Here is a 113,926-nt window from a genome sequence, read left to right as displayed (position 1 = left end):
ATCCCACCAGGTGAAAGAGTCGGAACCGCTGCGAGGATCAACCCATCATTCCCGCCGGGTATGAGCGCGATGCCGATACCCATCAATGTGCCGCCGACGATAGATCGCAGAATGCCATTGGCTGTCGGCAGTTGGAGACGCAGATTGCCTTGGCGAAAGGAGGCGGTTAGGGCGCCTGCGATCGAAGAGATCACCGCAGTGAGCGCGACCTCGCCGGCCGGCGACATTCTGAGAGGAAGGGCGCGTTGAATCACGTCTGCGAAGGTCCAGGCCGGCGAGAGTGCATATAGAAGTCCGCCAGTGATACCGAGTCCAATCATCGAAGCGCCGAACGACCAACCCGGCTTTGTTCGCAGAACGCTCTTCGTGGAAACGAAAACGAGTGCCAGCACGAGCACAACTAGGAAGGCTAGGAGAGTAACGAGGCCTGTTGCGCTCGGTTTGGAGATTAAGCTTGGCCATGTTGAATCGTAGCCGAACCTGCCATGGTCGGCAACCAAGATACCAATCGTTAATCCCAAGGGTAGAGCTAGAAGTCGCATCTCCCCATCCCCAAGCCGCGCCAGCGATCCGAGCAGGCATGTGTCATTAATGAGTGCGCCGAGGCCGAAGGCGATGGCGCCGATGAGCAGGAGGAAATTGATGCTGGTCGAGGGTGCGAGTGTTGCGCCCAGTGTTCCCGTCCAGACTATCGGGACCGCAACCAGGCCTGCCGCTGCCGACGCTGCGAGAAATCCGACGAACATTTTCGGCGGCTGTCTTCTGTGTAACTCATGAGCGGCCACCACTAAACAGGTTCCGCCTTGGTTCGCCGCATATCCGAACCCGAAGGCAAGTACGCATAGAAGAAGTTCGAGCGCAAACGATCCCATTATTTCAAGCCTGCCTGATCATATCGTCAGCCTTCTGATGCGACGTTCCAGCGTGGCGAGCGCCCCGGCTTAGCTTTACCACGGGAAGGCGCGATCCTGCTGTAGCCGCACAGATGGCAAAGGCTGACCGAGCCATCTTTGTCGAAGCCGTTTGCCACAAGGAGCCGCTCCGACAGCATGCCTAGAATGTCGAGGTCATTGGGCGACAGGGGCGAAATACATTCGGAGATCACCTGCTCCCGTGCCTTGAGCAAGGCGTCCGTTATCTTCTTCCCCGAATTGGTGAGGTGAATGAAGCGCGCCCGCCTGTCGGTGATTTGTCTTCGTCGTTCCACCAACTGTTCGCGCTCGAGCCTATCGATCAATCGCACCGTCCCGGCATGAGAAAGCCCGATCGAGGTAGCCAAAACGCTGATCGGCAGTCCGGGCTCCATGCTGAGTAACACCATCACGGCGGTCCCCGGGCCGCTTGGTGAAAACGAGGCCGAGACACTGGCGATGCTGTCTGCAACCGCCAACGCGAGTGCACCTAAATGGTACTTGGCGACCTCAGGCTCCATACCGCAAGAATATATGCTTCGCGCATAGACTTCAAGCGTGTGAAAATGTATGACCGCCGCATGCATCTATGACAGATTCGGACATGGTCATGCTCATTGAGGGGCTCAGCTCGGATTCCACATCTGAGATCAACGGACGTGCTCGTTCCCCAGGCGCTAGCGGGGGTGGGCTCGATGAAAGTGGACGTGCATGGGTGCCGCTCACCGGGCGCAGGCGGTTCGCCGATGAGACCGCCGGTATGATCGGACGGGTCTCATGCCCGACCTGACTCTTGATCTCCGATACCTGAAGTACGCCGTTCAGGTCGCCGAGGCCGGCAGCTTCCGCCGAGCGGCGGAGCGCCTATCGATATCGCAATCCACCGTCAGCCGACGTGTGCAGCTGTTTGAGCGCCAACTTGGCTTTTCTCTCTTCAAGCGTACGCGAGCGGGGGCAGGGCTGACTCCAGAAGGTGAGCGCTTCCTTCAACAAGCGGTGGTGGGAGCGCGCTACCTTCGTAACGCCGCAACGGAGATCCGCTCCGCGCGGAAACTCAAGACCGGGCTCGTGAGGTTTGGAATGCTTGAAGCGTTCCCGGCGTGCCCGATCATCAACATTCTCTCGGCATTCAGAAATAGACATCCGACGATCGAGGTAAAGCTTGAGGAAGGCACTTCAGAAGAAAACACTTTGGGGGTGAAGCGCGGATTACTGGACGCAGCAATCAGCCTGAGTGCGAGCAAGAGCCCTCAGTTCCAAGTTCGACGTCTCTGCGAACCAGATCTGTTCGTGGCATTGTCCCCGCTTCACGAGTTGGCAGCACGGCCACAGCTGTCGTGGGAGGACATTTGTGACGAAGTCTTCCTCGTTCGCTCGGATGGCGCTGGGCGTGAGCTCGCTGGCATACTCCGGCGCATGGTGGGCGCCGGAGACGGAGCGGTTCAACTCTCGATCCAACAAGTCAGCCGAGAAACCCTGCTGACGATGGTCGAACAGGGCTTCGGCTTGACCATCACCAGCGTGATCTACCGGCCGGATATCGCGTTGATCCCGCTCCCATCGGCGCGGGCGCCGACGGCCGCTATAATTTCTTCCAGTGACAACGACAACCCGACTCTGCCGCTGCTGCTGAAGTGTTTCGACACCCCCTCTAGAGCGGGGACCACGGATTAATCGGCGCTCCCCGGCGTCAACGTTCGCCTGGCTTTGGCGAAGCCACGGTCTGTCGCGATGAACCGTTGTAACATCGGGACGATTAACCGAGCTGGGTCAACAGCGGACTGACCTTGCTCTCGGCCCAATAGGTGGGCGTAGTCAACAAGGTCCTGGTGGAGAGCTGCAGGTAGCTCGACCTGTACCTTAAGCGGCTTGTCGTCCGCGATGGGGCCTAGCTTAAGCTTCGACATCATCAACCTCCATATGGCTCCAGTACCAAGTCTCGCGTCACGATAACGCGCACGGGAAATCCGGGCCGAATAGTGATCGTGGGCGCGACGTTGAGCTGACGCCTCACAATCTGCTGCCCTGCGTCGTTGATGGTGTCCTGCCCACCGTTCCGGATCGCCTGAACGAGCTGATCGTCGTTGTCGACCGCGAGTTCGGCGCCGACGCTCAGCAGTGTCGACAATCCCGCAGCCTTGGCCAGATCCCACCAATGGTAATCGACGCCATCCTGCAGCCCGGCGAACCCTTCAGCGTCAGCACCAGGCTGGCGCTCGAGAACGATCGAGCGCCCGTTCGGGAAGACGAGCCGAGTCCAGACGAGCAGGACTCGGCTCTGGCCGAACTGCACGTTGTTGTCGTACTGCCCGACCACACGAGTGCCTTGCGGCACAAGCAAGATACGGCCGGTTGGGCTGTCGTAGATGTTTTCGGTGACCTGCGCGGTGATCTGGCCGGGTAGATCGGATCGGATGCCGGTGATCAGCGCCGCGGATATCACTGCTCCCGCCTGAAGGACGTTCGGCGATACTGGCGCAGCGACGCGATCGGGCGCAACCGTCCTGCGATCGGCCGCGGCGTTCAGAAACGCGTTCTGCCGGTCCTGCGCCGAGGGCGTGGCGGGCGGCGGAGCGAGGCCAATGCTCGCCAAATCCGGCACCGGCGCGAGCGCTGGGGCAGCTCCCGCAGCAGCGGGTGTGCCCCGGCTTTCCGATCCGGAGAAGAGACGGCTGGTGCGCGCGGTCTCGATTTCCTGAAGGCGGCGCTGCTCTTCCGGGCTGATGCCGGGATTGGGCGTGGCCGTCCCGGGTGTGGGCACCGGCTGTCCGCGATCCTGGGTACTAAGGATCGGCCGGCCGAGGTCACCGGGAAGAGGGGGACCGAGCTGTGGCACGCCACTGTAATCTCGCGGCAGGCCGGCCAGTCCGTCAGCGGTCGAGCGGTTCTCGGTCGAATAGAGTTCGTCGTTCGGCCGACCGGCGTCGCGGGTCTGAAGCGCGTAGATCAGCGCACCTCCGAGCCCGACGCTGGCGACAAGACCGAGGCCGGCGAGAACCTTCCGCGACAACCGGGTGACGCGGGGCGGTTCGGCCCGCAGCCGCATCGGCGCAGGCCCGACCGGCTCGCCGGTCAGGGGCTGCGCATCGTCGTCCGGCACTTCCTCAATCCGGGGCGGGTTCTCGCTCACGAGGTCGGCCTCCCGTCTGTGCGGACGATCCTGACGCGCTTCTGCTCGCGGCCGGAGCCGAAGCGAAGTTCGGCAGCCGCGAACAGACGATCAACGATCATGTGGTGGCCGCGAACGCGATAGTTCACGAGCTCAGAGGTGTTGCCCTCGGGGCCGACGACGAAGAGTGGCGGCATCTCGCCCTGACCGATGCCGCGCGGAAACTCGATAAAGACCTGGCGTCCGTCGTCGAAGGCGCGCAGCGGCCGCCACGGCGCACGGTCGCCCTCGATCGCATAGCGGAAGTTGACGTTCGCGAGATCGACGCCGCTCGCCACCGGCTGGGCCGCCTGCGCCTCGGCGTTCTGACGGCGCAGCGCAATGAGCTGGTCTTGCGGATACTGCCATGAGACCGACGCCATATAGGTGCGCTCTGTCGAGCGCAGCTCCATGTGATAGGTGCGCATGTTGGTGTTGATGACGAGGTTTGTCATCAGGTCGGCGCGGGTGGGCTTTACTAGGATGTGGATCTGGCGCGTTGCCCCCGATCCGCTCTCGGTGTCGCCGATGATCCAGCGCACTGTGTCGCCGGCGGCCACCGGGCCTGCGCCGACAAGCTGCTCCCCGGGTTGGAGCGCGATGTCGGTGATCTGCCCGACGGCGGTATAGACTTGATAAAGCGCCCCTTGAGTCCACGGGTAGACCTGCATCGAGTTAATGAAGCCGTCGCGCACCGGCTGGACTCGTGCCGCCTCGTTTGCCTGGTTGACGCGAGCGGTCGGATTAGAAGGCTCCGGGGCACGCCGCGTCTCCTCCACACGCTGCAATTGGCCAGGCAGCGGCAGCGGCCGGGGCAGCTCGACCACGGTGACCGGCGCGGGTGGATCGACGGTCTGCACCGCCGGAGCCGCATTGTCGTAGGAAATCTCCGGCGGCGGATTGGTGGTCGCGCAGCCCGCGAGCGCGGTCGCCGCTAGCAGAACGACCGGGAATGCGGCTCTACGGAGAGCCGGGAGTACGTGTGTGTGTGAAGCCGGGTTTCCGGCTTTACGGAAATACGGCTTCATTGCCCAAGCTCCCGTGACCAGTTGATGGCGTTGACGTAGATGCCGAGCGGGTTCGCCCTGAGCCGGTCGGCGTTTCGGGGGATCTGCACGACGATCGTCAGGATCGCGGTCCAGCGCGTGGTCTCGGCGAGCTGGCCATTTTCGTATCGGCGCTCGACCCAGGCGACGCGGAAGCTGTCCGGGGACGCGCGGATGACGCTGGAGACGTCGACAGCGACCTGCTGCCGGCCGACCCGTGTAAAGGGGTCGTTGGAGCGGGCGTAGTCATTGAGCGCCATGGCGCCGCGGTCAGTCGTGAAGTCGTAGGCGCGCAGCCAGTTCTGCCGGACGATGATCGCATCGGCCGGAATGCTCCGGACCTGCTCGATGAAGCGCGCTAGGTGGAAGGCAATCTGCGGATCGGTCGGACGATAGTCGGCCTCGGCGGGCGCGACGGCCTGCGCCTGACCGATGCGATCGACTTGGACCACCCAGGGTACGATCGTCCCGCGTGCTGACTGCACGACGAGCGCGATGGCGAACCCGGCCGATAGGATCAGCGAGCCGAACGCCATGAGCCGCCAGTTCTTGGCCTGCACGCGCGAGGCGCCGATGCGCTCATCCCAGACCTGGGTGGCGCGTTGATAGGGCGTCGCCGGCTCGGGGGCCTTGCCATAATGGGTAGAGGGTCGTTTGAACATCAGCGATCGCCTTCGGAAAGATTGATGGAAGAGCCGCCGCCGTGGGCGTCGCCGGAGCGGACGGCATGGGCCGTGGCCTGGACGGCATGGGTCACGTGCTGGGATCGGCGCATCCGCTGCGCCCAGGCCGGCGGACCGCCGGCGTTCGCGGAACCGGCGGCAGCGGCGCCATCACCGGCCGCGTCACCGCCGATCGAGCCCATGGTGGAAGTGCCGCCTGTCGCCTCAAAGGCGGCCTTGCCGCCAGCGTTGAAGCTTGAGCGCATGCTTTCGGCGGCACGCGATGCGGCGCGACGCAGAGGTGAGACGGCGGCGCTGCCGCCGGCACGCACGACCCCGCCGAGACCGGAAGCGACACCGACCGCGCCGGCCTGCCCGGCTGAGCCAAGGCTGTAAGCGGTGGACGCGCCGCCGGCGATCGCAGCACCGCCACGAGCGGCGGCGGCGGCACCACCGGCCAGCGCAGCACCACCCGACGCAGCGGCGCCGACGGCGCCAGCGCCGAGCGCGACCATGCCGCCTGCGGCCAGGCCAGTGCCGACTGCTGCTCCGGCGCTGAGCTGGGGACCACCGGAGACGATGCCGCTTGCAATACCGGGACCGAAGATACCGAGGCCGAGCAGCGACAGCGCGGCGAGCACGATCGCCATCGCTTCGTCGATTGTCGGGTTCTGGCCGCCGAAACCGGATGTGAATTCTGAGAAGAGCGTCGAGCCGATGCCGATGATGACGGCCAGCACCAGCACCTTGATGCCGGAGGAGATGACGTTGCCGAGCACGCGTTCGGCCATGAAGGCCGACTTGCCGAACAGGCCGAACGGGATCAGCACGAAGCCGGCGAGCGTCGTCAGCTTGAACTCGATGAGCGTGACGAAGAGCTGGATGGCGAGGATGAAAAAAGCGAGCAGCACCAGCGCCCAGGCCAGGAACATGCAGGCGATCTGGATGAAGTTCTCGAAGAACGACCAGTAGCCCATGAGGCTGGAGATGGAATCGAGCAGCGGCCGTCCGGCGTCGAGCCCGGTCTGAGCGACCTTGCCAGGGCGCAAGAGGTCGGCCGTGGTGAACCCGGTGCCGCTAGCCTTCAGGCCGAGGCCGGCGAAGCTCTCGAAAATGATCCGGGCGAGGTTGTTCCAATTACCGATGATGTAGGCGAACACGCCGACGAACAGCGTCTTCTTCACCAGGCGGGCCATGATGTCGTCGTCGGCGCCCCAGCTCCAGAACAGCGCCGCCAGCGTCACGTCGATGACGATCAGGGTGGTGGCGATGAAGGCGACTTCGCCGCTGAGTAGCCCGAATCCGCTGTCGATGTAGCGGGTGAAGACCTCAAGAAAATGGTCAATGACGCCGGTGCCGCCCATGATCTTATCTCGCCTCGTCGAGCTGCGGCGGCGCGATCGGTGCGGCGGGCTCGAAGGCCGGCTGATCGGTGCGGTCCGATTGGGGTATGAGAGTGTTTCGCGGCGCTGGCGGGATGTCCGGCAAGCGCTCGGTAGGTCGCGCGCCGGGCGCGAGGAAGCGGTTGCGGTTTTCGGCCCAGGCCCGCAGGCACGCCGGATCGCGCGGCCCCGCTTCGCCGAGCACCTGGCAGCGGATCATTTCGTCGCGCAACGGATCGCCCTGCGCTTGGGTGGTCCGGTCGGACGGCCACGCCTCCCGCACCTCCTCTTTCCGGTTCATCTCGATCGCGGTCGCAGTGATCGCGACGGCCACGAACACCACAGCGCCGAGCCGTGCGAGCATCTTGCCGTCCATGGCCGCGCCCTCAGTTGCCGTTCGGGAACATGCGGGCGTTGCCGGGCTGATAGCCGGTGCCCGGCGTCAGGAACCGTCGGCGCTGTTCGCGACCCTGTTCGGCCGCGGCAGATCGCTCGGCCTCGGACAGGCTTTGCGCCCGGCCGTTGGCGGCAACGACGGCGGTGAGATCGGCAAGCTGCTGCGCTTGCAGCGCGAGAAGCTGGTTGCCGGCCTGCGTCGCCTGCAGCGCTCCCGTCGCGCCCTGGCTCTGGCCGACCAGTGACGACATCTCGGCGCGGTTGGTGTCGATGTTGCCGACCACGCCGGCCTGGACGCGCATGGCGTCCTGCAGGCCGCCGACCGTGTTCTGCCAGCGCTCCCGCGCCTGCGCCACGAGCGCCTGGTCGGAGGCGGACATGGAGGCGTTGCCGTAGGTCGACGTGAACGCCTGGTCGATGCGCTGGACGTCGTAGGCGATTCCCTGCGCCTGTTGCAGGAGCTGCTGGGTGCGCTGAACCGACTGCTGAAGCTGCTGGAGCGAGGAGTATGGCAGGCTGGCGAGGTTGCGGGCCTGGTTGATCAGCATCGTCGCTTCGTTCTGAAGCTGGGTGATCTGCTGATTGACCTGCTGGAGGGTGCGCGCCGCCGTCAGGACGTTCTGCGCATAGTTGGTCGGATCGTAGACGATCCATTGCGCAGCGGCGGGAGTGCTGAGGATCGGCGAAAGCGCGATCGGCGCGGCAAGCAGCGCTGCGGTGATACGCAGTGCAAGCGAGCGGGATTGAGTAGAACGGGTCATGGGCGTGTCTCCGGATCGGTTTGGGGGATGACATTGGTGAGGTCGGCGATGAGGTCCGCGGCCCAGGCAAGCCGGTTCTCGGCGAGCCACTCAGCGAGGAAGCCATCCGTGCCGCTGCGGGCGTGAACGTCCGCGATCAGCGCCTGGTGCTGCTTGGACGACGCGGCGCAGAGCGCGAGCGCCACGTCCGACAGCCCCAGCTCGAACAGCCGGTTGCCGCGCCGCGACTGGCAGTAATAGTCGCGCTTAGGCATCGCCCGCGCGAGGATCTCGATCTGGCGATCGTTGAGCCCAAAGCGGCGATAGATGGCGGTGATCTGCGGCTCGATCGCGCGTTCGTTCGGCAGCAGGATGCGAGTCTGACAGCTCTCGATGATGGCTGGCGCGATCGCTGAGCCGTCGATGTCGGAGAGCGACTGCGTCGCGAAGATGACGCTGGCGTTCTTCTTGCGCAGCGTCTTCAGCCACTCGCGGAGCTGACCGGCGAAACCCTCGTCGTCTAGCGCCAGCCAGCCTTCATCGACGATCAGCAGCGTGGGGCGACCGTCGAGGCGGTCCTCGATGCGGTGGAAGAGATAGGCGAGCACGGCGGCGGCGGCGCCCGTGCCGATCAACCCTTCTGTTTCGAAGACCTGGACATTCGCTTCGCCCAGATGCTCGGCCTCGGCGTCGAGCAACCGGCCATAGGGACCGCCGACGCAATAGGGCCGAAGCGCCTGCTTCAGGTCGTTGGACTGCAGCAGGACGGACAGGCCGGTGAGCGTCCGCTCGTTGATCGGCGCGGACGCCAGCGAGGAGAGCGCCGACCAGAGATGCTCCTTCACCTCGGGCGTGACCGGCATGCTCTCTCGCCCCAGGATCGCGACCAGCCAGTCGGCGGCCCAGGCACGTTCGGCGACATCGTCGATCCGGGCCAGCGGCTGAAGCGACACGCTGTCGTCGGCGCCTTCGGTCAGGCCGCCGCCGAGATCGTGCCAGTCGCCCCGCATGGCGAGCGCGGCTGCTCGGATCGATCCCCCGAAGTCGAAGGCGAAGACCTGGGATTGTGGATAGCGCCGGAACTGAAGCGCCATCAGCGCGAGCAAAACGGATTTTCCGGCGCCGGTCGGACCGACGATCAGCGTATGGCCGACATCGCCGACATGGATGGAAAGCCGGAACGGGGTCGAGCCTTCGGTTCTGCCGTAAAGCAGTGGGGGTGCATCGAAGTGCTCGTCCCGTTCCGGTCCCGCCCACACCGCCGACAGCGGGATCATGTGGGCGAGATTCAATGTGGAGATCGGAGGTTGCCTGACATTGGCGTAGACATGGCCGGGCAGCGAGCCGAGCCAGGCGTCCACGGCGTTGATCGTCTCGGGCATGGCGGTGAAGTCGCGGCCCTGGATGACCTTCTCGACCATCCGCAGCTTCTCGGCTGCAATGCGCGGATCATCGTCCCAGACGGTGATCGTCGCGGTGACATAGGCCTGGCCGGCGTAGTCGGCGCCCAGCTCCTGCAACGCCATATCGGCGTCGGCGGCCTTGTTGGCCGCATCGGTATCGACCAGCGCAGAGGCCTCGTTGGTCATCACCTCCTTGAGGATGGCGGCGATCGACTTGCGCTTGGCGAACCACTGACGCCTGATCTTCGTCAGCAGCTTGGTGGCGTCGGTCTTGTCGAGCAGGACGGCGCGTGTTGACCAGCGATAGGGAAAGGCCAGCCGGTTCAGCTCATCGAGGATGCCGGGCGTGGTCGCGGTCGGGAAGCCGACAATGGTGAGGATGCGGACATGTGCGTCGCCGAGCCGGGGTTCGAGCCCACCGGTCAGGGGCTGATCGGCCAGCAGCGCATCGAGATATATCGGCGTCTCGGGCACGCGGACGCGGTGCCGCTTGGTCGAGACGGTCGAATGCAGATAGGTCAGCGTCTCGCCGTCATCGAGCCAGGCGCATTCCGGCATGAAGGCGTCGATGAGCTGAAGGATGCGATCGGTGCGGTCTGCGAAGCCGCGCAGGATCTCGTGCGCATCGACGCCAGCGTGATCGCGACCCTCATAGAGCCAGGTCTCTGCGCGCGCCGCGTCTTCGGCCGGGGGAAGGTAGAGGAAGGTGAGGAAGTAGCTCGATTCGAAGTGCGCGCCGGCTTCCTCGAAGTCGGCTTTCCGTTCGGCGTCGACCAAGGCCGACGCGCTGTCGGCGAACACGCTGGCCGGATAGGTCGCGGCACCATGGCGCTGCGCCTCGACGAAGATGGCCCAGCCGGAGCCCAGGCGACGGAAGGCGTTGTTGAGGCGCCCGGCGACCGCGACCAGCTCGGCCGGAACGGCACTGTCGAGGTCGGGTCCGCGAAACCGTGCAGTTCGCTGCAAGCTGCCGTCCTTGTTCAGGACGATGCCTTCGCCGACCAGAGCGACCCAGGGCAGGAAGTCGGCGAGACGGGTATTGCGGTTGCGATATTCGGCGAGGTTCATCATCGGCGTCGCTCCTCAAACCGACAGGTGGCCGGGGATGCGCAGATGTTTGCGCACGACATCGACGAACTGCGGATCGCGCTTGGCCGCCCAGACGGCCGCGAAATGACCGAGAGCCCAAAGGCCCAGGCCGACCAGCCAGAGGCGGAGGCCAAGGCCGAGCGCGGCTGCCAGCGTGCCGTTGAGAATGGCGATCGAGCGCGGAGCGCCGCCGAGCAGGATGTGCTCGGTCAGCGACCGATGGACCGGGACCGAGAAGCCCGCCAGCTCGCCATGATGATCTGCGCCGTTGGCCATCAGACGAGCGCCCCGCCGCCGAACGAGAAGAAGGACAGGAAGAAGCTGGACGCAGCGAAGGCGATCGACAGGCCGAAGACGATTTGGATGAGCTTGCGCGCGCCGCCCGACGTGTCGCCGAAGGCCAGCGTCAGGCCGGTGATGATGATGATCATCACCGCGATAATTTTGGCGACCGGGCCCTCGATGGATTCGAGGATGGACTGTAGCGGGGCCTCCCAGGGCATTTGGGAGCCGGAAGCGTGAGCGGCAGGCGCGAGCGCCAGCGAGACGAAGGTGACGGATACCGCAGTCGCGATATGGCGGCGGAAACGCAGGGCATGCTGGATCATGACGGACCTCCTGTGAGGGGCTGGCTTGCGGGCGTGACGCGGTAGTCGCCGTCGGGGCCAAGGCCCTCGATGCGGGCGAGTTCGGCGAGGCGGCGCGACGTGCCCCGGCCGGAAAGCACGGCGACGAGATCGATCGTCTCGGCGATCAGGGCGCGCGGGACGGTGACGACGGCTTCCTGGATGAGCTGCTCCATCCGACGCAGCGCGCCGATGCCCGTACCCGCGTGGATGGTTCCGACACCGCCGGGGTGTCCTGTGCCCCAGGCCTTCAGCAGATCGAGGGCCTCGGCTCCCCGGACCTCGCCGATCGGAATCCGATCAGGGCGCAGGCGAAGAGAGGAGCGGACAAGATCGGAGAGCGAGGCGACGCCGTCTTTGGTCCGCATGGCGACGAGGTTCGGCGCGGCGCATTGCAGTTCGCGCGTGTCTTCGATCAGGACGACGCGGTCGGAGGTCTTCGAGACCTCAGCCAGCAAAGCGTTGGTGAGGGTCGTCTTGCCGGTCGAGGTGCCGCCGGCGACGAGGATGTTGCGCCGATCGGCGACGGCCTGGCGCAGCGTCTCGGCCTGATGCGCCGCCATGATCCCGGCGGCGACATAGTCGTCGAGCGTGAACACGGCGACGGCCGGCTTGCGGATCGCGAAGGCCGGGGCGGACACGACGGGCGGCAACAGCCCCTCGAACCGCTCCCCCGTTTCGGGCAACTCGGCTGAGACACGTGGGGCGCCGGGATGAACCTCGGCCCCGACATGATGGGCGACGAGGCGGATGATCCGCTCGCCGTCTGACGGCGACAACAGTTCACCCGTGTCGGAAAGTCCTTCGGAAAGCCGGTCGACCCAGAGCCGCCCAACGGGGTTGAGCATCACCTCGACGATCGCGGGGTCTTCCAGAAACCGGGCGATCGCCGGCCCGAGGGCCGTGCGCAGCATGCGCGCGCCGCGAAGGATCGCCTCCGATTTCTGGTGAGTGGCCGCCACGTCGTCCCCGTTCTCTTGCGGGACCGCGACATGCGGCCCTGGATCGGGGATGAGTAGAAGAGGCAGAAATCATGGCCTGACAACAACCATAATGTGGTCGTCGTACTGTAGCGTACAAATACAGGGAAACGGCGGAACGCCGGAATACTTGAAGTGGACGTGGCCGTGATTAATCCGCGTCGTGCGCGGGCGTGATGTCCTCGGAAATTTCCTGCCTAAGCTTCGGCCCGTGAGCGAGTCGCCGGCCGAGCGCGGTGACGAACGCTTCGTAGCGTTCGCCGGCTTTGGCGCGCGCCGCTGCCTGGGCGGGCTCGGGGAGCGGCGGGTTCGTCGTCAGCCAGAATCGGATGAAGACGGCCAGCGTTTCGACGGCGATTCCAAGGTCACGCTCCATACGCGCCATTCGCCGGTCGAGCTGGTCGAGCCGTTTCGTCGTAGCCGCCTCCTGCCGTTCGGCAGCGTCGGGCGACAGGAAGGAGGCGATGCCAGCTTCCGCGATCAGCGAGAGGGATTGATCGCGCCGGGCGGCGTGCGCGGCGAGCGCCTTCATGACGTCGGGTTCGAGATACACCGATAGCCGCTGCTTTTTGGGAGGCTTTGCCATGGTGCCTCCTAAAGCTCGATACCGTCGCCGGGATCGAGCGATGCTTGGCGTGCGACCTGGCGCATGGTCTGATTCATGCGCGAGAGGCGAGCGGCGTCCTCATCGGCATCGTCGCGGGGATCGATCTCGAATTCGTTTTCGATGGGCTGCATTGGCTCGACGGGCTTTGCGCGGCTCAGTTCCGGCTGATGCCGGCGCTCGGAGTCGGTCGTATCCTCATCCTCCGATCCGCGCTCGCCGTCGGTCGCGATCGACACGGTCGGCGCCGCTGGAAGCGGCAGCGCGCTCCAGTCATCGGGCCGTGCCGTTGTCCGTTTCACCAGGTTCGGCGGCGTTACGATGCGCTCCTGAAACCGGCGATCCTCATAGTACCGCGCTTTCTTCGCGCGGATCGGTGGCGTACCGGCGACCATGACGATCTCGTCGGCGGGCGGGAGCTGCATGATCTCGCCGGGCGTCATCAGTTGCCGCGCCGTTTCCGAGCGCGACACCATCATGTGGCCGAGCCAGGGCGACAGGCGATGGCCGGCGTAGTTCTTCATCGCCCGCATCTCGGTTGCGGTGCCGAGTGCGTCCGAGACCCGCTTGGCGGTCCGCTCATCGTTGGTGGCGAAGCTAACCCGGACATGGCAGTTATCGAGGATCGAGTTGTTCGGGCCGTAGGCCTTCTCGATCTGGTTCAACGACTGGGCGATGAGAAAGGCCTTGAGGCCGTAGCCCGCCATGAAGGCGAGAGCGCTCTCGAAGAAGTCGAGACGACCGAGGGCGGGAAACTCGTCGAGCATGAGGAGCAGCCGGTGGCGGTTTCCGTTCGCCTGCAGGTCCTCGGTCAGCCGGCGGCCGACCTGATTGAGGATCAGGCGGATCAGCGGCTTGGTCCGGTTGATGTCCGACGGCGGCACCACGAGGTAGAGCGTCGTCGGATGCTTGCCGCCGACGATATCCACGATGCGCCAGTCGCAGCGGCGTGTGACCTCGGCGACGACGGGATCACGATAGAGGCCGAGGAACGACATCGCTGTCGACAGCACGCCTGATCGCTCGTTGTCGGATTTGTTCAGCAGCTCGCGCGCGGCGCTGGCGATCACCGGATGCGGTCCGGCCTCGCCGAGATGGGCTGTCTTCATCATGGCGGCGAGCGTCGACTCGATCGGCCGCTTCGGATCGGAGAGGAACGCCGCGACGCCGGCAAGCGTCTTATCAGCCTCGGCGTAGAGGACATGCAGGATTGCGCCTACCAGCAATGCGTGGCTGGTTTTCTCCCAGTGGTTCCGTTTCTCCAGCGAGCCCTCCGGATCGACGAGGATGTCGGCGATGTTCTGGACGTCGCGGACCTCCCATTCGCCGCGGCGCACCTCGAGAAGCGGATTGTAGGCGGCAGATTTCGTGTTGGTTGGATCGAACAGCAGCACGCGACCATGACGCGCGCGATAGCCGGCGGTGAGCGTCCAATTTTCCCCCTTGATGTCATGGACGATCGCGGAGCCCGGCCAGGTCAGCAGCGACGGCACGACCAGGCCGACGCCCTTGCCGGATCGCGTGGGCGCGAAGCACAGCACATGCTCGGGGCCGTCATGGCGGAGATAGTCGCGGTCGAACTTCCCGAGCACGACGCCGTCCGCGCCCAGCAAGCCGGCGGCGCGGACTTCCGCGGCGACCGCCCAGCGGGCGGAGCCGAACGTCTCGGCATTCCTAGCTTCACGCGCCCGCCAGACCGACATGCCGATCGCGACGGCGATGGAAATGAAGCCACCGGACGCCGCGATATAGGCTCCCTCGATGAAAATCGGAGGTGCATAGGCGTCGTAGAAGTACCACCACCAGAAGAAGGCGGGCGGATAGTAGATCGGCCAGCCGGCCAGTTCGAACCACGGAAGTCCGAGCTGCGGCTGGAAGCCGAGCCGATAGGCCGTCCACTGCGTCGCCGCCCAGGTCGTCATCAGCACGATCAGGAAGACAGTGAGGATTTGGCCCCAGAGGATTTTGGTCGCCGACATGGCGGGCACTCCTTTCTTGATTGGGCTACATGCCGAGGCCGCGATTGCGGCCGAAGCTCCAGTCGACGCCACCGGCGCCGCGCGACACGCCGGAGACGTGCTGACCGATCTGACGCTCGATCGACGGCGACCAGGGCACGAGCTGGAAGCCGAGGCCGTCGTCGATCATGGCGAAGCGGCCCGACGCGAGCGCAAAGCGCTGGCGATAGGTGCCGGCCACATATTCGCCCGCCGCGGCCTTCGAGAATTGCCGACCGGTCTCGGCCGCAAGCTTCTCGCCAAGGGCGTCGACCTCGCGCTGGCGCAGCGTGTCGATCAGCCCGGGGGAGAAACTGACACCGCGCGTCTGCCGCTCGGCAAGGCCCTGACCAACGAGGTGCTCGGCCCGCCTGTCCATCGCGTGACGAACCTCCGCGCCGAATCCGCCGCCGCCGAGCGCGACGGGATCGCGGGCGATCGCCTGCCGGTCGAGCCAGGTGGCGCCGGTCGCATGGACCTGCCGCTCGATTTCGAGATCGGAGCGGACGGCGAGCGCGACGCGCCTGCGCCCCTGCGCGTCGTCAAATTTGCGCAGCTCCACGATCGAGCCCGGCGCGCTGTCGCCAGCGGCGTCGAGGTCGGGCAGCTTGATGTGATGGGTGCGTCCGTCGGTGCCGTCGACCACGGCATAGGCGGTGCCCTTCAACTCGTCGTCGAGACCACGGTCGACCAGCCGGCCGATGACCGGATCGTCGAGGCTCTCACCGGCAAGCACGTAGCTGGCCGCGCCGCGCTGGATGCCGCGCTCGGTCAGGCCACGGTGAATGCGCTTGATGATGTCGCCACGCTCGCCCAGCTCCCGCAGCGTCGCCTCGGCATTCTCGGACACGACCCATTGTCCGGGGCCGACCTGATCGGCGAGGCCGAGGGTCTCCAGCTTGCGGAGGCGGCCGACCTTCATCGCATGGAATTCGTCGGGCTGGCGGTCAGGGAGCGGGGCGAGATCGACGACGCCGGTGCGATAGCTGTCGCGGGCAAGCTGGCGGTCAAGATTGGTCCAGCGCTCCGCGTCGATCTGCCGTTCGAGATTGCGGCGGATCTCGTGATCGGTGCGCGGCCCCAGCTCCTGGGTGACGAGGTCCTGCGCGCGGGCGCGCATGCCTTCCTTGATATAGTCGCGCGAGATGACGAGGTCCTGACCGTCATCGGTGCGCCCGCGCAGGATGATATGGACATGTGGATTATCCGTGTTCCAGTGATCGACGCCGACCCAGTCGAGCTTGGTGCCGAGGTCTGTCTCCATCTGCCCCATCAGCTCGCGGGCGAAAGTCTTGAGGTCGGACATCTCGGTCGCGTCCTCAGGTGAGACGATGAAGCGGAAGTGATGTCGGTCGTAAGTATTCACCGGAACAGTATTGACACAGGAAAAATGAGACGATCGTCTCTTGATCCCACTTTCCTGCTTGCTTGATCCTGCTCCTTAGATACGCTCCCCCCATGAGCAAAAACACCATGCATTCCGCGGGAATGCCCACCACTCTGGAGCAGGCCAACGAGCTGATTTATAAGCTCCTCGACCGCATCGCCGAGCTGGAGGACCGCCTCAATCAGCACAGCGGCAACTCCTCCAAGCCGCCTTCCAGCGACGGCCCCGGTGCACCGCCGCCGGCCCGCAAGCGTCCGGCGTCCGGCAAGCAACGGGGGGCGCAGCCCGGTCACAAGGGACATCGCCGCGAGCGGCATCCGCTTGATGCCCGCCTGACCCTGGTCCCGCATTACCCTGCCGCCGATTGCGCTTGCTGTGGCGGGGACATGGTGGCCCATGCCAAACCCTATCAGGTTCATCAGGTGTTCGAGCTGCCCGAGGTGAGCTATCTCGTCACCGAACACCAACTGTATCGTGCGACCTGCTCACGGTGTATCGGCACGACCCAGGCCGCACTGCCAGACAACGTCAGCAGCAGCCAGATGGGGGCCAATCTGCTCAGCTACATCGCGCTGCAAAGCGGCCAGTTTCACCAGAGCGTCAGCCAGATACAGCAGCAGCTCAAACAGCATTTCGGCCTGAGTTTTAGCCGGGGCGCCATCAGTGAGGCGCAGGGGCGGGTGAGTGCCATGCTCACCCCGACCTACCAGGCCATCAAGCAGCAGGTGCAGACGGCCACCCACGTTCATGCCGATGAGACCCGGCATCAGCGGGGTGGAGAGCGCCGCTGGATGTGGCTGGCGCTGAGCAAGATAGCCGTCTGCTTCATGACGGCCTATGGCCGTGGTCAGGAGGCGGCCAAGCGGCTGCTGGGCGCCGAGTTTGACGGGGTGCTGGTGACCGACCAGTACGCCGGCTACCGGTTTATCGACGCCGACCAGCGGCAACTGTGCTGGGCCCACGTGGCCCGCAATCTCGTGGCCATCGCCGAGAGTAGCGAGCAGTGCAACCAGCCCATCGGTGCCCGGTTGGTCTTGCTGGCGGATGCGGTGTTTCGTACCCGGCACCGTTGGGAAAGCGGTGCGTTGAGCAAGCAGAAATACCTGCGCAGGCTCGCGCGTTACCGGCAAAGCTGGCGAAGCCAGTTGGAGCGCGGCGCCCTGTTGTGCAGCAAACGCTACCGTGGACGATGCCAGTTGCTGCTGCGGGATGACGAGATGCTGTGGCGGTTTATGACTGACGACGAAATAGCGCTGACCAACAACGAGGCGGAGCGGGCGCTGCGTGGCTATGTGCTCTGGCGCAAGGGTAGCTACGGCGTGTGGTCTCACCGGGGCGAGCTGTTTCGCCAGCGCATCCTGTCGTTGGTGGAGACCGGCAAGCGATTGGGCCGCTGCCCACAGGAGTGGTTGAGGGCCGTGGTCAGGGCGTGCATCGAGAAGACAGATTATCCCATCCCGGCAGAACTGATGCCGTCAACCCCGTCCTGGTGAATAGATACTGTCGGTCGTCCTGAGTGCGCTCGGCGAAAGCCTTGGCGTCGGCCGCCTCCGTCTCCGGCCCGAACAACTTCGCCTTCTCCCCATCCCGGGTGACGCCTTCGCGCTGCAGATAGCTGAGGTGGGCGTTGAGCGGCGCCGAGCGAGCGGTGTGCCGGACGACGCGCGTCTTGATCACGGTGTTGCGCGATCGGTTGGTGAGCAGTCGATTGGCCTGGACGGTCGCTCGCTGGCCGCGCCCGAAACGCGAGCGGTTGCCCGAGCTGATCTTGCCGGAGCGCGAGACCCTGCCGCCGGCACGCTGGGCGGCGGCGAGGGCCTGGGCGATGAAGGGCCGCGTTTGCTGTGCGCGGGTGGAGCGGATACGGCCTGGCCGGATGCGGAAGTCGTCCTCGCCGCTCATGGCCGAGGCTCCGCACATCGCGCAAACGCGCGGAAATCCCTCGCGAAATGGCGAATGCGCAGGCTGCGTCGATCAGGCGCACCTCGCGCCAATTCGCCATAAGTCTCTGAAAACACACGACCGCACCAAGCCGCACATCGCGCGCTTTTATCTCGCCATCGTGCGGTTGTGTTGCCTGCTCTCCGTCCTCGGACCGCCATCCCTGCGCCAGAGCACGCCATTCCACGAAATGCCGCGAACACCGTCATCGCGGCCCCCGATCGGCGTTTCGGGCGACAAACAGGCCTGCGGATTGCGGAGCGATGGCTGTGACATCGCGCACCGGAATGGCGGCCGGAGTGTCCTCGGAAGCGCCATTGTTGGACGTCGGAACGGCGGTCGTCGCGTGTTCGGACTGCGCGATGAAGAGCGGAGACCGCGTCCAGGCGTTGGGATCGGCTGCCGCGACCGTAACGGGAGCAAGCGCGTCTGCGCCGCCGATGACGGGTGCGAGCGCGGCGACATAGGCGCGAGTTTCGGCCGGCAAAGGACGGCCGGCGAGATACTCTTCATAGCGGCCGGGACCAGCATTATAGGCCGCGAGAAACCCCGGCGAACCGTAGCGGTCGTGCATCTCGCGCAGATACGCAGTGCCCGCCAGAATGTTGTCGCGTGGATCGTAAGGATTCGCGCCGAGCCGGTGACGGACGCGCAGATCGGCCCATGTGGCGGGCATGACCTGCTTCAGTCCCATCGCGCCGGCCGACGAGATCGCCCGCACGTCGCCAGCGCTTTCGATGCGCATGACGGCACGAATCCAGTGCTCTGGAACGCCGAACCGTTGCGCTGCCTCGGTGATGAATGTGGCGTAGGAATCGGCGCGAGAGGGCCCCTCGACCGACACCGTCTGCGCAGTCGCGGTGGCGCAAAGCGGCGCGGAAAGCAGGAGGCCGGAAAGGAGAAGGAGGGCTGTGCGCCGGGCGGCGTTGGACCGCCCGACGACAGCTTTGAGGTGCGGAGCCGACATCGCTCAGTCCCGCTCGGCCCGCTTGGGCGGGCGGTTCCAGTGCAGGCCCCAGGCGGACTTGTCGTCGGCCGACTGGAAGAGGTTGGCGCGGATCGGATGCCCGAAGGTCGGATCATCGATCTGAAGCGAAACGTAGTCGCCGGCCTTCTCGCCGGTGCGCTTCCAGCCGGCGCCGATCTCCGCGCCGGTTTCGTTGTTCATGCTGTCGAGCACATGGACGCGGAAGTCGGGCGCGTTCTCGGCATCGGACGGTTCGGCCGGAACGATGATGATGTCCTGGTGCAGTGACAGCGTCGTCAGGTGGCCGACGAAGCCATCATTTTCGCGCGTGAATTGACCGATCACGGACATGGGTCGTCTCCTTCAGATTGCGGTGGACAAGGTCATGGGCGTGCCGTCACCGCGTCGGCGCGCGCCAGACGAAGCGGCCATCGCCGTCCTCGTCGGTGTAGAGGGGTGTGGCCCGGCCGATGACCGAGTTGGCGGGGAGAGGCCCGAAATAGCGGCCGTCGAGGCTGTCGCGGACCTGCCAGTTCATCAGGAACAGTTCGCCGTCCGCGACCATGCGGCAGCCCTGCCAGATCGGCAGCGAGCGACCGCGACGATCGCGGTCCAGCGCATCGCCCATCGGCACGGCATCGACCGTGATGGCGAGCCCGGTTCTGCACACACGTTGCCCGGGAAGCGCAGCAACGTGCTTCATCAGCGGAACGCCGCGCGGCAGATATCCGCCATCCGAAAGGAAGGTGGCGAGCGGCTCTGGCGCGCGCACGGCGACCAGATCCGTCACGTCGACCCGGCCGGGTTCGCCGATCGCATACAGACCGATCGGCGTGCTGGCCGAGGCATTCCAGACCAGCTTTGGTGCGAATGACGCGATCGACGTGATGCCGAGCAGCGATACGGCGGCAGTCGTCGCGAAGGCATAGCCGAGGCGGGTCATGCGCCAATCTCCCGGCGCAGGAGGAAGGCGCGATGCTGCTGCATGTCATAGGCGCGGGGCGCTTCACCGACCGTCAGACGGTTGTGGGGGAACCGCAGAATTCGGAAAAAATCGTACGCTAAGCTAACGGTGTTCTCGTGACAGCTCTTTGACTAGGCTTTCTAAGGCCATTCTGATAGCCCTGACTTCCTGAAAAGCCATGGCTAAAATTTGTGCGGCTAAAAGGGATAACCGATGGTAAAGTAAGTTATCCCTGTCGAGATACTGAAAAGCGTTATCCTCGTTTTTCCCAAAACTGTTTTGCCAGTTCGCTCAGAGCGCTAGTTAACTGAGCGACAGATTTCGCACTTTGCAAATTATTCTGCCCGGTCTGTACATTGGTATCAGCAGCATCGCGTATATTGATAATACTGCGGTTTATGTCTTCACTTACTGCTCCCTGCTGCTCGACCGCAGTCGCTATTTGCGCGTTCATGTCGGTAATTTCGTTAACGCGTTGGCCAATTCCATCAAGAGCTGTAGCTGCTTCCTCTGCGTGAGCTACACTCGTGTGCGCTTGCCGACTACTTTGCTCCATGACTGTAACAGCGGATTGCGCTCGCTCTTGTAGAGCGCTGATCATGCTTTGAATATCCGTTGTCGATTGCTGTGTGCGAGCAGCAAGACTGCGAACCTCATCGGCGACAACAGCAAAACCACGCCCCTGCTCACCAGCACGTGCGGCCTCAATTGCTGCGTTGAGTGCCAACAAATTCGTTTGCTCGGCGATCCCTCGTATAACGTCAAGAACTTTTGATATCTCGTTACTTTGACCTTCAAGCTCATGAATAACCTGAGCGGCTTGCCTAATTTCACCTTCAAGGGCAGTGATTGACTGGCTTGTGTAGGCTACCAGACGCTGGCCAGATGCCGTCTCAGTGTCTGCTCTTCCGGCCGCATCTGCAGCATGCTGTGCATTGCTCGCAACCTCTTGAATGCTTGCCACCATTTGGTTTACTGCCGTTGCTATTTGATCTGTCTCTGCCTGCTGCTCAACTGTAAGTACATTGCTTGACTCAATATCCTTTAGTAGGCCTCGGGTGTGTTCGCTAAGCCGATTTGATGCATCACCTATGCGACCTACTATGGCGCCTGTTTCAGCTTGCATCATTCGTAAAGCAAACTCTATTTGGCCAAACTCATCGGTGCGCCCAGTGTAGAGGGATTGACTTAATGGGTTATTGGAAATATTCCTGGCTCTTTCAACCAGTCTTCCAAGAGGAGAGAGAATAGCCAAAACACTAACAGAGCTTAAGCTTCCTGACATTAAAGTGGCTAACAATAAGCTGCTTATTGATGTATCAGTAAGCATGCCGGCAGCCATTGCGCTTGATATAATACTACCCCATATGAGCAAGAGTATTTTCACGGAAAAGCTAGCAGCCAATTTCGGCCTCGCGGCCTTCCCGCTTCTCAATTGAGCATATAATTTTTCCGCAGCCAAAACCTGCTCAGGTTCAGGCTTGGTCCTTACAGACTGGTATTCAACAATCGAACCATTCTTAGCTATTGGCGTTACATAAGCACTTACCCAATAGTGGTCGCCATTTTTACAGCGATTTTTTACTAGCCCCATCCATGAGCGGCCAGATTTTAATGTACTCCACATATGCTCAAATGCAGCAGGCGGCATATCTGGGTGTCTTACGATGTTGTGAGGCTGGCCTAATAGTTCTTCCTCAGTGAAACCACTGATTTTAATGAAGTCAGGATTAACGTACGTGATATGGCTTTGAGGGGAGGTAGTCGAAAGAATATTGGCATCTTTTGGGAGTTCTAAGTTTCGACCCGTCACTGGTAAATTCTGGCGCATAAGAACCTCAAGGGTTGGCTGTTTTATTTTATTGTTTTCGGCATTAAGCCCAATTTCTTGAAAAACGCCGGTTACGATAAAGCTAGCATGGAAACGATAGGTGCAAGCAAGTTAAGGGTTGCATCGCGCATGTCAATCTAGGCTATACCCTAACTGGATGTCAGGCAGAACCGCGCAGCTCCGTCAGAATAGAGTCTTCTTTCGCATTCTTTGACACATGCCCGCAAAGGTCATAGATTTCAGCCTGACAAAAGCAGGGCTTGAGGCGCAACGGAACAGAAAGTGCACTTAGCCCCCTTGCTCACCTTCAACGCGGAGTTGTTCTGATGACCTTTCTATGGGTTGGATTAGGGTTGGTAGTCGCCGGGCTGTGGTGGGGAACGGTTGTCTGGCGGCGGGAGCAGGCAGACCCTTGGATAAATCCACCAACTCCCGAGGCGCGGCGTTTGCTTCGAGCCGCGAGCCTGCATTTGCATTGCCACATTCTCGGCAGGCCTGCGGTAGACCAGGACGCGCCGTCGTTCGTTGGGGTAGATGCCCTCCAGGCACTTTATCTACGTGACGGGGTGATCTTTTTCGAGAAGGGGATCGCCACCTTGCCGGATGGAACCCAAGTCGAGCTGGGGGCACTCACTCATGAAGTGCTCGAAGTGCTTCGAGAAACCTACAGCGCCTTGGATGCCGCTTCAGCAGTGATCACTGACTATGCCACCACCTTCAATACTCCCGAAGAGTTAGAGAAGAGCGAGAATGAAATCCTGCGAAAGATCGCTGGCTACGGGAACATGTACCCGATGCAGAGCGCGATCGCTCGACTGGCATTGTTACTCAATCTCGATCCCGACAAGAACGATGTTGGGATTGGCGGCAAAGTGTTGTGGGAGCGCATCCGCCGTTGGCGTTGGCCCGAGCGCCATTTCTCGGCGGAGCAGTAGGCGTGCAGGGACATCGCATTGGCTACGTCCGGGTCAGCAGCTTCGACCAGAACCCGGAACGCCAGCTGGAGGAGACCGAGGTGAGCAAGGTGTTCACCGACAAGGCCTCGGGCAAGGACACTCAGCGCCCCCAGCTCGAAGCGCTGCTGAGCTTCGTCCGCGAAGGTGACACCGTGGTAGTGCACAGCATGGATCGCCTGGCGCGCAACCTCGATGACCTGCGCCGCCTTGTGCAGAAGCTGACCCAGCGCGGCGTGCGTATCGAATTCCTGAAAGAGGGCCTAGTCTTCACCGGCGAGGACTCGCCGATGGCCAACCTCATGCTGTCGGTGATGGGTGCCTTCGCCGAGTTCGAGCGCGCCCTGATCCGCGAGCGGCAGCGTGAGGGTATCGCCTTGGCCAAGCAGCGTGGCGCGTACCGAGGCCGCAAGAAAGCCCTGTCCGATGAGCAGGCTGCTACCCTGCGGCAGCGAGCGACGGCCGGCGAGCCCAAGGCGCAGCTTGCCCGCGAGTTCAACATCAGCCGGGAAACCCTCTACCAGTACCTCCGCACGGACGACTGATACATGCCGCGTCGCTTGATCCTCTCGGCCACGGAGCGGGACACCCTGCTTGCGTTGCCAGAAAGCCAGGATGACATGATCCGCTACTACACCTTCAACGACTCCGACCTGTCGCTGATCCGCCAGCGGCGCGGCGACGCCAACCGCCTAGGCTTCGCGGTGCAGCTCAGCCTGCTGCGCTACCCCGGCTATGCGTTGGGCACCGACAGCGAGCCGCCCGAGCCGGTCATCCTGTGGGTGGCCAAGCAGGTTCAGGCCGACCCGGCGAGTTGGGCGAAGTACGGCGAACGCGACGTGACCCGCCGCGAGCACGCCCATGAACTGCGCACCTACCTGCAACTGGCCCCGTTTGGCCTGTCCGACTTCCGCAACCTCGTGCGCGAGCTGACCGAGTTGGCCCAGCAGACCGACAAGGGCTTGCTGCTGGCCAGCCAGGCTCTGGAGAGCCTGCGGCAGAAGCGGCGCATCCTGCCGGCGCTGAGCGTAATTGATCGGGCCTGCTCGGAGGCCATTGCGCGGGCTAATCGGCGGGTCTACCGCGCCCTGGTCGAACCACTCACGGACTCGCACCGTGCCAAGCTGGACGAACTGCTGAAGCTCAAGGCCGGCAGCAGCATCACCTGGTTGACCTGGCTGCGCCAGGCACCGCTGAAACCCAACTCTCGGCACATGCTTAAGCACATCGAGCGGCTGAAGACATTTCAGCTGGTGGACTTGCCCGAAGGGCTGGGCCGGCACATCCACCAGAACCGCCTGCTCAAGCTGGCCCGCGAAGGGGGGCAGATGACGCCCAAAGACCTTGGCAAGTTCGAGCCGCAGCGGCGCTACGCGACCCTGGCCGCCGTAGTGCTGGAGAGCACCGCGACTGTGATTGATGAGTTGGTCGATCTGCACGACCGCATCCTGGTCAAGCTGTTCAGCGGCGCGAAGCACAAGCATCAGCAGCAGTTCCAGAAGCAGGGCAAGGCGATCAATGACAAGGTGCGCCTGTACTCGAAGATCGGCCAGGCTCTGCTGGAGGCAAAGGAAAACGGCAGCGATCCGTACGCCGCCATCGAGGCGGTGATTCCCTGGGACGAATTCACCGAGAGCGTCAGCGAGGCCGAGCTGCTGGCCCGGCCGGAGGGCTTCGACCACCTACACCTGGTCGGCGAGAACTTCGCCACCCTGCGCCGTTACACGCCGGCCCTGCTGGAGGTGCTGGAACTGCGCGCTGCACCGGCCGCGCAAGGCGTGCTGGCGGCCGTGCAGACCCTGCGCGAGATGAACGCCGACAACCTGCGCAAGGTGCCGGCGGATGCCCCTACCGCCTTCATCAAGCCGCGCTGGAAGCCGCTGGTGATCACCCCGGAAGGCCACGACCGACGCTTCTACGAAATCTGCGCGCTGTCCGAGCTGAAGAACGCCCTGCGCTCCGGTGACATCTGGGTCAAGGGTTCACGGCAGTTCCGCGACTTCGACGACTACCTGCTGCCGGCAGAGAAGTTCGCCGCGCTCAAGCGGGAACAGGCCCTGCCCCTGGCGATCAACCCGAACAGCGACCAGTACCTGGAAGAGCGCTTACAGCTGCTGGACGAGCAGTTGGCCACCGTAACCCGGCTGGCCAAGGACAACGAGCTGCCCGATGCCATCCTCACCGAGTCCGGGCTGAAGATCACCCCGCTGGATTCTGCGGTGCCCAATACCGCGCAGGCGCTGATCGACCAGACCAGTCAGCTGTTGCCGCGCATCAAGATCACCGAACTGCTGATGGATGTGGACGACTGGACGGGTTTCAGCCGCCACTTCACCCACCTGAAGGACGGTGCCGAGGCCAAAGACAGGACATTGCTGCTGTCAGCAATCCTGGGCGATGCGATTAACCTCGGGCTGACCAAGATGGCCGAGTCGAGCCCCGGCCTGACCTACGCCAAGCTGTCCTGGCTGCAAGCCTGGCACATCCGCGACGAAACCTATTCGGCGGCCCTGGCCGAGCTGGTCAACCACCAGTACCGCCATGCCTTCGCCGCCCACTGGGGCGACGGCACCACCTCATCCTCCGATGGCCAGCGCTTCCGGGCGGGCGGCCGGGGCGAAAGCACCGGGCACGTCAACCCGAAGTACGGCAGCGAGCCGGGGCGACTGTTCTACACCCATATCTCCGACCAGTACGCACCGTTCAGCACCCGCGTGGTGAATGTCGGCGTGCGTGACTCCACCTATGTGCTCGACGGCCTGCTGTACCACGAGTCCGACTTGCGGATCGAGGAGCACTACACCGACACGGCCGGTTTCACCGATCACGTCTTCGCCCTGATGCACCTGCTGGGCTTCCGCTTCGCACCGCGCATCCGCGACCTCGGCGAAACCAAGCTGTATGTGCCGAATAGCGTCCAGGACTACCCGACATTGCGCCCAATGGTTGGTGGCACCCTGAACATCAAGCACGTCCGCGCCCATTGGGACGACATCCTGCGCCTCGCCAGCTCGATCAAGCAGGGCACCGTCACTGCCTCGCTGATGCTGCGAAAGCTCGGCAGCTATCCACGCCAGAATGGCCTTGCCGTGGCCCTGCGCGAGCTGGGCCGGATCGAACGCACCCTGTTCATCCTCGACTGGCTGCAAAGCGTCGAACTGCGCCGCCGCGTGCATGCTGGACTGAACAAGGGTGAAGCGCGCAACTCCCTGGCCAGGGCGGTGTTCTTTAACCGCCTCGGCGAGATCAGGGATCGGAGCTTCGAGCAGCAGCGCTACCGGGCCAGCGGCCTGAACCTGGTGACGGCCGCCATTGTGTTGTGGAACACGGTGTACCTGGAGCGCGCCACTCAGGGGTTGGTCGAGGTCGGCAAGCCGGTGAACGGTGAGTTGCTGCAATACCTGTCGCCGCTGGGCTGGGAACACATCAACCTGACCGGCGATTACGTCTGGCGGCAGAGCCGCAGGCTGGAGGACGGGAAGTTCAGGCCGCTACGGTTGCCCGGAAAACCTTAGCGTACGATTTTTTCCGAATTCTGCGGGCTCCCCAACAGCAGCAACTATTTGTGACCCGGGTGCCCGTCACTCTCAATGAGGCAAAGCAGGCCGTGGCAACCATAGGTGCACAACCGCTGACCGCTCTGGGCAATGGCTATCATGGCCGTTGGCAACACGCGAATTATGCCGGGGTCGCGCAACGTTGGTTGCTGGTGCGCAGCGAACAAGCCAGCCACCGCGAGCAGCAGACATTGGCCAAAAACCTGCTCAAAGACAGTACCCGCGAGCTCAAAGCCTTCGCCAAATTGTGTGCCCGACGCTTTGCTTGTGAGGCGGATGCCCAAGCTGAGTTGAGCTGTTTTACCGCCAGCTTGATGCTGCTGCAACTGGATGCCGAAGTGGTAGGTGAACCCGTTTATACAGGACGTGGCAGACCCAAGCGTGGCGAAGAGCCAATTGGCCATCAGTTTCAAATCACTGGGTTGGCGGCAACTAGCCTGGCTTGCGTTGAAGAGGCCCGCAACCAGACCGGGGTGTTCATCCTGGCGACCAATGACCACAGCGATACGCTGACCATGGCCGAACTTTTGGCCACCTATAAAGCGCAGCAGAATGTCGAACGGGGCTTTCGTTTTCTCAAGAGCCCGGAGTTTTTAACCTCCTCACTGTACCTGAAAAAGCCGGAGCGGATTGAAGCGTTGCTCATGGTGATGACCTGTAGCCTGATGATTTACGCAGCGTTGGAGCACCGGATCCGGCAGGGATTAGTGGAGCAGAATCGCAGTGTGGCGGATATGAAAAAGAAACCGACCCAGCAGCCGACGGCCCGTTGGATCTTTTTGCGCTTTGGTGGCATCCATGAATATCGACTGGGAGAAGCTCCGCCACAAGTAACGGAGCTAACAGGAGACCAGCAGATCATTTTGGAGGTATTGGGTGAGCGCTATCGGCAAATTTATTCCTAAATCAGGTGCGGAATGTCGGTTGTAAAGCAACCAAGCGGCCGGGGTCATGTTGTGGGCAACCCTAAAGAGACCACTCCATTGAGTCAAACTTTTTGCCTATTTTGTGACAGGGTTGATGGTAGTCGAGCGGGTATCTAGGCAGGATCGCCACAGCTCTTCACCTTGGTTAGAGCTTGCCTGAAACCTAAATATGACAAGGAGTTGTGATGCTACATGCCATTTTGCGTGGCAAGGCGGGCCGCATCGAGCGGGAAGGGGAATCCCTGCGCTGGCGCGACCTGTTCAAAGGCAGCGAAGATCTGCTGACCGCCACCTTCTTTGGCCGTCTCCCCCACCTCTCGGACGGGGCACTGCGTGCCGTGCTGCGCTTTCTACTCGGTGACAATCCGCTAGACTCGACCACCTTTCAACGGTTGGAGCTGTGGCCAAAACTGGCATCGCTGCAGGATCGCCGTTATGTCGAGCCCGATGTACTGCTCCACTTTGACGACGCTCTGGTGGTTATCGAGGTGAAGCCCCCGTTCGGTGGTGACCAGTATCGGGAGCAGTGGCTGGCCCAGGTCAATGCTGTGGTCAGCGAAGCCGAGTTTGATGACTATGAAGACCGGCTCTATTACGTGGCGCTCGGCAATATCCCTGTCGCCCCGCTGTCTCGCCCAGATCTGCCAAAGCGCTTTGTCCAGATGACCTTGCGTGAATGGGATCCACTGCGCCGCTACCTGCAAGCCTTCGACGAGTTTGAATCCTGCCGACAGGATCGCGCCATTCGCGATGAGTGGCTGCAGGCGTTTGAGCTGTTTGGCATGGCCCCGGTGGTGCCTGAATGGGCGCCGTTGTTTGCCTACGCAGGGCAGCTGGACCTGGATTGCGGGGTGATGTCTGAGCGGGAAACTCCCCCACCGGCTGAGTCTACTGGTTGGGCTGCTCTGCTCGACTATGCCGGGACATTGCACCTATCTCGCCCCGATTTCTCTTTTTTGAATCACTGACTTTGGCTAAGGATGCCGCCATGCAACACGATCTTGAACAGACCACCCAGCTGGTTACCCAACTGCAACAAGCCCACCGACTCGCAGCCGGTTTCTACCAGCGTATCCTTCCGCTATTCGATCAGATCGCCAGTCAGGCGCTGGCCGCCGAGTTCTGGTACTGGGATCCCAGCGAAAATAGCCGCCCTTGTCGCTCGGGAACCCGCCCGTCCAGCAGTTGGGCATGGGACTATCTGCCACTGTTTGCTTCTACCCATTGTTACCGTGATTGGGGTGGCGATACGGCCGAAAAGAACGATATTACTCTGGCTTTCCGCCTTTACATTGATAGCGATTTTCGCCATACATCAGTGCTGCGGGCAGGGGTAAAAGGCCAGCCAGACCCTCTGCAACTTGATGGCCAAGCTATTGTGGAAGTGAGTCTGTTCCGTTGTCTGGAAGATAGCGACAAGCATTTCGATGAGCTGTGGCGCACGGTGCCTTGGCCCCTTCATCAACCGGATTGGAAGCAAAGTGAGGAGTGCAGCCAGCTCGCGTTTTGCTCCAACCATGTGCGGCTCACTCAGCTGCTTGCTGATCCTGATAGCGTTGGCCGTTGGATTGAAGAGATGAGCCATCGTTGAGCCTGTGGTTGGCTTGGGATAGCTAACCTGGTGGAGCCTGATTGCTTTACTGGCGGTCTCTCGCCAAAATTTCACATGTGAAATTTTTTCCATTTCATCTGGCTCTACCAATCCCCTTCCTGTTTCCATCTCAAATTTCACATGCGAAATATTTTCCGGAAAACACTGTAAGTGCCCAAAACGGGCATTTACAGCGCTCTGGATTTCGTTAGGTCCTCGGTACGCTTTGCATGCTGATGTTTGTAACTAGGAGACCATCTGCATGCGTGAGCAAAATTCGTCAGTTTATAGCGATCCGAATGGATCAATTTTGAAAGAGCTTTATGAGCTTAAACAGCTGGTACGCCAGCAAGGGCTGGCGCAGAAAGAAGTGATTTCTGCCGAGGAGTGCGCCGAGCTGCTGGGGGTGTCGGTTAGCTATGTATACCGACTGACCAGTGAAAAACGTCTGCCGCATTACAAGCCTCAAGGCAAAAAGATCTACTTTAAGCGGGCCGAGCTGTTGGACTGGCTGCTCTCCCACCGCATTTCACCGGACGCCGAGCTCACTGAGCATGTGACCAAGCGTGTGCGGCAAGCTAGTCATGGGCGATTGTGAGGCTGTTATGGAGCGAGATCTCATCGCATCTCATAGGCCCCAGGATCTCCGGTCGGCTTTTGTTGAACCTCCGAGACCCCTCGATTTTGTCCTCCCGGGGCTGCCTGTTGGCTGCGTTGGTGCTTTGGTGTCGCCGGGAGGAGTGGGCAAATCGATGTTGGCATTGCAACTGGCAATGCAGATATCCGGTGGGCCGGATTGGATTGGACTTGGCAATCTGGGCAGGGGGGCTGTGCTCTACCTACCTGCTGAGGACCCTTGGCCTGTACTGCACCAGCGCTTGTTTTCCTTGGGCGTATATCTTGACGCTGAACTTCGTGCCAACGTTGAACGAGACCTTCGTTTGATATCGCTTCAGGGTGCCAGTCCGAATGTGTTGGATAGCCACTGGTGGGAAGCGATTGCTATTTGGGCTAAAGGGGTGAGGTTGATTGTCATCGATACTCTGAGGCGCTTCCACGATGCTGACGAGAACGCGGCCTGTGCCATGACGCAGGTACTGGGTCAGTTGGAGCGGCTGGCCATGGGGCTGGGATGCGCTGTGCTGTTTGTACACCACACCAGTAAATCTGCGGCATTCCAAGAAGCTGGCGATCTGCAGCAGGCAAGCCGTGGTTCGTCGGTACTGGTGGACAACGTCCGCTGGCAGGCCTATCTCGCCACTATGACCAAGAAAGAGGCGCAGCAGCTGGGCGTATCGCCGGATCAGAGCCAGCACTATGTGCGGTTTGGGGTCAGTAAAAGCAACTATGTGCCGCCGTTACCAGAGCGCTGGCTGATGCGGGGAGAGGGCGGCGTGCTGCACCCCGCTAGGTTGGACGTAACACGCCGAGCGGGAGGCAAACGTGCCTTGCTTTGAATTGACCCATGCCCGGCACGACCATATGCACTGTCTGGCCCCAGGATTGTTCAGAGCCATCGCTCCTGGTCAGCGCCGCCGAGACAAGCTGGATGCGGTGTATCGGTTCGGTGGGGGCAATCAGATTGAGTTTTCCGGGCCAGAGCCGCTGGGTGCCGATGACCTTCGTGTGCTTCAGGGGCTGGTTGCCCTGGCTGGTGTTGAGGACTATAGCGCCATCATTGAGCCCATTGCCGCTACCGGGGAGGGCAACAACTTACGTACCCTGCTAGAGCCTCGCTGGGCAGCCAATCAGCAACGAGTCTTGGTAGTCAAAAGCAGCCTGCACAAACTGGCCAAGGAGATTGGCTACGCCAACCCTCGTGACACCAATACGGTGCGCCGCTGTGTCGAGCGGTTATGGAAGGTGTCGGTGATAGCGCAGGTAGCAGGCCAGCGCAGCGGTTTTCGTCTGTTGGCGAACTATGCCAGCGATGCCCTGACCGACGGGCTCTTTGTGGCGCTCAATCCTTTGCTGACCTCCGCCATTATGGGCTCTGGCCGCTATGTTCGTATCGACATGACAGAGGTGCGGCGCCTGAGTGGCAGCATCACCAGACTGTTGCATCAGCGGCTATGTGCCTGGGTCGATGTTGGCCAGAGTCGGACGGTGCAGCTAGACACCTTGGTTGCTTATGTTTTTCCTGAGGAAGCCAGCATGGCCACCCACCGCAAGCGGCAATCGCGAGTCCGCAAGGCACTGGATGAACTGGCTGAACTGGGTTGGTCAATCAGTGAACATGCCAAGGGGCGGTTCACCATAGGCCGGCCTGCGCTATCACGATAATGGTCACAAACCATCACGAAAGTGGTCACAAAGTTCACGATATTGGTCACAGGCCTAATCAGTTAAACCCAGGTGCTACTTGGGCTGCAGGGCGATCCTGAGATTCGATCTAGATTATCTAAGATCATCTACGCCAGCGCTGGGTGGCGCTGGCGTTTCTGTTGGCTCTTCCTGGCTAGGATCCGCTTCCTGCTCTAACTGGTTAAGTATCAGCGCAGCCTGCCGGTTGGCGGCTGCGACTACTTCAGGCTTCTCACTGGCCAGGATCTCTTCAAGGGCGCGTCCCATCTTCTATCACTCCAATACGTTGGGAAAATCGAGCATGGCATCTCTACGCCGTGATTCAAGGATGTCTGCATAGATCTCGGTGGTTCTCAACTCGCTGTGCCCCAGTAAGCGGGAGAGCGCATAGATATCGACGCCACGGTTAAGCTGGATGACGGCGAAGCTATGGCGTGCGCTGTGGAAGGTGACCTTCTTGGTTATACCCGCCTGCAACGCCCACCGGGTGAGCTCCATATTGTGCCAGGCCGAGTATTTCAGGCCTTTGAAGATCCGCTCCGATGTCTTTCCTGAGCGCCCCATCAGCTGCATTGCCATGTCATTCAGATCCAGGTATTGCAGGCCACTGGTCTTCTTCTGGATGAAGACGATGCGGTAGTGACCATAGAAGGGCTCCAGCTCGGCCCAGGTCAGCTGATGAATGTCGGACCAGCGTAAGCCCGTGCAGCAGGAGAACAGAAAGGCGCGCTTAAGAACGTCGTAGCGGCACTCGGCCTGTGCAAGGGCCCGTACCTCGTCCTCGGTCAGGTAAACACGCTTGTTCTTCTCCCCCTGGATAGCTTTGACACGTCGTACCGGATTATCCGGCAGCAGCCGATCCTGCTCTGCCTGGTTCAAGGCTGCTCTCAACTTGTTGAAGTAGGCGCTCTGGGTGTTGCGGCTCAGTGGTGTGCCGCTTTTTGTGCGAGCCTTATGCATCAGGTGGTGCCGAAACCCCTCAAGGAACAGCTGATCTACTTCCTCGAAAGTCAGCTCCGGCAGCTTATGGTACTGACGCAAATGCTTGAGGGCTGATATCCAGATGGAGTGGTTGCTCTTGCTGCCTGCCGCTTTTTGGTCCGTAACCTCTTGGAAGTACTCGAAGAAGCTGGCCTTGTAGGCGTTCGAGAAATCCAGATGGTGTTTACCTGTCTCATGCTCGAAGAGCCGCTTGGCGCGGATGGCTTCGGCTGCTCGCTGGGTTTCTTTGTTGTGGAGCCGCTGTGCTGGGGTACGCGGCTTGTCGTACAAGAAGAGATCCAGGGTCTCTCTGCTGCGTTTGTGCTTGCGGATGCCCGTGGTTGGGTCAAGGTAGGAGCCGGCGTAGTAGGTTAAGCGCAGAGCGCGCTTGCCTTCGGCGTCTGTTGCGCGGTATTCGATGCTGATCTTCATAAGTGTCCCCCAAAAGTACCCCAAGAGGTTACTTCGGGGTACTCTCGGGGTAAATTCTCACGAAACAAGATCAGGCAAGAATAGCCAGTAAAAAACAAAGTCCAATATTTACAATGTATTATGTTCTCACTGGCTGCTTTTTATTGCTTATTTTTCACTACATTACTTCCCGATGCAGAAACTGGAGAAGATGCGGCCCAGCAGATCGTCGGAGCTGAACTCGCCGGTGATCTCGGACAGGGACTCCTGGGCCAGGCGCAGCTCCTCGGCCACCAGTTCGCCAGCCACATAGACCTCAAGCTGCTCCCTGGCTACCAGCAGCCGTTCGGCGGCGCGCTCCAGTGCGTCCAGGTGGCGGCGGCGGGCCATGAAGCCCCCTTCGGTGTTGCCTTGGAATCCCATGCAGGCCTTGAGGTGCTCGCGCAGTGCGGGCAGCCCCAGCTCGGTCTTGGCGGAGATGCGATAGACGGCATGACCCTGCTCCTGGCTCGGTGCCAGATCCTCGCCGGTCAGGTCCGCCTTGTTGCGCACCACGGTGAGGCCGATGTTTTTTGGCAACCGATCAACGAATTCCGGCCAGATATCGTGGGGATCGACGGCATCCGTGGTGGTGCCGTCCACCATGAACAGCACCCGGTCGGCCTGTTCGATCTCGGCCCAGGCACGCTCGATGCCGATCTGTTCCACCTTGTCCTGGGTATCGCGCAGGCCCGCGGTGTCGATGATGTGCAGCGGCATGCCATCCAGATGAATGTGCTCGCGCAGCACGTCGCGGGTGGTACCGGCGATCTCTGTGACGATGGCGGACTCGCGGCCTGCAAGGGCGTTGAGCAGGCTCGATTTGCCGGCGTTGGGACGACCGGCGATCACCACCTTCATCCCCTCTCGCAGCAGGGCGCCCTGTTTGGCCTCGCCGCGCACGTCGTCCAGCTCGGACATGATGGCGTACAGATCTCCAGCCACCTTGCCGTCGGAGAGGAAGTCGATCTCCTCGTCCGGGAAGTCGATGGCCGCTTCCACATAGATTCGCAGCCGGGTGAGGCTCTCCACCAACTGCTGAACCTTGCCGGAGAACTGCCCCTGCAGGGAGTGCATGGCGCTGCGGGCGGCCTGCTCGCTGGAGGCTTCGATGAGATCGGCGATGGCCTCGGCCTGGGCCAGATCCAGCTTGTCGTTGAGGAAGGCGCGCTCGCTGAACTCGCCCGGGCGGGCGGGGCGGATGCCGTCGATCTGCAGGATGCGGCGGATCAGCATGTCGAGAATGACGGGGCCGCCATGGCCCTGCAGCTCCAGCACGTCTTCGCCAGTGAAGCTGTTGGGGGCCTTGAACAGCAGGGCGATGCCCTGATCCAGCGCCTGGCCCTGCTCGTCCCTGAACGGCAGATATTCGGCATAACGCACCCTGGGGAGCTTGCCGAGCACTATCTCGGCGACCCGCTCGGCGGCAGGGCCGGAGACGCGGACTATGCCGACGCCGCCACGGCCGGGGGCGGTGGCCTGGGCCACGATGGTATCTGTTGTCATCTTGCTTGACTCGCTGGTTGGCTGAATGAGTAAGAGGGTGGGGGACATTGTAATAAAAAAGGCGGCCCGAAGGCCGCCTCTTTTGTAATCAGGAAAGATGGGCTGCGCATCAGTTGCGTGAGTGCAGGCCTTTCTTCTCCAGCTGACGATAGATGATGGTCTGCTGGATGATGGAGATGACGTTGCTCACCAGCCAGTACAGAGTCAGACCTGCCGGGAACCAGAGGAACATGAAGGTGAAGATGATCGGCATGAACTGCATCACCTTCTGCTGCATCGGGTCCGTGATGGTGGTCGGGCTCATCTTCTGCAGATACCACATGGAGGCACCCATGAGGATTGGCAGCACGAAGAAGGGGTCCTTCACCGACAGGTCGGTGATCCACAGGGCGAACGGCGCGTGGCGCAGCTCGACAGACTCCATCAGTGCCCAGTAGAGGGCGATGAAGATGGGCATCTGTACCAGGATGGGCAGGCAGCCGCCCAGCGGGTTGACCTTCTCCTTCTTGTACAGCTCCATCATGCCCTGGGACATCTTCTGGCGATCGTCACCGAAGCGTTCCTTGAGCGCAGCCAGCTTGGGCTGGAGCATGCGCATCTTGGCCATGGAGGTGTACTGGGCCTTGGTCAGCGGGAACATGATGCCGCGCACCAGCAGGGTCAGCATGATGATGGCCAGACCCCAGTTCTGGACGAAACCGTGGAACACGGTCAGCAGCCAGTGCAGCGGTTGGGCGATGAACCAGAGCCAGCCGTAGTCGACAGTCAGATCCAGGTGGTTTGCCACCTTGGCCATCTGATCCTGCAGCTTGGGACCGATCCACAGCTTGCCGCTCACTTCGGCCTGCTGGCCGGCAGCGACGTCAACCAGTGGCGCCTTGTAGCCGATGATGGCCTGATCCTTGCCCGGGATCACGCGGCTGTAGAAGCTGTTGGTGTCGTTGGCATTCGGGGCCCAGGCAGAGACGAAGTAGTGCTGCAGCATGGCGACCCAACCACCCTGGGTGGTCTTGTTCAGGTCGGCATCCTTCATCTCGTCAAAGGTGTACTTCTTGTAGCGGGAGTCTTCGCTGGAGAAGGCACCACCACGGTAGGCACTGGCCACCATGGCATGACCTTCCTGATCCTTCGGCGTGGTCATGGTCTGCTTCAGCTGACCGTAGAACTGTACCTGGACCGGCTCGGCAGACTTGTTGTCGATCTTGTAGTCGACGCCCACGGCGTAATCACCGCGCTTGAGCACGAACTCCTTGGTGAAGACCACGCCCTTGCTGTCGGTCCAGGTCATCGGAACGACGACTTGATCCTGACCATCGGCCAGCTGATAGCTGGTCTGGGCGGCTTCATAGGTGGGACGACCCTGGGCCTGGCTGTCCGGACCATCGCGACCGACCAGACCGCTCTGGGCCACATAGAGGTGGGCAGGCTGGCTGGTCAGCAGGGTGAACGGCTGTTCCTTGCCTTCTTCCAGCTTGTGGGCCAGCAGTTCGGCAGAGACGATGTCACCGCCCTGGGTGTCCAGGGTCAATTTGAGCACGTCGGAGGAGACGGTGATCAGCTTGCGCGCGGCGTTACCATTTGCTTGCTCGGAAACCTGAGGAATATCACCGGTCTGACCGGCTTCAGGTACGAAATGTTCGGTTTGGGCCACGGTAGTCGGGGCCGGCTTCGGAGCCTTGTCGGACTCCCACTGTTGCCAGAGCAAGAAGCTCACGAACAGCAAACCGATCAGGAGTAAATTGCGTTGTGATTCCATAGTCTTCAGTTTCTTCGCTTTGGTTGCGGAACCGGGTCATAACCACCCTCGGATAAGGGATGGCATTTTAATAGACGTTTGCTGGCTAACCAAACGCCTTTTATGAAACCGTGAAGTCGGATTGCTTCTATCGCAAATTGGGAACAAGTCGGGGTGAAACGGCAGCGCGGCCCGAGCAGGGGACTAATGATTAGCTGATACAGGCGTATCAGTTTGATTGCTACCCATTGCAACGGCGTGACAGAGTGCGCCATAGCTTTTCCAGTAACTTGAACAGCGCTTCGTTGTCCATCTCCTTCACGCCACCCTTGGCGATCACGACGATGTCGATAGCGGGCAGATTGGCTTGATTGAGGCGAAAACTTTCCCGAACCACTCGTTTTACACGGTTGCGCCAGACGGCACGCTTGAGCGCCTTTTTGGGCACGGCGAGGCCAAGACGGGGGTGTTCGAGGGAGTTGGGGCAAGCAAGAAGCGTAATTTGCGGAGAAGCGGCCCGGACAGGCTCGGCGAAAACGCGTTTGAAGTGTTCGGGAGTTAACAGACGTAACTCCCGAGAGAAGGTGTGCTGGGTAGGCATTAGACTACCAGGCGGGCACGACCCTTGGCACGACGAGCGGCCAGAACTTTGCGGCCGTTGGCAGTAGCCATGCGAGCGCGGAAACCGTGAGAGCGCTTGCGCTTCAGGTTGGACGGTTGAAAAGTACGTTTCATGATTCGATTCCGTATTTCTGTACAGTTTTGATTGTCACACTTAGCCGACGCGCCAGCTATAGCGTGTGACGACTAGCAAAAGAGGCCGAATTCTAAACAGAGTTCAGCTTCTCGTCAATCCGCCGTTCCTTTCCATCTCGCCCCGTTCGTCGACCGAGCGGGATAATCTGGCAGGATCCGGAGGATCAAGGGCCCCGAATTATACTGGCAACCCGGGGTTAAACAAGGATCCCTCAAGAAAAAAGGCGGCCAGGCCGCCAAAGAGAGAGCTATTTAAGTACTTTGCGCAGGAACTCCCGGGTACGGGGATCCTGCGGATCGACCAATATCTGATCCGGCGGGCCCTGCTCCACGATCCGGCCTCCTTCCATGAAGATCACCCGATCGGCGACATCACGGGCAAACTCGATCTCGTGGGTCACCACCACCATGGTCTGGTGCTGGCGGGCGAGCTGCTTCATCAGGCCCAGCACCTCGTCGACCCATTCGGGATCGAGGGCGGAGGTGGGCTCGTCAAACAGGATCACCTTGGAGTGGGCCGCCATGGCCCGGCCGATGCCGACGCGCTGTTGCTGGCCGCCGGAGAGGGAGGCCGGGTAGGCATCCTGTTTCTCGGCGAGGCCGATGTCCTTGAGGATGCCCAGGGCAGTGGCACGAGCCTCCGCCTTCGGCTGCTTCCAGACGGTGATCAGCCCCTCGGCGATGTTGTCCAGCGCCGTCTTGTTGGCGAACAGGGCGTAGTTCTGGAACACGAAAGAGGCGCGTTTGCGCAGTTCGATGGCCTGCTGGTCGCTGGCCTTGGCCAGATCCACGGCGAGGTCATCGATGACGAGCCGCCCTGCATCCGGGGTTTCCAACAGGTTGAGGCAGCGCAGCAGAGTCGACTTGCCGGTACCGGAAGGACCGATGATGACGACAATCTCCCCCTTCTTTACCTCAAGATCGATGCCGTTGAGCACCTGATTTCCGTCATAGGCCTTGGAGAGACCCGTTAGGTTGATCATGACAGGCCTCCTTTAATAAGCACGGTTCAGCCGCACTTCCAGCAGATGCTGCAAGCGGGTGAAGAAGATGACCACCACCCAGTAGATCAGCGCCACCGCCATGAAGCTCTCGAAGAACTTGAAGGAGGAGGCCGCTTCCATCTGGGCCTTGCCCATGATCTCCGCCACTCCCAGGGTAAACGCCAGAGAGGTGCTCTTGATCATGTCGATGAAGTAGTTCATCAGCGATGGTGTCGCGATGCGGGCCGCCTGGGGCAGGATGATCCGCTGCATCGCCTGCAGCCGGCTCATGCCGATGCTGAGGGCGGCTTCCATCTGGCTCTTGTGGATGCCGAGAATGGCTGCCCGGATCGACTCGGCCATGTAGGCGGCAAAGTGCAGGGTCAGGCCGATGATGGCGGCGGTAAAGGCATCCATCCCCACGAAGATGGGGAAGAGCTGCGGCAGCCCGTAATAGAGCAGAAACAGCTGGACGAGCAGCGGTGTACCCCGGAAGAACGAGATATACAGCATCGCCAGCCAGTGAAGTGCGGGAACGCGAAACACCCGTACTATCGCCAGGATCAGCGACAGTACGAGTGCCAATACGAATCCCCACAGGGCCATTTCCATCGTGGTGCCCAGGTATTTGAGCAGGATGGGAAACAGCCCTAGCGTGTACTCGAGGTCAAATTCCATCATTTATTTGCTGGTGATGTCCGCTGCGAACCATTTTTCGGAGATTTTGGTCAGGGTGCCGTCTTTGCGCATGGCGGTGAGGGCATCGTCAACCTTTTTCAGCACTGCCTGCTTTTCCGGGGTCTTCAGGAAGGGCAGGGCGTTCTCGATGGTTTCGAACGGTGCACCGGCCTGTTGCAGCGGCAGCTTGGATTCCTTGATCAGCTGGGCGGTGGAGACGCGGTCCATCACGAAGGCGTCGATGCGGCCCAGGGCGACATCCTGCTCGAAGGCGGAGTCATAGGTACGGATATCGATCTTCTTGTTGGGGTCGTTCTTGCGCAGCAGCTCTTCGAAGTTGGAGCCCAGGTTGACGGCGACCTTCTTGCCTTCCAGGTCCTTGATGCCGTGGATGGTGTTGTTGCCCTTGCGGACCACGATCTGGGCACCGTCATAGACATAGGGCTGGGAGAAGGCGTACTTGGCCTTGCGCTCGTCGGTGATGGTGATCTGGTTGGAGATGGTGTCGACGCGGCCGGTTTCCAGCATGCCGAACAGGCCGGAGAAGCTGGCGGTCACGAACTCGACCTTGTAGCCGGTGCGCTCACCGATCTGGTTCCACATGTCCACCTCGAAGCCCTGCAGCTTGTCCTGCTTGACGAAGGTGAACGGGAAATATTTGCCGGACATGCCGACCTTGATGGTTTCCTGGGCGATGGCCTGGCCGGACAGGCTGGCCAGCAGAATGGCGGCGCCGGAAATCAGTTTGATGGTGGATTTCATGGGGATTCCTCTCTCTGTAGTGCTGTATTTTTAGTTGTAATCACGGGTTGGCGCTGATGTTATTGGAATAAAATATAAAAAATAAATGATATTTGGTTATATAAAATAACTATGGTTGCAGCACGCCATTCTGTCCACATTGCCGATATCCGGCTGTGGGTAACTTTGGGGATGAAATGGGATCCTGGGGCGTTGGATCCTTGAAAGTCAAGGATCTTATTTGCTGGATCCGTGCGGCAGCAACTGGAGATCCGGCCACTAAAAACGTAGAATAGCCGGTCTTTACTTAATCAATTGACGGGAGTCTAGAGTGACTGCTTCGCTATGGCAGCAGTGCCTTAACCGGCTGCAAGATGAGTTGCCCTCGGCAGAATTCAGCATGTGGATCCGGCCGCTTCAAGCGGAGTTGAGTGACAATACTCTGACCCTGTATGCACCGAACCGCTTTGTTCTGGACTGGGTACGCGACAAGTACCTGCTCCGGGTCAACGGCATCATCAACGAGCTGTGCGGAGCCGACGCTCCCACCCTGCGTTTTGATATCGGCAATCGCCCTCATCCCGTCGCGGTCGCCAGGGCGCCGGCCCGTGGTGTCGATCCTGTGAATAACTCTCCCAAGAGCTGGGAAAACAAGGCCGAAAACAAGCCCGAGCCAAACCACAAGAGCAACACCAACGTGAACTATACCTTCGAGAATTTCGTCGAGGGTAAGTCCAACCAGCTGGCCCGTGCGGCCGCCCGTCAGGTGGCCGACAATCCGGGTGGTGCCTACAACCCTCTGTTCCTCTATGGCGGCACTGGCCTTGGCAAGACCCACCTGCTGCACGCCGTTGGCAATGCCATCAAGGATCGCAAGAAAGACGCCAAAGTCATCTACATGCACTCCGAACGGTTCGTGCAGGACATGGTGAAGGCGCTGCAGAATAACGCCATTGAAGAGTTCAAGCGTTATTACCGTAGCGTCGATGCCCTGCTCATCGATGACATCCAGTTTTTCGCCAACAAGGAGCGCTCCCAGGAGGAGTTCTTCCACACCTTCAATGCCCTGCTTGAAGGCAACCAGCAGATCATTCTGACCTCGGACCGCTATCCGAAAGAGATCAACGGGGTGGAAGATCGTCTCAAGTCCCGCTTCGGCTGGGGACTCACGGTGGCGATCGAGCCGCCCGAGCTGGAGACCCGGGTTGCGATCCTGATGCGCAAGGCGGACGAGAACCAGATCCACCTGCCGGACGAAGTGGCCTTCTTCATCGCCAAGCGGCTTCGCTCCAACGTCCGTGAACTGGAAGGCGCCCTCAACCGGGTGATCGCCAACGCCAACTTCACCGGCCGCGCCATCAACATCGACTTCGTGCGCGAGGCGCTGCGCGATCTCTTGGCCTTGCAAGAGAAGCTGGTCACCATCGACAACATCCAGAAGACGGTGGCGGAGTATTACAAGATCAAGCTGGCGGATCTGCTCTCCAAGCGTCGCTCCCGCTCCGTTGCCCGCCCGCGCCAGCTGGCGATGGCGCTGGCCAAGGAGCTGACCAACCACAGCTTGCCTGAGATAGGGGATGCCTTTGGTGGCCGTGACCACACCACGGTTCTTCATGCCTGCCGCAAGATCGAGCAGCTGAAGGAAGAGAGTCACGACATCAAGGAAGATTATTCCAACCTGATCCGTACCCTTTCTTCCTGATAACGGAACGGAGTGCACAGATGCAGATTGCATGTTCCAGCCTGATCCGAATCCTTTCCTCCCAATAACAACGGAGAGCACAGATGCAGCTCGAAATTAGCCGTGAGGCCCTGTTACGTCCCCTGCAACTGGTGTCCGGTGCCCTGGGTGGCCGGCCGACCCTGCCCATCCTCGGCAACGTCCTGCTCGATGTCAGCAATGGCCTGCTGTCGCTGACCGGGACCGATCTCGAGGTGGAGATGATCGGACAGGTCTATCTCAACAGCGACAGCCAGGATGGCCGCACCACAGTGCCGGCGCGCAAGCTGCTGGACATCTGTCGCGGTCTGCCGGAGGGGGCGGAGATCCGTCTCAGCACCGAGGGAGAGCGCCTCATCATCCGTTCCGGCCGCTCCCGCTTCAACCTGTCGACCCTGCCGGCGACCGAATACCCGAACATCGAGGATTGGGAATCCGTGCTCGAGTTCGACATCAGCCAGCTGGAGCTGAAAAAACTCATCGACGCGACCCAGTTCTCCATGGCGAGCCAGGACGTGCGCTACTACCTGAACGGCATGCTGTTCGAGAGCGAAGGACACGGCCTGCGTACCGTGGCGACGGACGGTCACCGGCTGGCCACCTGCCGCCGCGAAGTGGTAACGGAATCGCTGCCCGATCATCAGGTTATCCTGCCACGCAAAGGGGTGCTGGAACTGGTGCGCCTGCTGGAAGCGGAAGACAAGCCGGTGCGGCTACAGATCGGTCGCAGCAACCTGCGCGCCGCCCTGGATGGCTTCATCTTCACCTCCAAGCTGGTGGATGGCCGTTTCCCGGACTGGCGCCGCGTCATCCCGAGAGGGAGCGACAAGGCCCTGATCGCCGGTCGCGAGGATCTGCGCCAGGCCTTTGCCCGTGCCGCCATCCTCTCCAACGAGAAATTCCGTGGGGTGCGTCTCAATCTGCAGGAAAACCTGCTGCGCATCACCGCCAACAACCCGGAACAGGAAGAAGCCGAAGAGCTGCTTGACGTACAATACGCCGCTGGCGAGATGGAGATCGGCTTCAACGTCTCCTATGTGCTGGACGTGTTGAATACGTTAAAATGTGACCAAATCCGGATCAGCCTGAGCGATTCCATCAGCAGCGCCATTATTGAGGATTTTGAGAACCAAGATGCCCAGTATGTGGTGATGCCGATGCGGATCTAGTCGTGTCCCTGGTCAAACTCCAGCTCAGCGACTTTCGCAACATTCAGCACGCCAGTCTCGCGCTGTCTCCCGGCCTCAATATCCTGGTCGGGAGCAACGGCAGCGGCAAGACCAGCGTGCTGGAAGCCATTCATTACCTTGGTCTCGGCCGCTCGTTTCGTACCCATTTGACCGGGCGGGTCATCCGCCAGGGCGAGCGGGCCTTTACCCTGTTTGCCCAGTGCGAGCTGGAGGGGCGTCAGGTGCCCATCGGGCTTGCCAAGGACAAGGGGGGCGAAACCCAGCTCAAGATCGCCGGTGCCCAGGCCCAGCGCCTGGCCGATCTGGCGGAGCTGTTGCCGGTACAGTTGATCCACCCCGATGGTTTCAGCCTGCTGACCGGTGGGCCCCAGGCTCGCCGGGCCTGGCTCGACTGGGGTGTTTTCCATCAGGAGCCGACCTTCTTCTCCCTCTGGGGGCGGGTGCGTCGGCTGTTGAAGCAGCGCAATGCCTTGCTGCGCCAGAGCACCCAGTATCGTCAACTGGCATTCTGGGATCAGGAGCTGGTGCGACTGGGTGGCGAGCTGGCGGGGTTTCGCGCCAGTTATTGTCAGGCCATTACGCCCCTGATCAAGGAGATGACGGCAGATTTTCTGCCGGAGTTCGATATCAGTCTTGGATTCTATCGAGGCTGGGAAAAAGACACTCCCCTCGATGCATTGCTGGAGGCGGGGTTCGAACGGGATCGTTCGCTGGGGTACACTGGGGTCGGTCCGCAGAAGGCGGACGTGCGGCTCAAGGCGAACGGCGTGCCCGCGCAGGATATTTTGTCCAGGGGTCAGCTGAAGTTGCTGGTCTGTGCCATGCGGCTGGCCCAAGGGCTCTATTTGAATCAACATAGCAGCCGCGGCTGTATTTTTTTAATTGATGATTTTGCCTCTGAACTGGATGTCGACAAACGTCGTCTGCTGGCCGCAAGGCTGAAGCAGTGCGCGTCCCAGGTGTTCATCACCGCCATCGATACCGGTCAGCTCGCAGACATGATGGATGCGAGTGACTGCAAGCTGTTCCACGTGGAACAAGGCAAGATCTCCGAAACGTTAGAGAAGGCAGAGAGTAAGCTATGAGTGAAAATACTTACGACTCCTCGAATATCAAGGTGCTCAAGGGCCTGGATGCGGTCCGCAAGCGCCCGGGGATGTATATCGGCGATACGGACGATGGATCGGGCCTGCATCACATGGTGTTCGAGGTCGTCGACAACTCCATCGACGAGGCTCTGGCTGGCTACTGCTCCGATATCCAGGTCAAGATCCATTCCGACGGCTCCGTCTCCGTGCGCGACAACGGTCGCGGCATTCCGGTGGACATCCACCCGGAAGAGGGCCGCTCCGCCGCCGAAGTCATCATGACCGTGCTGCACGCCGGTGGCAAATTCGATGACAACTCCTACAAGGTGTCCGGCGGTCTGCACGGTGTGGGCGTCTCCGTGGTGAACGCGCTTTCCGACAAGCTGCTGCTGACCATCCGCCGCAACGGTCATGTCTACGAGCAGACCTATCACCTGGGCGAGCCGCAGGCACCCCTCAAGCAGATTGGTGACAGCACCGGCACCGGGACCGAAGTCCGCTTCTGGCCGAGCCCGACCATCTTCAGCGACACCCTGTTCCATTACGAGATCCTGGCCAAGCGTCTGCGCGAGCTCTCCTTCCTCAACTCCGGCGTCTCCATCCGTCTGATGGACGAGCGTGACGGCCGCGAGGCGCACTTCTGCTACGAAGGGGGCATCAAGGCCTTCGTCGAGTACCTGAACCAGAACAAGACCCCGATTCACCCCAAGGTGTTCCACTTCACCACAGAGCAGGACGGCATCGGTGTCGAAGTCGCCATGCAGTGGAACGACGCCTATCAGGAAGGGGTCTACTGCTTCACCAACAACATTCCGCAGCGGGATGGCGGTACCCACCTGGTGGGCTTCCGTACCGCGTTGACCCGGACGCTGAACAACTACATGGACAAGGAGGACTACAGCAAGAAGGCCAAGTCCGCCGCCAGTGGTGACGATGTCCGTGAAGGTCTGATTGCCGTTATCTCCGTCAAGGTGCCTGACCCCAAGTTCTCCTCCCAGACCAAGGACAAGCTGGTCTCGTCCGAGGTGAAGACCGCCGTGGAACAGGCGATGGGCGAGAAGCTGGCAGACTTCCTGCTGGAGAACCCGGGCGACGCCAAGATCGTGGTCAACAAGATCATCGATGCGGCCCGTGCCCGCGAAGCGGCCCGCAAGGCCCGCGAACTGACTCGCCGCAAGGGCGCGCTGGATATCGCCGGTCTGCCCGGCAAGCTGGCGGACTGTCAGGAGAAAGACCCGGCGCTCTCCGAACTCTACATCGTGGAAGGGGACTCTGCTGGCGGCTCCGCCAAGCAGGGTCGCAACCGGAAGAACCAGGCCATCCTGCCCCTCAAGGGTAAAATCCTGAACGTGGAGAAGGCCCGTTTCGACAAGATGATCTCCTCCCAGGAGGTGGGCACCCTGATCACCGCTCTGGGCTGTGGCATCGGTCGCGACGAGTACAACCCGGACAAGCTGCGCTATCACAACATCATCATCATGACCGATGCGGACGTCGATGGTGCGCACATCCGTACCCTGCTGCTGACCTTCTTCTATCGTCAGATGCCGGAAATCATCGAGCGTGGCTATGTCTTCATCGCCCAGCCGCCGCTCTACAAGGTGAAGAAGGGCAAGCAGGAGCAGTACCTGAAAGACGAAGACGCATTGTTGCAGTACCAGACCGCCATGGCGCTGGACGGTGCGACCCTGCACGTCAACGAATCTGCCCCGGCCATCGGTGGCGAGGCGCTGGAGCGTCTGGTCAACCAGCATCGCTCCGTGACTCACCTGATCACCCGCATGTCCCGTCGCGCCCCGGAAGCCGTGCTGACCCAGCTGATCTATCAGCCTGAGTTGAACGAAACCCTGCTGGCCAGCGAGAGCGATCTGCAGGCCTGGTGCCAGAGCATGGAGGCCGTGCTCAACGAGAGCAACCACGGCATCCAGTACCAGATGCAGGTACGCCGCGACGAGGAGCGCAGCCTGTTCGTGCCCCACGCCGTGGTACGCCAGCACGGGGTCGACCGCGAATACCCGCTCAGCTACGACTTCCTGCAATCCTCCGAGTACCGTCAGCTGGTCTCCCTGGGCAAGGAGATCGCCAATCTGATCGAGGAAGGCGGTTACATCAAGCGTGGTGAGAAGGTGAAGCCGGTCGCCAGCTTCGTTGAAGCGGTCGAGTGGCTGATGGGCGAAGGCAAGCGTGGCATCTACATCCAGCGCTATAAAGGGCTGGGGGAGATGAACCCGGAGCAGCTGTGGGAAACCACCATGGATCCGGAAGCCCGTCGCATGCTGCGTGTCACCATCGACGACGCGGTCGGCGCCGACCAGCTCTTCTCCACCCTGATGGGGGATGCCGTAGAGCCCCGTCGCGACTTCATCGAGACCAACGCGCTGCGGGTTGCCAACCTCGACGTCTAATAGACGGTCCGACAACCATCAAAAGCCGCTCCTCGTGAGCGGCTTTTTGTTTTCTGGGGCAAGGAAGAGGGCGCGTTCCACGTGAAACATGAGGGACCTAGACCTAGACTCTGTCACCGCGAAAGGTGCGGCGCCACTCCCGCGGCGACACCCCGAAGCGGGCGCGAAAGTGCTTGCTCAATATGGTGGCAGACCCGAGCCCCACCAGTTCGGCGATGCGTTCCACGGTGTGGGAGCAGGACTCCAGCAGCGTCTGGCTGCGGCGCAGGCGCTCCGCCATCAGCCACTCCCCGAGGGAGAGACCGGTGGCGAGCTGGAAGCGGCGGCTAAAGGTGCGTCGGCTCATCATGCAATGTTCCGCCAGGCTATCCAGGGTGTGGGGCGCGGCCAGGTGCAGGCGCAGGTGATCGAACAGCTGGTTGATCCTGGCATCCCGGGTGGTGGCGGGCACCGGCTGCTCGATGAACTGGGCCTGGCCACCCTCCCGGTGGGGAGGCACCACCAGCCGCCTGGCCAGCTTGTTGGCAATCTGGCTGCCGTGATGCTGGCGAACCAGATAGAGGCAGCAGTCCAGGCTGGCGGCGGTGCCAGCCGAGGTGATGAGCCCTTCGTCGTCGACGTAGAGGGCATTGGTATCGAGCCGCACCCGGGGGAAGCGCTGGACGAACTCCTGTTCAAATTCCCAGTGGGTGGCGGCACCGCGCCCGTCCAGCAGGCCGGCATAGGCCAGCACATAGGTGCCGAGACAGAGCCCCACGATCTGGGCTCCCCTGATCCGGGCGGCAACCAGGGCATCGAGCAAGGCTTGGGCGGGGCGCTCGGCCGGATCGCGCCAGAAGGGGATGATGATGATATCCGCCTCCAGCAGACCCTCCAGGCCATAGTCGGCCTCCATGCGAAAGCCCTGGGAGGAGGCGGGTTGCCGCGTGTCATCCCCGGCGCAGAGTCTCAGCTCGAACAACGACTGGCCCGGCATCATCTTGTCGCCAAAGATGAGGCAGGGCACCGAGCAGTGAAAGGGGCTGAAGTGATCGAAGGTGATGACGGCGACGATGAGAGGACGGGGCATGGTTGAAGACTCCTTTGCACTCGGATCCCCATCATACGGGGCAGCAACAGAAAGCCGAAGAGCCATGTGGTGCCCGGCCTCTCGCTCAGAGCACCATGGTGTCGCCATCCTCGGGCACCCGTACCCGGGCGGCCATCCCCTGGCTGTCCAGGTAGTCGCGCAGCTCCCGCCGGGACAGCAGGGCATGATTGACCGCCTCCATGTGGCTGGCGATCAGGGTGGCCTGCGGGGCGGCCTGATAGACGGCGGCCACATCCTCCTTGCCCATGATGATGGCACCCAGACCCGTCACCTGGGCATCGCCGCAGTTGAGGACGACAACCTCGGGTTGGTGCCTGTGCAGCGCTTGTTCAACCTGGGCATTCCAGACGGTGTCGCCGGCCAGATAGAGGGTCTTTTCGGCGGGATGGGAGAAGACCACTCCGCTGACCTCGCCAAGGCGATCCCCCAGCAGGGCCATGATGCTATCGCTGCCGTGCCGGCCTTCCGTCTGTTGCAGGCGGATGCCGGCGAACTCGCCGACCTCGCCCAGCAGGCGCACATCCTCGAAGCCGCATCCCCTCATGGTGTCGGCATCTTTCTGATGCTGCACGAACAGGGGAAGGTGCCTGGGGATCTTCGCTTTCGCGACATCGTCCCAGTGATCCAGATGGTCATGGGTGACAATCACCGCATCCACCTCCAGCAGGGTCGCCATGGGCAGCGGCAGCTCGACCAGGGGGTTGCGAAGATGGCTGTTGGCCATGCCTTCGAAGCCGGGGTAGCTCCCCTTGGGGGCCAGCATGGGGTCGATGAGGAAGCGGGTTCCTGCGTAGTGGATGAGCAGGGTGGCGTTGCGAACCTGGGTAATCTTCATGGCGTGCTCCGGTTTCTCGTTGGGGACACGGCCAGTATGGAGGGATGAGGGACGGATCATGAGTGGCCCGCAGGCCTATTATCGATCTAATCGGGCCATTCTTGATGGCCTGCATTTCTTTTGTTTTTACCCCTTGAAAGCCAAATGCTGGCCCCTATATAGATAACAAGGCCGGAACGCTCGACAGAGGTTTCGACCAGGCGCCCGTCCATCAGGAGGGCAAACAATCCGTTATCGCTCACAAGAGGGTAATACTATGCGTTCTATCGACTTTTCTCCGCTCTATCGTTCTGCCATCGGTTTCGATCGTCTGGCCACTCTCATCGAATCTGCCGCCAGCAATGGCAATGCCGGCTATCCCCCCTACAACATCGAGCAGCTGGGTGACAGCGACTACCGCATCAGCATGGCGGTGGCGGGCTTTACCCAGGAAGAGCTGGAGCTGAGCTTCCAGGAAAATCTGCTGACGGTGAAGGGCAGCAAGCAGGCCGACACCGAGCGCAACTACCTCTACCAAGGCATTGCCGAACGCGGCTTCGAGCGTCGCTTCCAGCTGGCCGACTATGTGCGGGTGAAGGGGGCCGACCTGAAGAACGGTCTGCTGCACATCGACCTGGTGCGCGAAGTGCCCGAGGCGATGAAGCCCCGCAAGATCGAGATCAACGGCTGACAGCCTCTGACCTCGTTGCATTGCTGATGTTTCCCGGGTGCCGATGGCGGGCCCGTGGAGAGTAAACCCTGTTGCTTTATAGAAGGATAGGATCATGCGTAACCTCGATTTTTCTCATCTCTATTCCAATGCCGTCGGCTTCGAGCGGATGGCCCGCGAGCTGGAAGGCCTGTTCGATCAGAAGACCTCGGCCTACCCCCCGTACAACATCGAAAAGCGGGATCACGACAGCTACCTCATCACGGTTGCCGTGGCCGGTTTCGATCGCAATGAGCTGGAGCTGGAGACCGAAAACGGCACCCTCAAGGTGAAGGGGCGCAAGGTCGCCACCATGGGCGAGCGCCAATTCCTCCATCAGGGGATCGCCGAGCGGGACTTCGAGCTCGCCTTCAAGCTGAGCCAGCACGTGGAAGTGCAGGGGGCTAGGCTGGAGCACGGTCTGCTGACCATAGAGCTGGCCCGGGAGCTGCCGGAAGCGCTCAAGCCCCGTGCCATCCCCATCGGCAAACCCGATCAGCTGGCACTGCCCGGTTAAACAACATCGCTGACCACCTGATAGAAAAGAGGCCTGCATCTGCAGGCCTCTTTTTTCATGCCGAAGGGGGAATCAACCGGTGTAGAGGGCGTTGATCTCGTCGGCCAGGATGGCGATGCCACGACGCACCAGATCTTCGCTCTGGGCATAGTTGAGGCGGATGCACTCCTGGCTGTGGCGCCACTCGGGGTCGTCGATGCCGGGGAAGAAGTAGTGGCCGGGCACGATCAGCAGGTTCTTCGCCTTCAGTCGCTCATACAGCTCCTGGCAGTGGATCGGCAGGTCTTCGAACCAGAGCCAGAGGAAGAGGGCTCCCTCCGGCTTGTGGATGTGGAAGCGCGGATCCGGAATGGCCTCGCGCAGCAGCTGGACCGCGAAGGTGGCTTTCTGCTGGTAGAAGGGTTTCACCACCTGCTCGCTCAGGGTGATGATGTCACCGCTCTCGATCATCGGAATGGTGATGGCCGGACCCAGGCTGCCCGGCGCCAGATTGATGATGCCGCTCAGGTTGGTGATGGCCCGGATGATCTTCTCGTCGGCGATGACGATGCCGCAACGGGTGCCCGGCAGGCCGAGCTTGGAGAGGCTCATACAGAGGATGGTGTTGGCGTTCCAGAACGGCTTGGCGTCGCTGAAGATGATGCCGGGGAAGGGGACTCCGTAGGCATTGTCGATGAGCAGCGGGATCCCCTTGTCACGGGCGATCTGATCGAGGTGCTCGATCTCCTCGTCGGTGAGCACGTTGCCGGTGGGGTTGGTCGGCCGGGAGACACAGATCACCCCGATGTCGTCGCCCACCTGCAGGCTCTCGAAATCCACGTGGTATTTGAACTGGCCGTCGGGCAGCTTCTCGATGGTGGGCTTGTAGGCGACGAAATGATCGTCCGAGAGGGCCGAGTCGGCATAGCCGATGTATTCGGGGGCCAGGGGGAACAGCACCTTCTTCTTGCGACCGTCGGCGAACTCGCCGGCCAGCAGGTTGAACAGATAGAAGAAGGCGTTCTGGCTGCCGTTGGTCAGGGCGATGTTGCGGGCGGAGATCTCCCAGCCCAGCTCCTTGCTGAGCAGGGCGGCCAGCGCCCTGGTGAACCTGTCCTTGCCCTGGGGGCCATCGTAGTTGGCCATGGCCTTGATCAGTTCGCCGTTGTCGAGCAGGGTATTGGCCTCGGCCTGAAAGCGTTCCAGCATGGCGGGGATGGGGGCCGGATTGCCGCCTCCCAGCATGATGGCGTCGGGATTCAGCAGCCCTTGATTGAGGTCGTCCATGAGTTGGGTAATACCGGCGTGGCGAGTGAACTTCTCGCCGAACAAGGAGAATTCCATTCGGTGGCAAATCCAGAGTCAGTTAAGGGGGGAGCTAGCACCATAGCTCACTTCAAAAGCGGGTGTCGATCAAAAAAACGGGGCGTTTCACGTGGAACAGGGTTGCCATGATGGAGGTGGTAAAAAAACCATTTATAGGTTTTAAAATAACCAACATTCGATTCAGGAAGGGGTGTGACAGCATCAAAAAATTATTTATATCAATAAAATCATGCTGTTACAAATCTGGCACAACTATTGGAATAGCTATCTGGTCATCTCAACCACACCGGAGCACGCCAGATGAAGATCCTGATCGCTACCCTGATTGCCAGCAGCCTGAGCCTGAATGCCATGGCCGCCGAGAACCCCAGACCCGAGCTGGACAGCGCCGCCCTGCAACAGGAGATGCTGGCCTTGCAGCAGCAGGCCTCCCATGATGTGGTGGCAGAGGCCATCCACAACCTCAAGCCGCTGGCCCTGGAGACCCTGGTGGTGGAGGCGAGTTCTGCCGATGCGACTCATCCCGAGAGTTGAGGTAGCGCAAGGGGGTCTGCCCCGTGTGCTGCCTGAAGAAGGCGATGAAGGCGCTGTCGCTGGCGAACTCCAGGGCAGCGGCCACCCGGCTGATGGGCTCGGCTTCGGCCAGCAGTTCCATGGCCCGCAGCAGTCGCCACTGCTGGCGCCAGGCCTGGTAGCTCATGCCGGTCTCTCGCATGAAGATGCGGCCTATGGTCTTGTCACTGGCACCCACCCGCTCGGCCAGCCGGTTGAGCCGATCGGGCAGGGTGTCACCCCGCTTTATCTCCTGCAGCCAGCCGATCAGACGCCCGTCTGACGGCAGCGGCAACTGCCAGGATTCCCGCGGCGCTTGCGCCAGCTCTTCTTTCAATAATGCCAGTGTGCAGGTTTGCTCTGCTTCCGGCTTGTCCCAGGGCCAGAGCGCCATCCGCTCGATGATCTCCCGCAGCAGCGGGTTGACGGCCAGCACCGCCATCTCGTTTGGCAACGCGGGCTCCGGCTGGAAGTAGAGGGAGCGATAGGCCACTACCCCGCGCATCAACACCCGGTGGGGCAGACCTGCTGGCAACCAGGCCGCTCGCGTCGGCGGCAGCAGGCAGACCTGATCGTCCAGCTCTATGGTCATGCAGCCTGCCTGGGCGAACAGCAGCTGGTGGCGCTGGTGCTGATGGCGGCCGGAGTCGTGCCAGCCGAGGGCGGCGGCAATACCGATGGCGCTACCGTCGTGCTGGTCCGGATCAAAGGGGTGATCGGGAAGAATAAAGGCCATGTGTCCTATTCTTGCTGTTTATAGTCCGCCTTATTGTAATCGGACATGTTATCCCTCTCTAGAATGGCGACCTCTTGTGAAGGAGGTGTGTCATGAACAACAGGTTGCCACCGCGCTGGCTGGTGGTCGGATTGATGATGTTTCCCCAGATAGTGGAGACCATCTACAGCCCGGTGCTGACCCATATCGCCACTGAGTTTCGGGTGAGCGAGGGGCAGGCGTCCCAGACCCTGTCGGTCTATTTTCTGGCGTTTGCGGCGGGCGTGGTCTGCTGGGGCAGGTTGTGCGATCTCATCGGGCGGCGTCCCGCCATGCTGGCGGGGCTGCTGACCTATGGCGCCGGCACCCTGCTGGCGTTGCTGGCCACTCAATTTGAAACCCTGCTGCTGGCCCGGGTCATCGCGGCCTTCGGCGCCGCCGTGGGTTCCGTGGTGACCCAGACCATGCTGCGCGACAGCTATCAGGGCAGCGATCTGGCGCGGGTCTTTTCGGTGATGGGCATCGCGCTCTCCCTGAGTCCTGTGCTGGGGCTGGTGAGCGGTGGCCTGCTGGCTGATGGCTTGGGTTATCTCGGGGTATTCGGCGCCCTGCTGGCGCTGGCAATCGGCTTGTTGCTGATGGCTTGCTGGCAACTGCCGGAAACCCGCCCGGCCACCACCCAAAGGGTCGCACTCTGGCCGCTGGCCTGCCGGATGGTGCGTGATACCGGCTTGTGGCGCAGCGCCGCCCTGGTGGCGCTGTTCAACACCATGCTGTTCGGCTACTACAGCCTGGCGCCGTTTCTGTTTGCCGGTCTGGGGCTGAGCGCGGGGGAGTTTGGTTACTCCGGCATCGTGCTGGCGCTGGCGACCCTGGTGGGCAGCCTGCTCAACAAGTGCCTGCTGGGCCGTGGCTGGACGCCTGCCTCGTTAATACGGCTCGCCGCCGTGCTGGCGTCGGGTTCGAGTTGGCTGGTGTGGGCCAGTCAGGCATCGCTCTGGTTCCTGTTGCCCATGATGGTGGTGGTGGTGGCGTTCGGACTGGCGATCCCCAATGTGCTGAGCCAGGCGCTGCTGGCCTATCGGGAGGTGGCGGGTAGTGCCGGTGCCCTGTTCGGGCTTGGCTACTACCTGTTGCTCAGCCTGGGGCTGGCGGTTGCAGCCAGCTTGCAGGATCTCGGTCTGCTGCTCGGTGGTTGCGGTCTGCTGGCCTTGTGCTGCGGTTGGCGTCGTTCCACGTGAAACATCAGCTGCCGATAAAGCGGTAGCCGATGCCGGATTCGGTCTCGATCAGCGTGGGTTGCTGGGGGTTATCTCCCAGCTTCTTGCGCAGACTGGCGATGACGATGCGCAGGTAGTGGGTATCTTCCTTGTGGCTTGGCCCCCAGATGTCGATGAGCAGCTGGGTCTGTTGCACCAGCTTGCCGGGGTGGCACACCAGCGCCTGCAACAGGGCGAACTCCTTGCGGGAGAGGGGGATCTCCTCGCCCTGCAGGGTGACTTTGTGGCTGCTGCTGTCCAGGGTCAGGCCACAGTGGGGGAAGTGGCGACATTCGCCGCTGGTGGCGCCGACCCGCTGGCGCAGCAGCACCCGGATACGGGCCATCATCTCCCCGACGCCGAACGGCTTGCTCATGTAGTCGTTGGCCCCCGCATCCAGCAACCGCACCTTCTCCTGCTCCGAGTCCCGCGCCGAGAGCACCAGCACGGGATTGGCGTGATGTTCGCGGATGGCGTGCAGGATCTGCATGCCATCACCGTCCGGCAGGCCCAGATCCAGGATCACCAGGTCGGGGTTGAGGTGGCGATACTGCGCCACCCCCTCGGTGACACCGACCGCCTCACTCACCTGATGTCCTTCGGCGATCAGGCTGATCCGCAAAAAACGGCGGATGGCCGCCTCGTCGTCGATGACCAGTATGTGAGCCATTCAGCCTCCCGTTTGCTGATTGAAAAGGGCGGCGACCATCAGGCCGCCGGTGCGTTGAGGGCCAGCGGCAGGGAGATGCGCATGCAGGTGCCGTTGCCGTTGGGGCCGGCGAATGCCCAGATGCGGCCGCCGTGGACCTCTATCATAGCGCGGGAAATGGCGAGGCCAAGCCCGGTGCCGCGGCTGCCGCAGTCGCCGACCGGCTGGGTGTAGAACAGATTGAAGATCTTGTCCCGATCCGACTCGGCGATGCCGACCCCGATATCGATGATGTCGATGATGAGGTCGGGGTCCGCCAGCATCACCTTGAACTCGATGGGGGTGCCGGCCGGCGAGTAGCGGGAGGCGTTGTCGAGGATGTTGACCAGCACCTGCTCGATCAGGGCACCGTGCACATAGAGTCGGGGGATCTGCTGATCGAAGTGCACCAGCAGCTTGTGCTGGCGCCAGGAGGAGTCGAGTCTGCGGCGGGCGCTCTCCACCAGGTCAGCCAGGTCAACCCAGTCCCGTTTCAACTGGAAGTCCGGTGAGCCGATGCGAGTCATGTCCAGCAGGTTCTGGACATAGCCGTGCAGGCGGCGCGCCTCGTCCTGCACCGAGTGCAGCAGTTCGATGCGGTCCTCCGCACTTATCCGGTCCCCGTATTCCAGCAGGGTGCTGCCGGCCCCCATGATGGTGGCGAGCGGCGTCTTCAGGTCGTGGGAGACCGAGGAGAGCAGGGCGGCGCGCATCCGGTCGGTCTCTGCCTGCAACTGGCTGTCCGCCAGCCGCTCATTGAGATCGATTCGAGCCAGGGCGGCGCGGATATCGGTGAGCAGGGCCTGCAGCTGGTGCTCGGCGGCGGAGGTGAGCGGGCTGGCCAGCCGGATGCCCAGCACCAGGTCATCGCTGAGGTGATGATACTGGGCCTCGGCGGCGTTGAGGGTGGCGGTATGGGCACCGGCGCTCTGCTTCTGGGCCAGGCACCAGTCGATGGCGGCCTTGTCGGTCTGGCCCGGCCCGGTCTGGGTGTCACCGGCCCGGTACTGGTAATCCCCATCGAGCGCGAACACGGGCTGCCCAAGGGCGAGGGCGATGGCCTGGGTTCCCTGTCTCAGCACGTCCACCGGGCTGCTGGCGGTGGCCAGCCCCTGGCTCAGGGAGAGCAGGGCGTTGCCCAGTTGCTGGGTCTCGCGCAGGCTGACCAGTTGCTGACGCTGGCGGGAGGCGAGCCGCCCGGCCGCGATGCCGACGATGAGCAGCACGAACAGGGTGAGCAGGTCGCTGTGGCTGGCCACGCTCAGGGAGAAGTAGGGGACGGTGAACAGCAGGTTGTGGCCAACGAAGCCCAGCACGGCGGCCAGGATGGCGGGGACCAGGCTGGTGGTGAGCGCGGTGGCCAGTACCCCCAGCACGAACAGCATGGGCAGGGAGGCGGGGGGCAGCCAGTGGGAGAGGGCCCAGACCACGGCCGAGGTCCCCCCCATGATGGCCACCGCGAGCAGGCTCTGGCGAAGCTCACCCGGGCCTGCCGTAGGCAGGGTCAGGCCGGGCTTGCGCTTCTCGGTATCCACCAGCGTGATCTCGAATCCCTGCGCCTGTTTGAGCAGGTGCTGTACCAGGGATCGACGCCAGGGCGGGTTGCGGGATTTGCCGAGCAGCAATTGGGAGACCTGCTGCTGTTCGGCGGTTTCCAGCAGGGCATCGGCCACGGCCGGGCTGGAGAGGGTCAGCACCCTGGCCCCCAGCTGGGAGGCGAGGGCCAGCGCCTGCTCCAGCTCGGGGGAGCGCTGCCCCTTGCTGTCGATGTGCACCACCAGCCAGGGCAGTTGCCTGCGCTGGGCGAAGCGGTGGCCGTAACGCACCAGGGCGGCGCCGTGCTCATCCCCGATGCAGACCATCAGCTTGCCCCGCAGCGGCAAGGTGGTCTTGCCGGCCGCCTGCCACTGCAACTGCAGATCCCCCTCCACGTGGCTGGCGGCGGTCTGCATTGCCAGCTCCCGCAGGGCGGTCAGGTTGTTGAGGGAGAAGAAGGACTGCAGGGCGGCCTTGGCCTGGTGGGGCACATAGACCTTGCCCTCCTTGAGGCGGCCGAGCAGCTCCTTGGGGGGGAGGTCTATCAGCACCAGGCTGTCGGCCTCCAGCAGCACCTGATCCGGCAGGGTCTCCTTGACCCTGACCCCGGTCAGCTGCCACACCAGATCGTTGAGGCTCTCCAGGTGCTGCACGTTGAGGGTGGTGTAGACGTCGATCCCGGCACCGAGCAGCTCCTCCACATCCTGCCAGCGCTTCTCGTGGCGGCTGCCGGGGGCGTTGCTGTGGGCCAGCTCGTCCACCACGGCGATGGCGGGCTTGCGCGCCAGCAGACCGTCCAGATCCATCTCCTCCAGGCGCTGCTGGCGGTGCAGGTGCAGTGTGCGCGGCAGGATGGCGAGCTTGTCGAGCAGGGCCAGGGTCTCCTGGCGGCCGTGGGTCTCCACCACCCCGATCAGGATGTCGACTCCCTCCCTGGCCTGCTCCCGCACCGCCTGCAGCATGGCGTAGGTCTTGCCGACGCCGGGGGCCGCGCCGAGAAACACCTTCAGCTTGCCCCTGTGCTCCTGCTCCAGGCTCGCCAGCAGGGCGTCAGCCCTCACTTCATCACGCATCCCCGTGCTCCCGTTGCATCGGCCGAACTGCGGCCGTGACCTCATTGCTCATGCTTGTCCCCGTTGTCGAAAGGGAGCCTTCCCGAACGGCAAGGAGCGCCCTCAGGCGCCCTTTTGATGATCGAGTTGCAGGTTCAACTGGAGAATGTTGACCACCTGCGGGCCAAGGATACCAGCTTGTGCCGCCGACTTGACCTGCTCCGTCAACTGAACGGGATCCAGCCCCCGTTGCCCGGCAACCCTATCCACCTGAGCCAGCACCGCATCGAGGGGCAGATGAGGATCGAGGCCGGAGGCGGAGCGGGTCAGCAGGGCGGGGACCCTGGCTTCCGGCTGCGCCCTGGCCGCCGCGGCGGCAAACTCGGCCCGTAGCGGCGAGCTCATCCCCAGGTTGCTTCCGCCGCCACCTATGGTGGCGAAATCGCTGGCGGAGGGGCGGGAGTGGAAGTAGTCGGCCCGCTCGAATTTCTGGGCCAGCAGGGCGCTGCCGACCACCTGCTGCTTGGCGTTGGTGAGCAGGCTGCCGTTGGCCTGCCAGGGGAAGAGCAGCTGGGCCAGCCCGGTGACGGCCAGCGGATATGCCACCCCCAGCAGCAGGGTCAGGGTCAGCAGGGTTCTGATTGCGATCATGATGTGTTTGCTCCAAATGTGTTGGGTGGATGCGGGCCTGCCCCGCATCCGGTGATGCCGTTACACCAGCCCCAGGCCGGTGATGACCAGGTCGATCAGCTTGATACCGATGAAAGGCACTATCAGGCCGCCGACGCCGTAGATCAGCAGGTTGCGGCGCAGCAGGCTGGCCGCCGTTCCCTTCAGGCTGACCCCGCGCAGAGCCAGCGGCACCAGCGCGACGATGATCAGGGCGTTGAAGATGATGGCCGACAGGATGGCGCTCTCCGGGCTGCCCAGCTGCATCAGGTTCAGCGCCCCCAGCTGTGGATAGGCGGCGATGAACAGGGCCGGCAGGATGGCGAAGTACTTGGCCACGTCGTTGGCGATGGAGAAGGTGGTCAGGGCGCCACGGGTCACCAGCAGCTGCTTGCCCACCAGCACCACGTCCAGCAGCTTGGTGGGGTTGGAGTCGAGATCCACCAGGTTGCCCGCCTCCTTGGCGGCCTGAGTCCCCTCGTTCATGGCCAGCCCCACGTCGGCCTGGGCCAGGGCTGGTGCGTCGTTGGCGCCGTCCCCGCACATGGCCACCAGCCGGCCGTCGGCCTGCTCCTGACGGATGTAGGCCAGTTTCTTCTCCGGCGTCGCCTCGGCGATGAAGTCGTCCACCCCGGCTTCGGCGGCGATGGCGGCGGCGGTCAGCGGGTTGTCACCGGTGATCATCACGGTGCGGATCCCCATGTGGCGCAGGATCTGGAAGCGGGCCTTGATGCCCGGCTTGATGATGTCCTTGAGGAACACCACCCCCAGCACCTTCTCATGGGTGCAGACCAGCAGCGGGGTACCCCCCTGGCGGGCGATGTTGTCCACCGATTTGAGGATGAGCTCGGGCACCGCCTTGCGATCGAGGGAGAGGTAGCGCAGCACGGCGTCCACCGCCCCCTTGCGATAGTGATGGCCGTTGCGATCCAGCCCGCTCAGCCGGGTCTCGGCGCTGAAGGGGATGAGGATGTCGCTCTCCAGCTGGCTCGGTCTGGTGTGGCTCTTGCCCGCCAGGGTCAGGATGGATTTGCCCTCCGGGGTATTGTCACCGAGCGAGGCCAGCATGGCGGCCTGGGCCAGCAGGGAGGGGTCCACGCCGGGGGCCGGGATCAGCTCGTCCGCCATCCGGTTGCCGAAAGTGATGGTGCCGGTCTTGTCCAGCAGCAGGGTGCGCACGTCGCCGGCGGCTTCCACCGCCCGGCCCGACTTGGCGATCACGTTGAGCTTCACCAGCCGGTCCATGCCGGCGATGCCGATGGCGGAGAGCAGACCGCCGATGGTGGTCGGGATCAGGGTGATGAACAGCGCCAGCAGATAGAGCCGGGGCACCTGGGTGCCGTTGTAGTCGAGGAACCTGGGCAGGGTGGCCACCACCAGCAGGAAGATCAGGGTCAGCCCCACCAGCAGGGCGTCCAGCGCCATCTCGTTGGGGGTCTTCTGCCGCTTGGCCCCTTCCACCAGGGCAATCATCCGATCCAGCGTGCTTTCGCCCGGGTTGTTGCTGATGTGCACCCAGATCTGGTCGGAGACGACGGTGGTGTTGCCGGTCACGCCGCTGCGGTCGGTGCCCGACTCGCGGATGACGGGGGCGGATTCGCCGGTGATGGCCGCCTCGTTGACCGAGGCGATGCCGGCGACCACTTCGCCGTCGGCGGGGATCATCTCGCCGCTGCGCACCAGCACCAGATCGCCCTTGAGCAGGCTGGTGGCCGGTACCCACTCGCCCTTGTCATCCTGCGGGCTGGTGACTCGACGTGCCTTGAGCTGGCTCATGCCGGCCTTCAGGCTGTCGGCCCGCGCCTTGCCGCGCCCCTCGGCCAGGGTCTCGGCGAAGTTGGCAAACCAGAGGGTGAGCCAGAGCCAGGCGGTCAGCTGCCAGGCCAGCGAAGGAGCGACGCCGGAGAGCGGTTGCCCCAGCAGCGACTCCAGGGTCGCCATCACGGCCGCCAGCCAGAGGGTGAACAGGATGGGGCTGCCAAACAGCGCCTTGGGGTTGAAGCGATAGAGGGCTTCCACCATGGCCTGCAGGATCTGTGATTTCTGTTTCTTGCCCTTCACCGGAATGGTGTCGGTGCTCATTGAAGCGGACTTGCTCATTGGAAAGCTCCCTGCATCGAATAGTTGGTCACGCAGATCAGTGGGGTGTGCAGCATCAGAAGGCACCTCCCAGCAGGCTCAGGTGTTCCGCCACCGGGCCCAGCGCCAGCACCGGCAGGAAGGAGAGACCCCCCATCAGCAGCACGGTGACGATCAGCAGGGTGATGAAGAGCGGGCCGCTGACGGGGAAGTCCCCTTCGCTCGTCTCCTGGCGCGGGGCGCGGGCCAGCTGGCCGGCGATGGCCAGCACCGGAATGATGTAGCCGAAGCGGCCGAGCAGCATGGCCAGCCCGATGGCGATGCACTGCCAGCTGTCGGCGGCGGCAAAGCCGGCGAAGGCGGAGCCGTTGTTGCCGGCGGCCGAGGCGTAGGCATAGATCAGTCGTGACAGGCCATGGGGGCCATCGTGACCGATGACGGTGGCGGAGTTCGGCATCAGCAGGGTAATGCCGCCGATCACCAATACCCCGACCGGCATCACCAGCATGCTGGCGACCACCCACTTCATCTCGGTGATGCCGAGCCGTTTGCCCAGATAGGTGGGGGTGCGCCCCACCATCAGGCCGCACAGGAACACGGTCAGCAGCACGAACAGCATCATGCCGTAGATGCCGGCACCGACGCCGCCGAACACCACTTCACCCAGCAGCATGTTGATCATGCCGACCATGCCGGCGAGGGGGGTGAAGCTGTCGTGCATGGCGTTGACCGAGCCGTTGGAGGCGGCGGTGGTGGCCACTTCCCAGATGCTGGACAGTACGGGGCCGAAGCGACTCTCCTTGCCTTCCCAGTTGCCGGCTTCGCTGGTGAGGTGGGCGAGGGCCGGATCCGGCTTCAGCTCCTGGCCGATGGCGAGGCAGAGCCCCAGCACCAGCATGATGGTCATGGCGATGAGGATGGCGCGGCTGTGGGCCAGATCCTTCACGTAGCGCCCCAGGGTGCAGACCATGGCGGCGGCCAGCGTCAGCAGGGCGACCATCTCCAGCCAGTTGGAGAGGGCGGTGGGGTTCTCGAACGGATGGGCCGAGTTGATGCCGAAGAAGCCGCCGCCGTTGGAGCCGAGCTGCTTGATGGCGATCTGGGAGGCGGCCGGGCCGAGCGGCAGCAGCTGCTCCTGGCCTTCCAGCGCGTGGAACGGCAGGTAGGCCGACAGGCTCTGGGGCACCCCCTGCCATACCAGCAGCAGCGCCAGGATCAGCGCCATCGGCAGCAGCACGTAGAGGCAGAAGCGCACCAGATCCTGCCAGAAGTTGCCAAGGTGGGTGGTCTGCTGGCGGGCGATGCCGCGAAACAGGGCGATGGCGACGGCGGCGCCGGTGGCGGCGGAGACGAAGTTCTGGGTGGTGAGCCCCACCATCTGGCTGAAGTAGGAGAGGCTGGCTTCGCCGGAGTAGGCCTGCCAGTTGGTGTTGGTCATGAAGCTGACCGCGGTGTTGAAGGCGAGTTGCCAGTTCAGCCCGGGCAGCTGCTGCGGGTTGAGGGGCAATAGCCCCTGCGCCATCAGGATCAGGAACAGCAGGCCGAAGCCTGCGCCGTTGAAGGCCAGCAGGCTGAGGGCGTAGGACTTCCAGTCCTGCTCGCGCCCGTCCGTGCCGCAGCAGGCCAGGGTGGCGCGCTCAAGCGGGGCCAGCCAGCGACTCTTGCCTTCAAATACCCGATACAGGTAGTTGCCAAGCAGAGGCGCCGGCAGCAGCACCAGCAGCACGAACGCGACGGGATAGATGATCTCTTGCCACATATCCGGTTCCTCACTCATGAGTGCGCGCGAGGGCGCGCAGCAGATAACCCGCGAGGGCGAGGACCAGCAGCAGATATAGCCAATTCATAACGACTCCGTTGAGGTAATTAGCGTCAGGGATCGATGCATATCCGTGTCGATCCCATAGGTCTCATTGACGCTGAAAGGGTATGTAAAACGGGCGTAAAGGCGCCATAAAGCTGGATTTGGCTGGCGTAAAATCGGCGTAAAGAAGGCGGGTTTTGCTGGCTGGTGGACAGGCAAGGCACAAAAAACCCGGCCTGAGCCGGGTTTTGGTAGCAAGTGGTGGAAGCTGACCCGATGGTGATGAGGTCAGCTTCAACCCCGCTTATCGCATGGTCACAAACTCTTCCGCACTGGTAGGATGAATGGCAACGCAGTTGTCGAAGTCCGCCTTGGTGGCGCCCATCTTCATGGCGACGCCGAAGCCTTGCAGGATTTCATCCATGGCGAAGCCGATGCCGTGCAGGCCGACCACCTTCTCTTCCGGCCCGACGCAGACCAGTTTCATCCGGGTGGGCTGGCGATGCTGGGTCAGGGCCGAATACATGGCGGTGAACTGGCTGCGGTAGACCTTCACCTGATCTTCACCGTATTCGGCGACGGCTTCCGGCTCGGTCAGGCCGATGGTGCCGATGGGCGGGTGGCTGAACACCACGGTCGGCACCAGATCGTAGTTGAGGTGCTCGCCCGGCTTGTTGTTGAACAGCCGCTCCGAGAGGCGGCGGCCTGCCGCGACAGCCACTGGGGTGAGCTGGATGCGGCCGGTGTTGTCACCGACGGCATAGAGGTTGGCGATGGCGGTATTCTGGAACTTGTCGGTGGGGATGAAGCCCTTCTCGTCCAGGGTGATGCCGGTGGCAGCCAGATTGAGGTTGTCGGTGGCCGGGACGCGGCCGATGGCCCAGATGAGGCAGTCCACGGTGAGGTGGCGACCATCTTCCAGTTGCAGGGTCAGGCTGTCGTCGGCGTTCTTGATGACGGCCTTGGGAATGGCGTGGGTGTGCAGCTTGGGCCCTTCCTGCGCCATGATCTCCACCAGGGTCTCGTGGATCATGGGGTCGAAGTTGCGCAGCGGCGCATGCTTGCGCACCACCAGATGGGTCTCGGAGCCAAGTGCCTGCATCACGCCTGCGATCTCCACGGCGATATAGCCGGCACCCACCACGGCAACCCGTTTGGGCTGGCTTTGCAGGTCGAAGAAACCGTCGGAGTCGATACCCAGTTCGGCGCCCGGAATGGTCGGGACCTCGGGGCGGCCGCCGGTGGCAATCAGGATGTGATCGGCGCTGTAGTGCTCGCCGTTCACCTCGACGGTATGGCTGTCGACGAAGCGGGCGAAGCCCTTGATGACGGTGATCTGGTTCTTGCCCAGCACGTTCTGGTAGGACTGGTGAATGCGCCCGATATAGGCCTGACGGGATTCGACCAGCTTGGCCCAGCTGAAGTGGTTGAGCGTGGTGTCGAAGCCGTAGTCGGCGCCATATTTCAGGGCATCGGCGATCTGGCCTGCATACCACATGGCCTTCTTCGGTACGCAGCCGACGTTGACGCAGGTGCCACCCAGCTCTTTGGCTTCGATCAGGGCGACTTTCTTGCCGTACATGGCTGCCCGGTTGGCCGAGGCGATGCCGCCGCTGCCGCCACCGATGGCGATGTAGTCAAAATGCTGTGCCATTGAGAGGTTCTCCGCTCGTTAAGAATGCAGTCACAGCATGATGGGGACAAAGCGGCCGGCCCACAAGAGCCGGTGCTCAGTTCTGCTGGATGGGCAAGCGAATGTGGAACTGGGCGCCCTGGCCCGGTTCGCTGGCGCAGTGGATGCGGCCGCGCAGCAGCTGGACCACCAGGTTGTAGATGATGTGAGTGCCGAGCCCGCTGCCACCCTGTCCCCGCTTGGAGGTGACGAAGGGATCGAAGATGCGCGGCAATATCTCCGGGGGGATGCCGCGGCCGTTGTCACTGTAGTCGATGACCAGCTCGTCTCCCTGCTGCGCCACCTGGATGGTGATCTTTCTGGGCCTGTCCCAGCCATCGAAACCGTGATGGATGGAGTTGAGGATCAGGTTGGAATAGATCTGGGTGAAGCTGCCCGGGAAGGAGTAGATGCTCAGCTTGGGATCGCACTGGATGTCCACCTCGCACTGGGCCTTCTTGAGCTTGTAGCCGAGGGAGACCACCACCTGATGCAGGTTGTCGGCGAGGCTGAAGTTGTAGCGGGCCTCGGAGGACTGATCCACTGCCACCTGCTTGAAGCTGGCGATGAGCTCGGAGGCGCGGCGCAGGTTGCCTTGCAGCAGTTGCATCGACTCGTCGAGATTCTGGGTGAATTCGTTGAGGTAGGAGCGGGAGAGCTGCTTGGCCTCGATATGCTGCTTGAAGTCGGCCACCCGCTCCTGCAGGTAGGAGGAGGCGGTGACGCTGATGCCGATGGGGGTGTTGATCTCGTGGGCCACGCCGGCAACCAGGGAACCGAGGGAGGCCATTTTCTCCGACTCCACCAGGGTCTGCTGGGCCTGCTTGAGATCGTCATAGGCCTTGCCCAGCTGGTCGTTGGCATCGCTCAGGCTGCGGGTGCGTTCAGCCACCTTGCCTTCCAGCTGCTCGTTGAACAGGGTGATCTCCCGCTCCACCTTTTTGAGGGGGGTGATGTCATAGCCAAAGCCGATCAGGTACTTGAGGTTGGGCCCCTCGTAGAAGGGAGCGAAGGTCCACTGCAGTACCAGCTCGTTGCCCTGCTGGTCGTGCATGGTGATCTCCCTGTCCTCCAGGGCGCCCTGATCGGCCAGGGTGGCGGCCAGCTCGTCACGCTGCTCCTTGCTGACGAAGAGATCCAGCCAGTTGTGCTGCAACAGCTCCTGGTGGTGATAGCCGGTGAGCAGGATGGCCGCCGGGTTGATGCTGGCGATGTTGAGATCCGGCTCCATGCAGCAGATGACCATGTTGGCGGAGTTGATCAGGGTGGCGGAGAAGCGCTCCTGCTGGAGCTGATCGGCGGCCTGATGGCGGGCCGTGAACTCGTCGTTCAGCCGGGTGCGCATCTGGTTGAGGGTGGCGGCCAGGGTATCGAATTCGTCAGGGGACTTGCGGGGCAGGGGGCGACCTTCCAGGGTCAGCTCTACCGCGAGGCGATCCAGGCTCAGTTTCTGGGCATAGCTGACGATGCGGTTGATATGACGGATCACCAGATAGTAGATGATGACCAGGATGCAGAACGAGACGACCAGGGTCTTGATGGTCTGGCTGACCAGGATCAGCACGGATTTCTCGATGAGGCGCTGGTAGACCTGCTCCAGGGAGGCGGCGACGAACAGCTTGCCGACCACTTCCCCCTGATAGCTCAGGGTGAACTCGCGGGAGATGTCGTATTGGGGCTGCTCCACCCCCTGGGTGAGCAGGGGCACTTCCGAATTGCCCAGCATCTCCTTGACCATGACGAACTGCATGTTGGGCAGGTTCATGATGCCCTCGATCTGCACCTTCACCTGCTCTTCATCCAGATTCCAGAGACTGGCCGAGATGGGTTGCAGGAAGGAGGCCTCGATCTGGCCGATGCTGGCCTCGATGACGGTCACATCCTTGTTGTAGTCCCAGGCGAGCTGAAGCACGGTGATGAGCAGTGCCAGCACCGTACTGCAGATCAGAATGTAGGAAAGCAGACGATAAGAGAGTCCGTTAAGGCCGACGGCCTTGGAGAAGATTCCTGACATGGCGTCCTTGCGGTCTGGATTGAGTGCGGTTTAGTTTAACTGCTTCATGGACTTATGTCGTGTGTCATCCAATGGATAAAAATAAGGCCCCTTTCGGGGCCTTTTTTGTGTGGGCTGGGATCAGTGACCGCCCTTGGCTTTTGCCGGGATGGATTCGTCGAATTCCGGCAGCGGCTTGTGTTCGGATGCCAGGAAGGTGTAGATGACCGGCAGCACGAACAGGGTGAACAGGGTGCCGATGGCCAGACCCGCCACGATGACGATGCCGATGCTGAAGCGCTGTGCCGCCCCCGCACCCGAGGCATAGAGCAGCGGGATAAGGCCTGCGATCATCGCCGCCGTGGTCATCAGGATGGGGCGCAGACGGACCTTGGCAGCCTGCATCACGGCTTGCATCCGGTTCAGACCATGGAGCAGCTGCTCCTCCTTCGCCACCTCGCAGATCAGAATACCGTGCTTGGTAATCAGACCGACGAGGGTGATGAGACCGACCTGGGAGTAGATGTTCATGGTGGCCATGCCCCACGCCAGGGCGATCAGCGCGCCACTGATGGCCAGCGGCACCGACACCATGATGACCAGCGGGTCACGCACGGATTCGAACTGGATCGCCAGCACCAGGAAGATGATGGCCAGGGCCAGGGCGAAGGTGGCGTAGAGCGCATTCCCTTCGGTCACGAACTGGCGGGCTTCCCCCATGAAGTCGTAACGATAGCCTTGGGGCAGCTTCTCTTCCGCGGTCGCCTTGAACCAGTTGATCGCATCCCCCATGGCCACGCCCGGTGCCGGCACGGCGCCGATGGTGGCGGAGTTCAGCTGGTTGAAGTGGGGCAGGGCACGGGGCTCTCCCTTCACTTCAATCTTGATCAGGCTGCCCAGCGGGATCGATTTGCCGTCGGCGGCACGCACGTAGTAGCCCTTGATGGACTCGGGGTTGAGACGGAACTTGCGCTCCACCTGCGGGATCACCTCGTAGGAGCGGCCATCCAGGTCGATACGGTTGACGTAACCGTCCGCCATCATGGTGCCCATGGTGATGCCGATGTCCTGCATGGTGATGCCGTAGGCACCCGCCTTGTCCTTGTCGATGCTGATCTTCATGGTGGCCGAGTCGTAGTTCAGATCGAGATCCGAATAGACGAACTGGCCGTTGGCCTGGGTTGCCGCCAGCATCTCACCCGCGATCAGGAACAGGCTCTCGAAGCTGTTCGGGGTGGTGATGACGAACTGGATGGGCAGACCGCTCGACGCCCCCGGTAGTTCCGGGAACTGGAAGGTGGTGATGGCCATCCCGGGGATGTCCTTCACCAGACCGGCGACTCGATCCAGCACCTCTTTCTGGCTCGCTTCACGCTGGCTCCAGGGCACCATGGAGGCGATACCGAACGCCTGATTGGAGTTGAACACCCCTGAGAAGACCTGGGAGTAAGCGATCTCCGGCTGGTCGTCCAGGACTTTGTTCACGTCCGCCATGGTGTTTTCGATGTAGTCCAGGTTGGCGTTGGAAGGTGCCGTCCCCAGCACCGCCATGACGCCTTTGTCCTCGGACGGGGCCAGCTCGCTCGGAATGAACTTGAACAGCAGCGGCAGGCTGGCGAACACGATGACGGCAAACAGGATGACCACGATGCGCTTTTGCATCACCGCATGGAGCATGGCGTCGTAGCGTGCCGTCATCCGGTCCAGCAGGTCGTGTACGGTACGTTCGAACTTGCCGGGCTCCTCGTTGGCCCTGAGCATCTTGGCGCACATCATGGGCGACAGGGTCAGGGCGATGATGCCCGAGACGAACACGGCGCCCGCCAGGGTCAGCGCGAACTCCTTGAACAGGGAGCCGGTGATGCCCCCCATCAGGGCGATGGGCGCATACACCGCCGCCAGGGTGACCGTCATGGCGATGACGGGCACGGCGATCTCCCGGGTACCTATGATGGCGGCCCGGAACGGCTCTTCCCCTTCCTTGATGTGACGGTCGACGTTCTCCAGCACCACGATGGCGTCATCCACCACCAGACCGATGGCCAGCACCATCGCCAGCAGGGTCATCAGGTTTATCGAGAAGCCGAACATGTCCATCATCATCACCACGCCGATGAGGCTCAGGGGAATGGTGATGATGGGGATGATGACCGCCCTGAACGAACCGAGGAACAGGGTGATCACCACCAGTACGATGGCGGCCGCCTCCAGTATGGTCTTGATGACCTCGTGGATGGATTCGTTGATGGCGATGGTGGAGTCATACAGGACGTTCACCTGCATGGTGCTCGGCATGTTGCGCTTCAGGCTCGGCAGCAGCTCCAGCACATCGTGGGCGATGTTGATGGGGTTGGCTGTCGGGGCTGCGTTGATGGCCAGAACCACGGCTTCGCGGCCGTTGGCGCTGGCGCGATAGATGTCGTGGCTCTTCTCCAGGGAGACCTTGGCGATGTCGGAGAGACGGATCACCTTGCTGTCGCGGGTGGCGACCACCAGGCGCTTGAGCTCTTCGATGTTGCCGACCTGGGTCTCGGCGTTGCCGTTGAACAGGGTGAAATAGCCGGTGGCCTGGCCGGTCGCGGACTGATAGTTGTTGCTGTTGAGCACCGTCATCACGTCGCTTGAGGTCAGGTCAAAGGCGGCCATCTTGGCCGGATCCAGCCACACCCGCAGGGCGAATTCGACCCCGCCATACAGATCCACCTTGGAGACCCCGCCCACGGTAAACAGCTGGGGCTTGATGACCCGCTCCAGGTAGTCGGTGATCTGGCTGGAGTTGAGCTCCGGGCTGGTGAAGCCCATATAGAGCACCGCCGTGGTGGAGCCGGTGGAGGAGGTGACCGAAGGGTCTTCCGCCTCTTTGGGCAACTGGGAACGCACCGAGTTGACCTTGGCCAGGATGTCGGACAGCGCGGCGTTCGGATCGGTGTTGAGCTTCATGTACGCCGTCACCGTGGAACTGCCCAACTGGCTCGAGGAGGTCATGAAGTCGATGTTGTCGGCCTGGGCGACCGCCTGCTCCAGGGGCTGGGTGATGAAGCCCTGGATCAGGTCCGCACTGGCGCCATAGTAGCTGGTGTTGACCGTGATGACGGTGTTGATCACCTCGGGGTATTCACGCACCTGCATCTTGAAGATGGCCTGGAAGCCCAGCAGGGCTATCAGGAAGCTGAGCGAGATCGCCAGCACAGGCCGTTTTATGAATATGTCAGTAAATCGCATCGCAGCTCTCCGCGCTTACAGCATCGGGGTTTGTGCCGGAACGGCAAGGGCATCGTTCTCGACCACGTGCACCTTGGTATCGTTGCTCAGGCGAACCTGACCCGACAGCACGATTTGATCGCCAGCCTTGATGCCGGACAGCACATGGACATCGTTGCCGCGACGCTCACCTGCCTTGACCACCACCTGCTTGGCGCGTTTCACGCCGTCAGCCTCGTGAATGACGTAGACGTTCTCGCCATAGAGGGTGAAGGAGATGGCGGACTGCGGGATCACGATCTGGTCCTTCACCGTGGGCAGTATGATGCTGGCGCGGGCGAACATGCCGGAACGGAGCTGGCCGTCGTTGTTCGGAATGTCTGCCTGCACCTGGATCAGGCCGCTCTGATAGTTGACCGCGGGCTCGATGGCTGTGATTTGGCCGTCAAACTGGGTCTGGGGATAGGCATCCACGTTGATCTTGATGGTCTGTCCCAGGGTGATTTTGGAGATGTCGGTCTGGGGCACGGTGAAGCGCAGGCGCATCACGCTGGTGTCTTCCAGGCGCACAATCTGGGTACCCGGTTCCAGATACTGGCCGAGGAAGACGTTGCGCAGGCCCACGGCACCGCTGAAGGGGGCTCGCACCTCACGACGGGCGATGGTGGCCTTCAGACTGTCGATGTCCGCCTCGAGGGAGCGGTAGCTTGCCTCGGCATCATCCAGCTGGTCCCGGGAGATGGAGTTCTTCTGATAGAGGTTCTTGTAGCGCTCGAACTTGGCCCTGGCTGCCGGCAGTCTGGCCTGGGAAGAGTTCAGATTGGCTTTTTCCACACTGGAGTCCAGGCTCAGCAGCAGTTGATCCGCTTTGACATGTGCCCCCGATTCGAACCGGATGCTGTCGATGGTGCCTGACAGCTCGCTGGAGAGGGTGACCCCCTGGTTCGGCTCGATGAAGCCGATGGCTTCAATGGTGGGGACCCAGTCCTGCGCCTTGGTGACCATGGCGGTGACCGGGAACTCGGGCTCGGGCCGATTGGCCATGAACTCTGCAATCTTCTTCTGCTTGAACATATTGAAGCCGATGACACTGCCAAACAGGGCGAGTGCTATCAGCAACATGATGGCCATCCACTTTTTCATGAACAGGCTCCTGTGATGGAAACATTAGGGTTTAAAATGGCATTCCAGCTGGCCCGGATGACCGTCTCCAGCTGTTCCTGCGTCAATTCGAAATCGTGAACCCGGCGCTGCTGTGCCAGGTTGGCCACGCAATCCAGACTCAATGCTTGCAACACCAGAATGGGGAGATCGATGAAGAGTCCCTGTTGGCGTCCTTGCTCAAAGAAGCGCTCAAGTGGCGCCCACGTCGCCATTATGACCGGATCCCGCTCCAATTCAGCCCCCAATGGAGAACTTTCGTACTGCAATTTGCACTTGAGCGCATTGGGGTAGCTGGTGAAGATGGCATCGATGTTGAGCCAGAGGCGTCGATACTGCTCATAGGACACCTCTTCTATCTGCACACCTTCCATGACCAGGGGATGACACTTGAGGATAGTGTGCTGATAGAGCTGGCGGATCAGGTCATCCTTGTCGCTGAAATAGCGATAGATGGTGCCTGCCGCCACCTTGGCTTTCTTGGCGACCACGGCAATGGAAAGGCCGTAGAAGCCCTGCTCGCCGAGGATCTCGTGAGCTGCTTCGAAAATGCGTTCTTTCTTATCCATGGTTATCAGAGGTCAACGACTGAATGAACGTTCATTCATTCTAGGTGGGCGCAAAGGCAAGTCAAGCATTGCCCATCATCTCTGACCCTATGGGGTGAGGGATTCAAAAAGTAGTGGGGAATTGCTGGATCCAGCCTGAACAAAACAAAAATAGTTGAAAAGGGTCGGAAGTGATTGAAAAATAGGCACTTGATTTTTTGTGTCAAAAAAAGAGTAGACAAGGTCGGCATCATCATCAATAATGCGCCCCGTTCGACAGCGTAGCGCCCGTAGCTCAGCTGGATAGAGCGCTGCCCTCCGGAGGCAGAGGTCACAGGTTCGAATCCTGTCGGGCGCACCATCAAAAGTGCGCCGGTTAAACGGGCGTGTTGAAGAACGAAAACAGCTGTGGTGGCTGTAGCTCAGTTGGTAGAGTCCCGGATTGTGATTCCGGTTGTCGTGGGTTCGAGCCCCATCAGCCACCCCATTTTACAGCTTGTCAGGTACGCGAAGGTGGCGGAATTGGTAGACGCGCTAGCTTCAGGTGTTAGTGCCCCCCGGGTGTGAGGGTTCGAGTCCCTCTCTTCGCACCATACTTGCTGTATGACGAGGATGACCAGATGGTCATCTTTGTGTTTTTGGAATACCCCCTCGGTGATTAGCGCAGCCCGGTAGCGCATCTGGTTTGGGACCAGAGGGTCAAAGGTTCGAATCCTTTATCACCGACCACATTTGAAAACCCCGCTCAGGCGGGGTTTTTGCTTTTTGGCATTTCTCTTCCGCTTTTTCCTGTCACGGCTTTTTACACTTCTTCAGGCGCCTGTTCGCCACGAGTTCGGTATGCTGGGCCCGGAGCCGCGAGACAGGGGACGCTCGGGCACGGACCAGATACAAGGCCTATGCATCACCATATCACTTCTCTTCAACTCTCCGTGCTGGCCATGGCCGCACTGCTGCTGGGTGGTTGCGCCCTGCAGCCGAAACCGGAAGATCTTCTGATGGGCACCGCCCCCAGGCCAAAGGCCGAACTCGAGGCCACCTTGGTGACCAGTGGTGGCTTCTGCGTGACCCTGAGCGAGCAGGGCCGTCTGCTGACTCAGCCCTGCGATCAGCAATCGAACCAATCATTCAGCTGGGATGTCGGTGCCCTGCGACTGGCCGGGGATTGCCTGGTCGCCAAAGGGGAGGATGGTCTGGGGATGGAGGCGTGCCGGGAGGAGAGCCATCAATGGCAGTGGCAGGGGGATCGTCTGTTCAATCGGCAGGTGTCGCTGTGCCTGGATGTGGCGGGTCGCCGTCACAAGCCGGCCGTCCCCCTGCGCCTCGCCGAATGCTATGGCGGCGCCAACCAGAGCTTTGAGTGGACGCCATCCGGCACGCTGTTGAACCGTCTGATGCACCCGGCACTGGCGTGGTGACAAGAGAGCGAGAAACAAAAAGGGTGGCCACATGGGCCACCCTTTTTCGATCCGCGATGGGGATGCCTTATCAGCGGGTCTGGGAGGCGAACAGTTTCTCCAGATAGACGGCAACGCCATCTTCATCGGAAGTGAGGGTCTGTTCATGCTCTGGCAGGGCCTGCTTGAGGCGATCGTGGGCGTTGCCCATGACCACGCCACGGCCCACCATGCTCAGCATTTCGAAGTCGTTCATGCCATCGCCGAAGGCCACGGCCTGGGACATCTCCAGCCCGTGCTGCTCCAGCACGGCGCGCACTGCATTGCCCTTGTGCACGCCGGCGTGCATCACCTCGAGGCAGTCAGGCAGGGAGAAGGTGACGTTGATCCGATCACCATATTGCTGGTTGAGGTGCGCCTCTATCTTCAGCAGCTTGTCGTGGTCGCCGATGTAGAACACTTTGTTGACCCTGTCCTTCGGGTGGTTGGCCAGATCCGCCAGGCGGTAGCTGAAGCCGGAGTCGTGATGGAACTGCAGCAACCAGGGCAGCTCTTCTTCCACCAGCCACTCGTCGCCGTAGTAGACGTTGATGTGGATGGACGGGTCGCGTTCCATGGCGATCAGCTCGGCCGCCACCGTGCTCGGTAGCGCCTGGTTGTAGACCAGCTGATCCTGCTTGTCGTGTACCACGGCGCCGTTGGAGGTAATGAGGTAGATATCCAGCCCCAGTGCATCGCGGATGCTGCGCACATCCACATGGTGACGGCCGGTGGCGACCACGAACTTGACGCCCTGATCGACCAGACGGTGCAGGGTATCCCGGGTGCGGGAGGAGATCTGGTGCTGCCCGTTGAGCAGGGTACCATCGAGATCGGACACAACTACCTTGAACATCATTACCTCGACTTCAATTGAACGCCGGGGGAGTGTACCCCAGCGTCTGCCGTCACCCCATTTATTTAGGGATCCAAAAAATAACCAGCCCCTTCTGGTTGCGTCAGTAGCGCGCGAAGAAGGCCAGGGTCGCATTGAGCGCGGCCTGGCGCTGGGGATCCGCCTCGATGAAGAGCTCATGCCAGGCTCCGTCGATGCGCAGCGGCTTGCCCCCTTCACATTGGGCCTTGGCGCAGAAGGCCTCCTGGGCGGCGTTGTCCACCACGCTGTCCTCGCCGGCCTGCAGCAGCAGCAGCGGCGTCTTGATGGCGCCGGCGTCGGCTACGGCCGCGTCCGATCCTGTGATGGCCTGATGGATCCAGTGGGCGGTGGCGCCCCCCAGCCTGACCTGGGGATGCTGCTCGTAGATCTGGCGGAAGGCCTGATAACGCACCGTGCTGTGGGTCAGCTCGTTGTCGGCAAAGCCGTGATCCTCATAGGGTCCCTGACCCGGGCCGTAGGGGGGCTCGCCCACCCAGCCGCCGACCGTGCCGATGGTGGCCGCCAACCCCTTGGCCAGCCACTTGGCCAGCCACTTGGGCAGGCCGCCGAGGTTGATGCCCATCATGGGGGAGGAGAGCACCGCCGCCTGGATGTCGTTCGGCCAGCGTTCCAGATAGCGGGCCGAGATGGCCCCCCCCATGGAGTGGGCCAGCAGGAACAGCTTGGCAGGCTTGTCCGGTACAATCACTTCGTCATGAAACTGTTTGAGATCGGCGACATAGTCGTCGAACTGGTCGACATACCCCTTCTCTTTGTCGGCCAGCATGCGGTCTGACATTCCCTGGCCGCGATGATCGATGAGGTAGAGGCTGTAACCCTGGCACCAGAGATCCCAGGCCAGCTCCTGATACTTGAGGTAGCTCTCGACCCGGCCGTTGACGATGAGGATGGCGCGATCGATCTTGGGTTGGCGCAGGGCGGCATAGCGGAGGGTGACCCCGTCCTTGCCCTTGAACTCCCCCTCGACGGCATGCTGGCGCCAGAAGTCGGGCAGGGTCTGCTGATAGAGGGCGGGGATGTCGGCTTCAGTGGTCAGCTGGTAAGGATTGCTCACGGCAAGGGCTCCGGCAGAAAACAGGGTCAGGGCCAGCAGGGAAAGGGAGGCAGGTTTCATCGGGCAAGCTCCTCGCGCCAGTGGTGGTAGAGCGCAGTGATATCGTTCGAGCAGAGCAGGGGCATGACGGCTTGCAGGCTGGGCAGCGGCCAGTCCCACCACTGCATGGCTTGCAGCATGGCGACCTGCTCCTCGTCAAAGCGGGGGCGGATCGGCCTGGCCGGGTTGCCGCCCACTATGGAGTAGGGGGCCACATCCCGGGTGACCACGGCCCGGGTGGCAATGACGGCGCCATCGCCGATGGTGATGCCGGGCATGATCATGGCTTCCGAGCCGATCCAGACATCGTTGCCGATCCGGGTGTCTCCCTTGCGCAGAAAACCGTCCTGCACGCCGTCACCGAAGCGGGCAGCATCGAAGGGGAAGGTGGAAACCCAGTCCATCCGGTGACCCTGGTTGCCCGCCAGCATGAAGGTGGCGCCGGAGGCGATGGAGCAGAACTTGCCGATGATCAGACGGTCAACTTCCTTACCCCACTGGCCACTGTCCCAGGACTCCCGCGTCGAGCCATCGCCGAGCAGGTAGCGCACGCAATGATCCTCGAACGGCTTGCCGTGGTAGTAGCCGGAGTAATAGCTGTATTCCCCGGCCTCGATATTGGGGTTGGTCAGATGATCCCGTATGACCTGGGATTCCAGCCAGCTGCCGAACGGATTTTCCATCACTGATCCTGCCATTCATCTTCTTCCTGTTGTGCGGCCCATCCTTTGCGGGTCAGCTGCATCTGCTGCCACCAGCGTTCGTCCGCCAGGATCTCGCCGGTCGGGCCGAGCTGGGGGTAGGGCATCTCTTTCTCCTTGCAGAGCTGGGCATAGACGGGATAGCCCCCCTCGAACAAGATGGTGTTCTGCTCCTCCAGGTCGAGCGGGCAGCCGCGCTGGTAGCAGCCGGCCAGTTCGCGCTGGCGCTGGGCCTCATAGAGGATGGCGGCGGCGGCCACCGAGACGTTGAGGGACTGCACCATGCCCACCATGGGGATGACGATATGGTGATCGGCCAGGGCCAGCGCCTCTTCGCCGATGCCGTGCTTCTCCTGGCCCACCAGGATGGCGGTGGGTCTGGTGTAGTCGATGGCGCGAAAGTCCACGGAGCTGTCGGAGAGGTGGGTCGCCAGGATCTGCATGCCGGAAGCCTTGAGTTCGGTCACTGCACTGCCGATGTCCGGGTGCAGCTTCACGTCCACCCAGTTCTGGCTGCCGCGGGCGGTGCCCTTGCGCTTGTGGATCCAGCTCTTGGGCCAGACCGCGTGCACCCGGTGGATGCCGATGGCATCGGCAGTGCGCACGATGGCGGCCAGGTTGTGAGGTTTATGAACCTCTTCCATGCAGACGGTCAGGTCGAGCTGGCGCTGGGCCAGCATGTCGGAAATGCGTTTGAAGCGTTCAGGAGTCATGTCGGTTTCTATGTCGTGAGGCCGGTGCATGCAACAAGGCTGGTGGCTTGCGGCATGGGGCCCTGGGTATTTCTTGAAAAGCAGCAGGCGGCTTGCGCCGCCTGTGTTCAGTTTTTCTGTCGGCTCACCCTGAGCACGTTGGGCATGACCCGGATCTTGCGCATGATGTTGGCGAGGTGGATCCGGCTCTTGGTGGTGATGAGCAGGGTGACCACATAGACCCGGCCATCCTTCTCCTCGGTGCTGATGGCGTGGATGTTGGCGCCGGTGGCGGCAATCACGTTGGCCAGCTCCGCCAGGGCGCCCTGGTGGTTGACGATCTCGATGCTGATGCCGGTGCGGAATTCCTGCTCCTGCTCCTTGTCCACCTCCCACTGCACCGGCAGGTATTTGTCCGGTTCGCGGCTGTAGCCCTTGATGTTGCGGCAGGACTCCTGGTGGATCACCAGTCCCTTGCCCGGGCTGATGTGGGCGATGATGGCATCCCCCGGGATGGGGCGGCAGCAGTTGGCGAAGGTGACCAGCATGCCGTCGGCCCCCTTGATCGGCATCTTCTTGCTGGTGGATTTGGGCTGCTCTTCCGGCGGCAGCTCATCCCCGAGCATGCGGCGGGCCACCATGACGCTCATGGCGTTGCCAAGGCCCACGTCGGCCAGCAGCCCCTGCAGGTTCTCGTGTTTGGTGTCGGCCAGCACCTGCTTGACGCGGGCTTCCGGGATGTCTTCGATATTCTTGGCGCCGAGGGCATGGTTGAGCAGGCGGCGGCCCAGCACCACGGACTCTTCGGTGCGCAGGTTCTTGAGGAACTGGCGGATCTTGGAGCGCGCCTTGGTGGTCACCACGAAGTTGAGCCAGGCCGCGTTGGGGCGAGCCCCCGGCGCCGTGATGATCTCCACCGTCTGGCCGGAATGCAGCGGGCTGCTGAGCGGATAGGGGTGGCGGTCGACCCGGGAGCCGACGCAGGCGTGACCGATGTCGGTGTGCACCGTGTAGGCGAAGTCCACCGGGGTGGCGCCGGCGGGCAGCTCCATGATGCGGCCTTCCGGTGTGAAGACGTAGATCTCGTCGGGGAAGAGGTCGGTCTTGACCCCCTCGATGAACTCGAAGGAGCTGCCGGCGCTCTGTTGCAGCTCCAGCAGGCTCTGCATCCAGCGCTGGGCGCGGATCTGGGCCGTGGTGCCCGAGCTGTCCCCATCCTGCTTGTAGGCCCAGTGGGCGGCGACGCCCTTGTCAGCCATCTGGTCCATGAACTCGGTGCGGATCTGCACCTCCACCGGTACCCCGTGGGGGCCCACCAGGGAGGTGTGCAGGGACTGGTAGCCGTTGGTCTTGGGGATGGCGATGTAGTCCTTGAAGCGACCGGGGCGCGGCTTGTAGAGGCTGTGCATCTGCCCAAGCACCCGGTAGCAGGTGTCTATGTCTTTCACTCTCACTCTGAAAGCATAGATATCCATCACTTCGTGGAATTGCAGTTCTTTCTTCTCCATCTTGTTGTAGATGGAGAACAGGTTCTTCTCGCGTCCGCTCACTTGGGCATCGATGCCGGCTTCCCGCAGACGCCCCTCAATCTCGCTCTGGATGGAGTCGATGATCTCGCGCCGGTTGCCACGGGCGCGGCGCACCGATTCCCGCAGCACCCGGGAGCGCATGGGGTAGAGCGCCTCGAAGCCGAGCTCTTCCAGCTCGTTTTTCATGGTGTGAATACCGAGGCGGTTGGCGATGGGGGCGAAAATCTCGAGGGTTTCCCGGGCGATGCGGCGGCGCTTGTCCGGTCGCAAGGAGCCGAGGGTACGCATGTTGTGAGTGCGGTCGGCCAGCTTGATCAGGATGACCCGGATGTCCTGGGTCATGGCCATCATCATCTTGCGGAAGTTCTCGACCTGGGCTTCCTTGCGATCGCGGAACTTCAGCTTGTCGAGCTTGGAGACACCGGAGACCAGCTCGGCGACGGCGTTGCCAAACTGCTCGGCAAGATCGTCCTTGGTGACAGGGGTATCTTCGATGACGTCGTGCAGCACGGCAGCCATCAGAGTCTCATGATCGAGGCGCATGTCGCCCAGGATGCGGGCCACGGCAACGGGATGAGTGATGTAGGGTTCACCACTGGAACGCATCTGTCCCTGGTGAGCATCACGGGCTACCACATAGGCTTGCCTGAGCTTCTCAACCTGCTCGGGTGGCAGGTAGGAACTGGCTATTTCTTTAAGATTTTCAAATAAATACAAGACAGTCCCCGCAGCGGTTAAACGGCAATCCGTGAAATTGAGGGTATGCCCTCGAGTTTGCGAGGTTTTCGAGCGGTTGTAAATGGGGAGAACAGCCGGCACCCGGGCGGGCGCCGACTATGGGAAGCGACTGACTTAGCCGCGACCTTCTGCGATGGCAGCAACGGCAGCCAGCTCGGCGGCTTCCTGCTCTTGCTGCTCGTAGCGGTCCTGGGTGTCCATCACCTGGTTGTTGACCAGACCCAGTTCGATCTCGCGCAGGGCGATCACGGTCGGCTTGTCGTTCTCTTCGTCGACCAGGGGATCCTTGCCTTGTACCGCGATTTGACGAGCGCGGCGCGCGGCGACCAGCACCAGGTCAAAACGGTTACCTACCTGTTTTACAGCATCTTCTACAGTAACGCGGGCCATGCGGGACTCCAGTGTTTGGGCTTTCTGTGATTGAAAAAGCGGTGTTTAAAAATGACGCAAAAGTTTACTTGTTTTTGGCTTACTCTGCCAGTAGCTGTTTCAGCAAGTTTTGCTGGGCCTGCTGTTGCTGACGCATTTCCAGGCGCTGGCACTCGACGACGGCCCTGAGCTGGAACAGTGCCAGCTCAAAGTCTTCATTGATGATGACATAGTCATACTCGTCGTAGTGCACCATTTCGGCAATGGCTTTCTCCATCCGGCCCTTGATCACCTCGGCGCTGTCCTGGCCGCGGCCGATCAGGCGGCGCTCCAGCTCCTCGCGGCTGGGGGGCAGGATGAAGATGGACTTGGTCGGCATCAGTTCGCGGATCTGGCGGGCACCCTGCCAGTCGATGTCGAGGAAGACGTCGATGCCCTGCGCCAGACAGGCCTCGATGGCGGCGCGGGAAGTGCCGTAGTAGTTGCCGAAGACTTCTGCCCACTCCAGAAAGTCACCGCGCTCGATCAGCGCCTTGAACTCTTCCACCTTGACGAAGTGGTAGTGCACCCCGTGCTCTTCACCGGGACGGGTGGCGCGGGTGGTGTGGGAAACCGACAGCTGCATCTTGCCGGCGGCGTTGTGCTGGGTCAGCAAGGCATTGAGCAGGCTGGACTTACCGGCCCCGCTCGGGGAAGAGATGATATAGAGAGTGCCTTGTTGCGCCATGTCTGTACCTTTAAGCGATGATCCGCGCTTTGGTTGTAGCAGAGGCCGCCGTCTTGTGCCCGATAAGGGAGACGGTTGCTCGCAATGCGCGGAGGAATCAGAGTCAGGAGGATGTAAAGGCGGCGAATGTTAGCAGATGGGGGCGGATAAAAAAACGGCCGGAATCATATTCCAGCCGATCAAAATATCCGTAGCTTGCTGTGCGGGCGTTACCCGCATAGAGGGCCATTCTGCCCACGGAGCCGGGGCCGGGCCATCAGATTATCCCTGCGCCAGGGCTCGGAATTTCCGAGTTGCCCTGGGTCGATAGAAGATGCTTGTCGGTACAGAGGCGGTCGAAGGCGGCGATGACTCGCTCGCGGCTTATCTTGGCCATGGCGTCCGGATCCTTGAGGCGGGTGCGCCAGCCGAGCTCGGCCAGCGGCTTGCCGGTCTCCTGCTCAATCAGTTCCTGATAGACGCTGACCAGATAATCCCGGCACAGATAGGGGCCGGTACGCTCCAGGTTGTGGTGGGCGTAGAGGCCGATCACGGGTGTCCCCACCAGGGTGGCCATGTGGGCAGGGCCGGTATCCGGGGCCAGCACCAGGCTCGCCTCGCCAATCAGCGCCAGCAATTGCTTGAGGCTGGTCTGCCCCACCAAATCTGCCGGCTTGCTCTGGCTGAGGCGCTGGATCTCGGCGGCGAGATCCCGCTCCAGCCTGGCCGGTCCGCCACACAGATAGACCTGAAAGCCCTTGTCTGCGGCGTGATCCGCCAGCGCGGCATAGCCGGCGGCAGTCCAATTCTTGAATGCCTTGCTGGCAGCGGCGCAGATGAGCAGGGTCGGCTTGCCGCCAATTTTCTCCTTCGCCCAGGCCTGGTGCTCGGCGCTGATGGGCAGTTGCCAGTCCGGGGTCAGATCCTTTATCCCGAGCTCTTTGGCGAAGGCGAGAAAGCCGTCCAGCACGTGGGGGGAGGCGGGTGAGGGGACCCGATGGTTGGTGAACAGCCACTGACCGTCGCTGGCGCGCTCCCGATCAAACCCGAGTTTGACCTTGGCCTTGATGCCGAGGGTGGCGATGCTGGCACGCATGGCGGCCTGCAGGTGGAGCAGGGCATCGAACCTGCGCCCCTTGAGGGTCTGCCAGAGATCGCGATAGCCGCGCCAGCCCTTGCTCTTGTCGAAGGGAATGACCTCGACCCCCGGCAGATCGGCGAACAGGGTCGCCTCAATCTTGCCGGTGATCCAGGTGATGCGGGTCTGGGGCCACTCCCGCTGGATGACGCGTACCAGCGCCAGCGCGTGGCAGCAATCTCCGATGGCGGAGAGCCGCAGGATGCAGATGGAGGAGGGCGGCGTTTGGAACAGCGGCATGATGTGGCGCAACGATGGCAAAATGGATGGATGGCATTATGCAAACTCCCCTGTGGATTGTAAAATTGCGCCGGTTGCCCGACCGGCACGGCTTTCTGAATGGATGCCCTGCCCCCACTATCGACCGGAATTCTCATCATGCTGACACACACCACCCACAACCAGGTCTGCTGGTATGCCGACGGAGTCTTCCGCGATCCTTCCCCTGCCTTGTTCGATCCTGTCTGGTGGCAGACCCATCGCCAGGTGGTGGGCTCTTCCATCGGCCGCGGGGTGACCTGGTTCGTGAAGGATGAGTCCCGTCACTTGGTGCTGCGTCACTACTACCGTGGCGGCATGGTGGGCAAGCTGGTGCGTGACCGGTTCTGGTTTGAAGGGGTGGAGAGCAGCCGGGCCATGGCTGAATATCGTCTGCTGGCGACCCTGAGTGAACAGGGGCTGCCGGTGCCGCGCCCCTTTGCGGCCCGCATGGTCAAGCAGGGGCCCTTCTATCGGGCCGACATCCTGATCGAGCGCATTCGCGGCGCCAAGGATCTGGTGGCCCTGCTCAAGCAGGGGCCGATCGCCGGTGAGGTGTGGCACAAGATAGGCAAAACGGTGCGCCAGTTGCACGATGCAGGGGTCTATCATGCGGATCTCAACAGCCACAACCTGCTGCTCGACAAGGAGGGCAAGGTGTGGGTGATCGACTTCGACAAAGGAGCCATCCGCTCCCCCGGCAACTGGCAGCAGGCCAACCTGGAGCGGTTGCTGCGCTCCTTCAACAAGGAGTCGCAACTGCACACCAGCTTCCACTTCGTGCCGGAGAACTGGCAGGCCCTGATGGCAGGCTATCAGGGCAAGGTGGCGTGACGTCGGGTTCCACTTCGTAGCTGGAGGCTGGCAGGCCCTGATGGCGGACCACCGGGGGCGAGAGGTGCGAGGCCAGCGATGCTGGCGCGGTTGCTCGGCGCCAGCACCAATGTTACTTATTGAGTGTGATTGCTTGGACAGATATTCAGATCCGGTTTCGAGGCGCGTGATGGAAAGGTATGAGACTGCCGGGGTTGAGGTCACCACTCCCCTTGAGGTGACGCTGATGGCACAGGCCATGGCGATGTTGGAGGCCGGGATCTGGACCTGGTCGGCCGGGCAGGGTCTGAGGCGGGACCCTTCCTGTCTGCAACTGCTGGGTCTGGAGGGGGGCGAGCTGGGGGATCTCGGCTGGCTGGATCGGGTACATCCGGATGATGCTCCCCGTCTGGCAGAGGCCCTGGAGGCCTGCCAGCAAGGGCGCAGCAACGGGCTTCGACTCGAGTACCGCATCCTGCACCATCAGGGCCATTACATCCGGCTGGAGGAACGGGTCCGTCGTGACGAAAGGGGTCAACTGCTGGGGGTGGTTCGCCATCTGGATGCCGCCATGGCGCCCCTGGAGGATCGCCACGACACGGATCCCCTCACCGGCCTCGAGAGCCGCAGCCACTTCGAGCTGTTGCTGGATGAACGGCTGGCCAGCGAGAGCGGCAGTTTCTGTCTGCTGCAGTTCAGCGTGGATCACCGCAGCAAGATCCTGCAGTTGTTCGGGGAGGCGGCCTGCGACGCCATGCTGGCCAAGCTGGCCCGCATCGTGCGCCGCGAGCTGCGCCGGGAAGATCCCTTCGCCCGTTGGGACGAAGACGGCTTCATCCTGATGCTCTCCCAGACCGATCGGTTGAGCGGCCTGGAGATTGCCGAGCGGCTGCGTCTCGAGATCGCCGACGCCAGCCTGCTGCCCCAGCGCCCGGTGACCGTGAGCATCGGCCTGGTGCAGAGCCAGAGTGCCGAGCAGCTCGATCACCTGCTGGCCCGGTTGGCCTCCTGCCACGGTCAGGCGAAGCGGGAACACAACGCCGTGGTCGGCTGACGGCCAGTCAGTGTCCGCGTACCCATTGACGCCGATGGACCCATCAGCGTCAATGGTTTTCAGTCAGCGCTCACTGACCTGCTGACGCTGGCAGACCCAGAGAGAAGCCAGCATCAGCAGGGCGCCCAGACCGAGCCTGAGCAGGTCGGTATCCTTTCCCCAGAGCACCAGATTGACCAGCAGACCCGCGGGGATCAAGGCGTTGTTCATGATGGCCAGCACGCCGCTGCTGACCAGGGTCGCCCCCTTGTTCCACAGGAAGTAGCCGAGCCCGGATGCCCCGACCCCCAGCCAGAAGAGGATGCCCCATTGCAGGGAGCTGGCGGGATATTGAGGTTTGCCCAGCAGCCACCAGGCGGGCAGGGCGATCACCAGGGCGCCCAGATAGAAGCAGCCGAACACCGCCAGCTGGGGCGGCTGCTCAGCCTCCCGGGCCAGCAGCACCTTGTAGCCTACCTGGCCCAGGGCGAAGCAGACGTTGGCGCCCTGCACCACCAGGAATCCCAGTACATAGTTTTCGGTCAGGCCGTCGAAACGGATGACGGCCGCCCCCAGCACCGCCAGCAGGGCCCCCCACAGATAGACAGGCTTGAAGCGCCCTTCCAGCAGGTCGTGGATCAGGGTGACATAGATGGGGGTGAAGATGGTGAACACCAGCACTTCCGGTACCGTCAAGAGCAGGAAGGAGTGGTAGTAGAAGAGATACATGATGCCGAGCTGGATAGCACCGAGGGCCATCAGCTTGGCCACCAGATCGGGGCGCAGCCAGCGACGGCGCAGGAAGGGCAGAAACACCAGGCTGGCGAGCACGATGCGGGTCAGTACCGAGAAGTAGGCATCCACCTGACCGGCAAGGTAGACCCCGATCAGGCTGAAGGAGAAGGACCAGAGCAGGGTAACCCCTATCAAGTAGTTCATGTGATTGAATTGTCGTCAATTGTCAATTTGGAGGGCGCTATGATGGCCGAGTTGGAAGGCGCGATCCAGCGTTTATGGGAAGGGTTGTCACAGATCGGAGCATTTGCCTTCGAGGCGAGCAACGGGGCCGGATCCGCCACCGACTGGTGCGGTCGCGGGGAGGGGGCCGTGGTGGTGACCGATCACCATGGGGGGTGGCTGTATGCCGAGACGGGTCGCTACACCACGCCCCATGGCCGGGAGCTGACCATGCACAACCGCTTCTGGTGGCAGCGCACCGCACGGGGGATCATGCTCTCCCACCTGCGCTACGAGCAGCCGGTGATGCTGTTCGAGCTGTTGCCCCGGGGGGATGGGCACTGGGTCACGGCCGAGCCTCACCGGTGCGGGCAGGATCACTACAGCGCCGAGCTGACCGAAACCGGCGAGGGTTTCCTGCTCACCTGGCAGATAACGGGGCCGCGCAAGAACGAGCGGTTGAGTTATCGCTACGGACCAGAGGCGCAGAGATAAAAAAACCGGCGCAGGGCGCCGGTAGAGGGGACAAATCGGAGGTTTTGTTAAAACGGTCCCAAAAACAGGAGAGATACACTCTCGTCACACACGCAGAGAGGGTCTTCAGGCATTCAGTGCATAGTTCAGCATGGCTTGCAGCTTGCTGTCGAAGAACCAGGGCAGCAGCACCATCAGCAGACCCAGCACCCCGGCCAGCCGGTGGCGATACTGCCAGCCGGCTATCAGTACCAGACCGCCGCAGAGGGTGGTCAGGATGCCTGACATAGGGCAGCCTCCCGCTGTTGGCGGCGCTGCTGTGCCCACTGGTTGAGGGCGACCGAACCCAGGATCAGGGCCAGCGCCACGCCCGTGGTGGACTGGATCTGCTCGCCGAGGAACAGGGCTCCCAGCATGACGCCGAACAGCGGCACCAGGTAGTTGCTGAAGGAGGCGAAGGTCGGGCCCGCCTTCTGGATCAGCGCCATGTAGAGGAAGTAGACCAGGCCGGTACAGAAGATCCCCAGCATGGCGACGGCGCCCATGGCCTGCTGGCTCGGCAGGGCGAGGGTGCTCAGGTCGGCCACGAAGGGCGCGGCCAGCAGCAGCTGGATGGCTGAGGAGATCAGGATGTTGCGGGCCACGACCACAGGATGGTCCTTGGCGAAGCGCTTGATCATCAGCAGGCCGATGGCGAAGCAGCTGGCACCGAACAGGATGGCCATGGCACCGAGCAGGCCGGCATTCATGCCGCTGGTCAGCTTGGGCCAGAACAGTACCAGCACGCCGACGAAGCCGATGATCACGGAGACGAGGCCGCCCTTGGTGATTCTTTCACCAGAAATAAACAAGGGAGCCGCCAGAATGGTCACAAAGGGGATACAACCCATGACCACGGCCGCGATGGCGCTGTCCACATACTGTTGTCCCCAGGCCACCATGATGAAGGGGATGGTGGCGTCGAGCAGGGCGATCAGCATATAGGTTCGCCAGGGTGTGTGTTCACTCTTGAGGCGCATGAACAGGCAGAGCAGACCCAGGGTCAGGCTGCCGCACAGGGCGCGTCCGGCGGCCACCATGATGGGGGGCAGTTCAGCCACGGCCTGGTGCATGAAAATGAACTGGGAGCCCCACAACAGGCCGATCGCCAGCAACAACAGATAGCTACGCATTTGAATCTCCGATGTAATTCGCCTGCGCATTCTATGCAATCTGCTACTATGCCAAAAATGAATTGTCGTCATTCAACTATGGCCAATATCGATGGAACTGCCCCTCTCCCGCCTCGACCTCAACCTGCTCACCGTGTTCGACATGCTGATGCAGGAGCGCAACGTCACTCGCGCCGCCGAACGGCTACACCTCTCCCAGTCCACCGTCAGCCATGCGCTGGGGCGCTTGCGCCAGGCGCTGGATGACCCCCTGTTCGTGATGAGCCGGCGCGAGATGATGCCGACCGAACGGGCCAAGGCGCTGGCGAGCCCGGTGCGCCAGGCGCTGGCAATGCTGGAGCAGGGGCTGCGTCAGGCCAAGGGATTCGACCCGGCAAGTGCCCGGCGGATCTTTCGCATTGCCACCCCGGGCTCGGTGGAGCACGGTCTGGTGCCGGTGCTGGTGGAGTGGATGGTGCAGCAGGCTCCCCACTGCCGACTGGAAGTGTGCGAGCTGGCGGACAGCGACTACGAGCGGGAGTTGGAGAAGGGGGAACTGGATCTGGTGATCGGGTTTGCCGGTGCCAACCACCTCTCGCCCCGGTTGTGGCGCGAGGAGTGGTTCAGCAATCCGCTGGTCTGTTTGTCGCCCCTCGGCAGCGCTCTGCCCGACATGCTGGGGCCGGGAGAACTGGTCAGCCGGCCCCACATCCACACCTCCAGCTGGGGCCACAGCCAGGCCATGGTGGATCTCTGGCTGGCCCGTTTCGGGGTGGAGCGGGAGCTGGGGGTCAGGCTGCCGAGCTTTATGGCGGTACCGCCGCTGATGGCGACCGGCCGTTACCTGGTGGTGGTGCCCGAGATGATCGGGCGCCACTTCTGTCGCCACTATCCGTTGCACCTGCACCAGCTGGAACCCGCCATCCCCATCGTCTACCTGATGGCGGGCCACCCGCTCAGTGCCCATGACGAGGCGATCGGCTGGTTCAAGGGGTTGTTGCACCGGCTGGCGAGGGAGCGCTACGGCGCGGATGCGCTCGGCCATCCCGCGCCGCAGTGGGCAGATCACGCCAATCCGGAGAAGTAGTCCAGCCCCATCGCACCCTTCACCTCGGCCAGCACCTCGTCGGTGAGGGCCCGGGCCTGCTCGGTGCCCTGCTGCAACAGGCGCAGCAGCTGGTGCTTGTCGGCGATGGCCGCCTCGCGCCGCTCCCGCATCGGAGCGAGCAGGGTCTGCAGGCAGTCGTTGAGTACCTGCTTGCAGCGCATGTCCCCCAGACCACCGCGCTGGTAATGGGCCTTCATCTCGGCCACCAGTGCCTTGTCGGGGTGGAAGGCATCCAGATAGGCGAACACCGTATTGCCCTCCACCTGACCCGGATCGCTCACCTTGAGGTGATTGGGGTCGGTATACATGGCGAACACCGCCTGCCTGATCTCGTCGCTCGACATGCCGAGTTCGATGGTGTTGCCAAGGGACTTGGACATCTTGGCCTTGCCGTCGATGCCGGGCAGGCGGCCGGTGTCGCTCAGGATGGGCTGGCACTCGGTCAGCACCTCTTTGCCAACCAGAGTGTTGAAGCGGCGCACTATCTCGTTGGTCTGCTCCAGCATGGGCAGCTGATCCTCGCCCACCGGCACATGGGTGGCACGAAAGGCGGTGATGTCGGCGGCCTGGCTAACCGGATAGACGAGGAAGCCGGCGGGCAGGCTGCGCTCGAACCCTTTCTGCTGGATTTCGGCCTTGACGGTGGGGTTGCGCTCCAGCCGGGCGACGCTGACCAGGTTGAGGTAGTAGGTCGTGAGTTCGGCGAGGGCGGGCAGGGCGCTCTGCAGGCAGAAGGTGGTCTTGGCCGGGTCGAGGCCGGCGGCCAGGTAGTCGGCCATTACCTCCAGCACGTGATCGGTCACCTTGGCCGGGTTGTGGCCGTTGTCGGTCAGCGCCTGTAGATCGGCGATCATGACGAACTGGCGGTAATGGTGCTGGGCGGCCACGCGCTGGCGCAGGGAGCCGACGTAGTGGCCGATGTGCAGTTTTCCGGTGGGGCGGTCGCCGGTCAGGATCACGGGGTTGTGCATGTCACTCTCTCCAGTTGGGTGAGCCGGGAGGCGACAAAGGGATGAAAACAATGACCGCCTCTCGGCGGTCACGGTGTTTTCTTTGGGAAATTTTACATAGAAAAGCAGTGCCGCCTGTTTAGAAGCAGCACCACCAGTAGTTGTGATTGAATGAGGTCATATTCATGGCAAATCACACTACGCCTGTTCGATCACTTCTGCAAGGGCACGACCAGCATGTCGCAGGGCACGGTATTCATCAGCTGGCGTGCGCTCGAGGTGAGCAGGCTCCAGAAGCTCTGGCGATGGCCGCACACCAGCAGGTCGATCTGGTAGTCCTTGACCGCCTGGTTGACCCGCTCGCTCAGATCGCCGCAGATCACCAATTTCTTCTCGATGGGGTAGTCCACCGAGGCGAGGAAGGCTTCCAGCTTCTCCTTCGCTTCGGCGATCACCTGGTCCTGCACGTTGTCGATGTCGATGTCGATCATCTCGGTGTAGAGATCCTTGAGGTCCACATCCACATGGATCACCGACAGCTTGGCGCCGTTGGAGCGGGCCCGGTCGACCGCCTTCTCGATCACCTTGCGGTTGTCTTCCGACAGGTCGATCGCGGCCAGTACGTGTTTGTAATAGGTTCCATTCATGGGAGTTCTCCTCACTGATCCTGGGTCCACTATACCAATGTCTGCTGAAACTAAAACGGCATCGTCGCCACAGTTTCAGGATTTGCCTGACCCCGAACCGGAAGGCGTAGAGGTGCAGGTGGCCGGGGAGTACATATTTTGAACAGGAGTTTGACGCCGGTCACAGGCGTGCTATTGCCCCCGGGAAGGTGGGGGAATAGGATGTGCCCGTGCTTCGCAATGAACACAAAACAACAAAAAGCATCTGAATACCGCTTTGGGGAGCCTCGCGCTCCCTTTTGTTTTTCTGCCCTCTTCCAGCCCATATCCCGTCCGACATCAAGGTAATCCCGCCCCCCTTGGTTATGCTGTAGCCAGTTCCCTTGGCAAAACGGCCAGGGCTCCTCACCTGCAACCGGGTGACGCTGTCATGGCCGTTTCTCATGTCCCACCGATGCACCGGAGAGTCCTTCATGATCATTCATCCCCAGATCCAGGGTTGTGTTGCCCGCAATTGCCACCCCATGGGTTGTCGCGCCGCCGTGCTGCAACAGATCGAACAGGTGCGGGCGGCGGGGCCGTTCAACGGGCCGAAACGGGTGCTGGTGCTGGGGGCATCGTCCGGTTTCGGGCTGGCGTCCCGGATCGCGCTCACCTTCGGCGCCGGGGCCGATACCCTGGGCGTCTCGTTCGAGCGGGGTCCCTCCGACAAGGGGCTCGGCAGTGCTGGCTGGTACAACAACATCTGGTTTCGTCAGGCGGCGGAGCAAGCCGGTCGTATCGCCGTCAACCTGATCGGGGATGCCTTCTCCGACACCATGCGCCAGCAGGCCATCGACGTCATCCGCCAGCAGCTCGGGCAGGTGGATCTGGTGGTCTATTCGCTGGCGAGCGGAGTCAGGGTGATGCCGGATGGCACACAGGTACGCTCGGTGCTCAAGACCACAGGCCAGCCGCTGCAAGGCTGGGGGCTGGATCTGGAGCACGATGCGCTGGTGCAGCAGTCGCTGGTGCCAGCCACCCCGGAGGAGATCCGCGACACCGTCACCGTGATGGGGGGAGAGGACTGGCAGCGCTGGATGCAGGCATTGCAGCAGGCGGATTGCCTGGCCCCCGGCGCCCGGACCGTTGCCTACTCCTATATCGGCCCCGAGTCCACCTATCCCCTCTATCGGGACGGCACCATCGGCTATGCCAAGGAGCACCTGCACGCCACCGCCGAGACCATCAACCTGCAACTTGCCGGGATTGGCGGTCATGCCTGGGTGTCGGTTTGCAAGGCGCTGGTGACCAAGGCGAGCGTGTTTATTCCGGTGCTGCCTGTCTATCTGGGCCTATTGATGGGGGTGATGAAGGAGCGTGGTGTCCACGAGGGCTGCATCGAGCAGATGCAGCGGCTGTTTGCCGACAAGATGTACGGGCCCAGAGGAGTCGTCGCCGATGGCAACCGGCTGATCCGGATGGATGACCACGAGCTTGAGCCAGCGGTGCAGGCCGCCGTCTCGGCGCTCTGGCCCAAGGTGACGCCGGAGAACTTCCGCACCCTGGGGGATTTTGCCGGGTTGCGCCAGGAGTTCATGCAGCTCAACGGCTTCGAGCTGCCGGGGGTGGATTACGGTGCGCCGGTGAACGTGGCGTCACTCACTGAGCTGGCGCCCTGACACCCGCATGAGGGGGCATCAGGCGACGTTGCAGGCCAGTTCAGGGGAAAGATTGGGAGACTGGGCCAGCACGGTCTGGTTGCGCCCCTGGCGTTTCGCCTGATACATGGCCATGTCGGCCCGATGGATGAGCTGGCTCAGGCTGTCATCCTGCGTCGAGCGTTCCGCCACCCCGATGCTGATGGTCATGTGGGGGGCGGCCAGGTAGGCGATCCGGCTTCTCAGCTGCTCCGCCAGCCGCCAGCAGGTGGCCCCGTCCTGGGTCATGGCCACCAGAAATTCTTCCCCGCCCCAGCGCCCGATCAACTGCTGGTCCGGTGCCCAGCTCTTGAGCTCCCTGGCCAACTGCCGGATAGCCTGATCCCCCGCCTGGTGACCATGCTTGTCGTTGATCTGCTTGAAGTGATCGATGTCGATGATGAGCAGGGTCAGGGGCGTTTCGTGCAGCCATTGCTGACCCAGTCTCTCCAGCAGGGCGCGCCGGTTGGGCAGCCCGGTCAGCTGATCGAAGGTGGCGAGCTTGTAGAGGTGGCGCGAGCTGCGGTGGAGCCTGCGGGTGGTGAGCCCGAGCAGGATCAGGGCGACGGCCAGCAGCACCAGCAGCAGCAATTGGTAGTAGCGGGCACTCTGCTGGTAGAGCAGTTGCTGGCGCTTGCTCTCGTTCTCCTGCTGCAACGCGCGATTGCTGGCCTCGCTGCGAGCCAGATCCATCTCGACCTGGAAGGCAGCCGCGTGCTGGCTCAGGGTCTGGTTGAAGTGCTGCTTGTAGTACTGCATGTAGCGGGTCATGGCCCCGTAGGCCTCGGGGTAGCGGCCCAGATCGGCCAGCAACCTGGCCTGCATCGCCCGACCATCCATGGAGAGAGGGGCGGTGTGCTCCATCAGCAGTTGCAGGGCCAGCTGCTTCTCGCCACGACCCAGCAGGGTTCTTGCCCGGATCTCGGTCAGACGGGAGGCCGCCTGCGGGCTATCCAGCCTGTCATAGATGGCTTGTGCCTCCTCCAGGCTGCGCCAGGCTGAGTGCCAGTCCGCCCGTGCGTTGAACACCATGGCCTGGTAGCCGAGGACGATAGCGCGATAGTGGGGTGACAGGCTCGGCGTGGCCAGCAGGGTATCGAGCAACTGGCTAGCTCTGGCAGGCTGGCCCATGTCGATGTAGAGCCTGGCCATGTTGGCCCGGATGATGGCCTGGCTGTTGGGTTCGTTGAGCTGCACCATCTGGCCGAGGGCATCCTGATAATAGGTCTCGGCCTCACGGTAGAGATTGAGGTCCGCATAGAGGTTGCCGAGGGTCATCAGCAGACGGCCGCACTGCAAGGTGGAGAGGATGGAACCCGGCTCTTTCTGCTTGAGGTGATAGGCGGTCTTGAGCTCGAGGATCGCCTCTTTCATCTGCTGGGTACGGTAGAGGGCGAGCCCGTTGAGGGCATGCCACTCCGAGACCTGCCTGGGGTGATGCCGGACCGCTGGCCAGAGCTGGGTGAGCAGCTCGAGCGCCTGATCCGGCGTATCGGCATCCAGGGTCAGGGCAATCTGCTGCAACCGGAAGTCGAGCAGGCGAAGGGTCTCCTGCTGGGCATTGGCCAGACCGCGGGCGCGGGCATTGTCGCGCTGTGCCTGTGGATAGCGGCCAAGGGCTGCCTGGGCCAGGGACCTGGCGTAGAACAGTTCCATATCCTGCTGGGGACTGGCGTCGAGGCGCTGCAGATAGCCGACGGGATCGCGCGCCGCCTGCAATTCAGCCTCTTTCAGCAAGGAGGGAGCTGCCTGCAACTGGGTCATCCAGAGCAGCGCCAGTGCCATTATGAATCTCATTGAATCCTTTCCCCGACCAATGGCGCCATCATAATGGCTGATGTCACCTACACCATGTTTCTTTGCTTCTCTATAACCGTATGGGGGAGAGGATGAGGTGAAAAGTCGTCGCAACTGCGGGGTGCGTCGGTTGTCTCTGGTTGCGTCAGGATGCAACAGTGGCGACAATCGTGGGCAAATCACAGTGGAGAATCATCATGTTGGCCAAAGCCATGATCGAGAAGTTGAACGAGCAGATTAATCTTGAATTCTATTCCTCCAACCTCTACCTGCAGATGAGCGCCTGGTGCGAGGACAAGGGCTTCGAGGGGGCCGCCACCTTCCTGCGCCAGCATGCGGTCGAGGAGCGCCAGCACATGGAGCGCCTGTTCACCTACGTGAGCGAGACCGGCGCCATGCCGGTGCTGGGGGCCATCGAAGCGCCTCCCCATGAGTTCAAGTCCCTGGGTGACATCTTCCGCACCACCCTGGAGCACGAGTATCACATCACCAAGTGCATCAACGGTCTGGCCCATGTCGCCTTCACCACCCAGGATTACTCCACCTTCAACTTCCTGCAGTGGTACGTGGCCGAGCAGCACGAAGAGGAGAAGCTGTTCAAGAGCATCGTCGACCGTCTGAGCCTGGTGGGCGAGGATGGCAAGGGCCTCTATTTCATCGACAAGGAGCTGGCCGAGCTGGCCAAGGGCGCCCCGGCCAGCATCATGGACGGCAACGCCTGATAGTCGTGGACACTTAGTGTTCAGTCAGTACAATGACGGCCCCTTGTAAAGGGGCCGTTTTCTATTTGCAGGTGTCCTTGTACCGCTGTGCTGGTGTCTGCCGGGTACAATGACGGCCCTTTAAGGTAAAGGGGCCGTTTTTCTTTTGATGGGTGAGTGACGATGAAACAGGTGGATGTGGTGGTGATCGGTGCCGGGGCGGCCGGATTGATGTGTGCGGCCCAGGCTGGCTACCGGGGTCGCTCCGTGCTGGTGCTCGACAACGCCAAGAAGCCGGGCCGCAAGATCCTCATCAGCGGCGGCGGTCGCTGCAACTTCACCAATCATCAGGCGGGTCCCCATGCCTTCCTTTCGGCCAACCCCCACTTCTGCAAATCGGCGCTGGCGCGCTATACCCAGCAGGATTTCATCGATCTGGTGGACAGGCATGGCCTGAACTACCATGAGAAGACGCTGGGCCAGCTCTTCTGCGACGACAGCGCCAAGGATATCGTCGACATCCTGCTGACCGAGTGCGACTGGGCTGGCGTGACCCTGCAGTTCCAGACCGAGATCCTCACCGTCAGCAAGACAGATGAAGGCTTCGTGCTCGACACCAGCAAGGGGGAGATCGCCTGCTCGTCGCTGGTGGTCGCCACCGGCGGCCTCTCCATGCCGAAACTCGGTGCCACCCCTTATGGCTTCAAGCTGGCGGAGCAGTTCGGCCTCACCGTGCTGCCGACTCGCGCCGGGCTGGTGCCCTTTACCCTGCATCAGGCCGACAAGGAGGCCTTCGCCGATCTGGCGGGGGTCAGCCTGCCGGTGGCGGTGACCGCCGAGGATGGCACCCGCTTCAAGGAGGCCATGCTGTTCACCCATCGCGGCCTCTCCGGCCCCGCCATCCTGCAGATCTCCTCTTTTTGGCTGGCGGGGGAGAAGATTCACATCAACCTGCTGCCGGATCTCGACATTCCAGAGACCCTCAAGACCTGGGCCCAGGCCCATCCTGCCCAGGAGCTGAAAACCGTGCTGGGGCGCGAGTTGCCCAAGCGCTTCGTCGACAAGCTGGTGGAGCTGGGATGGCTGGTGAGCAAGCCGATGCGCCAGTACAACGAACGGGAGCTGGAGGCGGTGGCCACCCTGCTGGGGGATTGGCAGATCCTGCCCAACGGCACCGAAGGGTATCGCACCGCCGAAGTGACCTTAGGGGGAGTGGATACCAACGCGCTCTCCTCCAAGACCATGGAGGCGCGCACCGTGCCCGGCCTCTACTTCATCGGCGAAGTGGTGGACGTGACCGGCTGGCTCGGTGGTTACAACTTCCAGTGGGCCTGGTCGTCGGGCTGGGTGGCAGGCCAGTACTGCTGAGGGATGCCGCGGCCCTGCGGTGAATGGTCCCGTCAGCGGCCTCTCGGGTGACAACTTCCAGTGGGCCCGCTCGTCGGGCTGGGGGAGAGGCCGTACTGCTGACAAAGAGGCTCGGCGGATGAGTCCGAGCGGATCGGGCCGTGTCAGACGGCCCGAGTGATGGAACCAGACGCGGCCTGCTCAGGCCGCGTTTTTTATGGTCGGTCGCTGGCTGCCGCTTGGCCTCTAGCCTCTCCTGATATTGGGCAGGAAGGCGGTCAGCAGGCCAATAAGGGGCAGATAGGCGCAGACCTGATAGACGGTTTCGATGCTGGTGGCATCGGCCAATTTGCCCAGCAGGGCGGCCCCTATCCCTCCCATACCGAAGGCGAAGCCGAAGAAGAGGCCGGAAATGGTGCCGACCTTGCCGGGTACCAGATCCTGGGCGTAGACCAGGATGGCGGAGAAGGCCGACGCCAGGATGAGGCCGATGACGATCGACAGCACCGAGGTCCAGAACAGGTCGACGTGGGGCAGCAGCAGGGTGAAGGGAGCGACGCCGAGGATGGAGATCCAGATCACCCGCTTGCGACCGATGCGATCGCCGAGCGGCCCGCCGAGCACCGTCCCCGCCGCGACGGCAAACAGGAAGGCGAACAGATAGAGCTGGGCGCTCTCCAGCGACAGGTGGAACTTGTCCATCAGGTAGAAGGTGTAATAGCTGCTCAGGCTGGCCATGTAGAAGAACTTGGAGAACATCAGCAGACCGAGGATGGCCAGTGACCAGCCAATCTGGCGGCGGCTCAGGCCGGTGCCGGCATGGGCCTTCATCCGCCGATGGAAGCTGGCGGCATGGTGGCTGGACCAGCGGCCGACGAAGCTGAGCACGATGACCCCGATGAGTGCGAACAACGAGAACCAGGCCGCACTGCCCTGTCCCTTCGGCACGATGATGAGCGCCGCGAGCAGGGGGCCGATGGCCGATCCCAGATTGCCGCCGATCTGGAACAGAGACTGGGCCAGACCGGGCTGGTTGCCGGCCGCCATGCGGGCGACCCGGGAGGATTCAGGGTGGAAGACGGAGGAGCCCATGCCGATCAGCATGGCCGACAACAGCACGGCGCCAAAGCTGCCTGACTGCGACAGGTAGAGCAGCCCCACCAGCGTGAAGCCCATGCCCAGAGGCAGGGAGTAGGGCATGGGTCTGCGGTCGGTATAGAGGCCGATCAGGGGTTGCAGCAGCGAGGCCGTGAACTGGTAGGTGAGGGTGATGAGACCTATCTGGGTGAACGACAGATCGAGCCCCAGCTTCAGGAGGGGATAGATGGCCAGCAGTACCGACTGCATCATGTCGTTCAACAGGTGCGAGAAGCTGATGGCGGCGATCACCGGATAAGCGGTGGTAGTCGGGTTGTCCACCGCGGGCGGGGCGGTGATCGGGGTGTCGGTACTCAAGGTCTTGTCCATGGCTGGGGGATCACTCCCTCTACCATGCCCTATCCCGGCGTATCTGGACATAACCAAAGTGGGCGAACGCCCGGATTGCGTTCGCGTGGCGCGCAGGCCGTTCATGCTGACTGCGTGTGGATGGCTGGTCAGATCTTGTGCTTGGCGCGGGGCGGATTAGTATAGAAGGCCTGCCGCCGTTATCCGGCCCATCGCCCGCCATGGAGGGAACATGTTCGAAAGCCTGGGTGTCATCAACGTCTGGACCTATCTGGTCGGTCTCTTCTTCATCATCATCGCCCCGGGCCCGAACTCCCTCTATGTGCTGCGAACCGGTGCCGTGCGCGGCATAGACCCGGGTTATCGCGCCGCCCTCGGCGTCTTCGTCGGCGATGCCATCCTCATTTTCTGCGCCTATCTGGGGATCGCGTCCCTCATTCGCACCACCCCATTGCTGTTTACCCTGGTGCGCTATCTGGGCGCCATCTACCTGCTTTATCTGGGGGTGAAGATCCTGCACGCGAACTTCATCGCCAAAAAGGCGGGACCGGCGTCCGAGATGGATCCCGGTGAGCGCTATTTTACCAAGGCCCTCACCCTGAGCCTCACCAATCCCAAGGCGATTCTGTTCTACGTCTCTTTCTTCGTGCAGTTCATCGACTTCAGCTATGCCCACACCTGGATCTCCTATCTGGTGCTGGCTGGCATGCTGGAAGCCATGAGCTTCGTCTACCTGACCCTGCTGATCTTCGGCGGTACCCTGATGGCCCGCTTTTTCCGTCAGCGCCAGACGGCGGCCCGTCTCGGCAACGGCCTTATCGGCCTCTTCTTCATGGGGTTTGCGGCCAGGCTGGCGACGCTCTCCTCCTGACCCTGGGGATTGCTGACCGTCCGGTGTCGGGCACCTAGTCTGGCCAGCAATCCTTGCCCACGGGGATGAAGCGGGACTGGTAGACGATGAGCTTCTGGTTGCCCGGCTGATTGATCCCGGGATTGTGGTAGGTCTCCCCGGGCAGCAGGTACTTGCTGTCCGCCTTGCTGTCCGCCTGCTGGCAGCCCCGTTTCACCATGAACTCGAAATAGGTGTTGCCGGTATTGGTGATGGCGCTCTGTACCGGGTCCAGCTGGTATGCAAAACGTGACTGACGCGGGCGCACCACCAGGATGGACTGCAGGGCCAGTTTCACCTCGACGGTTCCCCGGTGCTGCGTCTGGCTGCCTTCATCCACCTGGGCTGCTGGTGATTCGGTGAAGGTGATGCGGTAGTAACGCTCATGGTCATCGGAGGGCCCCTTGTAGTAGAACTTGACGTTCTGGGCATGTCTGGCGTGCAGGGTGAAGCGCCTGGGGGCAAACAGCAGCTCACCGGGGACGGTGGGTAGTGTCCTGCCTCTGGCCGTGGGGTCGCTGATTTTTTCCATCTGTATGTCATACAGCTTGGGTGAAGCACTGTTGTTGGTCAGGGTTCTGGTAATGAACTCCTGCTCTGGCGCCATGGCAAGAGTCATGGCGCCGATGTCGAGGGCGGCGACCTGTGAGGCCAGCAAGCCGCCCAGCAAGGGCCAAAGTAGACGATGCATGTTGTACTCCATGGTCAGCGCCAGGTCCCCTTGATGGTGATGGTGCCGCTTTGTTCCACCTCGCCTTCCCACATCTCGTCGCCCATGGTGCGCTGCACCATGGGATCGGTCAGGTCGAATTCCAGCGCCAGCTTGTAAAACCGGGTGATGCCCTGGCCGTTGACGGGATCATTCCACTCCTGTGGTGGTTGATTGTCCTGTATTCCGAGGGTGCGAATATCCACCGGTGTGCGATCGCAGCGAATGGCGTGCCGTGAACCCGCTCCATGAGCCACCGAATCGAATACCAGCCTGGTAGGGATGGGGACGGCCTGTTCAGGTGCGAAGGTGCCTGCCGGATAGAAAGTGCAATATCCCCGATAAGGCGACCCCCTGTCCTGTGAAATAGAAATTTCCAGCATATCGGCACTGATGGGGCCGCTATCAGAGATATTGTATGAGAAGCTCAGAATGTCTTTTCCGACCTGCCCCTCCCTGTAAGGATTGCTGACGCCCTCCGAAGACAAGATGGATACGCTGAAGTCCCGTGGTTTTATATGAATTTCGGTTGTGCCGCTGAATTCATAGTATCCACTCTCGGGAGCATATCCATTCTTCATATTGAAGTTGATCAGACTGCGAGTCAGTTGATCTTGCAGTCCCAGCCTCACAATTTGTTTGAAGAAATTGCTGGACAAGAAAAGATAAACAGATGGTTGTCCTCTTAAATAGCTGATGTTGTAGCGAGAGCCTTTGCTTGCCCAATTTTTCAAATCTGCGCTCATTTGCAGATCCGCAGAACCAATGGCGCTATTCAGCGAGCTGTTTTTGACATTGGTATACATGTAGGGCTCGGTGTAGTTCTGACTGCCATCTTCATTGAAGTTGTAATCAAGAAAACGACACAAAATCCCATCTCGGGTACCCAGCCTGTAATTCTCACAGCCTTGTGAACCGGGCAAGACATAAGGAACACCATTGCTGTCCACAATGACTTCACTTATTGCATTGGTTTGTACGAAGCGAAGATGGCCGGCCTTCTTGTGCTGCATGTTTCTGACGTACCAGTTTCCGCTGTTCTGATTGATACAGCGTTCACCGGCTGCCGCGTCATATTTTAGCGTGGTCCTGCACAGGTTCATCTCCCTGTTCAAAACAGCTCCGACAGGCATGGTTCGAAGATAATCAAAGAAACTTGCACTCAATTTGCCATGTCCCCACCCGGCAGATGCCCCAATGAGACCGAAGAAGCCCAAATCATCAACGACGGCCGGCTTGTTGACCGCCTCAGCGGTATCGGGGTCACAACGGGTATAAGACATGATGCAGCGTTGGTTGACATAAGGACGGCGAATAGGGCCGTTTTCCCACATATCGACGTTCCAGTTGTTGATATCGGTGTTGTATCCGTTATCAACGTACGCCAGGCTCACCTGACCATTTCCTTTGAGCGAGGTCCAGGCATTTGCGCCGGTCAGACGCGGATCCAGGCCATCAGTCGGCGCAACAAACAGGTTGTTGTCTTCCTGATTTTCAATTAACAGAAAATGGCGCAGCGCGGCATTCGGCCAGACGGTTTTGGATACAGCCGCACTGCCTTGCTGTGCCCAGCCGGCGCCAAGTGCAATGACCAGCAGCAATCTGTGTGTGATGTTCATGTTCAATACTCTCTCACCATGGCGTAGGTGGGCAGTCCCTGGCAGGTCACGATGCCGACCCAGGCCGCGCCCGTGTGTTGTGCAAGATCCAGGTCGGCTTCACAGAAGTCGCTTCCCCGGCGGAAAGTCAGCATGGGGTTGGCCTTGTCCACGTCCAGGGTGAACTCGCCGACCTCGTTGGTCACCGTGGTGCCGATGTGGTTGTCAATGCGGGCGTTAGCAAGCAGCGAGCCATCTTCTGCCCTGAGTACGCCAAACACGGTGACCATCTCCTTGATGCTGCTGCCGGCATCCAGGGTGGCGACGTTGCCGGGGAACAGGGTGTAGCGCTGCTTGCCGGTGTTGATGTCATAGCTGTCCTTGCCCGTCTTGCTGTTGAGCAGTTCCACCTCGTATTCCTGATAAGGCGGGAGCGCCAGGAAGGTCTGTTCCCCTTGCAGGGGGTAGTCCTGTCCATTCACCTTGGCGAGCATCTGTCCTTCCCGGTGGATGCCGGTATTGATGATGAGGCCTGAACCAGAGGTGCTCCGGCTGGATGCGATCACGTCGTTCTCCGTGGTGATCAGGGCACCCCGTGCAATCAGGTTGCCATTCACGTCGCCGCCATGACCGCGACCCAGCGTCATGGTGCCGCCGATGACCCTGTTCTCGAACCCCAGGGTGCCGGAAAGCGCCATATTGTGTGTGTCGCTGCCGTGCATCATGCGGGAGGCATTCAGCGCGGCCAGATTGATGGCTCCCTCCATGCGCTTCTGATAGTTGAGGTTGGCCGTGGTCTGGCCCTGCTCGTTGCTGCTCATGCCGAAGCTGAACAGATTGTCGAACGGGATGGAGTAGTCCAGGGTGATGCTCTTGTTGCTGAATCCATTGAGTGTGCCACTGTCGCTCTGCAGGCTGGCGCGCATGGAGAGGTTGCCGTATCGGCCCGCGTAGAGGTGCTGGTAGTAATCCGCATAACTGCGATCGCTGTTCATCTGACGGTCGTGCGTGGTGTTGAAGGTCAGCTGGCCCATGCCGCTGACCCAGCCACCCAGATTGATCGTGATGCCGGCAGAGTAGAGCTCGGTTGCACTCACTCCCAGGGCATCGCCTGCATACAGTTTTTCCTGGCTGACCCACAGGGAGGCATTGTCATGGGCTTGCAAGGAAAGGCTGGACGCCAGCCGCCAGGAGTGATCGGTGGACAGCATGCTTTGCAACTGGGTGCCGAGGCGATCCGTGACCTGCCAGCTTGCGCGTGCCTCGCCGACGGCCGCATCCCTGAAAGCATAGGTGGTCGTCGCCAGATCAAGGGTATCCAGCGAGCGTGCCAGCGACAGACCGAGCAGGGGGGAATCGCCGCTGTGCTGGCTGTTCTCCATCATGCCTCCCCACCATTGCCATCCCCACTCCCGGGTAAAGCCCTGATTGCCGCCCAGCTTGGTGACTCGCTGGGTGGTCGTGCTGGTCAGGCGGCCGTCGACATAGACTTCGACCGTGACGTTGTAGACCCCGTTGGGGAACGCGGAGGTGTCGATGTGCTGGTTGCCGATCGCCAGGTTTTGCAGGCCTATCAGGCGTTCATCCCGATAGACCCTGGCCTCGCCGTTGGCGGGCATGAAGACTTGCACCGGAGTGGTCGATTCGTTGGTGGTCTGTTTTCGAGATTGCGCCTGGTTGCCATAGGATGCGCCGTAGAGGCGACCCGTGGTCAGGCCCGTCACCACCCCCAGTGTCTGCAGGTCCCATGTCGAGACCATGCCTGCTGCGATGCGGCGATCATCGAGATCCCGCTCGTACATGGCGCGGTAGATATCGCCGCTCTGCTCCGGCTCACCTAGGTTGTAAAGGGAGGCATCCACGGCGACATGGTGCGCGCCCAGCCCTACGGTACTCTCCAGTTGAAGGAAATTGGAGTCCTGGTGCCCGCTCTGGGGGGTATTGATGAAGGAGTAACCCAGGTTGTAGCGCTGTACGCCCGTCAGGGTGTCCACCGTCGGGGTCAGTGCGACACGGTTGTCAGATTGCCTCGCCTGGCCAAAGGCGTCCCGTGACACCCGGATGGTGAGCAGCATGGCGACGAGGTCCAGCTGCATGCTGGCATCGGCATCGATCTGCAAGTCGCCATCGGCAGAAAAAGTGCGTCTTTGCTTGCTGGAGAGCAGAGTGGTAAGGGCATCGTTCAGCACGCCTTGCTGCTGGCCGGCACTGAAATCAAGGTGCAACAAGTGCAGCTTGCCGTCTTGCAGCAGCAGGGTGGCATTGCCGATGGTGTCGTCGGTCAGGGTGTCGATCCTGTTGTCCTCATCCTTGTATCGCAGGCGTACCGGTACCGCCAGCCCCTCTTCCAGCGCCTTGGCAAAACTGGCAGGAATGATGACGTTGGCAATTTTGAGAGGGGCAGCAGTGCTGGCCGAGGCTGACATCGCAATCAGCCAGGAGAGCGGCAACAGCCAGGCTTTTTTCAACATATCGAGCACCATGGTTCCGGGTGTGGAGATCGAGAGCCGTCACCCTGCAAGAGGGTGGGGCGGCACCGTGATAGGGGGTTACTTGATGACGACGAATTCCTGACCCAGCCAGAGTCCCAGGTGGCTCTTTGGATCACGCATGTTGACCTGCTTGAACCGGCGTTGCTTGCCCGGCAGGTCGTAGTAGGTTTCCTTGCACAGCTCCTCGCCTTTCAGGCAGGGGCCATACGCTACCGTGCGATAGGAGGCATTGCCCTGGTTGGTGAGCGTGTCGTCCTTCAGGTCATAGGCGAACCGGTGCTGGCGTGGTGTTACCACCAGAATGGTGCCTATCTGTGCTGACGTGGTGGCAACAGCCTGACGGCGTTCGTTGCGCTGATCGTCGACGGAGAGCGCCGTGTCCAGCCAGCGGATGCGGTAGTAACGCTCCTTGTCATCCTGCGGACCCTTGTAAAAGAACCTGACGTTGTTTTTGGCATTGGCGGGCAGCATCAGCCTACTGGGTGACAACATCAGCTCGCCGCTGACTTCCATGGGGATCTCCTGCCCCCCCTCTTCCGGTGAGGTGATGCGTGTCACGCTGATCGTGACCAATCTGGCCTGGTCACTGCCATTTTCAATCTGTTTGGCGACCTCCTGGCTGCCTGCATCGATGAAGGTGGTGACGGCGCCGACATTGATTGCCTGGCTGATACCGGGAATGAGCAGCAGCCATATCGCTGCAATTTTCAGGTTCATGATGTGCCCCTAAGAGAACAAAGGGCCCCGCAGGGCCCTCAATGGTAAGCGGTGGATGAGTTAGCTCCAGTTCGCTACGAACTCGACGTTGACTTCACCGCTCCACAGGCCGTCCGGCAGGGCGTCAAAGGTGGTGGGGGTGCCGCTGGCAGTGGCACTTTCAATGTTGAAAGTGAAGGAACCCTGCGCTGTGACGCGTTCGGCATCGTTCTTGAAGCCGTTGGCAAGAGGAGAAAGATTCCCCCCCGTGATGCCGGCAGCGGTGTCGATCAGGGTGGTGTAGGCGGTTGTGCTGACCGGTGCGCCGCCCCACAGCACGCCCACATCGACGGTGGAGTCGCCACCCAGGTGATTCAGGGTGCCGTTCAGCTTCTTCGCCTTCAGGGTGAAGTCGGTCGCGCTGGCATCACCCTTGATGGCGACATCGAACAGGCCGTTGACGGTGTTGAACCCCTTGATCCCTTCGGCATATTGGAAGGAGAGGCTGGAGAGCGGGGTGACCACCAGCTCGGAAGTGGTGTCTTTCTTGGCAGTGGCCTGCCAGGTCGCGACGGCAGACGCTTCTACGGCGGCTTGAGCGGTGGCGGCAAAGCCCAGGGTAGCCACGGACAGAGCAATCAGAGTCTTCTTCATTACGATATTTCCTACATATCTTCTGGATGGTATTGACCACCCGGTTGGTTCATTGCCCGTCAGGGGCATGCCTTGCCACGTTGGCGACGATTCGACCAGTCGTGGCAGCCGGACCTGGAATATGTTTCTCCTCGGACCAGCTTGTTTTTTCGTCGACTAAGATAACGATCGGATCTGTTTTGATCGACCGAATGGTGCGTAGGAAAAATCTCAAAGGATGATGGGGCGCAAACTTTATAAAATAATTTATTTCCCTTTCCTTTCAGTGGGTTGTTGTGTCTCATGTATTTGATTTATATGTTTTTTAGGTCTTTTATTGCGGGAGGAAGAGCACAGGAAAAACCGGGAAGGAGGGGACATCAACGAGGGAGGGGACCCGGCCACCACCAGGCTCCATACGAGGCAAATAAAATGCAATATATTGATAAATATATAAAAAATAAATGAAGCTATAATGGTGATTAACTTGAGAATGCCATTTTTATATTTATTTAACATATTGAAAACAAGATCAAGCTGTATGGTGTCGTTGCTTGATTTGTAGTTAATATGCTCGTCGGACAGGGCTGAATAACGGATCTATATATGGCGAAGGTATTGATAGTTGATGATCATCCAGCAATAAGAATGGCCGTGAACATGTTGTTGAAACAGGAAGAACATCATGTGTTAGGCGAGGTTGATAATGGTGTTGATGCTATCGCCATGGCCAGGAACACCCATCCAGATATTGTCATTCTTGATATTGGAATACCTCAGCTTGATGGCATCGAAGTGATAAAGAGAATCAAGATGCTGGATATTGGCGCCAAGATTCTGGTGCTGTCTGCACAGTCCACCCACCATATTATGGTGCGGTGCCTGCAAGCTGGTGCCGAGGGGTTCTTGTCCAAGCTGGATGATTTGTATTTGCTGAAGGATGCGATAGCAAAAATAGAGAAGCGGCAACTCTATTACCCCCGTGACGTCATCGCCGGCGCCAGGCATGCCCATACGGTCGATCGGGAAGATCTGCTGTCGACCCTCTCTTCCCGCGAGATGAGCGTGCTGCTGCAGATTTGTCAGGGTCATGCCAACAAGCAGATTGCCCAAAGCATGCTGTTGAGCGAGAAAACCGTCAGTACCTACAAGACCCGGTTGATGAAGAAACTCAACATCACCAACATCGTTGATCTGATCAGTCTGGCCAGACGGCAGAAACTGCTGTGAACAGGGCGAAATTGCTGTTGCTTCTGCTGGCGCTGGTCTGGGTGTGGCCGCTGGCGGCCCAGGAACCGGAAGAGCCCCTGCTGCAAGTCTATTCGCGGGATGGCGGGGAATACCTCGATGCCAGCCCCTTGCCGCTGCATGGGGAGGAGTGGCGCTGGTTGCAGGAGCGCGAGCGGCTGATCCTGGGAGTGCCCAGACCTGACAACCCGCCTATGGACATCACCCTGAGGGCGAATGCCTATGAAGGGGTGACGGCCGACATCGTCGGCATGTTGACCCATCTGCTGCACATCGAGATCCTGGTGAAGGGATATCCCTCCAGGGCGGCTGCCATTGAAGCGCTCCAGCGGGGGGAGATCGATCTGCTGAGCACCTCCAATTCCTATGAGCGGGAACAGCATCTTCTGCTGACTGACAAATATATTGCTGACGACCCAGCCATCTATAAAAACATTCAGGTCAAAGAGCGAGAAATAAGAACAATAGCCGTGCCGGAGTATTATTTGCCGTTCATGGACATCATGCGCTATCTGTCGGACTACAAAATTAAAATATACCCGTCCCGCTATAGTGCATTGTCCGCGGTGGCATATGGTCAGGTTGATGCCGTCATGGTGGACATGATCTCCGGCAATTTCATCGTCAACAAGTTCTATCAGAGCAGCATTCAATTATTGAAGCCGCTCTATATCGATACCGCCGGTTTTGCCTTTGCCCTCAATCCCAAGGAGCGGCGACTCAAGAGGATCATGGATATCGCGCTGGGGGAGATCCTCGAGGGCAAGCGGGCGGAAGTGGCCAAGCGCTGGAATGGGGGGGGCCTCTCCATCGGTGCCAGCAGGATCGACCTGAGCCGCGAGCAATGGGAATGGCTGAGCAAACGGGAGAAGATCCGGATTGCGGTGAACAGCGGCATCCCGCCCCTCAGTTTCTATGACGTCACCGGTACCATGCACGGCGTGGTCGCCGATCTGCTGCAGGTCATGCGAGCCAAGCTGGGGGTGGAGCTCGAGGTGGTGCCTGCCAAGACGCCGGAGCAGATGACCCAGTTGCTGGATAGCGGCCAGGTGGATGCGGGGGTGTTGAGCCCTTCTGCCGAGCGCAGGAACCGCTATCTGTTCAGCCGGGCCTTTGTCCTCGATCCCCTCTCCTATGTGGTGGGGCTGCGCCACCGGGAGGTCCCCCCTGCATCGCTGCTCAAGACCGGCACCGTGGCCATGGTCAGAGGCTTTATCTCGACCCAGGCCATCGAGGCGGAATACGGCAAGCTGACGTCGCGGCAGTTCGATACGATTGAAGATGCCATGCGCTGTGTGGCGATGGATGTGTGCGATGTGACCATACTGCCGCTGCGGGTGGCCAAGTACTACGTGAACAGCAAATTCCCCGACAGCCTGATCATTACGGGGGAGCTGTTCGATTCCATCCCCATCGGTGCCGCGTTGGCGGTCACCCCCGCGCATCCCGTACTGCGGGACATTCTGGACAAGGTGATTGCCATCATTCCGCCGGATGAGCTGGAAGGGCTCTCCAACCGCTGGCGGGTCAATGTCAAACAGGAGAGTGTCTCCTGGCAGGAGTTGATTCAGGAGTTCGGGGTCTTTATCGCATTGATCCTGCTGCTGACCCTCTGGGTTGGCCTGTGGGGGCTGTCCCTGCGCAAGCAGATCCGCGAGCGGCGACTGGTGGAGGGGGCGCTGAGCACCCAGCTCAAGTTCATCGCCGATCTGGTGGACGGGACACCTCACCCCATCTATGCGCGGGATCTGAACGGGATTCTGGTGCTGTGCAACAGCAGCTATGCCAGCTTCCTTGGCGAGCCCAAGGTCAGCCTGCTCGGCACGGGCCTGGACGACGCGCGAACTCGCTGGCCTTTTCTTGCTCCCCTGCACGGGGATCTGGTGCTTTCCTGTGACAGCCGCCGTGCCCAGGAGGGGGATCACCGTCTGGTCCTGCCGACGGGCGGGGTCGACGTCTATCACTGGGTTCAGCCTTACTACGATCTGAACGGCAATGTGCAGGGGGGCGTGGGAGGCTGGATCGACGTCAGCGAACGGGTACGCCTGCTCGATGAGCTGGCGGTGGCCAGCCAGGAGGCCCAGGAGGCAAACCGTGCCAAGAGCACCTTCCTCGCGACCATGAGCCACGAGATCCGTACCCCCATGAATGCCATCATCGGCTTGCTGGAACTGGCGCTCAAGCGGGGTCGGCTGCACGAGGAGGATCAGGCCTCCCTCGCCATTGCCCATGGCTCGGCCAGCGATCTGCTGAGCCTCATCGGCGACATCCTGGATATTTCCAAGATCGAGTCTGGCCGGTTCGAACTTGCCCCCGAACCCCATGACATCGTGACCCTGACAGCATCGGTCGTTACCGTCTTTACCGCGCTGGCGAGGCAGAAAAATCTGCGGCTGGATCTCGTCACGGGCAATCCTTCCTGGGTGCAGATCGATGGTCTTTGTTACAAGCAGATCGTCTCCAACCTGATCAGCAACGCCATCAAGTACACCGAGCGCGGGTCGGTCACGGTGACGCTGGCCTCCCGGGTCAGCGATGGCTGGTGTACCGTGCAGCTCACCATTCTGGATACCGGAATCGGCATCGATCAGGCCGAGCAGGCCAGGCTGTTCGAGCCCTTCAGCCAGGCCAGCCAACCCGAGAAAATCCAGCAGTCGGGTACTGGGCTGGGTCTGATGATCTCCCGCTCCCTGTGCGAGACGATGGGCGGCTCCCTGCAACTGGAGAGTGCGCCCGGGCAGGGGACCCGGGTCAGTATCGAGATCAAGCTGCCGGTGGCTGATGCCGTGGCGATGCCCGCCACGCCTGCACAGGAGCCGGCGGTGGAGCCGGTGCGGCGACTGAAGATCATGGTCGTGGACGATCATCCAGCCAACCGGTTGCTGGTCAGCCAGCAACTGGCTTATCTGGGCCATGACGCCACGGCCGTCGAGTCGGGAGAAGAGGCGCTGCGGCTGCTGATCGGAGCCAGGGTGGATGTCATCATGACCGACTTCAACATGCCCGGCATGAACGGCTTCGAGCTGGTTCGCCAATGCCGGGAGCTGGAGCGGCTGCACGGCTGGCGACGCACCGTGATCCTCGGGCTGACGGCCGATGCGCGGCAGGAGCAGATCAATGAAGGGCAGGCGGCAGGGATGGATGACTGTCTGTTCAAGCCCGTCGGGCTGGAGGCGCTCGATCACTGCCTGCGTCGGCACATGCAGCGGGAAGAGCAGAGTGACATTGTCGTCTGCATGGAGGAGATCCGGCGGTATCTGGGGCCGCTGACCGCACACCAGTCGACCCTGATGGTGCCTCTGCTGGCCGAGTTCGTGCGGGCCAGTGACGACGATATCGCGGGATTGCAACGGGCCGCGGAGGAGGGGCATGTCGGCCAGTTCATCGACCGCATACATCGCCTGAAAGGGGGCGCCAGGATCATGGGCACTCTGAAACTGGTGGCGACCTGCAGCGAAATAGAATCCTGGGAGCTCGATCAGGCCAGGCTGCCCGAGGCGCTGGCCCGTTTGCAGCAAGAGTACGAGGTCGTTCGGCTGGCGGCGACCCAACTGCAGGTGATGGAAGGGGAGGAATGAAGGCATGGGAACATGCCTTCGGCTCCTGTGGTCAGCCCAGCCAGTACACCATCAACTCATAGGCGGCGTCGCCCACCTGGTCCGGTCTGGCTGACGGGGCCTGATAGCTGAGGTAATAGCGGGTCGCCTGCGCCAGGGGGAGGGCGCGGCTTGCTTCGAGGGGTTGTCCGTTGAGCGCCAGCGTGATCCGGAGATCATCCTGCTGTGGCAGGGAGCCGTAGAGTGCGCGGGCTTGCAAACGATAGGTGGTGTTGAAATCCGGGTGGCTCAGGTCTGCTGCCAGGATCTGGACGGGAGCCTGTGCCGGATCCGAATTGATGGCCTGGAGGCCTGGGTGGGTAAGCGCTACTTCCATGTTGGTCTCTTTGCTGGCGGTGGCCTGCCAGTTCAGCTGGCTCACCTGCGTATTGGCGTGAACGGCGGCACTGCTGCAACCGATCATCACTGCCAGCACCATGCTTTTTTGAAACATAGTTATCTCCTTTGTCGGACTGGGCCCTCCTTGGCGAGGGCCTCCTCTTATCGGCGCTTTCCCCGAAAGCTGAACCGCTCTCCCCGGATTCGCCCATGAGTCGGCGGCAGATAAGGGGTATGATCCGCCCCCTGGCGCCATGCCATTGACGGAGGAGAGCCATGCTCGAAAATCAGATGATGTTGTTGGCGGTGTTTGAGCGGGCGGCGCTGATGCTGATGACGCTCTTTCTTCTCACCCGCACCCGGCCGTTTCAGCGATTGTTCCAGAAGCGTGACCACACCCCGGCCGAGCTGGTGCTGGTGGCGGCCATCTTCTGTCTGTTCGCGGTGTTCAGTACCTACACCGGCATTCCGGTGGAGGGGGCCCTCATCAATGTGCGGATCATCGCCATCATCTCGGGCGGCATCCTGTTCGGCCCCTGGGTCGGCATTCCGGCCGGGGTCATCTCGGGGCTGCACCGCTATCTCATCGACATGGATGGCCACACCTCCATTCCCTGTCTCATCGCCAGCATCATCGCCGGCCTGCTGGCCACCTGGCTGCACCTGCGCTGTCGCAAGTCGCGGCTCTGGCTCTATGGCATCCTGGCGGGGATGGCCTGCGAGGGGCTGACCATGCTGCTTATCTGGCAACTGACCGAGCCCCATGCGGTAGGTGTGGAGATAGTCAGTCATATTGCCTACCCGATGATCGCCGGTGCGCTCTGTATCGGGCTCATCATCAAGCTGGTGCAGGATCTGGATGACGAGAAGGAGCTGATTGCCGCCAAGCAGGCCAAGCTGGCGCTCGACATCGCCAACAAGACGTTGCCGTTTTTCCAGAACATCGATCGCCACTCCCTGAGCCAGGTGTGCGGCATCATTCGCAGCGAGATCAGCGCCGATGCGGTGGCCATCACCGATACCCGCGACGTGCTGGCCTATGTGGGGGTGGGCAAGGATTACTACGAGCTGGACGAGCACCACGCCATCAGCGACATGACCCACAGAGCGGTGCTGCTGGACCAGATCATCATCAACAACGATCTGCGCCAGTATCACCTCTCCGATTTCCACTCGGTCATCATTATTCCGCTGCGGGAAAACGGCGCCGTCAGCGGCACCCTCAAGATCTATTATCGCCGCACCCACAGCATCACCAGCTCCCTCAAGGAGATGGCGGTGGGTCTCTCCCAGCTCATCTCCACCCAGATGGAGGTGTCGCGTATCGAGCAGCTCAAGGAGATGACCCGCAAGGCGGAGTTCACCGCGCTGCAGAGCAAGATCAACCCCCACTTCCTGTTCAACGCCCTCAATGCCATCTCGTCGCTGATCCGCATCCGTCCCCAGCAGGCACGCCAGCTGATCGCGAACCTCGCTGACTACCTGCGCTACAACCTCAACAAGGGGGACACCCTCATCGACATCCAGGAGGAGCTGCAGCAGGTGCGCGACTACGTGGCCATCGAGCAGGCCCGCTTCGGCGACAAGCTGGAGGTGGTGTTCGAGGTGGACGACGTGCATATCCAGGTGCCGAGCCTGCTGTTGCAGCCGTTGGTGGAAAACGCCATCCTGCACGGCATCCAGCCCCGCAGTGCGCCGGGTCGGGTCACCATCGAGGTGAAGCAGCTGGCGGGCGGCATCCGGGTCGCGGTGCGCGACACTGGCTACGGCATCAGCCAGGCGGTGATCGACGGGGTCGCCGCCGGTCGGGTGGAGAGCCGCAGCATCGGTCTGATGAACGTGCATCAGCGGGTCAAGCTGCTCTATGGCGACGGCCTGCACCTCAAGCGGCTGGAGCCGGGGACCGAAGTCTGTTTCTATCTGCCTGATCAGGAGGCAATGCCATGCTGAAAGCCATCATAGTGGAAGACGAATGTTTGACACGGGAGGAGCTGGCCTCTCCTGTGCTCCTTATGGGGGCAATATCATGCTGAAAGCGATCATTGTGGAAGATGAGTATCTGGCCCGCGAGGAGCTGGCCTTTCTGGTGGGGCAGCACAGCAACATCGAGATAGTGGCGAGCTTCGAGGACGGGCTGGAGGCGTTCAAGTATCTGCAGGATCACGAGGTGGACGTGGTGTTTCTGGATATCCAGATCCCCGCCATCGACGGCCTGCTGCTGGCCAAGAACCTGCACAAGTCCAGCCATCCGCCCCACATCGTCTTCGTCACCGCCTACAAGGAGTTTGCGGTGGAGGCGTTCGAGCTGGAGGCATTCGACTACATCCTCAAGCCCTACAACGAGCCGCGTCTCATCAATCTGCTGCAGAAGCTCGAACTGGCGGGCAAGTCCCAGCCCCAGGGTGCGGAGTCCGGGTTGCCACAGAACCGCACCGTCAATCTGGTGAAGGGGGAGCGCATCATCGTCACCCCCTGCGAGCAGATCTACTACGCGGAAGCCGACGAGAAGCTGACCCATGTCTACACCCGTACCGATCGCTACGTGATGACCATGACCCTCAGCGAGTTCGTCAGTCGGTTGCCTGCCGAGGGGTTCTTTCGTTGCCACCGCTCCTACTGCGTCAACATCAACAAGATCCGCGAGATAGTGCCCTGGTTCAACAGCACCTATCTCATCCGGCTCCATGACCTGCCGTTCGAGGTGCCGGTCAGCCGCAGCAACATCAAGGCATTCCGTCAGCTGATGCGGCTCTGATTGTCATTCATTCCCGCCGATCTGCATTTCATGCCTTAATCGGTCGGCGGGAGTGGCGTCTTGCCTATAGTGGCCCCAGTTTCCTTAAGGCCATTCCTCGAGACGCATCATGACCATCGATCTGAATCGCACCCGCTACCTCACCCTGTTGGGGACCATCATCACCCAGTTCGCGCTGGGATCCGTGTACACCTGGAGCCTGTTCAACGCCCAGCTTTCCGACAAGCTGGACGAACCGGTCAGCCAGGTCGCCTTCGCTTTCGGCCTGCTCAGCCTCTCCCTGGCGGTGGCCTCCTCCCTGGCGGGCAAGCTGCAGGAGCGGTTCGGGGTGCGCAATGTCACCCTGGGCGCCGGCGTGCTGCTCGGCATCGGCTTCTTCCTCACCGCTCATGCCAGCAACCTGGCGATGCTCTACCTCTGCGCCGGCATCCTGGTCGGTTTTGCCGACGGTACCGGCTACCTGATGACCCTCTCCAACTGTGTGAAGTGGTTCCCGGAGCGCAAGGGGCTCATCTCCGCCTGCTCCATCGGTGCTTATGGCCTCGGCAGCCTGGGTTTCAAGTACATCAACCTGCTGCTGCTCTCCAGCAATGGCCTTGAGACCACCTTCCAGCTGTGGGGGCTGATCGCCATGTCCATGGTGCTGGTGGGTGGCATGCTGATGAAGGATGCGCCCCAGCAGGCCTCCGCCGTGCAGCAGAGCGAGAATCGCGACTTCACCCTGGCCGAGGCGATGCGCAAGCCGCAGTACTGGATGCTGGCGCTGATGTTCCTCACCGCCTGCATGAGCGGTCTCTACGTCATCGGCGTAGCCAAGGACATCGGCGAGAAGATGGTGGGCTTGCCGGCCGTGGTCGCCGCCAACGCCGTCGCCATCATCGCCATGGCCAACCTGGGCGGCCGGCTGGTGCTGGGCATCCTCTCCGACAAGATGTCCCGTATCCGGGTCATCACCATCGCCCAGTTGATTACCCTGGCGGGCATGGCGCTGCTGCTGTTCGTGCCGCTCAATGCCAACCTCTTCTTCGTGGCAGTGGCCTGTGTGGCGTTCAGCTTCGGCGGTACGATCACCGTCTACCCCTCGCTGGTGAGCGACTTCTTCGGCCTCAACAACCTGACCAAGAACTACGGCGTCATCTATCTGGGCTTTGGTCTGGGCAGCATCATCGGCTCCATCGTGGCCTCCCTGTTCGGCGGCTTCATGGCGACCTTCAACCTCATTCTGGTGTTGCTGGTGGTGGCCCTGGTGCTCTCCCTCACCATCCGCCTGCCGGCTCCCGTTGCGGCTGTCGACAGGGCCTGACCCCTCTCGCTTCTCAAGTCATAAAAAAAGACCCGGGCCTTGGCCCGGGTCTTTGCATGTCAAGGGGTGGACTCAGCGCGGAGGCAGACCCAGCAGGGCGCGCAGCTGGTGCGCGGTGGCCTCGACCGCCGCCCAGTCGCGGCCAGTGACGGTGACGTGGCCCATCTTGCGGCCGGGGCGGGCTTCGCCCTTGCCATAGAGGTGAAGGTGCACCCCGGGCAGGGCCAGGGCGCCGGCCCAGTCCGGCGTGCCGTCTTGCCACAGATCCCCGAGCAGGTTGAGCAGGATGGCGGGCTGAACCTCAGCCTGTGCCGGCAACGGCAGATCGCACAGGGCGCGCACCTGCAACTCGAACTGGCTGCAACCGGCGTTGTCGATGCTGGGATGACCCGAATTGTGGGGCCGGGGGGCCATCTCGTTGACCAGCAGTTCACCGCCGACCAGGAAGAACTCCACCGTCAGCACGCCCACATAGTCGAGGGCGGCGATGATGTGCTCGGCGATGCGCTGGGCTTCGCGCTCCAGGGCGGGCACATTGGCCGGGGAGCGGGTCTGATCCAGGATGCCGCCGCTGTGCCAGTTCTGCACCAGGGGCAGGGCACTGATGGCACCGCTCGGACTGCGGGCCAGGGTGAGGGCAAACTCCCCCTCCAGCGGCAGGCGTTTTTCCAGCACGCAAGGGACGCCGCTGGCGGCCAGGGCCGCTGGCAATTCGCCCGCATTGTGGATAGTCCACTGCCCCTTGCCATCGTAGCCCTCGCGGGCGGTCTTGAGGATGGCGGGGAAGAGGTCGCCGGGCAGAGCGGGCAGCGGCTCGCCGGGCAGCAGGGTCAGGTTCGGGGCGACCGGTACACCAGCGCGGGTCAGGAAGGCTTTCTCTTCCCGGCGATCCTGACAGACACGTACTGCGCTCGCGGCCGGGCGCACCGGCTGGTACTGCTCAAGCAGGGCCAGGGAGGCGGCGGGCACGTTTTCGAACTCGCAGGTGATGGCGTCGCAGCGGCTGGCCAGATCGCGCAGGGCATCGGTATCGTCATAGGCGGCAACGATCTGCTCGTCGGCGGCTGCACCGGCGATGCTGATGGGGTCCGGGTCCAGCACGATCACCTTGTAGCCGAGACGGTGGGCAGACATCACGAAGTAGCGGCCGAGCTGGCCGCCACCGAGCATACCCAAAGTGGCGGGGGGCAGTATCATGCCGGCTCCTCCAGGGTGAGCGCCAGCACCCGGTCGCGCTCCTTGGCGCGGAAGCCGTCGAGCTGCTGGTGATAACGGGGAGCGTCGCCATCCTGGGCGACAGACAGCAGGGACACGGCGAACAGACCGGCATTGGCGGCACCCGCCTCGCCGATGGCGAAGGTGGCGACCGGCACACCCTTGGGCATCTGCACGATGGAGAGCAGGGAATCCATCCCCTTGAGCTGGCGGGTGGGGATGGGCACGCCCAGCACCGGGATCGTGGTCTTGGCGGCCAGCATGCCCGGCAGGTGGGCTGCGCCGCCGGCGCCGGCGATGATGGCGCGCAGACCGCGATCGCGCGCACTGGCGGCATATTCAAACAGGAGATCCGGGGTGCGATGGGCGGATACGACGCGCGCTTCATAGGGCACGCCGTGCTCCTTGAGGATGCGGGCGGCGGCCTGCATCACGGGCCAGTCAGAGTCGGAGCCCATTACCAGGCCGATCATAGGGGGGGTCGTCATTACGGCTTCCTCGGATGTCAAACGTTTGCCGCATGTTACCAAAAAGCCGTGGGATCTGGCTCAACATTTCTTGTGTTTGACCCGCTCGAATGACGGTCAACGAGCCTCAAGGTACGAGAGGGGGCGAGGATCTGCGCCACTTGGCACCGACTTTGGGTAAAAACGACATTAGAAATCCAGATGGCTATACATCCAAGGCGGCTCTGCCTATAATCCCCCCGCTTTGGCGCATCATGCTTAAAAGGGAATCCGGTGAGAATCCGGAGCTGGCGCGCAGCGGTAAGGGGGAACGAAGCGACATCAGGGCACTGCCGTCAGGTGGGAAGCCGTCGCCGTAGGCCATCAGCCCCCAAGCCCGAAGACCTGCCAAAGTTCGTATTTCGGGCCGAGAGAAACCGGCCACGAAGTAGATGCTTACGCGAACTTAAGGATCTCTCATGTCCAAGACATTATTGGCGGCTGCCCTGTTGCCAACGGCGGCCTTTGCCCAACAACTGACCATCCCCGTCAATCCCACCATGGTGGTGACCGCTACCCGTGTCGCCCAGCCTGCCTCCAGTGTGCTGGCTCCCGTCAACGTGGTGGCCCGTGACGAGATCGATCGCCTGCAAGCCCAGACCGTGACCGACGTGGTCAAGACCCTGCCCGGCGTGGAAGTGGTCAGCAACGGCGGCCGCGGCCAGCTCAGCTCGCTGCGGGTACGTGGTGGCACCTCTTCCCAGACCCTGGTGCTGGTGGATGGGGTGCGCAGCGCCTCTCTGACCGCCGGGATGACCGAGCTCAACAACCTGCCCCTCAACCAGGTGGAGCGGATCGAATATATCCGCGGTGCGCGCGCCACCATTTATGGATCCGATGCCATCGGTGGGGTCATCAATATCATCACTCGCCCGGATCAGGGGACCAATCAACACAAGTTCAACTTGGGTGCGGGCTCCCACAAGCAGCGTCAGGCCGCCTTCAGCAGCGCCAGCCAGGTGGGTGATGCGGGTCAGATCAAGGTCGCTGGTGGTTTCGATGACGAGACCGGCTACAACGTGCATCCAATCGTCGGGGTGAACGATGGCGACAAGCATGGCCACCGGGGCTACAACGCCATGGTGGATTATCAGCAGGCGCTGGCCAGCAATTGGGATCTGTTCGGTACGACCCGTTGGTTCCGCAACATTGCCCAGTACGACAGATCCTCTGCCGCTTCCGCCTGGGGCCCGGCGTTTCATCAACGCAACGAGACCTGGACCGAGAACCAGAGCTACCAGCTCGGCTCCCGCTATCATGACGAGCGCTACCTGAGCGAACTGCGCGGCGCCTTCTCCAAACAGGATGCCTACGACTACCCGGATACCGGCGGCCGCGATCAGTCCGCTGATCGACTCTATACCCGTCAATACACCCTGAACTGGGTCAACAGCGTCAAACTGGACGAGAGCTGGACCCTGGGGGGCGGCGCCGACTGGCAGCGCGACATGCTGGACGATAGTTCCCGCTCCTCTGGCGTCGCCTTCCCGAGTGACGCCGATGAGCGTGACAACACCGGGCTCTATGCCCTGGCCCAGTTTGACAACCAGGTCTGGCAGGCCGAGCTGAGCGGTCGCAGCGATGACAACGAGCAGTTCGGACGTCACAACACCTGGCAAACCGGCGCTGGCTGGCGCTTCGTTGAGGATTATCGGCTCAGTGCCCGCTACGGCACCGGTTTCCGTGCCCCCTCCTTCAACGATCTCTACTACCCGGGGTCCGGCAATCCTGATCTGAAGCCGGAAGAGTCGAAAAGCCACGAGTTGATGCTGGACGGACAGACCGCTGGTGTGGAGTGGCGCTTGACCGGTTATCGCAACGACTTCGAGCAGATGATCCAGTGGGCACCGGACAGCCAGGGCATGTGGACGCCGCAAAACGTCGGCAAGGCGCGGATTGAAGGGGTTGAGCTGGAAGGGGAGTTCGAGACCGGCTGGCTGAGCCATCGCGTTTCCGCCGAATACAAGGATCCCAAGGACAAGGTCACCGACAAGCAGTTGCAGCTGATCTCCCGCAAGGGGGCCAAGTGGGTGAGCCAGGCGCAGTGGCAGCAGTTCGATGGCTCCCTGAGCTGGATCTACCAGGGTGAGCGTTATGGTGACGCGGCCAATGCCACCCAGCTGGGCGGTTACAGCGTGTGGAACCTGGCGGTGGGCTATCAGGTTGCACCGTCCTGGAAGGTCTCCGGCAAGATCAGCAACCTGCTGGACAAGGAGTACCAGACCTCGGTGGGTTACCCGGCTGACGAGCGTGCCTACTATGTGACGGTGGACTACGCACTCTGATCCCCTTGTCTGGATCTGAAAAATCAGGGGCCCTGCCATTGGCAGGGCCTTTTCTATTGGCGCCGGGCGGGAGTATGATCGCGGCCTCGCATTCAAGGGGGAGCTCAGGTGGCCAATATTCTCGTGTTCGACTCCGGTATGGGCGGTCTGACTGTCTATGGGGAGATCCGTCGCGCTCTGCCGGAGCACAACTATTTCTACAGTTTCGACAATGCCCACTTTCCCTATGGCGAGTTGAGTGAGGCGGCCCTCATCGAGGCTTGTACCGGACTGGTCAGCCACATGGTGGCCGAGCACGCCATCGATCTGGTGGTGATCGCCTGCAATACCGCCAGCACCATTGCCCTGCCATCCCTGCGTACCGCACTCAGCATTCCCGTGGTCGGCGTGGTCCCCGCGATCAAGCCTGCCGCCGCCCTGACCCGTAACGGCTACATCGGTCTGCTGGCAACGCCCGGCACCGTCAGCCGTGATTATACTCATGAACTCATCGCCCAGTTCGCCCCGGGCAAGCATGTGCTGCTGAAGGGGGCAACCGAACTGGTTATCGAAGCCGAGCGCAAGCTGGCGGGGTTGCCGGTCAATATGGCCCTGCTCAGAGAGGTGCTCGCAGACTGGATGGAAGGGGAGGAGAGGCCGGATACCCTGGTGCTGGGATGTACCCACTTCCCCTTGCTCAACGAAGAGATCAAACAGCTGATGCCGGAATGCCAACTGGTCGATTCGGGTCTTGCCGTGGCAAGGCGGGTGGCGCATCTGCTGGCGACACTGCCGGTCCAGGCGCCTGGCGAGGGGACGGGACGTGCCTACTGCACGCGACTGGATGCAGGGGCCCAGAAACTGACAGCCCCCTTGCAAGCTTGGGGGCTGTCGTCACTCGAAGAGGTGGTGTACTGAATATCAGGCGTCGACGTCGTTGACGTCCTTCTCATCCCGGTCCCGCTTGTCATTTGCTTCACGCACTTTCAGGGTGCGCTGCTGATACTCCTTGTCATTGAGCGCGGCGATGGCCTTGGCCGC

At 61.7% G+C, this 113,926-nt stretch carries 102 protein-coding genes, 4 tRNA genes, 1 pseudogene and 1 riboswitch (2 of these 108 running past the window's edge); of the genes and pseudogenes, 39 read left to right on the top strand and 68 right to left on the bottom strand.

Going from position 1 to position 113,926, the window contains the following annotated elements; all coding sequences use genetic code 11:
• Both C2U30_RS14155 and C2U30_RS14150 read right to left on the bottom strand, forming a co-directional pair.
• On the bottom strand, positions 1-872 hold the 5' portion of the coding sequence (locus tag C2U30_RS14155) for a YeeE/YedE thiosulfate transporter family protein (RefSeq protein ID WP_103243971.1). 88 nt of this gene lie to the left of the window's left edge; only the first 872 of its 960 coding nucleotides appear in the window; it begins with the start codon at positions 870-872; the stop codon falls past the left edge of the window.
• Between the two features lie 26 nt (positions 873-898).
• Positions 899-1,306, bottom strand: coding sequence for a MarR family winged helix-turn-helix transcriptional regulator (locus C2U30_RS14150; RefSeq protein ID WP_231082216.1), 408 nt, complete (start codon positions 1,304-1,306; stop codon positions 899-901).
• Between the two features lie 382 nt (positions 1,307-1,688).
• Between C2U30_RS14150 and C2U30_RS14145 the strand changes: the two genes are divergently transcribed.
• Positions 1,689-2,585, top strand: coding sequence for a LysR family transcriptional regulator (locus C2U30_RS14145; RefSeq protein ID WP_103243970.1), 897 nt, complete (start codon positions 1,689-1,691; stop codon positions 2,583-2,585).
• Here C2U30_RS14145 and C2U30_RS14140 read toward each other — a convergent pair.
• From C2U30_RS14140 to C2U30_RS14075, 14 genes are all read right to left on the bottom strand, one after another.
• Entirely contained in the window at positions 2,582-2,818 is a 237-nt protein-coding gene (locus C2U30_RS14140) for a DUF2274 domain-containing protein (protein WP_026227538.1), read from the bottom strand. The two genes, C2U30_RS14145 and C2U30_RS14140, sit on opposite strands and share 4 nt — an antisense overlap.
• A 2-nt stretch (positions 2,819-2,820) precedes the next feature.
• The gene (locus C2U30_RS14135) at positions 2,821-4,041 is read right to left on the bottom strand and encodes a TrbI/VirB10 family protein (RefSeq protein WP_103243969.1); all 1,221 of its coding nucleotides are present in this window, start codon (positions 4,039-4,041) and stop codon (positions 2,821-2,823) included.
• Positions 4,038-5,087, bottom strand: coding sequence for a P-type conjugative transfer protein TrbG (gene trbG, locus C2U30_RS14130; RefSeq protein WP_011191356.1), 1,050 nt, complete (start codon positions 5,085-5,087; stop codon positions 4,038-4,040). The genes C2U30_RS14135 and trbG overlap by 4 nt, the downstream gene beginning before the upstream one ends.
• Complete coding sequence (trbF, locus tag C2U30_RS14125) at positions 5,084-5,767, bottom strand: conjugal transfer protein TrbF (RefSeq protein WP_103243968.1); 684 nt, start codon at positions 5,765-5,767, stop codon at positions 5,084-5,086. Before trbF ends, trbG begins: the two co-directional genes overlap by 4 nt.
• Positions 5,767-7,131 carry a P-type conjugative transfer protein TrbL gene (gene trbL, locus C2U30_RS14120; RefSeq protein WP_103243967.1) on the bottom strand — a complete coding sequence of 455 codons (1,365 nt, stop codon included), beginning with the start codon at positions 7,129-7,131 and terminating at the stop codon, positions 5,767-5,769. Before trbL ends, trbF begins: the two co-directional genes overlap by 1 nt.
• Positions 7,132-7,135: 4 nt before the next feature.
• Positions 7,136-7,525 carry a putative entry exclusion protein TrbK-alt gene (gene trbK-alt / locus C2U30_RS14115; RefSeq protein ID WP_103243966.1) on the bottom strand — a complete coding sequence of 130 codons (390 nt, stop codon included), beginning with the start codon at positions 7,523-7,525 and terminating at the stop codon, positions 7,136-7,138.
• A gap of 10 nt (positions 7,526-7,535) precedes the next feature.
• Complete coding sequence (gene trbJ / locus C2U30_RS14110) at positions 7,536-8,306, bottom strand: P-type conjugative transfer protein TrbJ (RefSeq protein WP_066115942.1); 771 nt, start codon at positions 8,304-8,306, stop codon at positions 7,536-7,538.
• A complete protein-coding gene (trbE, locus tag C2U30_RS14105) occupies positions 8,303-10,759 on the bottom strand; it encodes a conjugal transfer protein TrbE (RefSeq protein WP_103243965.1) in 2,457 nt (818 codons plus the stop codon). The genes trbJ and trbE overlap by 4 nt, the downstream gene beginning before the upstream one ends.
• A gap of 12 nt (positions 10,760-10,771) precedes the next feature.
• Positions 10,772-11,053, bottom strand: coding sequence for a VirB3 family type IV secretion system protein (locus C2U30_RS14100; RefSeq protein WP_103243964.1), 282 nt, complete (start codon positions 11,051-11,053; stop codon positions 10,772-10,774).
• Positions 11,053-11,385: a TrbC/VirB2 family protein gene (locus C2U30_RS14095; RefSeq protein WP_103243963.1), complete on the bottom strand. Its 333-nt coding sequence runs from the start codon at positions 11,383-11,385 to the stop codon at positions 11,053-11,055. The genes C2U30_RS14100 and C2U30_RS14095 overlap by 1 nt, the downstream gene beginning before the upstream one ends.
• The gene (gene trbB / locus C2U30_RS14090) at positions 11,382-12,365 is read right to left on the bottom strand and encodes a P-type conjugative transfer ATPase TrbB (RefSeq protein ID WP_103243962.1); all 984 of its coding nucleotides are present in this window, start codon (positions 12,363-12,365) and stop codon (positions 11,382-11,384) included. The genes C2U30_RS14095 and trbB overlap by 4 nt, the downstream gene beginning before the upstream one ends.
• A gap of 169 nt (positions 12,366-12,534) precedes the next feature.
• Positions 12,535-12,969: a hypothetical protein gene (locus tag C2U30_RS14085; RefSeq protein WP_044416634.1), complete on the bottom strand. Its 435-nt coding sequence runs from the start codon at positions 12,967-12,969 to the stop codon at positions 12,535-12,537.
• Between the two features lie 8 nt (positions 12,970-12,977).
• The gene (locus C2U30_RS14080; protein WP_103243961.1) at positions 12,978-14,966 is read right to left on the bottom strand and encodes a conjugal transfer protein TraG; all 1,989 of its coding nucleotides are present in this window, start codon (positions 14,964-14,966) and stop codon (positions 12,978-12,980) included.
• Between the two features lie 25 nt (positions 14,967-14,991).
• The gene (locus C2U30_RS14075) at positions 14,992-16,290 is read right to left on the bottom strand and encodes a relaxase/mobilization nuclease domain-containing protein (protein WP_199767279.1); all 1,299 of its coding nucleotides are present in this window, start codon (positions 16,288-16,290) and stop codon (positions 14,992-14,994) included.
• Between the two features lie 152 nt (positions 16,291-16,442).
• On the opposite strand from C2U30_RS14075, the gene C2U30_RS14070 reads away from it, so the two are divergent.
• Entirely contained in the window at positions 16,443-17,864 is a 1,422-nt protein-coding gene (locus C2U30_RS14070) for an IS66-like element ISKpn15 family transposase (RefSeq protein WP_032495448.1), read from the top strand.
• Here C2U30_RS14070 and C2U30_RS14065 read toward each other — a convergent pair.
• The 5 genes from C2U30_RS14065 to C2U30_RS14040 all read right to left on the bottom strand — a co-directional run bounded on the left by C2U30_RS14065 (position 17,794) and on the right by C2U30_RS14040 (position 22,074).
• Positions 17,794-18,273, bottom strand: coding sequence for a hypothetical protein (locus C2U30_RS14065; RefSeq protein WP_199767278.1), 480 nt, complete (start codon positions 18,271-18,273; stop codon positions 17,794-17,796). The two genes, C2U30_RS14070 and C2U30_RS14065, sit on opposite strands and share 71 nt — an antisense overlap.
• Positions 18,274-18,517: 244 nt before the next feature.
• Positions 18,518-19,279, bottom strand: a complete 762-nt coding sequence (locus C2U30_RS14060) for a lytic transglycosylase domain-containing protein (RefSeq protein ID WP_103243960.1) — start codon at positions 19,277-19,279, stop codon at positions 18,518-18,520.
• A 3-nt stretch (positions 19,280-19,282) separates the two neighbouring features.
• Positions 19,283-19,630 carry a DUF736 domain-containing protein gene (locus tag C2U30_RS14055; RefSeq protein ID WP_103243959.1) on the bottom strand — a complete coding sequence of 116 codons (348 nt, stop codon included), beginning with the start codon at positions 19,628-19,630 and terminating at the stop codon, positions 19,283-19,285.
• A gap of 46 nt (positions 19,631-19,676) precedes the next feature.
• Positions 19,677-20,222 (bottom strand): S26 family signal peptidase, encoded by a 546-nt coding sequence (locus tag C2U30_RS14050; RefSeq protein ID WP_103243958.1) that lies wholly within the window; start codon positions 20,220-20,222, stop codon positions 19,677-19,679.
• 274 nt (positions 20,223-20,496) lie between these two features.
• Positions 20,497-22,074 carry a methyl-accepting chemotaxis protein gene (locus C2U30_RS14040; protein ID WP_103243957.1) on the bottom strand — a complete coding sequence of 526 codons (1,578 nt, stop codon included), beginning with the start codon at positions 22,072-22,074 and terminating at the stop codon, positions 20,497-20,499.
• Positions 22,075-22,400: 326 nt separating this feature from the next.
• On the opposite strand from C2U30_RS14040, the gene C2U30_RS14035 reads away from it, so the two are divergent.
• The 9 genes and pseudogenes from C2U30_RS14035 (at position 22,401) to repC (ending at position 31,384) form a co-directional block, all read left to right on the top strand.
• The gene (locus C2U30_RS14035) at positions 22,401-23,009 is read left to right on the top strand and encodes a hypothetical protein (RefSeq protein WP_014003956.1); all 609 of its coding nucleotides are present in this window, start codon (positions 22,401-22,403) and stop codon (positions 23,007-23,009) included.
• Between the two features lie 2 nt (positions 23,010-23,011).
• A complete protein-coding gene (locus tag C2U30_RS14030) occupies positions 23,012-23,572 on the top strand; it encodes a recombinase family protein (RefSeq protein WP_014003957.1) in 561 nt (186 codons plus the stop codon).
• Between the two features lie 3 nt (positions 23,573-23,575).
• Complete coding sequence (locus tag C2U30_RS14025) at positions 23,576-26,542, top strand: Tn3 family transposase (RefSeq protein WP_011005944.1); 2,967 nt, start codon at positions 23,576-23,578, stop codon at positions 26,540-26,542.
• A 32-nt stretch (positions 26,543-26,574) separates the two neighbouring features.
• Positions 26,575-27,489: pseudogene (locus C2U30_RS14020) on the top strand (IS1634-like element ISAs25 family transposase); the annotation flags it as partial.
• Positions 27,490-27,695: 206 nt separating this feature from the next.
• Positions 27,696-28,478, top strand: a complete 783-nt coding sequence (locus C2U30_RS14015) for a hypothetical protein (RefSeq protein WP_103243956.1) — start codon at positions 27,696-27,698, stop codon at positions 28,476-28,478.
• Positions 28,479-28,498: 20 nt separating this feature from the next.
• Positions 28,499-29,101, top strand: coding sequence for a hypothetical protein (locus tag C2U30_RS14010; protein ID WP_103243955.1), 603 nt, complete (start codon positions 28,499-28,501; stop codon positions 29,099-29,101).
• A 262-nt stretch (positions 29,102-29,363) separates the two neighbouring features.
• The gene (locus C2U30_RS14005; RefSeq protein WP_103243954.1) at positions 29,364-29,699 is read left to right on the top strand and encodes a helix-turn-helix domain-containing protein; all 336 of its coding nucleotides are present in this window, start codon (positions 29,364-29,366) and stop codon (positions 29,697-29,699) included.
• Positions 29,686-30,558: a helicase RepA family protein gene (locus C2U30_RS14000; protein WP_324761737.1), complete on the top strand. Its 873-nt coding sequence runs from the start codon at positions 29,686-29,688 to the stop codon at positions 30,556-30,558. The genes C2U30_RS14005 and C2U30_RS14000 overlap by 14 nt, the downstream gene beginning before the upstream one ends.
• Positions 30,545-31,384, top strand: a complete 840-nt coding sequence (repC, locus tag C2U30_RS13995) for a replication protein C, IncQ-type (protein ID WP_103243953.1) — start codon at positions 30,545-30,547, stop codon at positions 31,382-31,384. Before C2U30_RS14000 ends, repC begins: the two co-directional genes overlap by 14 nt.
• Positions 31,385-31,678: 294 nt before the next feature.
• On the opposite strand, the gene C2U30_RS13990 is transcribed toward repC, so the two are convergent.
• From C2U30_RS13990 to C2U30_RS13950, 9 genes are all read right to left on the bottom strand, one after another.
• Entirely contained in the window at positions 31,679-32,818 is a 1,140-nt protein-coding gene (locus C2U30_RS13990) for a site-specific integrase (protein ID WP_103243952.1), read from the bottom strand.
• Positions 32,819-32,980: 162 nt separating this feature from the next.
• Positions 32,981-34,342 carry a tRNA uridine-5-carboxymethylaminomethyl(34) synthesis GTPase MnmE gene (mnmE, locus tag C2U30_RS13985; protein ID WP_010672278.1) on the bottom strand — a complete coding sequence of 454 codons (1,362 nt, stop codon included), beginning with the start codon at positions 34,340-34,342 and terminating at the stop codon, positions 32,981-32,983.
• A gap of 109 nt (positions 34,343-34,451) precedes the next feature.
• Positions 34,452-36,098, bottom strand: coding sequence for a membrane protein insertase YidC (gene yidC, locus C2U30_RS13980; RefSeq protein ID WP_041214180.1), 1,647 nt, complete (start codon positions 36,096-36,098; stop codon positions 34,452-34,454).
• Positions 36,099-36,103: 5 nt separating this feature from the next.
• Complete coding sequence (gene yidD / locus C2U30_RS13975; RefSeq protein WP_010672280.1) at positions 36,104-36,352, bottom strand: membrane protein insertion efficiency factor YidD; 249 nt, start codon at positions 36,350-36,352, stop codon at positions 36,104-36,106.
• Positions 36,319-36,678: a ribonuclease P protein component gene (gene rnpA, locus C2U30_RS13970; protein ID WP_010672281.1), complete on the bottom strand. Its 360-nt coding sequence runs from the start codon at positions 36,676-36,678 to the stop codon at positions 36,319-36,321. The genes yidD and rnpA overlap by 34 nt, the downstream gene beginning before the upstream one ends.
• Positions 36,678-36,812 (bottom strand): 50S ribosomal protein L34, encoded by a 135-nt coding sequence (gene rpmH, locus C2U30_RS13965; protein WP_005307156.1) that lies wholly within the window; start codon positions 36,810-36,812, stop codon positions 36,678-36,680. The genes rnpA and rpmH overlap by 1 nt, the downstream gene beginning before the upstream one ends.
• Positions 36,813-37,081: 269 nt before the next feature.
• Positions 37,082-37,816 carry an amino acid ABC transporter ATP-binding protein gene (locus C2U30_RS13960; protein ID WP_010672282.1) on the bottom strand — a complete coding sequence of 245 codons (735 nt, stop codon included), beginning with the start codon at positions 37,814-37,816 and terminating at the stop codon, positions 37,082-37,084.
• Between the two features lie 12 nt (positions 37,817-37,828).
• Positions 37,829-38,497: an amino acid ABC transporter permease gene (locus C2U30_RS13955; protein ID WP_010672283.1), complete on the bottom strand. Its 669-nt coding sequence runs from the start codon at positions 38,495-38,497 to the stop codon at positions 37,829-37,831.
• Positions 38,498-39,256: an amino acid ABC transporter substrate-binding protein gene (locus tag C2U30_RS13950; RefSeq protein ID WP_039040644.1), complete on the bottom strand. Its 759-nt coding sequence runs from the start codon at positions 39,254-39,256 to the stop codon at positions 38,498-38,500. It lies immediately after the preceding gene.
• 310 nt (positions 39,257-39,566) lie between these two features.
• On the opposite strand from C2U30_RS13950, the gene dnaA reads away from it, so the two are divergent.
• From dnaA to gyrB, 4 genes are all read left to right on the top strand, one after another.
• Positions 39,567-40,937, top strand: coding sequence for a chromosomal replication initiator protein DnaA (gene dnaA / locus C2U30_RS13945; protein WP_039040645.1), 1,371 nt, complete (start codon positions 39,567-39,569; stop codon positions 40,935-40,937).
• A gap of 83 nt (positions 40,938-41,020) precedes the next feature.
• The gene (gene dnaN, locus C2U30_RS13940) at positions 41,021-42,124 is read left to right on the top strand and encodes a DNA polymerase III subunit beta (RefSeq protein ID WP_103243951.1); all 1,104 of its coding nucleotides are present in this window, start codon (positions 41,021-41,023) and stop codon (positions 42,122-42,124) included.
• A gap of 2 nt (positions 42,125-42,126) precedes the next feature.
• Positions 42,127-43,230: a DNA replication/repair protein RecF gene (gene recF / locus C2U30_RS13935; protein WP_010672287.1), complete on the top strand. Its 1,104-nt coding sequence runs from the start codon at positions 42,127-42,129 to the stop codon at positions 43,228-43,230.
• The gene (gene gyrB / locus C2U30_RS13930; protein ID WP_042016138.1) at positions 43,227-45,638 is read left to right on the top strand and encodes a DNA topoisomerase (ATP-hydrolyzing) subunit B; all 2,412 of its coding nucleotides are present in this window, start codon (positions 43,227-43,229) and stop codon (positions 45,636-45,638) included. Before recF ends, gyrB begins: the two co-directional genes overlap by 4 nt.
• A 103-nt stretch (positions 45,639-45,741) precedes the next feature.
• Here the strand turns inward: gyrB and C2U30_RS13925 are convergent, their stop codons facing one another.
• Entirely contained in the window at positions 45,742-46,707 is a 966-nt protein-coding gene (locus C2U30_RS13925) for a GlxA family transcriptional regulator (protein ID WP_103243950.1), read from the bottom strand.
• A gap of 85 nt (positions 46,708-46,792) precedes the next feature.
• Positions 46,793-47,563, bottom strand: a complete 771-nt coding sequence (locus tag C2U30_RS13920; RefSeq protein ID WP_103243949.1) for an MBL fold metallo-hydrolase — start codon at positions 47,561-47,563, stop codon at positions 46,793-46,795.
• A gap of 256 nt (positions 47,564-47,819) precedes the next feature.
• Between C2U30_RS13920 and C2U30_RS13915 the strand changes: the two genes are divergently transcribed.
• Together C2U30_RS13915 and C2U30_RS13910 are read left to right on the top strand one after the other, a co-directional pair.
• Positions 47,820-48,233, top strand: a complete 414-nt coding sequence (locus C2U30_RS13915; RefSeq protein ID WP_010672291.1) for an Hsp20 family protein — start codon at positions 47,820-47,822, stop codon at positions 48,231-48,233.
• Between the two features lie 94 nt (positions 48,234-48,327).
• On the top strand, positions 48,328-48,768 hold the full coding sequence (locus C2U30_RS13910; RefSeq protein ID WP_010672292.1) for an Hsp20 family protein: 441 nt from the start codon (positions 48,328-48,330) through the stop codon (positions 48,766-48,768).
• A 72-nt stretch (positions 48,769-48,840) separates the two neighbouring features.
• Here the strand turns inward: C2U30_RS13910 and C2U30_RS13905 are convergent, their stop codons facing one another.
• Positions 48,841-50,091, bottom strand: coding sequence for a valine--pyruvate transaminase (locus C2U30_RS13905; protein WP_103243948.1), 1,251 nt, complete (start codon positions 50,089-50,091; stop codon positions 48,841-48,843).
• Positions 50,092-50,373: 282 nt separating this feature from the next.
• On the opposite strand from C2U30_RS13905, the gene C2U30_RS13900 reads away from it, so the two are divergent.
• Positions 50,374-50,607, top strand: a complete 234-nt coding sequence (locus tag C2U30_RS13900; RefSeq protein WP_041214189.1) for a hypothetical protein — start codon at positions 50,374-50,376, stop codon at positions 50,605-50,607.
• Here C2U30_RS13900 and C2U30_RS13895 read toward each other — a convergent pair.
• Positions 50,537-51,361, bottom strand: a complete 825-nt coding sequence (locus C2U30_RS13895) for an AraC family transcriptional regulator (RefSeq protein WP_103243947.1) — start codon at positions 51,359-51,361, stop codon at positions 50,537-50,539. The genes C2U30_RS13900 and C2U30_RS13895 overlap by 71 nt on opposite strands.
• Positions 51,362-51,453: 92 nt before the next feature.
• On the opposite strand from C2U30_RS13895, the gene C2U30_RS13890 reads away from it, so the two are divergent.
• Positions 51,454-52,581 (top strand): multidrug effflux MFS transporter, encoded by a 1,128-nt coding sequence (locus tag C2U30_RS13890; RefSeq protein ID WP_103243946.1) that lies wholly within the window; start codon positions 51,454-51,456, stop codon positions 52,579-52,581.
• A 4-nt stretch (positions 52,582-52,585) separates the two neighbouring features.
• On the opposite strand, the gene C2U30_RS13885 is transcribed toward C2U30_RS13890, so the two are convergent.
• From C2U30_RS13885 to C2U30_RS13835, 10 genes are all read right to left on the bottom strand, one after another.
• Positions 52,586-53,269 carry a response regulator gene (locus tag C2U30_RS13885; protein WP_103243945.1) on the bottom strand — a complete coding sequence of 228 codons (684 nt, stop codon included), beginning with the start codon at positions 53,267-53,269 and terminating at the stop codon, positions 52,586-52,588.
• Positions 53,270-53,307: 38 nt separating this feature from the next.
• Positions 53,308-55,896 carry a sensor histidine kinase gene (locus tag C2U30_RS13880; protein WP_103243944.1) on the bottom strand — a complete coding sequence of 863 codons (2,589 nt, stop codon included), beginning with the start codon at positions 55,894-55,896 and terminating at the stop codon, positions 53,308-53,310.
• Positions 55,897-55,998: 102 nt separating this feature from the next.
• A complete protein-coding gene (locus C2U30_RS13875) occupies positions 55,999-56,526 on the bottom strand; it encodes a potassium-transporting ATPase subunit C (RefSeq protein ID WP_103243943.1) in 528 nt (175 codons plus the stop codon).
• A 60-nt stretch (positions 56,527-56,586) separates the two neighbouring features.
• The gene (gene kdpB, locus C2U30_RS13870) at positions 56,587-58,644 is read right to left on the bottom strand and encodes a potassium-transporting ATPase subunit KdpB (RefSeq protein ID WP_103243942.1); all 2,058 of its coding nucleotides are present in this window, start codon (positions 58,642-58,644) and stop codon (positions 56,587-56,589) included.
• A gap of 55 nt (positions 58,645-58,699) precedes the next feature.
• Entirely contained in the window at positions 58,700-60,382 is a 1,683-nt protein-coding gene (gene kdpA, locus C2U30_RS13865; RefSeq protein WP_010672301.1) for a potassium-transporting ATPase subunit KdpA, read from the bottom strand.
• Positions 60,383-60,731: 349 nt separating this feature from the next.
• Positions 60,732-62,081, bottom strand: a complete 1,350-nt coding sequence (gene gorA, locus C2U30_RS13855) for a glutathione-disulfide reductase (protein ID WP_103243941.1) — start codon at positions 62,079-62,081, stop codon at positions 60,732-60,734.
• 76 nt (positions 62,082-62,157) lie between these two features.
• Positions 62,158-64,113, bottom strand: coding sequence for an ATP-binding protein (locus C2U30_RS13850; RefSeq protein ID WP_103243940.1), 1,956 nt, complete (start codon positions 64,111-64,113; stop codon positions 62,158-62,160).
• A gap of 120 nt (positions 64,114-64,233) precedes the next feature.
• On the bottom strand, positions 64,234-67,314 hold the full coding sequence (locus tag C2U30_RS13845; protein WP_039040660.1) for a multidrug efflux RND transporter permease subunit: 3,081 nt from the start codon (positions 67,312-67,314) through the stop codon (positions 64,234-64,236).
• A 15-nt stretch (positions 67,315-67,329) separates the two neighbouring features.
• Positions 67,330-68,436, bottom strand: coding sequence for an efflux RND transporter periplasmic adaptor subunit (locus C2U30_RS13840; RefSeq protein ID WP_039040661.1), 1,107 nt, complete (start codon positions 68,434-68,436; stop codon positions 67,330-67,332).
• Positions 68,433-69,023, bottom strand: coding sequence for a TetR/AcrR family transcriptional regulator (locus C2U30_RS13835; RefSeq protein WP_042864666.1), 591 nt, complete (start codon positions 69,021-69,023; stop codon positions 68,433-68,435). Before C2U30_RS13835 ends, C2U30_RS13840 begins: the two co-directional genes overlap by 4 nt.
• Before the next feature lie 263 nt (positions 69,024-69,286).
• Here C2U30_RS13835 and C2U30_RS13830 point away from each other — a divergent pair.
• The 5 genes from C2U30_RS13830 to C2U30_RS13810 all read left to right on the top strand — a co-directional run bounded on the left by C2U30_RS13830 (position 69,287) and on the right by C2U30_RS13810 (position 70,420).
• Positions 69,287-69,363: transfer RNA gene (locus C2U30_RS13830), tRNA-Arg, on the top strand.
• 50 nt (positions 69,364-69,413) lie between these two features.
• Positions 69,414-69,489: transfer RNA gene (locus C2U30_RS13825), tRNA-His, on the top strand.
• Positions 69,490-69,509: 20 nt separating this feature from the next.
• Positions 69,510-69,595: transfer RNA gene (locus C2U30_RS13820), tRNA-Leu, on the top strand.
• A gap of 59 nt (positions 69,596-69,654) precedes the next feature.
• Positions 69,655-69,731, top strand: a tRNA-Pro gene (locus tag C2U30_RS13815).
• Positions 69,732-69,901: 170 nt separating this feature from the next.
• Positions 69,902-70,420: an RICIN domain-containing protein gene (locus C2U30_RS13810; protein ID WP_069784772.1), complete on the top strand. Its 519-nt coding sequence runs from the start codon at positions 69,902-69,904 to the stop codon at positions 70,418-70,420.
• A 70-nt stretch (positions 70,421-70,490) separates the two neighbouring features.
• On the opposite strand, the gene C2U30_RS13805 is transcribed toward C2U30_RS13810, so the two are convergent.
• The 8 genes from C2U30_RS13805 to C2U30_RS13765 form a co-directional block, all read right to left on the bottom strand.
• Positions 70,491-71,294, bottom strand: coding sequence for a Cof-type HAD-IIB family hydrolase (locus tag C2U30_RS13805; protein ID WP_042016195.1), 804 nt, complete (start codon positions 71,292-71,294; stop codon positions 70,491-70,493).
• A gap of 103 nt (positions 71,295-71,397) precedes the next feature.
• Positions 71,398-72,450: an alpha/beta fold hydrolase gene (locus tag C2U30_RS13800; RefSeq protein ID WP_103243939.1), complete on the bottom strand. Its 1,053-nt coding sequence runs from the start codon at positions 72,448-72,450 to the stop codon at positions 71,398-71,400.
• Positions 72,447-73,112: a CatB-related O-acetyltransferase gene (locus C2U30_RS13795; RefSeq protein WP_069784770.1), complete on the bottom strand. Its 666-nt coding sequence runs from the start codon at positions 73,110-73,112 to the stop codon at positions 72,447-72,449. The genes C2U30_RS13800 and C2U30_RS13795 overlap by 4 nt, the downstream gene beginning before the upstream one ends.
• Complete coding sequence (gene trmH, locus C2U30_RS13790) at positions 73,112-73,843, bottom strand: tRNA (guanosine(18)-2'-O)-methyltransferase TrmH (RefSeq protein ID WP_069784769.1); 732 nt, start codon at positions 73,841-73,843, stop codon at positions 73,112-73,114. The genes C2U30_RS13795 and trmH overlap by 1 nt, the downstream gene beginning before the upstream one ends.
• Positions 73,844-73,950: 107 nt before the next feature.
• Entirely contained in the window at positions 73,951-76,068 is a 2,118-nt protein-coding gene (gene spoT / locus C2U30_RS13785) for a bifunctional GTP diphosphokinase/guanosine-3',5'-bis pyrophosphate 3'-pyrophosphohydrolase (protein ID WP_039040667.1), read from the bottom strand.
• 135 nt (positions 76,069-76,203) lie between these two features.
• A complete protein-coding gene (rpoZ, locus tag C2U30_RS13780; protein ID WP_005307060.1) occupies positions 76,204-76,479 on the bottom strand; it encodes a DNA-directed RNA polymerase subunit omega in 276 nt (91 codons plus the stop codon).
• Positions 76,480-76,558: 79 nt separating this feature from the next.
• Positions 76,559-77,185: a guanylate kinase gene (gmk, locus tag C2U30_RS13775; protein ID WP_069784768.1), complete on the bottom strand. Its 627-nt coding sequence runs from the start codon at positions 77,183-77,185 to the stop codon at positions 76,559-76,561.
• Between the two features lie 256 nt (positions 77,186-77,441).
• The gene (locus C2U30_RS13765; RefSeq protein ID WP_103244706.1) at positions 77,442-78,542 is read right to left on the bottom strand and encodes a glycosyltransferase family 9 protein; all 1,101 of its coding nucleotides are present in this window, start codon (positions 78,540-78,542) and stop codon (positions 77,442-77,444) included.
• 138 nt (positions 78,543-78,680) lie between these two features.
• On the opposite strand from C2U30_RS13765, the gene C2U30_RS13760 reads away from it, so the two are divergent.
• Both C2U30_RS13760 and C2U30_RS13755 read left to right on the top strand, forming a co-directional pair.
• Complete coding sequence (locus C2U30_RS13760) at positions 78,681-79,394, top strand: 3-deoxy-D-manno-octulosonic acid kinase (RefSeq protein WP_010672321.1); 714 nt, start codon at positions 78,681-78,683, stop codon at positions 79,392-79,394.
• Between the two features lie 169 nt (positions 79,395-79,563).
• A complete protein-coding gene (locus C2U30_RS13755; RefSeq protein ID WP_042864659.1) occupies positions 79,564-80,427 on the top strand; it encodes a GGDEF domain-containing protein in 864 nt (287 codons plus the stop codon).
• A 63-nt stretch (positions 80,428-80,490) separates the two neighbouring features.
• On the opposite strand, the gene C2U30_RS13750 is transcribed toward C2U30_RS13755, so the two are convergent.
• Positions 80,491-81,345 carry a carboxylate/amino acid/amine transporter gene (locus C2U30_RS13750; RefSeq protein ID WP_053287971.1) on the bottom strand — a complete coding sequence of 285 codons (855 nt, stop codon included), beginning with the start codon at positions 81,343-81,345 and terminating at the stop codon, positions 80,491-80,493.
• Between the two features lie 42 nt (positions 81,346-81,387).
• Here C2U30_RS13750 and C2U30_RS13745 point away from each other — a divergent pair, with 42 nt between their 5' ends.
• Positions 81,388-81,858: a DUF6314 family protein gene (locus tag C2U30_RS13745; RefSeq protein ID WP_043153785.1), complete on the top strand. Its 471-nt coding sequence runs from the start codon at positions 81,388-81,390 to the stop codon at positions 81,856-81,858.
• A 105-nt stretch (positions 81,859-81,963) separates the two neighbouring features.
• Here the strand turns inward: C2U30_RS13745 and C2U30_RS13740 are convergent, their stop codons facing one another.
• Both C2U30_RS13740 and C2U30_RS13735 read right to left on the bottom strand, forming a co-directional pair.
• On the bottom strand, positions 81,964-82,125 hold the full coding sequence (locus C2U30_RS13740) for a hypothetical protein (RefSeq protein WP_010672325.1): 162 nt from the start codon (positions 82,123-82,125) through the stop codon (positions 81,964-81,966).
• A complete protein-coding gene (locus C2U30_RS13735) occupies positions 82,110-83,009 on the bottom strand; it encodes a DMT family transporter (RefSeq protein WP_043153728.1) in 900 nt (299 codons plus the stop codon). Before C2U30_RS13735 ends, C2U30_RS13740 begins: the two co-directional genes overlap by 16 nt.
• Before the next feature lie 91 nt (positions 83,010-83,100).
• Between C2U30_RS13735 and C2U30_RS13730 the strand changes: the two genes are divergently transcribed.
• Positions 83,101-84,075 carry a LysR family transcriptional regulator gene (locus tag C2U30_RS13730; protein WP_069784767.1) on the top strand — a complete coding sequence of 325 codons (975 nt, stop codon included), beginning with the start codon at positions 83,101-83,103 and terminating at the stop codon, positions 84,073-84,075.
• Here C2U30_RS13730 and trpS read toward each other — a convergent pair.
• Positions 84,054-85,067: a tryptophan--tRNA ligase gene (gene trpS / locus C2U30_RS13725; RefSeq protein ID WP_069784766.1), complete on the bottom strand. Its 1,014-nt coding sequence runs from the start codon at positions 85,065-85,067 to the stop codon at positions 84,054-84,056. The two genes, C2U30_RS13730 and trpS, sit on opposite strands and share 22 nt — an antisense overlap.
• A 191-nt stretch (positions 85,068-85,258) precedes the next feature.
• Entirely contained in the window at positions 85,259-85,693 is a 435-nt protein-coding gene (locus tag C2U30_RS13720) for a universal stress protein (RefSeq protein ID WP_010672329.1), read from the bottom strand.
• Positions 85,694-86,145: 452 nt separating this feature from the next.
• On the opposite strand from C2U30_RS13720, the gene fabV reads away from it, so the two are divergent.
• Positions 86,146-87,333 carry an enoyl-ACP reductase FabV gene (fabV, locus tag C2U30_RS13710; protein WP_048209408.1) on the top strand — a complete coding sequence of 396 codons (1,188 nt, stop codon included), beginning with the start codon at positions 86,146-86,148 and terminating at the stop codon, positions 87,331-87,333.
• Between the two features lie 18 nt (positions 87,334-87,351).
• On the opposite strand, the gene C2U30_RS13705 is transcribed toward fabV, so the two are convergent.
• Entirely contained in the window at positions 87,352-89,136 is a 1,785-nt protein-coding gene (locus C2U30_RS13705; protein WP_103243938.1) for a GGDEF domain-containing protein, read from the bottom strand.
• Between the two features lie 209 nt (positions 89,137-89,345).
• Between C2U30_RS13705 and ftnA the strand changes: the two genes are divergently transcribed.
• The gene (gene ftnA, locus C2U30_RS13700; RefSeq protein WP_010672333.1) at positions 89,346-89,870 is read left to right on the top strand and encodes a non-heme ferritin; all 525 of its coding nucleotides are present in this window, start codon (positions 89,346-89,348) and stop codon (positions 89,868-89,870) included.
• A gap of 162 nt (positions 89,871-90,032) precedes the next feature.
• Positions 90,033-91,217 carry an NAD(P)/FAD-dependent oxidoreductase gene (locus C2U30_RS13695; RefSeq protein WP_045522679.1) on the top strand — a complete coding sequence of 395 codons (1,185 nt, stop codon included), beginning with the start codon at positions 90,033-90,035 and terminating at the stop codon, positions 91,215-91,217.
• 225 nt (positions 91,218-91,442) lie between these two features.
• Here the strand turns inward: C2U30_RS13695 and C2U30_RS13690 are convergent, their stop codons facing one another.
• Positions 91,443-92,663 carry an MFS transporter gene (locus tag C2U30_RS13690; protein ID WP_103243937.1) on the bottom strand — a complete coding sequence of 407 codons (1,221 nt, stop codon included), beginning with the start codon at positions 92,661-92,663 and terminating at the stop codon, positions 91,443-91,445.
• A 211-nt stretch (positions 92,664-92,874) separates the two neighbouring features.
• Here C2U30_RS13690 and leuE point away from each other — a divergent pair, with 211 nt between their 5' ends.
• Positions 92,875-93,513 carry a leucine efflux protein LeuE gene (leuE, locus tag C2U30_RS13685; protein WP_103243936.1) on the top strand — a complete coding sequence of 213 codons (639 nt, stop codon included), beginning with the start codon at positions 92,875-92,877 and terminating at the stop codon, positions 93,511-93,513.
• Between the two features lie 34 nt (positions 93,514-93,547).
• On the opposite strand, the gene C2U30_RS13680 is transcribed toward leuE, so the two are convergent.
• The 5 genes from C2U30_RS13680 to ecpA all read right to left on the bottom strand — a co-directional run bounded on the left by C2U30_RS13680 (position 93,548) and on the right by ecpA (position 99,680).
• Entirely contained in the window at positions 93,548-94,222 is a 675-nt protein-coding gene (locus tag C2U30_RS13680; RefSeq protein WP_233720936.1) for a fimbria/pilus periplasmic chaperone, read from the bottom strand.
• Positions 94,223-94,236: 14 nt separating this feature from the next.
• Complete coding sequence (locus C2U30_RS13675; protein ID WP_045522681.1) at positions 94,237-95,859, bottom strand: hypothetical protein; 1,623 nt, start codon at positions 95,857-95,859, stop codon at positions 94,237-94,239.
• A 2-nt stretch (positions 95,860-95,861) separates the two neighbouring features.
• On the bottom strand, positions 95,862-98,309 hold the full coding sequence (locus C2U30_RS13670) for a fimbrial biogenesis outer membrane usher protein (RefSeq protein ID WP_233720934.1): 2,448 nt from the start codon (positions 98,307-98,309) through the stop codon (positions 95,862-95,864).
• 78 nt (positions 98,310-98,387) lie between these two features.
• Positions 98,388-99,047: a fimbria/pilus periplasmic chaperone gene (locus C2U30_RS13665; protein ID WP_045522689.1), complete on the bottom strand. Its 660-nt coding sequence runs from the start codon at positions 99,045-99,047 to the stop codon at positions 98,388-98,390.
• Positions 99,048-99,107: 60 nt separating this feature from the next.
• On the bottom strand, positions 99,108-99,680 hold the full coding sequence (gene ecpA, locus C2U30_RS13660; RefSeq protein ID WP_010672341.1) for a common pilus major fimbrillin subunit EcpA: 573 nt from the start codon (positions 99,678-99,680) through the stop codon (positions 99,108-99,110).
• Between the two features lie 585 nt (positions 99,681-100,265).
• Here ecpA and C2U30_RS13655 point away from each other — a divergent pair.
• Positions 100,266-100,889, top strand: a complete 624-nt coding sequence (locus tag C2U30_RS13655; protein ID WP_045522690.1) for a response regulator transcription factor — start codon at positions 100,266-100,268, stop codon at positions 100,887-100,889.
• Positions 100,886-104,485: an ATP-binding protein gene (locus tag C2U30_RS13650; protein ID WP_233720932.1), complete on the top strand. Its 3,600-nt coding sequence runs from the start codon at positions 100,886-100,888 to the stop codon at positions 104,483-104,485. The genes C2U30_RS13655 and C2U30_RS13650 overlap by 4 nt, the downstream gene beginning before the upstream one ends.
• Positions 104,486-104,516: 31 nt before the next feature.
• Here the strand turns inward: C2U30_RS13650 and C2U30_RS13645 are convergent, their stop codons facing one another.
• Complete coding sequence (locus tag C2U30_RS13645) at positions 104,517-104,957, bottom strand: hypothetical protein (RefSeq protein ID WP_010672344.1); 441 nt, start codon at positions 104,955-104,957, stop codon at positions 104,517-104,519.
• 161 nt (positions 104,958-105,118) lie between these two features.
• Between C2U30_RS13645 and C2U30_RS13640 the strand changes: the two genes are divergently transcribed.
• The 3 genes from C2U30_RS13640 (at position 105,119) to C2U30_RS13630 (ending at position 108,900) form a co-directional block, all read left to right on the top strand.
• The gene (locus C2U30_RS13640) at positions 105,119-106,792 is read left to right on the top strand and encodes a sensor histidine kinase (protein ID WP_039040684.1); all 1,674 of its coding nucleotides are present in this window, start codon (positions 105,119-105,121) and stop codon (positions 106,790-106,792) included.
• Positions 106,793-106,868: 76 nt separating this feature from the next.
• Positions 106,869-107,597, top strand: coding sequence for a LytR/AlgR family response regulator transcription factor (locus C2U30_RS13635; protein ID WP_069651566.1), 729 nt, complete (start codon positions 106,869-106,871; stop codon positions 107,595-107,597).
• A gap of 109 nt (positions 107,598-107,706) precedes the next feature.
• Positions 107,707-108,900 carry an L-lactate MFS transporter gene (locus tag C2U30_RS13630; protein WP_069651565.1) on the top strand — a complete coding sequence of 398 codons (1,194 nt, stop codon included), beginning with the start codon at positions 107,707-107,709 and terminating at the stop codon, positions 108,898-108,900.
• Positions 108,901-108,972: 72 nt separating this feature from the next.
• Here the strand turns inward: C2U30_RS13630 and C2U30_RS13625 are convergent, their stop codons facing one another.
• Positions 108,973-110,097 carry a 5-(carboxyamino)imidazole ribonucleotide synthase gene (locus C2U30_RS13625; RefSeq protein WP_103243933.1) on the bottom strand — a complete coding sequence of 375 codons (1,125 nt, stop codon included), beginning with the start codon at positions 110,095-110,097 and terminating at the stop codon, positions 108,973-108,975.
• Positions 110,094-110,603, bottom strand: coding sequence for a 5-(carboxyamino)imidazole ribonucleotide mutase (gene purE, locus C2U30_RS13620; protein ID WP_029313402.1), 510 nt, complete (start codon positions 110,601-110,603; stop codon positions 110,094-110,096). The genes C2U30_RS13625 and purE overlap by 4 nt, the downstream gene beginning before the upstream one ends.
• Before the next feature lie 207 nt (positions 110,604-110,810).
• Positions 110,811-110,988, top strand: a riboswitch (cobalamin riboswitch).
• Between the two features lie 52 nt (positions 110,989-111,040).
• Here purE and C2U30_RS13615 point away from each other — a divergent pair.
• Together C2U30_RS13615 and murI are read left to right on the top strand one after the other, a co-directional pair.
• Positions 111,041-112,906, top strand: a complete 1,866-nt coding sequence (locus tag C2U30_RS13615; RefSeq protein WP_103243932.1) for a TonB-dependent receptor domain-containing protein — start codon at positions 111,041-111,043, stop codon at positions 112,904-112,906.
• Between the two features lie 108 nt (positions 112,907-113,014).
• Complete coding sequence (gene murI, locus C2U30_RS13610; protein WP_010672351.1) at positions 113,015-113,803, top strand: glutamate racemase; 789 nt, start codon at positions 113,015-113,017, stop codon at positions 113,801-113,803.
• 3 nt (positions 113,804-113,806) lie between these two features.
• Here murI and C2U30_RS13605 read toward each other — a convergent pair whose 3' ends face one another.
• Positions 113,807-113,926 carry the 3' end of an RNA recognition motif domain-containing protein gene (locus C2U30_RS13605; protein WP_029313407.1) on the bottom strand. 372 nt of this gene lie beyond the right edge of the window, so 120 of the gene's 492 nt are visible here — the last part of the coding sequence; the start codon falls outside the window, past its right edge; it ends in the stop codon at positions 113,807-113,809.

It is taken from the genome of Aeromonas sp. ASNIH5 (genome assembly GCF_002902865.1).
Lineage (GTDB): Bacteria > Pseudomonadota > Gammaproteobacteria > Enterobacterales > Aeromonadaceae > Aeromonas > Aeromonas caviae.
Note: the sequence above shows the minus strand (reverse complement) of the source record. Positions and strands in the feature narration are given on the sequence as shown.

Coding starts and splice junctions, on each gene's coding strand:
- trbG (WP_011191356.1), bottom strand. CDS start 5,087: ATGAAGCCGTATTTCCGTAAAGCCGGAAACCCGGCTTCACACACACAC.
- C2U30_RS13640 (WP_039040684.1), top strand. CDS start 105,119: ATGCTCGAAAATCAGATGATGTTGTTGGCGGTGTTTGAGCGGGCGGCG.
- C2U30_RS13730 (WP_069784767.1), top strand. CDS start 83,101: ATGGAACTGCCCCTCTCCCGCCTCGACCTCAACCTGCTCACCGTGTTC.
- C2U30_RS13880 (WP_103243944.1), bottom strand. CDS start 55,896: ATGCGTGATGAAGTGAGGGCTGACGCCCTGCTGGCGAGCCTGGAGCAG.
- kdpB (WP_103243942.1), bottom strand. CDS start 58,644: ATGAGCAAGTCCGCTTCAATGAGCACCGACACCATTCCGGTGAAGGGC.
- C2U30_RS13615 (WP_103243932.1), top strand. CDS start 111,041: ATGTCCAAGACATTATTGGCGGCTGCCCTGTTGCCAACGGCGGCCTTT.
- C2U30_RS14145 (WP_103243970.1), top strand. CDS start 1,689: ATGCCCGACCTGACTCTTGATCTCCGATACCTGAAGTACGCCGTTCAG.
- C2U30_RS13665 (WP_045522689.1), bottom strand. CDS start 99,047: ATGAACCTGAAAATTGCAGCGATATGGCTGCTGCTCATTCCCGGTATC.
- C2U30_RS13655 (WP_045522690.1), top strand. CDS start 100,266: ATGGCGAAGGTATTGATAGTTGATGATCATCCAGCAATAAGAATGGCC.
- ftnA (WP_010672333.1), top strand. CDS start 89,346: ATGTTGGCCAAAGCCATGATCGAGAAGTTGAACGAGCAGATTAATCTT.
- C2U30_RS14080 (WP_103243961.1), bottom strand. CDS start 14,966: ATGTCGGCGACCAAAATCCTCTGGGGCCAAATCCTCACTGTCTTCCTG.
- C2U30_RS13850 (WP_103243940.1), bottom strand. CDS start 64,113: ATGTCAGGAATCTTCTCCAAGGCCGTCGGCCTTAACGGACTCTCTTAT.
- C2U30_RS13635 (WP_069651566.1), top strand. CDS start 106,869: ATGCTGAAAGCGATCATTGTGGAAGATGAGTATCTGGCCCGCGAGGAG.
- C2U30_RS13840 (WP_039040661.1), bottom strand. CDS start 68,436: ATGAAAAAGTGGATGGCCATCATGTTGCTGATAGCACTCGCCCTGTTT.
- C2U30_RS13900 (WP_041214189.1), top strand. CDS start 50,374: ATGAAGATCCTGATCGCTACCCTGATTGCCAGCAGCCTGAGCCTGAAT.
- C2U30_RS14150 (WP_231082216.1), bottom strand. CDS start 1,306: ATGGAGCCCGGACTGCCGATCAGCGTTTTGGCTACCTCGATCGGGCTT.
- C2U30_RS13905 (WP_103243948.1), bottom strand. CDS start 50,091: ATGGAATTCTCCTTGTTCGGCGAGAAGTTCACTCGCCACGCCGGTATT.
- fabV (WP_048209408.1), top strand. CDS start 86,146: ATGATCATTCATCCCCAGATCCAGGGTTGTGTTGCCCGCAATTGCCAC.
- C2U30_RS13720 (WP_010672329.1), bottom strand. CDS start 85,693: ATGAATGGAACCTATTACAAACACGTACTGGCCGCGATCGACCTGTCG.
- trbE (WP_103243965.1), bottom strand. CDS start 10,759: ATGATGAACCTCGCCGAATATCGCAACCGCAATACCCGTCTCGCCGAC.
- C2U30_RS14035 (WP_014003956.1), top strand. CDS start 22,401: ATGACCTTTCTATGGGTTGGATTAGGGTTGGTAGTCGCCGGGCTGTGG.
- C2U30_RS13750 (WP_053287971.1), bottom strand. CDS start 81,345: ATGAACTACTTGATAGGGGTTACCCTGCTCTGGTCCTTCTCCTTCAGC.
- trmH (WP_069784769.1), bottom strand. CDS start 73,843: ATGACTCCTGAACGCTTCAAACGCATTTCCGACATGCTGGCCCAGCGC.
- C2U30_RS13990 (WP_103243952.1), bottom strand. CDS start 32,818: ATGAAGATCAGCATCGAATACCGCGCAACAGACGCCGAAGGCAAGCGC.
- C2U30_RS14070 (WP_032495448.1), top strand. CDS start 16,443: ATGAGCAAAAACACCATGCATTCCGCGGGAATGCCCACCACTCTGGAG.
- rpoZ (WP_005307060.1), bottom strand. CDS start 76,479: ATGGCCCGCGTTACTGTAGAAGATGCTGTAAAACAGGTAGGTAACCGT.
- ecpA (WP_010672341.1), bottom strand. CDS start 99,680: ATGAAGAAGACTCTGATTGCTCTGTCCGTGGCTACCCTGGGCTTTGCC.
- C2U30_RS13810 (WP_069784772.1), top strand. CDS start 69,902: ATGCATCACCATATCACTTCTCTTCAACTCTCCGTGCTGGCCATGGCC.
- C2U30_RS14015 (WP_103243956.1), top strand. CDS start 27,696: ATGCTACATGCCATTTTGCGTGGCAAGGCGGGCCGCATCGAGCGGGAA.
- C2U30_RS13745 (WP_043153785.1), top strand. CDS start 81,388: ATGGCCGAGTTGGAAGGCGCGATCCAGCGTTTATGGGAAGGGTTGTCA.
- yidC (WP_041214180.1), bottom strand. CDS start 36,098: ATGGAATCACAACGCAATTTACTCCTGATCGGTTTGCTGTTCGTGAGC.
- C2U30_RS13890 (WP_103243946.1), top strand. CDS start 51,454: ATGAACAACAGGTTGCCACCGCGCTGGCTGGTGGTCGGATTGATGATG.
- yidD (WP_010672280.1), bottom strand. CDS start 36,352: ATGGCGCACTCTGTCACGCCGTTGCAATGGGTAGCAATCAAACTGATA.
- C2U30_RS13895 (WP_103243947.1), bottom strand. CDS start 51,361: ATGGCCTTTATTCTTCCCGATCACCCCTTTGATCCGGACCAGCACGAC.
- C2U30_RS13625 (WP_103243933.1), bottom strand. CDS start 110,097: ATGATACTGCCCCCCGCCACTTTGGGTATGCTCGGTGGCGGCCAGCTC.
- C2U30_RS13795 (WP_069784770.1), bottom strand. CDS start 73,112: ATGGAAAATCCGTTCGGCAGCTGGCTGGAATCCCAGGTCATACGGGAT.
- C2U30_RS13755 (WP_042864659.1), top strand. CDS start 79,564: ATGGAAAGGTATGAGACTGCCGGGGTTGAGGTCACCACTCCCCTTGAG.
- trbK-alt (WP_103243966.1), bottom strand. CDS start 7,525: ATGGACGGCAAGATGCTCGCACGGCTCGGCGCTGTGGTGTTCGTGGCC.
- trpS (WP_069784766.1), bottom strand. CDS start 85,067: ATGCACAACCCCGTGATCCTGACCGGCGACCGCCCCACCGGAAAACTG.
- C2U30_RS14060 (WP_103243960.1), bottom strand. CDS start 19,279: ATGTCGGCTCCGCACCTCAAAGCTGTCGTCGGGCGGTCCAACGCCGCC.
- C2U30_RS13690 (WP_103243937.1), bottom strand. CDS start 92,663: ATGGACAAGACCTTGAGTACCGACACCCCGATCACCGCCCCGCCCGCG.
- C2U30_RS13630 (WP_069651565.1), top strand. CDS start 107,707: ATGACCATCGATCTGAATCGCACCCGCTACCTCACCCTGTTGGGGACC.
- C2U30_RS13885 (WP_103243945.1), bottom strand. CDS start 53,269: ATGGCTCACATACTGGTCATCGACGACGAGGCGGCCATCCGCCGTTTT.
- C2U30_RS13920 (WP_103243949.1), bottom strand. CDS start 47,563: ATGAAGATTACCCAGGTTCGCAACGCCACCCTGCTCATCCACTACGCA.
- C2U30_RS13760 (WP_010672321.1), top strand. CDS start 78,681: ATGCTGACACACACCACCCACAACCAGGTCTGCTGGTATGCCGACGGA.
- C2U30_RS14050 (WP_103243958.1), bottom strand. CDS start 20,222: ATGACCCGCCTCGGCTATGCCTTCGCGACGACTGCCGCCGTATCGCTG.
- rnpA (WP_010672281.1), bottom strand. CDS start 36,678: ATGCCTACCCAGCACACCTTCTCTCGGGAGTTACGTCTGTTAACTCCC.
- C2U30_RS14085 (WP_044416634.1), bottom strand. CDS start 12,969: ATGGCAAAGCCTCCCAAAAAGCAGCGGCTATCGGTGTATCTCGAACCC.
- C2U30_RS13805 (WP_042016195.1), bottom strand. CDS start 71,294: ATGTTCAAGGTAGTTGTGTCCGATCTCGATGGTACCCTGCTCAACGGG.
- gmk (WP_069784768.1), bottom strand. CDS start 77,185: ATGGCGCAACAAGGCACTCTCTATATCATCTCTTCCCCGAGCGGGGCC.
- C2U30_RS13740 (WP_010672325.1), bottom strand. CDS start 82,125: ATGTCAGGCATCCTGACCACCCTCTGCGGCGGTCTGGTACTGATAGCC.
- C2U30_RS14075 (WP_199767279.1), bottom strand. CDS start 16,290: ATGTCCGACCTCAAGACTTTCGCCCGCGAGCTGATGGGGCAGATGGAG.
- C2U30_RS13670 (WP_233720934.1), bottom strand. CDS start 98,309: ATGTTGAAAAAAGCCTGGCTGTTGCCGCTCTCCTGGCTGATTGCGATG.
- purE (WP_029313402.1), bottom strand. CDS start 110,603: ATGACGACCCCCCCTATGATCGGCCTGGTAATGGGCTCCGACTCTGAC.
- C2U30_RS13705 (WP_103243938.1), bottom strand. CDS start 89,136: ATGGCACTGGCGCTGCTCTGGATGACCCAGTTGCAGGCAGCTCCCTCC.
- C2U30_RS13835 (WP_042864666.1), bottom strand. CDS start 69,023: ATGGATAAGAAAGAACGCATTTTCGAAGCAGCTCACGAGATCCTCGGC.
- trbJ (WP_066115942.1), bottom strand. CDS start 8,306: ATGACCCGTTCTACTCAATCCCGCTCGCTTGCACTGCGTATCACCGCA.
- gyrB (WP_042016138.1), top strand. CDS start 43,227: ATGAGTGAAAATACTTACGACTCCTCGAATATCAAGGTGCTCAAGGGC.
- C2U30_RS14055 (WP_103243959.1), bottom strand. CDS start 19,630: ATGTCCGTGATCGGTCAATTCACGCGCGAAAATGATGGCTTCGTCGGC.
- C2U30_RS13910 (WP_010672292.1), top strand. CDS start 48,328: ATGCGTAACCTCGATTTTTCTCATCTCTATTCCAATGCCGTCGGCTTC.
- C2U30_RS13960 (WP_010672282.1), bottom strand. CDS start 37,816: ATGATCAACCTAACGGGTCTCTCCAAGGCCTATGACGGAAATCAGGTG.
- C2U30_RS13680 (WP_233720936.1), bottom strand. CDS start 94,222: ATGCATCGTCTACTTTGGCCCTTGCTGGGCGGCTTGCTGGCCTCACAG.
- C2U30_RS13800 (WP_103243939.1), bottom strand. CDS start 72,450: ATGAAACCTGCCTCCCTTTCCCTGCTGGCCCTGACCCTGTTTTCTGCC.
- kdpA (WP_010672301.1), bottom strand. CDS start 60,382: ATGTGGCAAGAGATCATCTATCCCGTCGCGTTCGTGCTGCTGGTGCTG.
- C2U30_RS14040 (WP_103243957.1), bottom strand. CDS start 22,074: ATGCGCCAGAATTTACCAGTGACGGGTCGAAACTTAGAACTCCCAAAA.
- C2U30_RS13675 (WP_045522681.1), bottom strand. CDS start 95,859: ATGAACATCACACACAGATTGCTGCTGGTCATTGCACTTGGCGCCGGC.
- C2U30_RS13955 (WP_010672283.1), bottom strand. CDS start 38,497: ATGATGGAATTTGACCTCGAGTACACGCTAGGGCTGTTTCCCATCCTG.
- C2U30_RS14000 (WP_324761737.1), top strand. CDS start 29,686: ATGGGCGATTGTGAGGCTGTTATGGAGCGAGATCTCATCGCATCTCAT.
- C2U30_RS13735 (WP_043153728.1), bottom strand. CDS start 83,009: ATGCGTAGCTATCTGTTGTTGCTGGCGATCGGCCTGTTGTGGGGCTCC.
- trbL (WP_103243967.1), bottom strand. CDS start 7,131: ATGGGCGGCACCGGCGTCATTGACCATTTTCTTGAGGTCTTCACCCGC.
- C2U30_RS13695 (WP_045522679.1), top strand. CDS start 90,033: ATGAAACAGGTGGATGTGGTGGTGATCGGTGCCGGGGCGGCCGGATTG.
- C2U30_RS13645 (WP_010672344.1), bottom strand. CDS start 104,957: ATGTTTCAAAAAAGCATGGTGCTGGCAGTGATGATCGGTTGCAGCAGT.
- C2U30_RS14025 (WP_011005944.1), top strand. CDS start 23,576: ATGCCGCGTCGCTTGATCCTCTCGGCCACGGAGCGGGACACCCTGCTT.
- C2U30_RS13765 (WP_103244706.1), bottom strand. CDS start 78,542: ATGCCGCTGTTCCAAACGCCGCCCTCCTCCATCTGCATCCTGCGGCTC.
- leuE (WP_103243936.1), top strand. CDS start 92,875: ATGTTCGAAAGCCTGGGTGTCATCAACGTCTGGACCTATCTGGTCGGT.
- C2U30_RS13950 (WP_039040644.1), bottom strand. CDS start 39,256: ATGAAATCCACCATCAAACTGATTTCCGGCGCCGCCATTCTGCTGGCC.
- C2U30_RS14095 (WP_103243963.1), bottom strand. CDS start 11,385: ATGATCCAGCATGCCCTGCGTTTCCGCCGCCATATCGCGACTGCGGTA.
- mnmE (WP_010672278.1), bottom strand. CDS start 34,342: ATGACAACAGATACCATCGTGGCCCAGGCCACCGCCCCCGGCCGTGGC.
- C2U30_RS13875 (WP_103243943.1), bottom strand. CDS start 56,526: ATGATCGCAATCAGAACCCTGCTGACCCTGACCCTGCTGCTGGGGGTG.
- C2U30_RS14100 (WP_103243964.1), bottom strand. CDS start 11,053: ATGGCCAACGGCGCAGATCATCATGGCGAGCTGGCGGGCTTCTCGGTC.
- C2U30_RS14010 (WP_103243955.1), top strand. CDS start 28,499: ATGCAACACGATCTTGAACAGACCACCCAGCTGGTTACCCAACTGCAA.
- trbF (WP_103243968.1), bottom strand. CDS start 5,767: ATGTTCAAACGACCCTCTACCCATTATGGCAAGGCCCCCGAGCCGGCG.
- C2U30_RS14005 (WP_103243954.1), top strand. CDS start 29,364: ATGCGTGAGCAAAATTCGTCAGTTTATAGCGATCCGAATGGATCAATT.
- C2U30_RS14065 (WP_199767278.1), bottom strand. CDS start 18,273: ATGAGCGGCGAGGACGACTTCCGCATCCGGCCAGGCCGTATCCGCTCC.
- C2U30_RS13925 (WP_103243950.1), bottom strand. CDS start 46,707: ATGCCCCGTCCTCTCATCGTCGCCGTCATCACCTTCGATCACTTCAGC.
- dnaN (WP_103243951.1), top strand. CDS start 41,021: ATGCAGCTCGAAATTAGCCGTGAGGCCCTGTTACGTCCCCTGCAACTG.
- C2U30_RS14140 (WP_026227538.1), bottom strand. CDS start 2,818: ATGTCGAAGCTTAAGCTAGGCCCCATCGCGGACGACAAGCCGCTTAAG.
- rpmH (WP_005307156.1), bottom strand. CDS start 36,812: ATGAAACGTACTTTTCAACCGTCCAACCTGAAGCGCAAGCGCTCTCAC.
- C2U30_RS13845 (WP_039040660.1), bottom strand. CDS start 67,314: ATGCGATTTACTGACATATTCATAAAACGGCCTGTGCTGGCGATCTCG.
- gorA (WP_103243941.1), bottom strand. CDS start 62,081: ATGGCACAGCATTTTGACTACATCGCCATCGGTGGCGGCAGCGGCGGC.
- C2U30_RS13915 (WP_010672291.1), top strand. CDS start 47,820: ATGCGTTCTATCGACTTTTCTCCGCTCTATCGTTCTGCCATCGGTTTC.